96 protein-coding genes, 2 tRNA genes and 1 pseudogene (1 of these 99 only partly in view) are annotated in these 113,319 nt (G+C 72.2%); 47 read left to right on the top strand and 52 right to left on the bottom strand.

Going from position 1 to position 113,319, the window contains the following annotated elements:
* Positions 1-11, bottom strand: the 5' end (the start) of a protein-coding gene (locus ACZ7MX_RS29725) for a diacylglycerol kinase family protein (RefSeq protein WP_472136445.1). Its footprint begins 1,471 nt before the window's first position; 11 of the gene's 1,482 nt are visible here — the first part of the coding sequence; the start codon lies at positions 9-11; the stop codon falls past the left edge of the window.
* 48 nt (positions 12-59) lie between these two features.
* Between ACZ7MX_RS29725 and ACZ7MX_RS29720 the strand changes: the two genes are divergently transcribed.
* The 6 genes from ACZ7MX_RS29720 to ACZ7MX_RS29695 all read left to right on the top strand — a co-directional run bounded on the left by ACZ7MX_RS29720 (position 60) and on the right by ACZ7MX_RS29695 (position 6,223).
* Positions 60-506 carry a GNAT family N-acetyltransferase gene (locus tag ACZ7MX_RS29720; RefSeq protein ID WP_472136443.1) on the top strand — a complete coding sequence of 149 codons (447 nt, stop codon included), beginning with the start codon at positions 60-62 and terminating at the stop codon, positions 504-506.
* A 117-nt stretch (positions 507-623) separates the two neighbouring features.
* On the top strand, positions 624-1,838 hold the full coding sequence (locus ACZ7MX_RS29715; RefSeq protein ID WP_472136441.1) for an aminotransferase class I/II-fold pyridoxal phosphate-dependent enzyme: 1,215 nt from the start codon (positions 624-626) through the stop codon (positions 1,836-1,838).
* A 70-nt stretch (positions 1,839-1,908) separates the two neighbouring features.
* Complete coding sequence (locus ACZ7MX_RS29710; RefSeq protein ID WP_472136439.1) at positions 1,909-3,030, top strand: MBL fold metallo-hydrolase; 1,122 nt, start codon at positions 1,909-1,911, stop codon at positions 3,028-3,030.
* Positions 3,031-3,295: 265 nt separating this feature from the next.
* A complete protein-coding gene (locus tag ACZ7MX_RS29705) occupies positions 3,296-4,684 on the top strand; it encodes an amino acid permease (RefSeq protein ID WP_472136437.1) in 1,389 nt (462 codons plus the stop codon).
* A gap of 48 nt (positions 4,685-4,732) precedes the next feature.
* Positions 4,733-5,713 carry a dTDP-glucose 4,6-dehydratase gene (gene rfbB / locus ACZ7MX_RS29700; protein ID WP_472136435.1) on the top strand — a complete coding sequence of 327 codons (981 nt, stop codon included), beginning with the start codon at positions 4,733-4,735 and terminating at the stop codon, positions 5,711-5,713.
* Between the two features lie 135 nt (positions 5,714-5,848).
* Positions 5,849-6,223, top strand: a complete 375-nt coding sequence (locus tag ACZ7MX_RS29695; RefSeq protein ID WP_472136433.1) for a nuclear transport factor 2 family protein — start codon at positions 5,849-5,851, stop codon at positions 6,221-6,223.
* 11 nt (positions 6,224-6,234) lie between these two features.
* Here the strand turns inward: ACZ7MX_RS29695 and ACZ7MX_RS29690 are convergent, their stop codons facing one another.
* Positions 6,235-7,053: a helix-turn-helix domain-containing protein gene (locus tag ACZ7MX_RS29690; RefSeq protein WP_351539311.1), complete on the bottom strand. Its 819-nt coding sequence runs from the start codon at positions 7,051-7,053 to the stop codon at positions 6,235-6,237.
* Between the two features lie 127 nt (positions 7,054-7,180).
* Here ACZ7MX_RS29690 and ACZ7MX_RS29685 point away from each other — a divergent pair, with 127 nt between their 5' ends.
* Positions 7,181-7,492, top strand: coding sequence for a 4a-hydroxytetrahydrobiopterin dehydratase (locus ACZ7MX_RS29685; RefSeq protein WP_472136430.1), 312 nt, complete (start codon positions 7,181-7,183; stop codon positions 7,490-7,492).
* A 40-nt stretch (positions 7,493-7,532) separates the two neighbouring features.
* Here ACZ7MX_RS29685 and ACZ7MX_RS29680 read toward each other — a convergent pair whose 3' ends face one another.
* The 8 genes from ACZ7MX_RS29680 to ACZ7MX_RS29645 all read right to left on the bottom strand — a co-directional run bounded on the left by ACZ7MX_RS29680 (position 7,533) and on the right by ACZ7MX_RS29645 (position 17,142).
* Positions 7,533-8,477, bottom strand: coding sequence for a YihY/virulence factor BrkB family protein (locus ACZ7MX_RS29680; RefSeq protein ID WP_472136428.1), 945 nt, complete (start codon positions 8,475-8,477; stop codon positions 7,533-7,535).
* A 118-nt stretch (positions 8,478-8,595) separates the two neighbouring features.
* Positions 8,596-9,975, bottom strand: a complete 1,380-nt coding sequence (locus ACZ7MX_RS29675) for a cryptochrome/photolyase family protein (protein WP_472136427.1) — start codon at positions 9,973-9,975, stop codon at positions 8,596-8,598.
* 30 nt (positions 9,976-10,005) lie between these two features.
* A complete protein-coding gene (locus ACZ7MX_RS29670; RefSeq protein ID WP_472136662.1) occupies positions 10,006-11,097 on the bottom strand; it encodes a DUF1266 domain-containing protein in 1,092 nt (363 codons plus the stop codon).
* Positions 11,098-11,226: 129 nt separating this feature from the next.
* Positions 11,227-12,018, bottom strand: coding sequence for a VOC family protein (locus ACZ7MX_RS29665; RefSeq protein WP_472136660.1), 792 nt, complete (start codon positions 12,016-12,018; stop codon positions 11,227-11,229).
* A 195-nt stretch (positions 12,019-12,213) separates the two neighbouring features.
* Positions 12,214-13,047: an aldo/keto reductase gene (locus tag ACZ7MX_RS29660; protein WP_472136425.1), complete on the bottom strand. Its 834-nt coding sequence runs from the start codon at positions 13,045-13,047 to the stop codon at positions 12,214-12,216.
* Between the two features lie 14 nt (positions 13,048-13,061).
* Positions 13,062-14,069 (bottom strand): hypothetical protein, encoded by a 1,008-nt coding sequence (locus ACZ7MX_RS29655; RefSeq protein WP_472136423.1) that lies wholly within the window; start codon positions 14,067-14,069, stop codon positions 13,062-13,064.
* A 120-nt stretch (positions 14,070-14,189) separates the two neighbouring features.
* A complete protein-coding gene (locus ACZ7MX_RS29650; protein ID WP_472136421.1) occupies positions 14,190-16,016 on the bottom strand; it encodes an AMP-dependent synthetase/ligase in 1,827 nt (608 codons plus the stop codon).
* Between the two features lie 262 nt (positions 16,017-16,278).
* Entirely contained in the window at positions 16,279-17,142 is an 864-nt protein-coding gene (locus tag ACZ7MX_RS29645; protein WP_472136419.1) for a LysR family transcriptional regulator, read from the bottom strand.
* Between the two features lie 250 nt (positions 17,143-17,392).
* Here ACZ7MX_RS29645 and ACZ7MX_RS29640 point away from each other — a divergent pair, with 250 nt between their 5' ends.
* Positions 17,393-18,544, top strand: coding sequence for a bile acid:sodium symporter family protein (locus ACZ7MX_RS29640; RefSeq protein WP_472136417.1), 1,152 nt, complete (start codon positions 17,393-17,395; stop codon positions 18,542-18,544).
* Here ACZ7MX_RS29640 and ACZ7MX_RS29635 read toward each other — a convergent pair.
* Positions 18,427-20,403, bottom strand: a complete 1,977-nt coding sequence (locus tag ACZ7MX_RS29635) for an exo-alpha-sialidase (RefSeq protein WP_472136415.1) — start codon at positions 20,401-20,403, stop codon at positions 18,427-18,429. The genes ACZ7MX_RS29640 and ACZ7MX_RS29635 overlap by 118 nt on opposite strands.
* A 238-nt stretch (positions 20,404-20,641) precedes the next feature.
* Entirely contained in the window at positions 20,642-21,583 is a 942-nt protein-coding gene (locus tag ACZ7MX_RS29630; protein WP_472136413.1) for a quinone oxidoreductase family protein, read from the bottom strand.
* A gap of 136 nt (positions 21,584-21,719) precedes the next feature.
* Here ACZ7MX_RS29630 and ACZ7MX_RS29625 point away from each other — a divergent pair, with 136 nt between their 5' ends.
* On the top strand, positions 21,720-22,169 hold the full coding sequence (locus tag ACZ7MX_RS29625) for a MarR family winged helix-turn-helix transcriptional regulator (RefSeq protein ID WP_472136411.1): 450 nt from the start codon (positions 21,720-21,722) through the stop codon (positions 22,167-22,169).
* Positions 22,170-22,211: 42 nt separating this feature from the next.
* On the opposite strand, the gene fdhD is transcribed toward ACZ7MX_RS29625, so the two are convergent.
* Positions 22,212-23,060, bottom strand: coding sequence for a formate dehydrogenase accessory sulfurtransferase FdhD (gene fdhD / locus ACZ7MX_RS29620; protein WP_472136410.1), 849 nt, complete (start codon positions 23,058-23,060; stop codon positions 22,212-22,214).
* Between the two features lie 260 nt (positions 23,061-23,320).
* Here fdhD and ACZ7MX_RS29615 point away from each other — a divergent pair, with 260 nt between their 5' ends.
* A complete protein-coding gene (locus ACZ7MX_RS29615; protein ID WP_472136408.1) occupies positions 23,321-23,662 on the top strand; it encodes a chorismate mutase in 342 nt (113 codons plus the stop codon).
* A gap of 653 nt (positions 23,663-24,315) precedes the next feature.
* Positions 24,316-24,403, top strand: a tRNA-Leu gene (locus ACZ7MX_RS29610).
* A 375-nt stretch (positions 24,404-24,778) separates the two neighbouring features.
* Here ACZ7MX_RS29610 and ACZ7MX_RS29605 read toward each other — a convergent pair.
* From ACZ7MX_RS29605 to ACZ7MX_RS29595, 3 genes are read right to left on the bottom strand one after another with little or no spacing between them, the layout of a single operon-like run.
* Positions 24,779-26,341, bottom strand: coding sequence for a GMC family oxidoreductase (locus ACZ7MX_RS29605; RefSeq protein WP_472136407.1), 1,563 nt, complete (start codon positions 26,339-26,341; stop codon positions 24,779-24,781).
* A 14-nt stretch (positions 26,342-26,355) separates the two neighbouring features.
* Positions 26,356-27,984 (bottom strand): APC family permease, encoded by a 1,629-nt coding sequence (locus ACZ7MX_RS29600; protein ID WP_472136405.1) that lies wholly within the window; start codon positions 27,982-27,984, stop codon positions 26,356-26,358.
* A complete protein-coding gene (locus ACZ7MX_RS29595) occupies positions 27,981-29,450 on the bottom strand; it encodes an aldehyde dehydrogenase family protein (protein ID WP_472136403.1) in 1,470 nt (489 codons plus the stop codon). Before ACZ7MX_RS29595 ends, ACZ7MX_RS29600 begins: the two co-directional genes overlap by 4 nt.
* Positions 29,451-29,681: 231 nt before the next feature.
* Here ACZ7MX_RS29595 and ACZ7MX_RS29590 point away from each other — a divergent pair, with 231 nt between their 5' ends.
* Positions 29,682-30,239, top strand: a complete 558-nt coding sequence (locus ACZ7MX_RS29590) for a DUF6314 family protein (protein WP_472136401.1) — start codon at positions 29,682-29,684, stop codon at positions 30,237-30,239.
* Positions 30,240-30,339: 100 nt separating this feature from the next.
* On the opposite strand, the gene ACZ7MX_RS29585 is transcribed toward ACZ7MX_RS29590, so the two are convergent.
* The 3 genes from ACZ7MX_RS29585 to ACZ7MX_RS29575 form a co-directional block, all read right to left on the bottom strand.
* Entirely contained in the window at positions 30,340-32,061 is a 1,722-nt protein-coding gene (locus tag ACZ7MX_RS29585) for a beta strand repeat-containing protein (protein ID WP_472136399.1), read from the bottom strand.
* 380 nt (positions 32,062-32,441) lie between these two features.
* Positions 32,442-33,461, bottom strand: a complete 1,020-nt coding sequence (locus ACZ7MX_RS29580; RefSeq protein WP_472136398.1) for a hypothetical protein — start codon at positions 33,459-33,461, stop codon at positions 32,442-32,444.
* A gap of 185 nt (positions 33,462-33,646) precedes the next feature.
* Positions 33,647-34,465 (bottom strand): class I SAM-dependent methyltransferase, encoded by an 819-nt coding sequence (locus ACZ7MX_RS29575; RefSeq protein ID WP_472136396.1) that lies wholly within the window; start codon positions 34,463-34,465, stop codon positions 33,647-33,649.
* Between the two features lie 713 nt (positions 34,466-35,178).
* Between ACZ7MX_RS29575 and ACZ7MX_RS29570 the strand changes: the two genes are divergently transcribed.
* Positions 35,179-35,994, top strand: a complete 816-nt coding sequence (locus ACZ7MX_RS29570) for an SAM-dependent methyltransferase (RefSeq protein ID WP_472136394.1) — start codon at positions 35,179-35,181, stop codon at positions 35,992-35,994.
* 86 nt (positions 35,995-36,080) lie between these two features.
* Here ACZ7MX_RS29570 and ACZ7MX_RS29565 read toward each other — a convergent pair whose 3' ends face one another.
* Positions 36,081-36,986 carry a helix-turn-helix domain-containing protein gene (locus tag ACZ7MX_RS29565; protein ID WP_472136392.1) on the bottom strand — a complete coding sequence of 302 codons (906 nt, stop codon included), beginning with the start codon at positions 36,984-36,986 and terminating at the stop codon, positions 36,081-36,083.
* A gap of 137 nt (positions 36,987-37,123) precedes the next feature.
* Entirely contained in the window at positions 37,124-37,357 is a 234-nt protein-coding gene (locus tag ACZ7MX_RS29560; RefSeq protein WP_472136658.1) for a DUF397 domain-containing protein, read from the bottom strand.
* A gap of 196 nt (positions 37,358-37,553) precedes the next feature.
* Between ACZ7MX_RS29560 and ACZ7MX_RS29555 the strand changes: the two genes are divergently transcribed.
* The gene (locus ACZ7MX_RS29555; protein WP_472136390.1) at positions 37,554-38,078 is read left to right on the top strand and encodes an ATP-binding protein; all 525 of its coding nucleotides are present in this window, start codon (positions 37,554-37,556) and stop codon (positions 38,076-38,078) included.
* 83 nt (positions 38,079-38,161) lie between these two features.
* Positions 38,162-39,064, top strand: a complete 903-nt coding sequence (locus tag ACZ7MX_RS29550) for a LysR family transcriptional regulator (protein ID WP_472136388.1) — start codon at positions 38,162-38,164, stop codon at positions 39,062-39,064.
* On the opposite strand, the gene ACZ7MX_RS29545 is transcribed toward ACZ7MX_RS29550, so the two are convergent.
* From ACZ7MX_RS29545 to mutA, 4 genes are all read right to left on the bottom strand, one after another.
* Positions 39,061-39,399 (bottom strand): coenzyme f390 synthetase, encoded by a 339-nt coding sequence (locus ACZ7MX_RS29545; protein WP_472136386.1) that lies wholly within the window; start codon positions 39,397-39,399, stop codon positions 39,061-39,063. The genes ACZ7MX_RS29550 and ACZ7MX_RS29545 overlap by 4 nt on opposite strands.
* 100 nt (positions 39,400-39,499) lie before the next feature.
* Positions 39,500-40,507: a methylmalonyl Co-A mutase-associated GTPase MeaB gene (gene meaB / locus ACZ7MX_RS29540; protein ID WP_472136384.1), complete on the bottom strand. Its 1,008-nt coding sequence runs from the start codon at positions 40,505-40,507 to the stop codon at positions 39,500-39,502.
* An 11-nt stretch (positions 40,508-40,518) separates the two neighbouring features.
* The gene (scpA, locus tag ACZ7MX_RS29535) at positions 40,519-42,750 is read right to left on the bottom strand and encodes a methylmalonyl-CoA mutase (RefSeq protein ID WP_472136656.1); all 2,232 of its coding nucleotides are present in this window, start codon (positions 42,748-42,750) and stop codon (positions 40,519-40,521) included.
* Between the two features lie 5 nt (positions 42,751-42,755).
* Complete coding sequence (gene mutA / locus ACZ7MX_RS29530) at positions 42,756-44,642, bottom strand: methylmalonyl-CoA mutase small subunit (protein ID WP_472136382.1); 1,887 nt, start codon at positions 44,640-44,642, stop codon at positions 42,756-42,758.
* A gap of 160 nt (positions 44,643-44,802) precedes the next feature.
* Here mutA and ACZ7MX_RS29525 point away from each other — a divergent pair, with 160 nt between their 5' ends.
* On the top strand, positions 44,803-46,092 hold the full coding sequence (locus tag ACZ7MX_RS29525; protein ID WP_472136380.1) for a DUF4185 domain-containing protein: 1,290 nt from the start codon (positions 44,803-44,805) through the stop codon (positions 46,090-46,092).
* An 18-nt stretch (positions 46,093-46,110) separates the two neighbouring features.
* Here the strand turns inward: ACZ7MX_RS29525 and ACZ7MX_RS29520 are convergent, their stop codons facing one another.
* From ACZ7MX_RS29520 to ACZ7MX_RS29505, 4 genes are read right to left on the bottom strand one after another with little or no spacing between them, the layout of a single operon-like run.
* A complete protein-coding gene (locus ACZ7MX_RS29520) occupies positions 46,111-46,512 on the bottom strand; it encodes a DnaJ family domain-containing protein (RefSeq protein WP_472136378.1) in 402 nt (133 codons plus the stop codon).
* Positions 46,513-46,554: 42 nt separating this feature from the next.
* Positions 46,555-47,175 carry a hypothetical protein gene (locus tag ACZ7MX_RS29515; RefSeq protein WP_472136377.1) on the bottom strand — a complete coding sequence of 207 codons (621 nt, stop codon included), beginning with the start codon at positions 47,173-47,175 and terminating at the stop codon, positions 46,555-46,557.
* A complete protein-coding gene (locus ACZ7MX_RS29510) occupies positions 47,172-48,731 on the bottom strand; it encodes an ATP-binding protein (protein ID WP_472136375.1) in 1,560 nt (519 codons plus the stop codon). Before ACZ7MX_RS29510 ends, ACZ7MX_RS29515 begins: the two co-directional genes overlap by 4 nt.
* Positions 48,728-49,432 carry a response regulator transcription factor gene (locus ACZ7MX_RS29505; RefSeq protein WP_030415362.1) on the bottom strand — a complete coding sequence of 235 codons (705 nt, stop codon included), beginning with the start codon at positions 49,430-49,432 and terminating at the stop codon, positions 48,728-48,730. Before ACZ7MX_RS29505 ends, ACZ7MX_RS29510 begins: the two co-directional genes overlap by 4 nt.
* Positions 49,433-49,579: 147 nt before the next feature.
* On the opposite strand from ACZ7MX_RS29505, the gene ACZ7MX_RS29500 reads away from it, so the two are divergent.
* Positions 49,580-50,350 (top strand): polysaccharide deacetylase family protein, encoded by a 771-nt coding sequence (locus tag ACZ7MX_RS29500; RefSeq protein ID WP_472136654.1) that lies wholly within the window; start codon positions 49,580-49,582, stop codon positions 50,348-50,350.
* A 158-nt stretch (positions 50,351-50,508) separates the two neighbouring features.
* Here ACZ7MX_RS29500 and ssgD (ACZ7MX_RS29495) read toward each other — a convergent pair whose 3' ends face one another.
* From ssgD (ACZ7MX_RS29495) to ACZ7MX_RS29485, 3 genes are all read right to left on the bottom strand, one after another.
* Complete coding sequence (ssgD, locus tag ACZ7MX_RS29495; protein ID WP_472136373.1) at positions 50,509-50,922, bottom strand: spore wall synthesis regulator SsgD; 414 nt, start codon at positions 50,920-50,922, stop codon at positions 50,509-50,511.
* Positions 50,923-51,017: 95 nt separating this feature from the next.
* Positions 51,018-52,829, bottom strand: coding sequence for a PH domain-containing protein (locus ACZ7MX_RS29490; protein WP_472136372.1), 1,812 nt, complete (start codon positions 52,827-52,829; stop codon positions 51,018-51,020).
* Positions 52,826-53,359, bottom strand: a complete 534-nt coding sequence (locus ACZ7MX_RS29485) for a PH domain-containing protein (protein WP_472136370.1) — start codon at positions 53,357-53,359, stop codon at positions 52,826-52,828. The genes ACZ7MX_RS29490 and ACZ7MX_RS29485 overlap by 4 nt, the downstream gene beginning before the upstream one ends.
* A gap of 318 nt (positions 53,360-53,677) precedes the next feature.
* On the opposite strand from ACZ7MX_RS29485, the gene ACZ7MX_RS29480 reads away from it, so the two are divergent.
* Positions 53,678-54,280, top strand: coding sequence for a TetR/AcrR family transcriptional regulator (locus tag ACZ7MX_RS29480; protein WP_472136368.1), 603 nt, complete (start codon positions 53,678-53,680; stop codon positions 54,278-54,280).
* A gap of 96 nt (positions 54,281-54,376) precedes the next feature.
* Here the strand turns inward: ACZ7MX_RS29480 and ssgD (ACZ7MX_RS29475) are convergent, their stop codons facing one another.
* Entirely contained in the window at positions 54,377-54,790 is a 414-nt protein-coding gene (gene ssgD, locus ACZ7MX_RS29475) for a spore wall synthesis regulator SsgD (RefSeq protein WP_472136366.1), read from the bottom strand.
* 552 nt (positions 54,791-55,342) lie between these two features.
* Between ssgD (ACZ7MX_RS29475) and ACZ7MX_RS29470 the strand changes: the two genes are divergently transcribed.
* Positions 55,343-56,485 (top strand): WD40/YVTN/BNR-like repeat-containing protein, encoded by a 1,143-nt coding sequence (locus tag ACZ7MX_RS29470; RefSeq protein WP_472136653.1) that lies wholly within the window; start codon positions 55,343-55,345, stop codon positions 56,483-56,485.
* Positions 56,486-56,616: 131 nt separating this feature from the next.
* On the opposite strand, the gene ACZ7MX_RS29465 is transcribed toward ACZ7MX_RS29470, so the two are convergent.
* The gene (locus ACZ7MX_RS29465; RefSeq protein ID WP_030415370.1) at positions 56,617-57,123 is read right to left on the bottom strand and encodes a MarR family winged helix-turn-helix transcriptional regulator; all 507 of its coding nucleotides are present in this window, start codon (positions 57,121-57,123) and stop codon (positions 56,617-56,619) included.
* Between the two features lie 400 nt (positions 57,124-57,523).
* The gene (locus tag ACZ7MX_RS29460; RefSeq protein ID WP_472136651.1) at positions 57,524-59,665 is read right to left on the bottom strand and encodes an FUSC family protein; all 2,142 of its coding nucleotides are present in this window, start codon (positions 59,663-59,665) and stop codon (positions 57,524-57,526) included.
* A gap of 222 nt (positions 59,666-59,887) precedes the next feature.
* Here ACZ7MX_RS29460 and ACZ7MX_RS29455 point away from each other — a divergent pair, with 222 nt between their 5' ends.
* Positions 59,888-60,481 (top strand): TetR/AcrR family transcriptional regulator, encoded by a 594-nt coding sequence (locus tag ACZ7MX_RS29455; RefSeq protein WP_472136649.1) that lies wholly within the window; start codon positions 59,888-59,890, stop codon positions 60,479-60,481.
* A 272-nt stretch (positions 60,482-60,753) separates the two neighbouring features.
* Here ACZ7MX_RS29455 and ACZ7MX_RS29450 read toward each other — a convergent pair whose 3' ends face one another.
* The 4 genes from ACZ7MX_RS29450 to ACZ7MX_RS29435 form a co-directional block, all read right to left on the bottom strand.
* Positions 60,754-61,065 (bottom strand): hypothetical protein, encoded by a 312-nt coding sequence (locus tag ACZ7MX_RS29450; RefSeq protein WP_472136365.1) that lies wholly within the window; start codon positions 61,063-61,065, stop codon positions 60,754-60,756.
* Between the two features lie 953 nt (positions 61,066-62,018).
* Positions 62,019-62,834, bottom strand: a complete 816-nt coding sequence (locus tag ACZ7MX_RS29445; RefSeq protein ID WP_030813058.1) for a DeoR/GlpR family DNA-binding transcription regulator — start codon at positions 62,832-62,834, stop codon at positions 62,019-62,021.
* Positions 62,835-63,171: 337 nt separating this feature from the next.
* Positions 63,172-64,053 carry a class II fructose-bisphosphate aldolase gene (locus ACZ7MX_RS29440; RefSeq protein WP_472136364.1) on the bottom strand — a complete coding sequence of 294 codons (882 nt, stop codon included), beginning with the start codon at positions 64,051-64,053 and terminating at the stop codon, positions 63,172-63,174.
* Positions 64,054-64,123: 70 nt separating this feature from the next.
* Positions 64,124-65,029 (bottom strand): SIS domain-containing protein, encoded by a 906-nt coding sequence (locus tag ACZ7MX_RS29435; RefSeq protein ID WP_472136362.1) that lies wholly within the window; start codon positions 65,027-65,029, stop codon positions 64,124-64,126.
* 448 nt (positions 65,030-65,477) lie between these two features.
* Between ACZ7MX_RS29435 and ACZ7MX_RS29430 the strand changes: the two genes are divergently transcribed.
* Positions 65,478-66,944 (top strand): sugar porter family MFS transporter, encoded by a 1,467-nt coding sequence (locus ACZ7MX_RS29430; protein WP_472136360.1) that lies wholly within the window; start codon positions 65,478-65,480, stop codon positions 66,942-66,944.
* A 69-nt stretch (positions 66,945-67,013) separates the two neighbouring features.
* On the opposite strand, the gene ACZ7MX_RS29425 is transcribed toward ACZ7MX_RS29430, so the two are convergent.
* Together ACZ7MX_RS29425 and ACZ7MX_RS29420 are read right to left on the bottom strand one after the other, a co-directional pair.
* Positions 67,014-67,313 (bottom strand): YciI family protein, encoded by a 300-nt coding sequence (locus ACZ7MX_RS29425; protein ID WP_472136358.1) that lies wholly within the window; start codon positions 67,311-67,313, stop codon positions 67,014-67,016.
* Between the two features lie 34 nt (positions 67,314-67,347).
* Entirely contained in the window at positions 67,348-68,769 is a 1,422-nt protein-coding gene (locus ACZ7MX_RS29420) for an amidase (protein WP_472136356.1), read from the bottom strand.
* Positions 68,770-68,937: 168 nt separating this feature from the next.
* Between ACZ7MX_RS29420 and ACZ7MX_RS29415 the strand changes: the two genes are divergently transcribed.
* Positions 68,938-69,642, top strand: coding sequence for an endonuclease V (locus ACZ7MX_RS29415; protein ID WP_472136355.1), 705 nt, complete (start codon positions 68,938-68,940; stop codon positions 69,640-69,642).
* Between the two features lie 50 nt (positions 69,643-69,692).
* Here ACZ7MX_RS29415 and ACZ7MX_RS29410 read toward each other — a convergent pair whose 3' ends face one another.
* The gene (locus tag ACZ7MX_RS29410) at positions 69,693-70,883 is read right to left on the bottom strand and encodes a saccharopine dehydrogenase family protein (RefSeq protein ID WP_472136353.1); all 1,191 of its coding nucleotides are present in this window, start codon (positions 70,881-70,883) and stop codon (positions 69,693-69,695) included.
* A 270-nt stretch (positions 70,884-71,153) separates the two neighbouring features.
* Here ACZ7MX_RS29410 and ACZ7MX_RS29405 point away from each other — a divergent pair, with 270 nt between their 5' ends.
* The gene (locus ACZ7MX_RS29405) at positions 71,154-72,683 is read left to right on the top strand and encodes a sialate:H+ symport family MFS transporter (RefSeq protein WP_472136647.1); all 1,530 of its coding nucleotides are present in this window, start codon (positions 71,154-71,156) and stop codon (positions 72,681-72,683) included.
* 67 nt (positions 72,684-72,750) lie between these two features.
* Here the strand turns inward: ACZ7MX_RS29405 and ACZ7MX_RS29400 are convergent, their stop codons facing one another.
* Complete coding sequence (locus ACZ7MX_RS29400) at positions 72,751-73,491, bottom strand: MgtC/SapB family protein (RefSeq protein ID WP_472136351.1); 741 nt, start codon at positions 73,489-73,491, stop codon at positions 72,751-72,753.
* A 150-nt stretch (positions 73,492-73,641) separates the two neighbouring features.
* On the opposite strand from ACZ7MX_RS29400, the gene ACZ7MX_RS29395 reads away from it, so the two are divergent.
* From ACZ7MX_RS29395 to ACZ7MX_RS29370, 6 genes are all read left to right on the top strand, one after another.
* Complete coding sequence (locus tag ACZ7MX_RS29395; RefSeq protein WP_472136349.1) at positions 73,642-74,022, top strand: MmcQ/YjbR family DNA-binding protein; 381 nt, start codon at positions 73,642-73,644, stop codon at positions 74,020-74,022.
* Between the two features lie 180 nt (positions 74,023-74,202).
* Positions 74,203-75,384: a CaiB/BaiF CoA transferase family protein gene (locus ACZ7MX_RS29390; protein WP_472136347.1), complete on the top strand. Its 1,182-nt coding sequence runs from the start codon at positions 74,203-74,205 to the stop codon at positions 75,382-75,384.
* Entirely contained in the window at positions 75,384-75,518 is a 135-nt protein-coding gene (locus tag ACZ7MX_RS29385) for a hypothetical protein (protein WP_472136346.1), read from the top strand. The genes ACZ7MX_RS29390 and ACZ7MX_RS29385 overlap by 1 nt, the downstream gene beginning before the upstream one ends.
* Before the next feature lie 27 nt (positions 75,519-75,545).
* Positions 75,546-76,688: an acyl-CoA dehydrogenase family protein gene (locus tag ACZ7MX_RS29380; RefSeq protein ID WP_472136645.1), complete on the top strand. Its 1,143-nt coding sequence runs from the start codon at positions 75,546-75,548 to the stop codon at positions 76,686-76,688.
* Between the two features lie 22 nt (positions 76,689-76,710).
* The gene (locus ACZ7MX_RS29375; RefSeq protein WP_467576631.1) at positions 76,711-77,925 is read left to right on the top strand and encodes an acetyl-CoA C-acetyltransferase; all 1,215 of its coding nucleotides are present in this window, start codon (positions 76,711-76,713) and stop codon (positions 77,923-77,925) included.
* A 33-nt stretch (positions 77,926-77,958) separates the two neighbouring features.
* A complete protein-coding gene (locus tag ACZ7MX_RS29370; protein ID WP_472136344.1) occupies positions 77,959-80,163 on the top strand; it encodes a 3-hydroxyacyl-CoA dehydrogenase NAD-binding domain-containing protein in 2,205 nt (734 codons plus the stop codon).
* Between the two features lie 427 nt (positions 80,164-80,590).
* Here ACZ7MX_RS29370 and ACZ7MX_RS29365 read toward each other — a convergent pair whose 3' ends face one another.
* A complete protein-coding gene (locus ACZ7MX_RS29365; protein WP_472136342.1) occupies positions 80,591-81,346 on the bottom strand; it encodes a MerR family transcriptional regulator in 756 nt (251 codons plus the stop codon).
* Positions 81,347-82,286: 940 nt separating this feature from the next.
* Between ACZ7MX_RS29365 and ACZ7MX_RS29360 the strand changes: the two genes are divergently transcribed.
* Complete coding sequence (locus ACZ7MX_RS29360; protein WP_472136340.1) at positions 82,287-83,753, top strand: amino acid permease; 1,467 nt, start codon at positions 82,287-82,289, stop codon at positions 83,751-83,753.
* Between the two features lie 156 nt (positions 83,754-83,909).
* Positions 83,910-84,392 carry a macro domain-containing protein gene (locus ACZ7MX_RS29355; protein ID WP_472136338.1) on the top strand — a complete coding sequence of 161 codons (483 nt, stop codon included), beginning with the start codon at positions 83,910-83,912 and terminating at the stop codon, positions 84,390-84,392.
* A 68-nt stretch (positions 84,393-84,460) separates the two neighbouring features.
* On the opposite strand, the gene sph is transcribed toward ACZ7MX_RS29355, so the two are convergent.
* Positions 84,461-85,450 (bottom strand): sphingomyelin phosphodiesterase, encoded by a 990-nt coding sequence (sph, locus tag ACZ7MX_RS29350; protein WP_472136336.1) that lies wholly within the window; start codon positions 85,448-85,450, stop codon positions 84,461-84,463.
* Positions 85,451-85,627: 177 nt separating this feature from the next.
* Between sph and ACZ7MX_RS29345 the strand changes: the two genes are divergently transcribed.
* Positions 85,628-86,491 carry an oxygenase MpaB family protein gene (locus ACZ7MX_RS29345; RefSeq protein WP_472136334.1) on the top strand — a complete coding sequence of 288 codons (864 nt, stop codon included), beginning with the start codon at positions 85,628-85,630 and terminating at the stop codon, positions 86,489-86,491.
* A gap of 92 nt (positions 86,492-86,583) precedes the next feature.
* Here ACZ7MX_RS29345 and ACZ7MX_RS29340 read toward each other — a convergent pair whose 3' ends face one another.
* Positions 86,584-88,071 carry a M1 family metallopeptidase gene (locus tag ACZ7MX_RS29340; RefSeq protein ID WP_472136332.1) on the bottom strand — a complete coding sequence of 496 codons (1,488 nt, stop codon included), beginning with the start codon at positions 88,069-88,071 and terminating at the stop codon, positions 86,584-86,586.
* 397 nt (positions 88,072-88,468) lie between these two features.
* On the opposite strand from ACZ7MX_RS29340, the gene ACZ7MX_RS29335 reads away from it, so the two are divergent.
* Positions 88,469-90,445, top strand: a complete 1,977-nt coding sequence (locus ACZ7MX_RS29335; protein WP_472136330.1) for a Xaa-Pro dipeptidyl-peptidase — start codon at positions 88,469-88,471, stop codon at positions 90,443-90,445.
* Between the two features lie 380 nt (positions 90,446-90,825).
* Positions 90,826-92,187: a M14 family metallopeptidase gene (locus ACZ7MX_RS29330; RefSeq protein WP_472136329.1), complete on the top strand. Its 1,362-nt coding sequence runs from the start codon at positions 90,826-90,828 to the stop codon at positions 92,185-92,187.
* Positions 92,188-92,303: 116 nt separating this feature from the next.
* On the opposite strand, the gene ACZ7MX_RS29325 is transcribed toward ACZ7MX_RS29330, so the two are convergent.
* On the bottom strand, positions 92,304-93,305 hold the full coding sequence (locus ACZ7MX_RS29325) for an FAD-dependent oxidoreductase (RefSeq protein ID WP_472136327.1): 1,002 nt from the start codon (positions 93,303-93,305) through the stop codon (positions 92,304-92,306).
* Between the two features lie 213 nt (positions 93,306-93,518).
* Here ACZ7MX_RS29325 and ACZ7MX_RS29320 point away from each other — a divergent pair, with 213 nt between their 5' ends.
* Positions 93,519-95,459 carry an FUSC family protein gene (locus ACZ7MX_RS29320; protein ID WP_472136325.1) on the top strand — a complete coding sequence of 647 codons (1,941 nt, stop codon included), beginning with the start codon at positions 93,519-93,521 and terminating at the stop codon, positions 95,457-95,459.
* On the opposite strand, the gene ACZ7MX_RS29315 is transcribed toward ACZ7MX_RS29320, so the two are convergent.
* The 3 genes from ACZ7MX_RS29315 to ACZ7MX_RS29305 form a co-directional block, all read right to left on the bottom strand.
* Positions 95,404-96,612, bottom strand: coding sequence for a Cmx/CmrA family chloramphenicol efflux MFS transporter (locus ACZ7MX_RS29315; protein WP_472136323.1), 1,209 nt, complete (start codon positions 96,610-96,612; stop codon positions 95,404-95,406). The genes ACZ7MX_RS29320 and ACZ7MX_RS29315 overlap by 56 nt on opposite strands.
* 388 nt (positions 96,613-97,000) lie before the next feature.
* Positions 97,001-99,460, bottom strand: coding sequence for a Tex family protein (locus ACZ7MX_RS29310; RefSeq protein ID WP_472136322.1), 2,460 nt, complete (start codon positions 99,458-99,460; stop codon positions 97,001-97,003).
* 135 nt (positions 99,461-99,595) lie between these two features.
* A complete protein-coding gene (locus tag ACZ7MX_RS29305; RefSeq protein ID WP_472136321.1) occupies positions 99,596-100,465 on the bottom strand; it encodes an SCO6745 family protein in 870 nt (289 codons plus the stop codon).
* Between the two features lie 151 nt (positions 100,466-100,616).
* Here ACZ7MX_RS29305 and ACZ7MX_RS29300 point away from each other — a divergent pair, with 151 nt between their 5' ends.
* Together ACZ7MX_RS29300 and ACZ7MX_RS29295 are read left to right on the top strand one after the other, a co-directional pair.
* Positions 100,617-101,579, top strand: a complete 963-nt coding sequence (locus ACZ7MX_RS29300; RefSeq protein WP_472136319.1) for a GlxA family transcriptional regulator — start codon at positions 100,617-100,619, stop codon at positions 101,577-101,579.
* Positions 101,580-101,650: 71 nt separating this feature from the next.
* Positions 101,651-102,307: a DJ-1/PfpI family protein gene (locus tag ACZ7MX_RS29295; RefSeq protein WP_472136317.1), complete on the top strand. Its 657-nt coding sequence runs from the start codon at positions 101,651-101,653 to the stop codon at positions 102,305-102,307.
* A 6-nt stretch (positions 102,308-102,313) separates the two neighbouring features.
* On the opposite strand, the gene ACZ7MX_RS29290 is transcribed toward ACZ7MX_RS29295, so the two are convergent.
* A complete protein-coding gene (locus ACZ7MX_RS29290; RefSeq protein WP_472136315.1) occupies positions 102,314-103,084 on the bottom strand; it encodes an enoyl-CoA hydratase/isomerase family protein in 771 nt (256 codons plus the stop codon).
* A 54-nt stretch (positions 103,085-103,138) separates the two neighbouring features.
* Between ACZ7MX_RS29290 and ACZ7MX_RS29285 the strand changes: the two genes are divergently transcribed.
* The 3 genes from ACZ7MX_RS29285 (at position 103,139) to ACZ7MX_RS29275 (ending at position 105,725) form a co-directional block, all read left to right on the top strand.
* Entirely contained in the window at positions 103,139-104,797 is a 1,659-nt protein-coding gene (locus tag ACZ7MX_RS29285) for an ABC-F family ATP-binding cassette domain-containing protein (protein WP_472136313.1), read from the top strand.
* Between the two features lie 103 nt (positions 104,798-104,900).
* Positions 104,901-104,974, top strand: a tRNA-Met gene (locus tag ACZ7MX_RS29280).
* Positions 104,975-105,233: 259 nt separating this feature from the next.
* Positions 105,234-105,725, top strand: a complete 492-nt coding sequence (locus ACZ7MX_RS29275) for an ATP-binding protein (protein ID WP_472136312.1) — start codon at positions 105,234-105,236, stop codon at positions 105,723-105,725.
* Here the strand turns inward: ACZ7MX_RS29275 and idi are convergent.
* Entirely contained in the window at positions 105,700-106,311 is a 612-nt protein-coding gene (idi, locus tag ACZ7MX_RS29270) for an isopentenyl-diphosphate Delta-isomerase (protein WP_472136311.1), read from the bottom strand. The two genes, ACZ7MX_RS29275 and idi, sit on opposite strands and share 26 nt — an antisense overlap.
* 560 nt (positions 106,312-106,871) lie before the next feature.
* On the opposite strand from idi, the gene ACZ7MX_RS29265 reads away from it, so the two are divergent.
* From ACZ7MX_RS29265 to ACZ7MX_RS29235, 7 genes and pseudogenes are all read left to right on the top strand, one after another.
* Positions 106,872-108,692 carry a DUF5941 domain-containing protein gene (locus ACZ7MX_RS29265; protein ID WP_472136643.1) on the top strand — a complete coding sequence of 607 codons (1,821 nt, stop codon included), beginning with the start codon at positions 106,872-106,874 and terminating at the stop codon, positions 108,690-108,692.
* Entirely contained in the window at positions 108,689-109,426 is a 738-nt protein-coding gene (locus tag ACZ7MX_RS29260) for a phosphocholine cytidylyltransferase family protein (RefSeq protein WP_030814975.1), read from the top strand. The genes ACZ7MX_RS29265 and ACZ7MX_RS29260 overlap by 4 nt, the downstream gene beginning before the upstream one ends.
* Complete coding sequence (locus ACZ7MX_RS29255; RefSeq protein ID WP_030814973.1) at positions 109,414-110,475, top strand: iron-containing alcohol dehydrogenase family protein; 1,062 nt, start codon at positions 109,414-109,416, stop codon at positions 110,473-110,475. The genes ACZ7MX_RS29260 and ACZ7MX_RS29255 overlap by 13 nt, the downstream gene beginning before the upstream one ends.
* Positions 110,453-111,232 (top strand): CDP-alcohol phosphatidyltransferase family protein, encoded by a 780-nt coding sequence (locus ACZ7MX_RS29250; RefSeq protein WP_472136309.1) that lies wholly within the window; start codon positions 110,453-110,455, stop codon positions 111,230-111,232. The genes ACZ7MX_RS29255 and ACZ7MX_RS29250 overlap by 23 nt, the downstream gene beginning before the upstream one ends.
* A 14-nt stretch (positions 111,233-111,246) precedes the next feature.
* Positions 111,247-112,119: a glycosyltransferase family 2 protein gene (locus tag ACZ7MX_RS29245; RefSeq protein ID WP_362143334.1), complete on the top strand. Its 873-nt coding sequence runs from the start codon at positions 111,247-111,249 to the stop codon at positions 112,117-112,119.
* 78 nt (positions 112,120-112,197) lie between these two features.
* A complete protein-coding gene (locus ACZ7MX_RS29240) occupies positions 112,198-113,127 on the top strand; it encodes an ABC transporter permease (RefSeq protein ID WP_472136307.1) in 930 nt (309 codons plus the stop codon).
* Positions 113,120-113,319, top strand: a pseudogene (locus ACZ7MX_RS29235) (ABC transporter ATP-binding protein); the annotation flags it as partial. The gene ACZ7MX_RS29240 and the pseudogene ACZ7MX_RS29235, both read left to right, overlap by 8 nt.

The raw sequence follows: 113,319 nt of genomic DNA, 5'->3' as shown, positions 1-113,319 counted from the left end.
AGCGTTCGCATGCGGCACCTCCTACCCCCTCCCGGCCGGAACTGTGCTTCCATCATCCGGTGCTGAGGAGACGACGGGCCACCGACCTCGACGCCTGCACGGCCGTACTGGCCGAGGTGCACGCGCACAGCGGATACCCGCACCACTGGCCGGACGACCCGGCACGCTGGCTGACCCCCGACGGACTGACCGCCGCCTGGGTCGCCCTGTCGGCCGGCCGGATCGTCGGCCACGGCGCGCTGTGCGGACGCGAGGTCAGCCGCCTCTACGTCGCCCCCGGCGCCCGCGGTGCGGGCCACGGCGGACGCCTGCTCGCGGCCGTCGAGGACGCCGCGGCGGCCCGCGGCCTGCGCCCCGTACTGGAGGTGAAGGCCACCGACACCGCGGCCATCGCCCTCTACGAGCGGCACGGCTGGGTCCGCCGCGCCACCGAGCAGCAGGACTGGGGAGCGGGGGAGCGGGTGACGGTGCACCGCTACGAGCGGGTGGGCGGCCCGGGCCATTAGGCCCCGTCGCGCACGTGTCGCCCCCGGGCCGCACCCGCGCGATCTGCGAAGGTGGACGGGGCCGCCCATCATGTGATGGGCCCACGATCGACCCGCCGTCGTGGAGTGGAGGTACGGATGCAGCGGACCGCTCCCGATCCGCGGCCTGAGCCGGACCCGGACCCTCCGGTGGGCCTGCCGGTCCTGCCGGACCTCGCCGCGCACCTCGCCGCGGCCGCCGGCCGTACCGACGCCGAACCCCCGGGCGGAGGCGACCCGCTGCGCACCGCCGCCGCCGGCCACTGGGAACGCCGCGGCCTGGCCACCGGCCCCGGCCAGGTCCTCGCCGCACCCGGGGCGACTCCGCTGCTGCTCGCGCTGTACGCCGCCGCCGACGGCGCCGTGGTCCTGCCCCGGCCGTGCTCCGAGTCGTACGCACCGCCCGCCCGGCTGCTCGGCATGGTGGTGCACCGGGCGCCGGTGCCCGCGGAGTCCGGCGGGCTGCCCGACCCGTTCGCGCTGCTGGAGACCGTCCGCCGGGCCCGCGAGCACGGCGACACCCCGCGGGTGCTGGTGCTCTCCGTCCCCGACGACCCGACCGGCACCTGCCCCGCGCCCGAGCAGCTGCACGAGGTGTGCGAGGCGGCGGCCGAGGAGGGGCTGTGGGTGCTCAGCGACGAGACCCGCCGCGACCTGCTGCACGAACCGCACGACACCGTGCTGCTCAGCCCCGCCGAGATGCTGCCCGGCGAGGTCGTGGTGGTCACGGACCTGCGCGCCACCCTGCTGCCCGCCTCCTGGCCCGCCGCCCTGGCCCGCTTCCCGGACACCCGCCGGGGCGCCGAGCTGCGCACCGCGACCCTGGCGGTGCTCGGCGCGCTTGGCACCCCGCTGCCGGGACCGCTCGCCTGCGCCGTGACCCATGCGCTCGGCGAGCCCGACACCGTGCGGGCCCGGACGGCCACCGTCGCCCGGATCCACGGCGTGCTCACCGCCGCCCTCCACCACGTCCTCACCGAGGCGGGCGCCCTCTGCCGGCCGCCGCGCGCCGGCAGCCACCTCTACGCCGACCTGGAACCGCTGCGGCGCCCCCTCACCACCCACGGCATCGTCGAATCCACCGCGCTGGAACGGGAGTTGGCGCCCTGGGCGGCGCGCGGCGGACACCGCTTCGGTGACGACCCGGGCGCGCTGCGGGTCCGGCTGGGCGCCGAGGCCCTGCTGGGCGCCGACCAGGAGCTGCGGCAACGCGTCCTGGACGCCCCCGACCCGCTGCAACTCCCGCACATCACCGAGGCGTTGACCGCCCTCTCGCGCGCCCTGGCCGCGCTCACGGCCGCCCGGGACGGCTGATCCACCGGCCCTGCGCGCCCGACCCCGTTTCCGAACCGCCCCGGTTCTGTCCACCGAATGGAGCCCCTCGATGACCGAACAGACCGAGCGCTCCCTCGCCGAGCAGCCCGCCGGCCACCGGGGCGGCACCGGCGCCGGACCGGACGGGGAAGCGGACCCCGGGACCGTCCCGCTCACCGGCCCGACACCGGTCACCGACACCCCGCCGCCCCTGGCCGAGCCCCGCCCGCTGAACGAAACCCGCAGCTGGCCCCGGGACTTCACCGACCGGCTGACCGCCCCGCTGCCCGGCGTCCGCGCGCTGGCCCGGATCGCCCGCGAGGGCAAGCTGCGCCCGGCCCCCGAAACCCTGCGGGAGATCCAGCAGCTGCCGTTCGAGCCGGGCCCGCTGCCGGCCGCCGGCCCCACCACCCTCGCCCTGACCTGGGCCGGCCACGCCAGCTGGGTCATCCGGATCGCCGGACTGACCCTCCTGACCGACCCGGTCTGGTCCCGCAAGATCCTCGGCACCCCGCCCCGGGTCACCCCCGTCGGCGTCCGCTGGGAGGACCTGCCGCCGATCGACGCCGTCCTCATCAGCCACAACCACTACGACCACCTCGACATCCCCACCCTCAAGCGGCTGCCCCGGCACACCCCGCTGCTGCTGCCCGCCGGCCTGGCCTGCTGGGCCCGCCGGCGCGGCTTCCGCCACGTCACCGACCTCGACTGGTGGGAGGCGGTCGAACTCCCCGCACCCGGCGGCCCGGTACGCCTCGACTTCGTCCCCGCCCACCACTGGAGCAAGCGCACCCTCACCGACACCTGCCGCTCCCTGTGGGGCGGCTGGCTGCTCACCGCCCCCGACGGACGGCGGGTCCACTTCGCCGGGGACACCGGCTACGGCCACTGGTTCGAGGAGATCGGCCGCCGCTACCCCGGCATCGACCTGTCACTGCTGCCGATCGGTGCCTACGACCCGCGCTGGATGCTGCGCCCGGTGCACACCGACCCCGAGGAGGCGGTCCGGGCCTGCCAGGACCTGGGCGCCCGCGCGCTGGTGCCGATGCACTGGTCGACGTTCCTGCTCTCCGGCGAGCCGCCGCTGGAACCGCTGCGCAGGGTCCGCGCCGCCTGGGAGACGACCGGCCGCCCCCGCGAGGACCTGTGGGACCTGCCCGTGGGGGCGTCCCGGGTACTGGCGGAGCGCTGACGGGACGGTACGGCCGGGACCGCGGCGGGGCGGCGCGCACCGCCGGCCCGGTGCGGTGCACGCCTTCGAGGAGCAGATCGGCCCGTACGGCACCACCGCGGACGAAATACGGCCCGATGCCCCGCCCTCCGAAGGTTTTGCCGCGCCGGACCACCCTCCGCCGCACAAATCCCGCTGATTTGGGGCCCGGCCGTTCGATCACCGACCATTACCGGTGCTCGGTAACCCCGGGTGCACCGCGCACGACGAGAGGCCCACGAACGCCATGCACGACCGGCACACCCGCCGCTTCGGTCTCGGGACCGCCACCTGCCTGGTGATGGGCAACATCATCGGCGGCGGAATCTTCCTCCTCCCGGCTTCCGTGGCTCCCTTCGGCACCGTCAGCCTGGTCGCCTTCGGCGTCCTCACCATCGGCGCGGTCGCCCTCGCCCTGGTCTTCGGCCGGCTCGCCGAGCGCCACCCGGACACCGGCGGGCCCTACGTCTACGCGCGAGAGGCGTTCGGCGACTTCGCCGGCTTCCTCTCGGCCTGGTCGTACTGGACCATGACCTGGGTCAGCAACGCCGCCCTCGCGGTCGCCGCCGTCGGCTATGTGCACGTCCTCGTCCCCGGCCACGCCTCCGCCGGCACCGACCTGCTGGTCGCGCTCGCCGCCCTCTGGCTCCCGGCCCTCGCCAACTTCGCCGGCACCCGCTACGTGGGCGCCGTCCAGATGGTCTCCACGGTCCTCAAGTTCGTCCCGCTGCTCTTCATCGCGGTCGTCGGACTGTTCTTCTTCGACCCGCACAACCTGGGCCCGTTCCACGCCGGCCACGGCAGCGCACTCGGCGGGATGTCCGCCGCCGCCGCGATCCTGCTCTACTCCTACGTCGGCGTGGAGTCCGCGGCGATGAGCGCCGGCGAGGTCCGCGACCCGGAGCGCAACGTCGGCCGGGCCACCGTCCTCGGCACCGTCGGTGCCGCCGTCGTCTACCTGCTGGGCACCCTCGCGGTCTTCGGCACCGTCGCCCACGCCAAGCTGGTGAACTCCACGGCGCCGTTCTCGGACGCGGTGAACGCGATGTTCGGCGGCCACTGGGGCGGCACCCTCGTCGCCGGCGCCGCCGTCGTCTCGATCATCGGCGCGCTCAACGGCTGGACGCTGATGAGCGCCCAGTCGCCGTACGCCGCCGCCAAGGACGGCCTCTTCCCCGCGCCGTTCCTGATCAAGCGCCGCGGTGTCCCCACCGTCGGCGTGCTCGCCGCCGGCATCCTCGCCAGCGCGCTGACCATCGTCAACTACGTCCTCGGCACCGGCGGCGTCTTCCAGATCCTGGTGCTGATCACCACCTTCTCCGCCACCGTCCCCTACCTCCTCGCCGCCGGCGCCCAGGTCTACTTCCTCCTCACCGGCCGCCGCGACCGGGTCCGCCCGGCCCGCTTCGCCCGCGACCTGACCCTCGCGCTGGCCGCCTTCGGCTTCACCTTCTGGCTCGTCGCCGGCGCCGGCTACGCCGCGATCTACCAGGGCGTGCTGTTCCTCTTCGCCGGCATCCTCGTCTACGCCTGGATGGCCGCCCGCCGCACCACCCGCCAGGCCCCCACGGCCGGCCCGGTGGCCCCCGGGGCCGACCGCACGGACGACCAGGAGCCCGCGCGCCTTGCCGGGTGACCGACCCGGGGACAATGCCCCGGGCGCCCCGACGGAGAGGACAGCGTGATGCGGCTGCTGGTCACCGGTGCCGCCGGTTTCATCGGCTCGCACTACGTGCGCGGCCTGCTGGGCGGGGCGTACCCCGGCGCCGGGGACGTCCGGGTCACCGTGCTCGACAAGCTCACCTACGCCGGCAACCCGGCCAACCTCGCGCCGGTGCGCGACCACCCCGGCCTCACCTTCGTCCAGGGCGACATCTGCGACGGCCCGCTGCTCGCCGACCTGCTGCCCGGGCACGACGCGGTGCTCAACTTCGCCGCGGAATCCCATGTCGACCGCTCCATAGAAGGTGCGGACACCTTCGTCCGCACCAACGTGCTCGGCACCCACACCCTCCTGGAAGCGGTGCGCCGGACCGGCGTGCCGCGCTTCGTCCAGATCTCCACCGACGAGGTGTACGGCTCCATCGAGGACGGGGCGTGGACCGAGGAGAGCCCGCTGCTGCCCAACTCGCCCTACGCGGCGACCAAGGCCAGCGCCGACCTCCTCGTCCGGTCCTACGCCCGCACCTACGGGCTGGACGTCAGCATCACCCGCTGCAGCAACAACTACGGGCCGTACCAGTACCCGGAGAAGGTCATCCCGCTGTTCGTGACCTCCCTGCTGTCCGGCGGGACCGTGCCGCTCTACGGCGACGGCCGGCACGTCCGCGACTGGCTGCACGTCGACGACCACTGCCGCGGCATCCACCTCGTACTGGAACGGGGCCGCCCCGGCGAGGTCTACCACATAGGCGGCGGCGAGGAACTGACCAATCTGCACCTGACCAAGCTGCTGCTGGACGCCTGCGGCGCCGGCCCGGACCGGATCCGCCACGTCGCCGACCGGCCCGGCCACGACCGCCGCTACGCCCTCGACGACCGCAAGCTGCGCGCGCTGGGCTACGCCCCCGAGGTGCCGTTCCGCACCGGACTGCTGCGCACCGTCGCCTGGTACCGCGACAACCCCGGCTGGTGGCAGCCGCTGCGCGTCCCGCACCCCCGCTGACGAGGGCCATTACCTCCGACGTCATCGACCCCGGCCGCGCCGCCCGGCAAGCTGAGGGCATCGGTTCACGGGCCGGCGCACTCCGGCCCGTGAACCGGAATTCCCAGTGGTTTCGGACGTGACGAGGAGCAGATCATGACGGAGCAGCAGCGGTACGCGGACGCGGTGGCACGGTACTTCGAGGCGTGGAACGCGACCGAGGAGGAGGCGCTCGGGAAGGCCGTCGCCGCGGCCTTCGACGGGCAGGCCACCTACACCGACCCGCTGGCCGACGTGGCCGGCCACGACGGGCTGGCGGCGGTGATCACCGGGGCCCACGCGCAGTTCCCGGGGTTCGTTTTCCGGCAGCTGGGGGACGTGGACGGGCACCACGACGTGGTGCGGTTCGGCTGGGAGCTGGTGGCGCCGGACGGCACGGCGCCGGTCGCCGGCTTCGACGTGGCGCGACTGGCCGACGACGGTCGGATCCGCACCGTGGTGGGGTTCCTGGACCGGGTGCCCGCCATGTGACGGGCGGGCCGCTATCCGGCCTGCTCGCGCAGATAGGTGACCGTTTCCGGGTCGGCGGGGAGGAAGGTCTCCACCGCGAGTTCGGAAACGGTCACATCCATCGGGGTGTTGAACGTGGCGATGGTCGAGATGAAGGACAGCACCCGGCCGTCGTGCTCGATCATCATCGGCAGGGCGAACGGTGCATGACCGCCGAAGGACGCCCGCTCACGGCCGCCCGGGGGCAGCGGATAGCCGCTCACCTCCTCGTAGAGCGCACGCAGCGGCGCGGACCGCATCAGGGCCAGCTGGCGCTCCATCTGGCCGAGCAGATGCTCGCGCCATTCCAGGAAGTTGCGGATGCGGGGTGCCAGGCCCCCCGGGTGCAGGGTGATCCGCATGGCGTTCAGCGGCGGTGTGAGGAGGGCCGGGTCGACGTCCGACAGCAGCATGGTGATGCCGCGGTTCGCCGCCTGGACGGTGTAGAGCCCGTCGACCACCAGCGCCGGGAACGGCTCGTAGCCGGTCAGCAGCCGTTCCAGACCGGAGCGCAGGGCATCCATGGCGGGGTCGTCCAGCGGGGTCTCGGGGAAGGTGGGGGCGTAGCCGGCGGCGATCAGCAGCGCGTTGCGCTCCCGTACGGGTACGTCGAGGTGTTCGGCCAGGCGGAGCACCATCTCCTGGCTCGGGCGGGAGCGGCCGGTCTCGATGAAGCTGATGTGCCGGGCGGAGGAGTCGGCGCGCAGCGCCAGCTCCAGCTGGCTGATCCGGCGCCGGTCACGCCACTCGCGCAGCAGCGCGCCCACCCCTGTGCTCGTCTCCGGCGGGGCCGGCGCCGCAACAGTCGTCATGGCGATGACGGTAATCGATCGGCGGCCCGACGTACGATCGAATTGTCAGGAACCGTCGAGGGACACCTCTGACGGACCGTCACCGCGCGAGGCGGCGGCAGGACGACACCGGTGAGAGGGGAACGCGATGGGCGCCCAGGTGGAACCGCTCGGTGAGAAGGAGATCGAGGAGCGGCTCGCGGAGCTGCCGGGCTGGTCCGTCGAGGACGACCGGCTGCGCCGCAGCTACCACTTCGAAGGACACCTCCCGGCGGCCGTGATGGTCGTGCACATCGCCCGCATCCAGGAGGAGTTGGACCACCACGCCGATCTGACGCTGGGCTACAACCGGCTGACCGTCGCGGTGAACACCCACAGCATCGGCGGCAAGGTCACCGGCCTCGACTTCGGACTGGCCCGCCGCATCGAGGAGATCGCCGGGGCGCACGGCGCGCACTGACCGGTGCGGGCACCCGCCCGCCCCGCCGGGCGGGCCGCGCTCAGTCGCCCGAGCGCGGCTTCACCACCCGGCCCGCCCGGGCCAGCTCCACGTTGAACTGCGCGCCCGACAGCAGCGACAGGTGCGAGAACCACAGCCAGATCAGGAACACCACCGGCCCCGCCAGCGAGCCGTAGAGCCGGTTGAAGGTGCCCACGCAGTCGACGTAGACGGCGAAGCCCGCGGACGACACCAGCCACAGCAGCACCGCGACCACCCCGCCGGGCGCCGCCCGCCGCACCCCGCGCGAACTCGGCGGCCCGGACCGGAACAGCACCATGGCCAGCACGGCCGCCAGGATCAGCAGCAGCGGCCACTTCAGCACGTTCCAGGTGGCCTCACCGGCATCGCCCAGCCCGAGCGCCCGGCCCGCCCAGGCCGCGATCGGCCCGCTCACCAGCAGCGCCACCGCACTGCTGATCAGCAGCGCCATCAGCAGCAGCGCGGTGGCCAGGATCCGCGGCGCCTTGCGCCACGGCGGCCGGTCGTCCTTCGTCCGGTGCATGGCATGCAGCGCCCGGCGGAACACCGCCAGGTAGCTGCACGACGACCACAGCGCACTGACCATCGCACCGCCCACCACCACCCACGCCGCGGTGCGCTGCTGCGCCATGGTGGCCAGTGCGCGGTGCACCGTCCCGCCCGACCCGGCCGGCGCCAGCGAACTGATCTGCTCGACGAGCTGCTCGGTGGCCGCCGGATCGGCCAGGCCGATCAGGGACACCGTGACGATCAGCGACGGCAGCAGCGCCAGCACCGAGTAGTACGTCAGGCTCGCCGCCCAGTCCGTGACGTCGTCGTGCCAGACCGACAGCGGTGTCCGGCGCAGTGCGGTGCGGCACTGGGCCCAGGTGGGACGGGTGGCCGGCTGCCGCGGCCCGGCCGCCCCCAGGGCCCGGTCCAGCAATGTCCGGTCCATCCCGCGACGCGTCCCGGTGTCGCCCATGTCGTCATCCGTCCTCTCCGTCGGTACGTCCTGCATCATCCCCCGGCGGCGGGACCGCCCACGACACGGTGAGCACCGCCCGCGGTGCGGTGGCCCGGCGACGTTCCCGCCCGTACCGCTACTCCTGCCCGCGTGCGCGCCGGAACCGCAGTGCCGCGTCCGCCAGGTCCACCAGCGGCTCCGGGTAGTCCAAGGCGGCGCGCTCGGGCCCGCTCAGCCGCCACGGCCGGTGCACCGAGGGCCCGGCGAGGCCCGCCAGCTCCGGGACCCAACGCCGCACATATTCACCCTCCGGGTCGAACCGTCCGGCCTGTACGAGCGGATTGAGCACCCGGTTGGGCCGGGTGTCGGTCCCGGTCCCCGCCATCCACTGCCAGTTCAGCTGGTTGTTGGCCACGTCGCCGTCCACCAGCAGGTCCAGGAAGTGCCGGGCGCCCACCCGCCAGTCCACGTACAGCGTCTTGGTGAGGAAGCCGGCCACCAGCATGCGGGCCCGGTTGTGCATCCATCCCTCGTGCCGCAACTGCCGCATCGCCGCGTCGATCACCGGGAACCCGGTCAGGCCGGCCTTCCAGGCCGCCACCTCCGCGTCCGCCCGCCGCCACCGGTCGCCCCGGGAACGGTAGTCGGCGGCCGCCGCGTCCGGACGGGCGGCCAGTACCTGGTGGTGGAAGTCCCGCCAGGCCAGCTGCCGTACGAAGGACTCAGGCCCGGCCCCGGCACGCCCGGACGCCTGGTGCACCAGCTCCACCGGCGAGAGACAGCCGAAGTGCAGATACGGCGACAGCCGCGAGGTGGCATCGCCCGCGAGGTCGTCCCGCCGCTCCTCGTAAGCGGCGAGACCGGACCGCTGCCAGGACGCGAACCGGCGGCGGCCGGCCCGCTCGCCGCCCTCCGGGAGCCCCGGCGACGGCCGGCCGCCCGGGCACAGCTCCGCCGCCGACGGCACCGCCCCGGACCGCACCCCGTCCGGCACCGGCACCGACCGCGGTGCCGGCAGCACCGCCCGCAGCTTCTCGGCCCGCCAGCGCCGGAAGTACGGGGTGAAGACCGCGACGTGGTCCCGGCCCGGCCCGGCGGGCAGCACCGCACCCGGCGGTACGGCGGTGATCACCGCGTCGTGGACGACCAGCGCCCGCCCGTCCCCGGCCAGCGCCGCGGCCAGCCGCCGCTCCCTGCGCTGCGCGTAGCCGCTCACCCCGGCCGCGAGATGCACCTCGCCCGCCCCGGCCTCCGCCGCGACCCGGCAGGTCTCGGCCACCACATCGCCCGTACGGAGGACCAGCCGGCCGCCCCGTTCGCGCAGCTGCGCATCGAGGTCCGCCAGCGCCCCGGCCAGGAAAGCGGCCCGGTTGGGCACCGTGAACCCGGCCCGTGCGATGCCGGTATCGACCACGAACAGCGGCACCACCCGCGCCGCGGCACGCAACGCGGCCCGCAGCACCGGCTGGTCGTGCACCCGCAGATCGGAACTGAACAGACAGATCGCCACATCCATGGCCCCTCTCTACACGGGACCGCGGTGGGATCAGGCGAACGGCAGGCCCCGCCACGGCGAGGACGGATCCTGGGTGAGCACCCGGTGCAGATGCACCGTCTCCGCGTACGCGGCACCGAACCAGCCGTTGTCGAAGGCCAGCACCCGGCCCAGGGCGTACCCCGCGGCGAACTCCTCCCACGAGCCGTACACCTCCGCGGCCCGTGCCCCGGCGCGCTGGACCGCCTGTGCGGCCTGCGGCGGCGCGCACAGCCGGGCGCCCAGGCCCCACCGGACCAGGGCCACGGCATGGGCGAGGTCCAGCGCCACCACGGACAGCACCGCACCGCCGGCCGGCAGCAGCCCGTCCGCGCGGAACCGCTCCTCGTACCGGGTCACCAGCTCGGGCAGGTGGGGCGGGTGGGGCGCCACGTCAGCGGTGGCCGGCGCCGCGTCCGCCGCCTCCGGTGACCCGTTCCCGCCTGTGTCCCCGGTGCGCCGGTCCGCCCGGGCGCGCAGCGCCGACTCGGCGTCCGCCGGCGCGAACCGGCCCGCCAGCAACTGCTCCAGGCGCTGCTGCCAGCCCACCGGATCGGTCACCGACCACTGCTCGCGCAGCGTGTCGGCGTCCGTCGCGGGGTCGAGGAACGCCGTCCCCAGCTCGTTCCAGGGCACGCTGTGATGCACCGCCAGCGGCGCGCCGCACGCCAGCCCCTGCGCCACCGGCCCGTGCAGCGGACCGCCGAAGTGCGTGACGAGCAGCCCGCCCGGCCGCACCCCGACCTGGGCGCGGACCCGCAGCCAGCCGGCCCGGTGGGCGGGCGTGGCGGCCAGGTACGCGGCGCACGGCGTGCCGGGGTTGACCGCCAGCCGCCACTTGTCGTTCGGCCAGTCCTGCGCCAGCTCCTCCAGCGACACCCGGTCGAAGTACTGCTGCGGCTGCCACGGCGGCAGCATGCCGCGGGTCAGGACGGGGATGCACGTCCCGCCCACCGCCGGGTCGTCGTAGACGGGCAGCGGGTCCTGGCCCTGCTGCGGGGCCGCCAGATACAGGTCCTCACCGGCGATCGCGGCGACCTGTCCGTCCCCGTCACCACGCGCCGTCGCTTCGTACAGCCGCCGCTCGGTGTCCGTCGGCGGCATCCATCCCGGAGTTGCCACGCCCCGACCCTACGAGCACCGCCGTGCGCTGCGGACTTCGGGGTTGCCGGCCCGGCAAGGCCGCGCGGTCGCCGCCCGACGGCCCGGCCGCGGTCCTCCGGTTTCGGACCGTCAGCCCTGGTTCAGCGGGTTCGGCGTGATCACGGCGAAGGTGGCGCCCTGCGGGTCCGTCACCACGGCCATCCGGCCGGCCATCATGTCGAACGGCTGCTGGAGCGCCGCGCCGCCGGCCGCGGTCACCTTCTCCACCGTCCGGTCGGTGTCCGCCACCGAGAAGTACGGCAGCCAGTGCGAGGGCGTGTCGGGCGCCATCTGCTCGGACATCGGCTGCATACCGCCCACGGCACGGTCCTTCACCTTGAGCGCGTAGTAGTTGTCGGCGCCTTGCAGGGGGACGTTCTCGATGCCCAGTGCGGCCTGGTAGAAGGCGGCCGCGGCGGAACGGTCGGTGGTGTTGAGCTCGTTCCAGATCAGCGCGCCGTGCTCGTTGACGATGCCCGCGCCGGGGAAGTCGACGGCCTGCCAGACGCCGAACACCGCCCCCGTCGGGTCGGCCGCGATGCACATCCGGCCGAGCGACATCACGTCCGTGACGGGCATCAGGATCGTGCCGCCGGCCTTGCTGACCGCCTCCGAGGCGGTGTCCGCGTCGTCGGCGGCGAGATAGGTGGTCCACACCGTGGGCGGCGGGGGCTGGTTGGCCATCGAGAGCGCGGCCATGATGCCGGCCACCGGCCTGCCCTTCAGTCGGCACACCGCGTAACCGCCGGTCTCCGGGGGCCCGATCTCACCGGTCCAGCCGAAGACGCTCGCATAGAAATCGATGGCGGCCTGCTGGTCGGGGGCCGCGAGGTCGACCCAGCAGGGGGTCCCGGGCTGATAGGGAGAGGTGACGTCGGGCATCGTGGCCTCCTCGGGGAAGGGGCGGGCCGGGGACAGGGGCGGGCCGGGCCGCGCGAACCGCTCGCCGGGCACGCCCGGGGACGCCGCACGCTCCACCCTCCACACTTCCTGCCGTCCGCCGACCCCGCCACTCGGGCCGGACCGCCCATGGCACGGCGCCGCCCGGCGGTCCGGGCGGCGCCGGGCGCGCGGGACTCAGGCCATGTCGAACGTGGCCGGGTCCGGGCCGAGGCGGCTGCCGGTGTCCAGGCCGGCCAGCACCGCGAGGTCGTCACCGTCCAGCTCGAAGCCGAACACGTCGATGTTCTCGACGATCCGCGAGGGGGTGACGGACTTCGGGATGGCGATATTGCCGATCTGGAGGTGCCAGCGCAGCACCACCTGGGCGGGCGTCCTGCCGTGCTTGGCGGCGATCCGGCCGATCGTCGGGTCGTCGAGGAGGCCCCGGCCCTGGCCGAGCGGCGACCAGGCCTCGGTCGCGATGCCGTGCCGGGCGTGGAAGGCGCGGGACTCCTCCTGCTGGAGGTGCGGGTGCAGCTCGATCTGGTTGACGGCCGGGACGACGGAGGTCTCGCCCAGCAGCCGCTGCAGGTGCTCGGGGAGGAAGTTCGAGACGCCGATGGCCTTGGCGCGGCCGTCGGCGAGGATCTTCTCGAGCGCCTTGTAGGTCTCGGTGGAGAGGCCCTTGGAGGGGACCGGCCAGTGGATGAGGTAGAGGTCCACGTACTCCAGGCCGAGCTTGGTCAGCGAGGCGTCGAAGGCGCGGAGCGCCGCGTCGTAGCCATGGGCGGAGTTCCACAGCTTGGTCGTGACGAACAGCTCTTCCCGGGGGATGCCCGAGGCGGCGAGCGCCTTGCCCGTGCCCTCTTCGTTGCCGTACGCCGCCGCGGTGTCGATGCTGCGGTAGCCGGCGGCCAGGGCCTGTCCGACGGCGGTGAACGCCTGGTCGTCCTCGACCTGCCAGACGCCGTAGCCGAGCTGCGGCATGGCGATGCCGTTGTTGAGCGTGATGGACGGAACCTTGCTCACGGGGGGATCGGTCCTTACGTCGACGTTCGTGTTCCGGATCGTTCAACGATCATCCGCCCCGGCACATTCCCGCGCACGCCGGCGGTGAGTTCGCCGAGGGTGAAGCCGCCCGCGCACAGCACCACCACCCCGGCGAACAGTTCCAGCGCGCCCACCAGGCCGGGCAGCCCGCCGGAGACCGCCGGCGCGCCGGGGGAGAGGCCGTCGGCCACCGCCCGGCCGAGCCACAGACAGCCGCCGCAGGCGAACGCCGTGGCACCCCCCGTCCATGCCAGGGCGAGCGGCACCCGCACCCGCAGCCGGGGCCGGAGCCGCGGAAGGACCAGGAGCAGCAGCCCGGCCGCGCCGGCGAGCGAGAGCAGACCCTGCGACCAGTCCGACGCGGCGCTCAGCACCGTACGCCCGGCCGCGTCACCCGCCGGCACCCCGAGCGTCGAGCCCGCGCCCCACAGCACCTGCACACCGCCCAGTACGGCGAGCAGCACCGCCGCCGGCACCAGGAAGCTCCGCTGCAGCGCCCGGCTGCCGGTGTCCGGCAGCGCGTCCACCGGGCGCCGCAGCAGGCCGCCCCACCGCTGGTGCGCGTACACCGCGAAGGCGCCGAGCAGGGTCACGCCCTCCACGAGGAAGCCGCCGTAGACCACCGCGCAGACCCAGGGCTCGAGGAAGTCCCCGGCCGCCATCGGGTTGGGCCGGCCCGTCAGGAGACCCGCGACGCTGCCGCCCACCACGCCCGTGACCAGCGGCACCAGCAGCCCGGAGGCCATCCACAGCGGGAAGGCCAGCAGCCAGGCGGGGGCGCGCCGGCCGCCCGGGCGGGTCAGGGCGTGCGCCACCGCCGCCGCGACCGCGTCGAGCAGGAAGGTGAAGAGGTTGGCCGCCAACCAGGCGGCGCGGCCGATGCGGTGGGTGTCGACCACACCGACGTCGAAGCCCAGCACCCACAGCAGTTTGAGCGCCAGATAGGGCAGGCAGGCGACGACCGCGATCCGGCCGAGGACGGTGAGACGGCGAGAGTGCATGCAGCGGAGTCTGCTGCGCCGCCGGCCCGGGATCCTCGTGCCCGGGACCGATCCGGCTCCGCCGCACGGGGGATCCCGGCCACCGCCCTGCCGGGCCCGGATCCCCGGCCCGGGGACGCCTCACCCCTTGTACAGCGCGTCCACCTCGACCGAGTACGCCGTCTCGATCGCCTTGCGCTTGAGCTTCAGTGACGGCGTCAGCAGCCCGTGCTCCTCGGTGAACTGGTGGGCCAGTATCCGGAACGTACGGATCGACTCGGCCTGCGAGACCAGCGTGTTGGCGGCCACCACGGCGCGCCGGATCTCGGTCTCCAGGTCCGGGTCGCGCACCAGGTCCGACGGCGGCATCTCCGGCTTGCCGCGCATGGCCAGCCAGTGCGCGACGGCCTCCGGGTCGAGGGTGACCAGCGCGGCGATGAACGGCCGGTCGTTGCCGACGACGATGCACTGGGCGACCAGCGGATGCGCCCGCACCCGCTCCTCCAGGGACACCGGCGAGACCGTCTTGCCACCGGAGGTGACCAGCACCTCCTTCTTCCGCCCGGTGATCGTCAGATAGCCGTCCTCGTCGAGGGCGCCCAGGTCACCGGTGGCGAACCAGCCGTCGTGCAGCACCGCGTCGGTCGCCTTGGGGTCGTTGTGGTAGCCCTGGAAGACCTGACCGCCGTACAGCCAGATCTCGCCGTCCTCCGCGATGTGCACGGTCGTGCCGGGGACGGGCGTGCCGACGGTGCCGAAGCGGGTCCGCTCGGGCGGGTTGGCGGTGGCCGCGGCGGTGCTCTCGGTCAGGCCGTAGCCCTCGAAGATCCGCACCCCGGCACCGGCGAAGAACAGCCCCAGCCGGCGCCCCATCGCCGAGCCGCCGGACATCGCGTGCCGCACCCGGCCGCCCATCGCCGTACGGACCTTGCTGTAGACCAGCTTGTCGAAGAGCTGGTGCTGCATCCGGAGGGAGGCGCTGGGGCCCGAGCCGGTGCCGAACGCCTTGTTCTCCTGCGCCTCGGCGTAACGGACCGCGATCTCCACGGCCTTGTCGAACGGGCCGACCTTGCCCTCCGCCTCGGCCTTCCGCCGGGCCGCGGCGAAGACCTTCTCGAAGATGTACGGCACCGCCAGGATGAACGTCGGCCGGAAGGTCTGCAGGTCGGGCAGGAGCGCCCGGGCCGCCAGCTCCGGCTGGTGGCCCAGCTTGACCCGGCCGCGGACCGCGGCGACCTGCACCATCCGCCCGAAGACGTGCGCCAGCGGCAGGAACAGCAGGGTCGCCGCCTCGTCGTTGGGTTTCGAGGTGAAGACCGTCTCGTAGCGCATGACGATGTTGTCGGACTCGGCCATGAAATTGGCGTGGGTGATCACACAGCCCTTGGGCCGGCCGGTGGTGCCCGAGGTGTAGATGAGCGTCGCGGTGGCGTCCGGGGTGACCGCCATCCGGTGGCGGTGCACCACGTCGTCGTCGATGTGCGCACCGGCCGCGGTCAGCTCGGCCACCGGGTCGGCGTCCAGCTGCCACAGCTTGCGCAGGTGCGGAAGCCGGTCGACGACCGAGCCGACGGTCATCGCGTGGTCCTCGTGCTCCACCAGGCACGCCGAGACGCCCGCGTTGTGCAGCATCCAGAAGACCTGCTCGGCGGAGGACGTCGGATACAGCGGGACGGACTGGACGCCGATCGACCACAGCGCGAAGTCGAACAGGGTCCACTCATAGCGCGTACGGGACATGATGCCGACCCGGTCGCCGAACCGGACGCCCTGCGCGAGCAGGCCCTTGGCCAGCGCGATCACCTCGTCCCGGAACTGGGCGGCGGTGACGTCCTGCCAGTTCCCCGCGTCGTCCTTGCGGGCCAGCGCGACGCGCCCGGGATCGGCCTCGGCGTTGTCGTACACGGCATCCGCCAGCCCGCCGACCCGGGGCGCGGTCGCCAGAGGGGGGACGGTGAACTCGCGCAATGACCTAGCTCCTCGTGGTGTTGCTCACAAGGCCGCGACCGTACCCCACGGGGGCGTCGTCCGGCAGGTGCCCAGCACGGCGCGAAGACGTCCCCGCGGGAACGCGCCAAGAGGAGAAAACGGATGACTTCGGAGAAGCAGGGACACGATCCGGGCTGTTCAACGCCGGACGATCACGACGCCGGGACCATATCTGCACCAAATCTCTGCACCTGACACCGGATCACACGCTCTGTTCGCGGAACATCCGTGGTCACGCCCGCTACGGAAGCTGCAGCCGGTCGCCGCCGGCCAGGATCGCCTCGGCCAGCGCCTCCGCCGGGCCCCGGGCCGCGCGATCGCGCCGCCCATGGAGAAGAGCGAAATCCACGCCGCCCAGTTCCGGCAGACCCGAGCGTGGCGGAATCTGAACCAGACCTGGCGGGATCATGCCCTTGGTATGCGCCATAACGCCCAGACCTGCCCGGGTTGCGGCGATCAGTCCGTTGAGGCTTCCGCTGGTGCAGGCGATCCGCCACTCCCGACCCTGCCGCTCCAGCGCCTCCAGCGCCCGGGCCCGGGTGACCGCGGGCGGCGGGAAGACCACCAGCGGAACCGGCCGCTGCGGATCCAGCCGCAGCCGCTCGGCGCCCACCCACACCAGCCGGTCGCGCCACACCAGCCGGCCGCGGGTCTCCTCCGGACGCCGCTTGGCGAGCACGAGATCCAGCCGCCCGGCCGCCAGCAGCTCGTGCAGCGTGCCCGACAGCTCCACGGTCAGCTCCAGATCGACCTCGGGGTGGTCCCGCCGGAACCCTTCGAGGATCTCCGGCAGCCTGGTCAGCACGAAGTCCTCCGACGCCCCGAACCGCAGCCGGCCGCGCAGCCGGGTCCCCGCGAAGAAGCTCGCGGCCCGCTCGTTCGCCTCCAGGATCGTGCGCGCGAAGCCGAGCATCGCCTCGCCGTCCTCGGTCAGCTCCACACCATGGGTGTCCCGGACGAACAACCGCCGCCCGGCCGCCTCCTCCAGCTTCCGCACGTGCTGGCTCGCGGTGGACTGCCGCAGCCCGAGCCGCTGCGCGGCCTGCGTGAAGCTGAGCGTCTGCGCCACGGCCAGGAAGGTGCGCAGCTGCACGGGCTCGAACATGACACCTCCAGGGGTGCGGGGTGGCCGACGCCGACGATCACGGGCCCGGCCCTCGCGAGAGTCACCGCGATCCCTCCCGAACCATCGCGATCCATCCCGCTGCATCACCGGGCCATCGCGATCCATGATGACAGTGACCACGGTAAGAGGGCTTCCCGATCGCCGCCCGGCCCGGCACCCTGGACAGCGCACCGCCCCCCGCCCTGCCCCCGTACCGCCCGCCGGGCCGCCGGACCACCGAAGAGAGACGATGCGCCACTCCTTGCCCAAGCCGCCCTCCTGGCTCCCCGTGGACGGCTACATCCTGGCGCTGGTCGGCACCGTCGCGCTGGCCGCACTGCTGCCCGCCCGCGGACCGGCCGCCACGGTCGCCGACGGCGCCTCCACGACCGCCGTCGCGCTGCTCTTCTTCCTCTACGGCGCCCGGCTCTCCACCCGCGAGGCGATGGCCGGCCTGCGCCACTGGCGGCTCCACCTGACCGTCCTGGCCTGCACCTTCGCCGTCTTCCCGGTGCTCGGCCTGGCCACCCGCGGGCTCGTCCCGTACGTCCTGCAGCCCGCCCTCCACACCGGGCTGCTGTTCCTGTGCCTGGTGCCCTCGACGGTCCAGTCGTCGATCGCCTTCACCTCCCTCGCCCGCGGCAACGTCGCGGCCGCGATCTGCGCCGGCTCCTTCTCCAGCCTCGTCGGCATCGTCGTCACCCCGCTGCTCGCCGGGCTGGTGCTGCCCGGCAGCGGCGGCGGGTTCTCGGCCGGCTTGCTGGTCCCGATCGTCTGCCAGCTGCTGCTCCCGTTCCTGGCCGGGCAATTCCTGCGCCGCTGGATCGGGCCGTTCCTCACCCGCCACAAGAAGGCCCTCGGCAAGGTGGACCGCGGCTCGATACTGCTCGTCGTCTACAGCGCCTTCAGCGCCGGGATGGTCCAGGGCATCTGGCACCAGGTCTCGCCGCTGCGGCTGCTGTGCCTGCTGGGCGTGGAGGCCGTACTGCTCGCGGTGATGCTGACCGGGACGTCGTACGGGGCGCGCCGGCTCGGCTTCGACCGCGCGGACCGCATCGCGATCACCTTCGCCGGGTCCAAGAAGAGCCTGGCGGCCGGGCTGCCGATGGCCAGCGTGCTGTTCGGTGCCCAGGCCGGCCTGGCGGTGCTGCCGCTGATGCTCTTCCACCAGATGCAGCTGATGGTGTGTGCCGTGCTGGCCCGGCGGTGGGGCGCGGACGCGGCGGCGGCACCGGAGCCGCGGCGGGAGGGCGACGATCCCGCCGCGGCGGCCGGCGGCGGGAGTTACCTGCCCGGGCCGCCCACCCGGTCCAACGACAGTCCCAGCACCAGCGGCGCGCTCACGGGGGCGTCGTCCGCGCGGACGCCGGACAGCTCCGCGTCGGTCAGCGCCCGGCGGTAGACCCGCACCTCGTCCAGCGCGCCGGTGAACTGCGCGCGGGCGTCCGGCTTCTGCCCGAGGTGGACGCCGAAGACCGAACCGCGGCTGACCGACCCCGGAACGTCGGGGACGACGGTGGTCTCGGTGCCGTCGACGGTGAGCAGCAGCCGGCCCCCGGTGCGGCGCAGCGCCAGATGGTGCCAGTCGCCGTCGTTGTAGGCGCCGTTGGTGACGGCCTGGGCGGTGGCGGCCGGCTCGGCGCCGTCGACCGCGGTGAGCCGGGCGACGATCCTGCCGTGCACCGGATCGCCCTCCAGCGCGACCTGCGGTGCCCTGGTGCCCACCCCGCCCATCCACAGCAGCGGCTGCTCCCCGGTCCTGGCCTCGTAACGGAACCACAGGCTGCAGGTGAAGTCCTGTGTGCCCAGCGGGAGGGAGGTGCGGAACGGGAGGCGTACGGCGTCGTCCTTGCCGTCGAAGTCGAGCGCCCCGCCGAACCGGCCGTCGGTGCGGCGCGGACCGCCGAGGACGAGCGCGGGCCGGGCGCCGGGGGCGGTGTCGCGGGTCGTGGGGTCGGGGCCGCGGCGCGGGCCGAGCCACTCCTCGGTGAAGCGGACGAAGCGGATCTCGTCCCGGGCGTCGGCCCGGCCGCCCTCGTACATCAGGCCGGTGACGTCGGGGGAGATGGCGACCAGGTCCGAGTAGCCGGACCAGTCGGTGGTGACCCGGGCGCCCCGGTCGGCGCCCTCCCAGGTGCGGCCCTCGTCCCAGGAGGAGCGGATGGTCATGGTCCGGCGGCGGTCGGGGTCGGCGGGCGCGGCGAAGAGGGTGCGGCTGCGGCCGCCGGCGGCGGACGAGTGCGGCAGGCGCAGCGCGGCGGCCTGCACCATCGGCGTGTAGAGGTCGGGGAGGGCGCGGAACGGGGCGGTGAAGGAGCCGCCGCCGTCGCGGCTGACCGCCCACGTCCGATGTCCCAGGTCGGTGCCGTCCTGTTCGCGGCCGTTGACGTAGATCGCACCGTCGGCGCGTTCCAGCAGCGTCATCTCCGAGGGCTTCTGGCGGAAGAGCCCGTTCGCGGCGATCGGCCAGGTGTCGAGCGCGCCGACCTTCCAGGTGTCCCCGTCGTCGTCGCTGTGGACCAGGGCGGCGTGGTTGGCGGTGACCCGATCGCCCGCGTAGCTCTCGGCGTTGATGCCGAAGACCAGCCGGCCCGCGTGCCGCCCGCGGGTGAGCTGGATGCCGTGCACCGGGCCGGTGGCGTACCAGGAATTCCACCGCGCGGGCCGGATGTCGGACGTCAGATCACGGGGCGCGGACCAGGTGTCCCCGTCGTCGTCGCTGTACTGGAGGTGCGGGGTGCGGTCACAGGGCACGTCGCAGCTGAGGCCGTCCGTCCGGCCCTTGTTGTACGTCTCGGCCAGCACGATGCGGCCGGTACGGCGGTCCACGACGGGCGCCGGGTTGCCGTGGGTGTCGCCGTCGCCGCGATTGACGACCTGGAGCGGACCCCAGGTGCGGCCGCCGTCGGTGGAGCGTTTGAGGACCAGGTCGATGTCGCCGGAGTCGCCGCAGTCGTGCCGCCGGCCCTCGGCGAAGGCGAGCAGGGTGCCGTGGGTGGACCTGACCACGGCCGGTATCCGGAAGCAGAAGTAGCCCTGTTCCCGGGCGGCCTTGAAGAGGACCTGCTGCTCGAAGCCGCCGGCCGGCGGTGCCGCCGCGGCGGCGCCGGACGCGCCCGGCGCCGCGTCGGGTGCCGCCTGGGCGGGGGAGTTCGGCAGGAGGGTGAGGGCTGCGGCGGTCACCGCGGAGAGCAGGAGGGCGGCGCGGCGGCGCCTGGATCTGCGACGGGGGCTGGGGTGTGCGCGGAGAACTGACGTCATGGTCCGGCCTGCCCTTCGAGGGATCGGCGGTCGGGTCATCAGGACATCCCACGTCCTATGTGCATCCCTGACGGAAGCTACTGCCGCGTGCGGACCGCGACAAGGAGGTGCGACGGTTCTCCGTGCCCCAACCGGAATTCACCCGCCCGGCCGCACCTGCCCCGCCCTCCCAAGCCGTATTTCTCCCGCCTTCCCAGCCCTGCGATGTCGCCGGCGGCCGGTGGCCGGTCGCCGGCGCTCACGGCCGCAGTACGACCTTGCCGAGGTTGGTCCGCCCCTCGATGATCTCGTGCGCCTTCGCGGCGTCCGCCAGCGGGAGTTCGGCATGGACCGCCACCCGCAGCCGCCCGGAACCGGCCAGTTCCCACAGCTGTTCGCGGTGGCGTTCGTACCGCTCCGGGTGGACGGCGGCGAACCGGCGCATGGTCAGCCCGATGACGGTCTTCGAACCGGCCAGCAGCTCGTACGCCGGGATGGTCCCGCCACCGGAGTTGAAGAAGACCAGCCGGCCGCCCTCGGCCACCGCGGCCAGTGCCCGCGGCAGCACCTCTCCGCCCACCCCGTCCAGCACCACGTCGACCGGCTCGCCCCAGGACTCCTGGTCGTACGTCACCACCTCGTCGGCGCCCAGGCCGTACAGGAACTCCGCCTTGGCGGCCGAGCTCACGGCGGCCACCACCCGCGGCACGCCCTGCAACTTGGCCAGTTGGACGGCGAGGTGCCCGGTGCCGCTGGCCGCGCCGGTGATCAGCACCGACTCGGCGCCCCGCGGGTCCCCGGTGCTGAGCGCGGCGAGCGCGACGTGCCCGCTGCGCACCAGCGCCACGGCGTCCACCGCGCTCGCCCCGTCCGGTATCCGGCTCGCCAGGAAGGCGGGCGCCAGGGCGAGTTCGGTGTACGAGCCGGTGAGGGTGAGCGAGGTGACGCGGTCGCCGACGGCGAAGCCGGTGACGTCCGGGCCGAGCGCGACGACCTCGCCGGCGATCTCCCCGCCGGGCATCGAAGGAAGCGGATCGCCGCCGCCCTTGCCGTCGCCGCGGACCCGCCGCACGGACGGCAGGGTGACGCCGATCGCCTCGGTGCGGACCAGGAGTTCACCGGGACCGGGCACCGGCGCCTCGGCCTCCTCGACGCGCAGGACCTCGGGACCGCCGTAGGAATGGAATCGGACTCGGCGCATGGGCCGGCACCTCCGGGAAGAGTCGGCCGACGAGTGCCGGCCGGTTTCATTGGGTGCCCCAACGATAACCACAAACCATTGGGTCTGCCAATGGTTTTTCGTTGGTGCTCCCCATGAAATTGGCTACGGTGGTCCCATGTCCAACGACGACACCCCCTACGCCCCCAGCCGTATCCGTGCCCTCCCCAGCTGGCTGCTGGGCCGCGCCGCGGCCCGCGGCCACCGACTGGTCGCCGAAGCCCTCGCCACCGAGGGCATGCGGATGATGCACCACGCCGTCCTGTCGGCGGTCGACGAGCTCGGCCCGGTCTCCCAGGCGGAGCTCGGCCGGACCGTCGGCATCGACCCCAAGGACATGGTCGCCCTCGTCAACGACCTGCAGAAGGACCAACTGGTCACCCGCACCCCCGACCCCAAGGACCGGCGCAAGAACGCCATCGAGATCTCCCCGGCCGGCAAACAGCGGCTCCGCCGCACCCAGCAGCTCGGCGACCAGGCCAACGCGGAACTCACCGCGGCCCTGACCCCCGACGAACGCGCCCAGCTGATCGCCCTGCTCACCCGGATCGCCGTGCCGGAACAGTGACCGGCCCGGACGGCCGCCCGGGAAGCGGTCCGCCGCCCGGCCTCAGCTCGTCGCGGCCGTCGCGGGCAGGGCGAGGCGGTGCTCACCCGCGTACACGTTCATCGACGCACCGCGCAGAAAGCCCACCAGGGTCAGACCCGTCTCCGCCGCCAGGTCCACGGCCAGCGACGACGGGGCCGAGACCGCGGCCAGGACCGGGATCCCCGCCATCACGGCCTTCTGCGCCAGCTCGAACGACGCCCGCCCCGAAACCAGCAGCACCGTCCGGGAGAGCGGCAGTTGCCCGTTCTGCAGGGCGCGGCCGATCAGCTTGTCGACGGCGTTGTGCCGCCCCACGTCCTCCCGTATGTCGAGCAGTTCGCCGTCCTCGGTGAACAGGGCCGCCGCATGGAGCCCCCCGGTCCGGTCGAAGACCCGCTGGGCCGCCCGCAACCGGTCCGGGAGGCCGGCCAGCAGTTCCGTCTCCAGCCGCAGCGGCGGGGTGTCATCGATCGGCCAGCGGGCCGTCGTACGCACCGCGTCGAGGCTCGCCTTGCCGCACAGCCCGCAGGACGAGGTCGTGTAGACGTTCCGCTCCAGGGTGATGTCGGGGACCGTCACGCCCGGCGCGGTCTTCACGTCCACCACGTTGTACGTATTCGCCCCGTCCGCCGTCGCACCGGCGCAGTACACGATGTTCTGCAGATCACCGGCGCCGCCCAGCACCCCCTCGCTGACCAGGAACCCCGCCGCCAGCGCGAAGTCGTCACCCGGGGTGCGCATGGTGATCGCCAGCGGCTTCCCGTTCAGCCGGATCTCCAGTGGTTCCTCGGCGACGAGCGTGTCCGGACGGGTGGAGACCGCCCCGTCCCGGATGCGGATGACCTTGCGTCGCTCCGTGACTCGTCCCATGTCGTCCTCAGTCCCGGTTCGGTATGTGCTGGTGGCCGAAGCGCTTCACGATCTCATTGTCCTGCACGTACGGACCGGCCTCGCATCCGAGGCCGCCGGGACGCCGCGGCGGACGCCGGCGGCGACTGCGACCGGCCACGGCCTATGTGGTCCGATCCGCGAGACCGCACCCGGCAGCCACCCCTCAGCCGGGTAATGTGCAGGTGATCACAGCGAAGTAGCGAGCGACGCACCGGAACGACACGGATGGCGAGAGGCACATGAGCGAAGGGACACCGGCGGCCGGCGAAGCGGCCACCGTCGCCGACCAGGCGGCCCGTGAGCAACTGCGCTATCTGCGCGGCAGCATCGACAACCTCGACGCCGCGCTGGTGCATCTGCTCGCCGAGCGCTTCAAGTGCACCCAGCAGGTCGGTGAACTCAAGGCCCGGCACAGCCTGCCGCCCGCCGACCCGGCCCGCGAGGCGGCACAGATCGAGCGCCTGCGCCGCCTGGCCGAGGACGCCCGGCTGGACCCGGCGTTCGCGGAGAAGTTCCTCAACTTCATCATCGACGAAGTGGTCCGCCACCATAAGGCCATCGCCAAACAGAACCACCGCTGAGCCTTGGCTTTCTTCCCACGTACCCGTCTGCGGCGCCGCGGGTCGTCTCGCCGTTGCGCTTGGCGGCGCCCCCGCACGTAGTTGTCTGTCCCGCCGCGGGGCTTGGCCGCCGTTGCGCCTGCGGCGGGCTGGGTTTGTGGTGGGTGCGGTGACGGGCCTCCGGGGCCTTGTTCGTGGACTGCTGGCGCTTTACGTCCACGAACAAGGCCCCTCCGGCCCGTCCCCTCCCGTTGGGGGGAAGGAAAAGGCCGGTGGGGGTGTACGCAATGCCCACGCGCGTGCAGGCAACGGACCAGGCCCGCCCCCACTCAGCTGAAACCCCCTCCAACGGGAGGGGCTGGACCGGAGGACGAAGTCTGGAGGGCCGGCACCGCACCCGAAAACACCACGCCCGCCGCCAGGCGCAACGGCGAGACGACCCGCGGCGGGACGGCCAGGTACGTGGGAGGCGCCGCCAAGCGCGCAACGGCGAGCGAGCCCCGCGGCGGGACAGACGGGTACGTGCGGGGCGCCGCAAAGCGCAACGGCGAGCAACCCCGACGGAGGGACAGACGGGTACGTGGGGGGAGAGCCAGGCGCAGCGCAAGGCACTCCGAAACCTTGATATGGTTGTCCACGTCGCCGCGGGAAACGCCCCGCGAAGATCACACCTAGTCCGGGTGGCGGAATGGCAGACGCGCTAGCTTGAGGTGCTAGTGCCCTTTATCGGGCGTGGGGGTTCAAGTCCCCCCTCGGACACCATATGAGGACCCCTGGAAACCCCTGGTTGACCAGGGGTTTTCTGCATGTCTGGGAGGTGTGGGAGGCATGCCGGGGGTGATCGCGGGAGATGTCGGAAATTATCCGAAAAACATGCTCCGGGGGTATTCCATCCCCTTTGGCCGGGAGTATCCTGAAGACCGGCCTACGGGGCGAGCGAGGGAGTCCGATTGGAGCGGACCTCGCAACGAGGATTTCGGTTCTCGCCGAGGACGTGAGTGAAGGTCGGGCTGAGAGGCTGAAAGGTCATGCGGACCGGACGGCGACCCCCAAGCACCTGATCCGGACAATGCCGGCGAAGGGAGCCCACCTCGTAGGTCTTTGATGTGCGCGCGGGGGGCCTGGCGCGGGGGTCGGTCATGTGGCGCGGATCAGGTCGGCGCATTTCTCGCCGATCATCATCGTGGTGATGCACGGGTTCACGGCCGGCAGGAACGGCATCACCGAGCCGTCGGCCACCCGCACACCGCTGACGCCCTTGACCCGCAGTTCCGGGTCGAGCGGGGCGGCCGGGTCGTCGGGGGCGCCCATGTGGACCGTGCAGGCGGGGTGGTAGACGGTGTTGTGGGTGGCACGGACGTAGTCCAGCAGTTCCTCGTCGGACCGGGCGGAGGGGCCCGGTGCGAGTTCCGGGCCGGCCCAGTCGGCCATCGGGGCCTGGGCGACGATCTCGCGGGCCAGCCGCAGGCCGTGGAGCATCACCCGGACGTCGTGCTCGTGGGTGAAGTAGCGCGGATCGACCCTCGGCTTGTCGCGGAAGTCCCGGGTGCGCAGGCGCACGGTGCCCAGGGAGCGGGCGCGGGTGACGTTCGGGGTGAGGCAGAAGGCGTTCTCCGAGGTGGGGTAGCCGCGGCGGTAGGTGTTCAGGTCGAACGGCACGGAGCCGTAGTGGAACATCAGGTCCGGGCGGTCCAGGCCCGGCTCGGTGTCGACGAAGATGCCGATCTCCCACCACTGCGTCGACGAGGTGACCATCGGCTGCTTGGCCTCCCACATGATCACGCCCTCCGGGTGGTCCTGGAGGTTCGCGCCGACACCGGGGGAGTCGAGCAGGACGTCCACGCCGACGTCGCGGAGGTGGTCGCCCGGGCCGATGCCGGAGAGCATCAGCAGCTTCGGGGTGTCGATGGCGCCGCAGGAGACGATGACCTCGCGGCGGGCGCGTACGCCGTGGGTGCGGATCAGGTCGGGAGCCAGGTAGTCCACGCCGGTGCAGCGCCGGTCCGGGTCGAAGGTCAGGCGCTTGGCCTGGAGCCCGGTGCGGACGTCCAGGTTGCGGCGGGTGCCCAGGACGGGGTGGAGGTAGGACACCGAGGACGAGGAACGGGTGCCGTCGGGGCGGCAGTTGATCTGGAACCAGTTGGCGCCGCGGACGACGGTCCGGCCGGTGTTGAAGGGGGTGGTGGGGATGCCGGACGCCGCGCACGCCTCCAGCAGGGCCACCCCGCAGGGGTCGTGCGGCGGGACGGTGCGCAGGGTGACCGGGCCGGTGCGGCCGTGGTGGTCGCCGGGTGCGTCATTGCTCTCCAGGCGGGTGAAGAGCGGGAAGGTGTCCCGGGAGTGCCAGCCCGTGCAGCCCAGCACGGCCCATTCGTCGAGGTCCTCGGCGGGCGCCCAGAAGGCGATGCAGGAATTGTGCGAGGAGCAGCCGCCGAGCACCTTGGCGCGGGCGTGCCGCATGAAGCTGTTGCCGTTCTCCTGCGGCTCGACCGGATAGTCCCAGTCGTAACCGGACTCCAGCAGGCCCATCCAGCGGTCCAGCCGCAGGATGTTGTCGTCGTCGACGTCGCTCGGGCCGGCCTCCAGCAGGCAGACGGTGACCGCGGGGTCCTCGCTGAGCCGGGCCGCCACGACCGCGCCGGCCGTGCCGCCACCGACCACGACGTAGTCGAACTCGTCCGCAGGGATCTCTTGGGACATCGGGCCGTCTCCAGTCAGGGGGTGGGGGAGGAGGGGGTGCCCGGGCCGCCCGGGCCGCCCGGCAGGGTGTCGTCGGGGAGCTCGGCGGCATGCATGGCCAGCACACCGGTCTTCTTGCGCTGGACGAACCAGTAGTAGGCGAAGCCGCCGAGCGCGACGACGCCGATGAACAGGAACGCGCCCCAGCGCAGGTACCAGTGCTGCGGGCCGGTCGCGTTGTAGACCGCGGCGCGCGGCCAGGCGAGGTTGAGGGACATGCCCGCGCCCCACAGCACCGCGAGGACGTTGACCGGCAGCCCGAACTTCCCCAGCGAGAACTTGCCCTTGAGCGGTGTCCAGTTGCCGCGCAGCCGCTGCACCAGCATCGGCAGCGTCACCGCCAGGTACGCCAGGTAGATCATGATGATCGCGATGCTGGTGATCACCGAGAAGATCTGCGGCTGGTTGACGTTGAGGAACAGGATGCCGACCGCCACCAGCCCGATGATGATCGCCGGCAGCACCGGAGTCTGGAACCGCGGGCTGACCTTGGCCAGCAGCGAGGAGGCCGGCAGGTTGTTGTCCCGGGCCATGGCGAACGCCAGCCGGATGCCCGCGGTGTGCACCGCCAGCTCGCACACCGTGATCGCGATGACCACGCACCACAGCACGATCTGCCCGATCGTCGAACCGAGGGTGGCCAGCACGACGTACTGGAGGCCGTCCACCGACAGCTCCTTGGCGTGCAGGTCCGGTACGGACAGCAGGGCGAAGAGCAGGATCAGCCCGCCGATCAGGAACGACGCGATCAGGGCCCGCAGGATCGCGCGCGGGGCGTTCCGGCCGGGGTCCTTGGACTCCTCACCGAGCGAGGAGGCGGTGTCGAAGCCGTACATGACGTACGCCGAGGCCAGGGACGCGGTGAGGAACGCGCCGAAGTAGCCGAGGGTCTCCCCGCTGCCCAGGCCGAAGGTGTCGGTGACCGCGCTCGGCCCGCGGGTGACGTGCGCGGCGAGCAGCAGCACCAGGACGACCGCGGCGATCAGCTCGATCGCCACGCCCGCGGAGTTGATCCGGGCCATCAGCTTCACGCCGAAGGCGTTGACCAGGGTGGTGAAGGCGACCAGGACGGTGCCGAGCAGGACGGCGTTGGCGGCCGCGGACTTCCCGGTGCCGTCGCCGATGAACTGGAACCAGGAGGAGATCTGCGGCAGCGTCACCTGATACGCCAGCGCCACCGCGGACAGCGACACCATCGAGGCGGTCAGCATCAGCCAGCCGCCGAGCCAGCCGATGTGCGGACCGCCCAGCTTCTTGGACCAGTTGTAGATCGAACCGGCCACCGGGTACCGGGCGGCCAGCTCGCAGAAGCACAGCGCCACCATCAGCTGGCCGGCGAACACCATCGGCCAGGACCACCAGTAGGCCGGGCCGCCGTGCGCGATACCGAAGTAGAACAGCTGGAAGGTGCCGGTCAGGATGGAGATGTAGCTGATCCCGGCGGCGAAGGTGTGGAAGTTGCCCAGCGTGCGCTTGAGTTCCGGCTTGTAGCCGAGTTCGGCGAGCGAGGCGTCGTCGTGCGCGTGCTCGTCCCCGTGCGCTTGATCGTTCCCGTGTGCTGGGCCGTTCCCGGGTTCCGGGCGGGGCGGGCCCGGCGCGGTCATTCGAACCACCTCTGCGGACGTGGCGCGGTATTGCGCCAGACGTGCTTGGCCTCCTGGTACTCCGCCAGCCCCGCCGGCCCCAGCTCCCGGCCCACACCGGACTGCTTCATCCCGCCCCACTCCGCCTGCGGCACGTACGGGTGGAAGTCGTTGATCCAGATCGTGCCGGCCCGCAGCCGTGCGGCGACCCGGTGCGCACGCTCGCCGTCCTGCGTCCACACCGCCCCGGCCAGGCCGTAGACCGTGTCGTTGGCGAGCGAGACCGCCTCGTCCTCGTCACGGAACCGCTCGACGGTCAGCACCGGCCCGAACGACTCGTCGCGGATCACCGACATGTCCGGCGTGCACTCGTCCAGCACCGTCGGCAGGTAGTAGTAGCCGTTCGCCAGCGACGGGTCGTCCGGCGCCGAGCCGCCGCAGAGCAGCACCGCGCCCTCGTCGAGCCCGGCCGCCACGTACGCCTCGACCTTGGCCCGGTGCTCGGCGGAGATCAGCGGGCCGGTGCGGGCGTGCTCGTCGAACGGCCCGCCCAGCCGGATCCGCTGGGCGCGCGAGACCAGCTCGTCCACGAACGCGTCGTGCAGCTCCTCCTGGACCAGCAGCCGGGCGCCCGCCGAGCAGACCTGTCCCGAGTGCAGGAAGACCGCCGTCAGGGCGTAGTCGACCGCGGTGTCGAAGTCCGCGTCCGCGAAGACGATGTTCGGGTTCTTCCCGCCCAGCTCCAGGGCGATCTTCTTCACCGTCGGCGCCGCCGCGGCCATGATCCGCCGCCCGGTGAGCAGTCCGCCGGTGAACGACACCATGTCCACCCGCGGGTCCTCGGTCAGCGGCGCGCCCACCACCGGGCCGGTGCCCAGCACCAGGTTGCCGGCACCCGCCGGCAACCCGGCCTCGTCCAGCAGCCGCATCAGGTGGACGGCGGTGTGCGGGGTGAGCTCGCTGGGCTTCAGCACGAAGGTGTTGCCGGCGGCCAGTGCGGGCGCGACCTTCCACGCGGTCTGCAGCAGCGGATAGTTCCACGGGGTGATCAGGGCGCACACCCCGACCGGCTCGTGCCGCACCGTGCTGTCGGTCTCCGCGATGCCGGTGTCCACCACCCGGTCGGTGCCGCCGGCCGCGGCGAGGTTGCCGAAGTAGCGGAAGCAGTTGGCGATGTCGTCCATGTCGTACTCGCTCTCCACCAGCCGCTTGCCGGTGTCCAGCGATTCCGCCCTGGCCAGCGCGTCCTTGTCGCGTCCCAGCAGCTCGGCGACGCGGAGCACCAGCCGGCCGCGTTCGGCCGCCGGTGTGCGCGGCCAGGGGCCGTCGTCGAAGGCGGTGCGGGCCGCGGTGACCGCGGCCGCGACGTCCTTCGGCCCGCCCTCGTCGACGGTCGCGACCAGCGTGCCGTCCGCCGGGCAGCGGATCTCCCGCACCTGCCCGTCGGCCGCTGCGGTCCACTGACCGCCGATGAACAGCTCCGGCATGGTGGTGCCTTTCGTTCTCCGGGCGCTCACGGGGCGGCAGCGCGGGGCACGGCGGACGGTCCGGGGGCGCCCGGCCACCGTCCGGCCCGCCGTGCGCCCCTCCGTGACGATCACTGCACCGAGCGTAAGACGGCCGCCGCGGGTCCGCACGGTACGAAGGTCCGGCGGGGACGGCGGGGGCCCGGGCGGGGCCGATGGGGTGACGGCGCGGGCGGACGGGAGAATGGGGCCATGTCCAGCGCGCAGCCAGCACCCGAGGAACGGCAGGCTCCGGACCCGTACGAGGAGGATCCACACGAGGCGGATCCGTACGCGAATGGGCCGTACGAGGCGGACCCGCACGAGGGGCCGCTGCTACCGGTTCCCGATGTCGCCGGGTATCTGTCGGGACGCTGGAGCATCGAGCGCACCGTGCACGACCTGCGGACCGGCACCGCAGGCCGCTTCCACGGCACCGCCGGCTTCCGGCCCGACCCGGCCGGCGGCGCGCTGCTGCACGTGGAGGAGGGGGAGCTGACCTGGGACGGCACGGCCTACCCGGCGAGCCGGACGCTCCGCCTCCGGCCCCGCCCCGACGGCAGCGCCGAGATCGACTTCGCCGACGGCCGGCCCTTCCACGACCTCGACCTCAGCACCGGCCACTGGACCGCCGTCCATCCCTGCGCCGAGGACCGCTACAAGGGGACCTTCACGGTCCGCTCGGCGGACGAGTGGCACCTGGAGTGGCGGGTCACCGGCCCGGCCAAGCGGCAGCTGCTGCGCACGCGGTACCGGCGGACGGTGGGCTGAGCGCGGCGGTCCCGGCGTATCCACCGCCCTTATCCTTCAGAGCAAGCAGCCGCCCCCCGTAGTTGCGTTACGGGGGACGGCTGTGGTTTCCGGCTGTCCGTCAGAGGCAGGCCTTCAGGTTGCCGGTGACGGTCACCCCGCCGCTGGTCGCGGTGTAGGAGGAGGCCAGCGTCTGCGTGACGCTGAGGGTGCCGGTGCAGGTGGCGTTACCGCTCGCGTCGGCCACGGCCGTGCACACCGTGCCGCCCAGTACGGAGAACGTCACCGTCGATCCGGGGGTGGCACCGCTCACGCTGAACGTGGCGTGGGCGAACGCCCAGGGCACCGGCGGGAAGTTCAGCAGGTAGCAGGCCGGCTTCGCCGTCAGGACGGGGAGTCCCACGCCGACGTTCACCGTCACGGTGCCGGAGACGCCGGTGCAGGTGCAGGGGCCCGAAGAGGAGATCACCGTGGCGGTGACCACGTTGGCGCCGGCCGGCAGCGCACTGGTGGTCACGCTGGCCTGTCCGGAGGCATTGGTGGTCCCGACCCCCAGGGCGCCGCTGGTGGTGGAGAAGAGCACCACCGCGCCGGGGACCGGGACCCCGTTGCAGGTGACGGTGGCGGTGACGGTGACGGGCCGGCCGGCGGTCGGGTTGGCGGGTGTCGAGGAGAGGGTGACCACGCAGTTGGTCGCCGGCTGGACGTTGACGGTTGCCGTGCCGGTGACGCCGACACAGGTGCAGGTGGTTTCGGCGGAGACCACGGTGGCGACGACGACATTGGCCCCGGCCGGCAGCGCGCTGCTGGTGACACTGGCCTGTCCGGAGGCATTGGTGGTGCCGGCGCCCAGCTGGATACTGCCGCCGCCGGAGGTGAAGGTGACGACCGCGCCGGGGACCGCGACTCCGTTGCAGGTGACGGTGGCGGTGACGGTGACGGGCTGGCCGGCGGTCGGGTTGGCGGGGGTGGAGGAGAGGGTGACCACGCAGTTGGTCGCCGCCTGGACGTTCACTGTCGCGGTGCCGGTGACGCCGACACAGGTGCAGGTGGTGTTGGCGGAGACCACGGTGGCGACGACGACGTTGGCCCCGGTCGGCAGCGCGCTGCTGGTCACGCTGGCTTGTCCGGAGGCATTGGTGGTGCCGGCGCCCAGCTGGATACTGCCGCCGCCGGAGGTGAAGGTGACGACCGCGCCGGGGACCGCGACTCCGTTGCAGGTGACGGTGGCGGTGACGGTGACGGGCTGGCCGGCGGTCGGGTTGGCGGGGGTGGAGGAGAGGGTGACCACGCAGTTGGTCGCCGCCTGGACGTTCACCGTCGCGGTGCCGGTGACGCCGACACAGGTGCAGGTGGTGTTGGCGGAGACCACGGTGGCGGTCACCACGTTGGCGCCGGCCGGCAGCGCGCTGCTGGTCACGCTGGCCTGACCCGAGGCATCGGTGGTGGCAACCCCCAGTGCGACGCCGCCGTTCGAGGTGAAGACCACCGAAGCGCCGGGGACCGGGACTCCGTTGCAGGTGACGGTGGCGGTGACGGTGACGGGCTGGCCGGCGGTCGGGTTGGCGGGCGTGGACGACACCGTGACCACACAGTTGGATGTGGTCACGGTGAGCGTCGCCACGCTCGTTCCACTTGTCGTGCCGGTGGCGACCACCAGTCCCGACGTCGTCGCGGTGAACGACACGGTCGCGTTGCCGTTGGCGTCGGCGACCACCGTCTGCGCCGGTTGCGCGTCGTACGTGATGGTGAGCGTGTCGCCCGGGTTGGCACCGCTGATGGTGGCCGTGAAGGTCTGGCCCGCCGCGACGGTCGACGGGGTCAAGGTGATGATGAGCGCCATGTTTGGACAGCCCCTTTCGAAGGCTCCGCTGGGGAGGTGGGGCCGTCGCGCGGCACAGTCAGAACCCTGTGCCGATCGCGTTCTCCTGCCGGGGGTGCCCTGAAGAAGCACAGCGGACTGCATCGTGCAGGCAGCCGTCCGTGGTCCCCGCCAGGGGATGGGCACCCACCGTCGGTATCACTCATTGAAGCGACCGGCCGCACGCAGGACCACGGACGGGGCACGAAGCAACCCGATTGGCGGAGCGTGCGTCGGCGTGTCCGTGACGACGGCAGGTGCTGGATGGGGTAAAGGGGCCAGGTATCTCGCTCGACCGGCCGGGGGCCTCGCTCGTCACGGACCCGTGTCACGAGCCCGGTCGGTGACCACTGGGAGGAAGCTCAGTGGGCCCTGTAGCGGGTGGCGAGTGCGTGGAACGCTTGCTTCGGTTCCCAGGGCATGTCGGGGTAGGCGCGCTGGTCGGCGGGATAACCGCTGTCCTCCCCCAGGACTTTGACGATGCCGTAGGAGGCGAGGTCCTCGTCCGGTCCGGAGGTCCGGTGGGGTGTGCTGAAACCGGCGAAGCTGAACCAGAAGACGGAATCGACACCCTCCTCCTCGAAGACGGTCATGAGATCGTCGAGGTAGCGGACCTGCTCGCCCTCGTCGCGCACCAGGCCGGGTTTGAGGGTGACGCCGTCGGCCTCCCGCGCCATGTACCAGCCGGCGCCGCCGTGCTCTCCGGCTCCCCGGTAGGTGCAGCAGCCGGCCTCCATGATGGCGACGGGCTTGCCGTGGCCGCACTCCTTGCGCAGGTCGGTGCGGTAGGTGGCCGCGTTGCGCAGGCTACGGAAGGCGTCCAGGCCGACGACGTCGAACGGGGCCCAGTCCACGCCGTCCAGCGGGCAGGAGGCGTAGCTCACGCGGCCGCCGAAGAGGGGCCGCACGGCGTCGACGACCTCCCCCAGGAAGGCGTTGACCTTGTCGGGGATGCCCTGGAGCGCGGCTTCGCGGCCGGGGCCCGCCAGGACCGGAATGCGCTCCTTCAGTGTGTCCCCGGGCAGATAGCCGCGGGCGAACACGCTGAGTTCGCAGCCGGTGACGAAGACGACCTCGGCGCCGTCGCGCCGCAGTCGCTCCGCCCGCTCGGCGCAGTCGGTGAACAGCGGCAGCATCTCGGCGTTCGACAGCTCGCAGGGAAACGGCGAGAACCAGACCTCCAGGCCCGCCTCCGCCGCGTACCGCGCCGTCGTCTCGATGCGGTCCGGATCGCCCCCGGTGATACGGACAGCGGTGCAGTGCAGGTCCTCCGCGACGACACGCATGTCCCGTTCGACGTCCCGAACGTCGAAGACGGGGCGTGACGTGTCGCCGTTGGGAAAGGTGCCGGTGTCGTAATGGATGCCCTTGCCGCGCAACATGACGCATGCCTCCGGTGGGGTGACTGTGTTTGCCGTACGGAGTCATCGTCCAAGCTGCCGCTGCGTCAGCTTCAAGGCCGCACCGCGGCCGGCCCGTTGCCGCGCTGAGGAGCCGGCCGAGGCGGTCGGGGCAGCTAAGCGCCTGCTGGTTCCCGCCCAGTTACCGGCAGAAGTTCTGAACGCGTTCAGTCGTGCGGCTTGACCGCCCGCAGTGCGTACAGCAGCGGAATGAATGGTTCCGACGGCGGCAGCCGCCACCAGCCGTTCTCGGCCGGCACCATGGCGTCGAACCGCTTCCAGGGCAGCAGCTCGGTCTCCCGCACCAGTTCGACGGCCAGACCGGCACCGGTCACGGCCGTGATCACCTCGCCGATACCGTGCCGCCATTCGTAACTCGTGGTGGCGCCGCGCACCGGCGGCCCGTCGGTGTAGGTGTGCGGCGTATCGCTCCGGAGGGCGCCGCGGCCGCCCAGGTAGTCGTGGCGCAGCCGGAGGTCCTGCCGTTCCGGGTCCGGCGTCGGACCGAGGGCGTCCAGCAGCGGGTGGAACTCCACCAGGTAGAACGCGCCGCCGGGCCGGAGCAGGGCGCTGATGATCCCCGCCCACGTGGCGAGGTCCGGCAGATAGCACAGCGCGCCCTTGCCGGTGTAGACCACGTCGAAACGGCGGCCGCCCAGCGCGGACACCGCGTCGTGCACGTCCGCCCGCACGAACTCCATGTCCCGGCCCGCCTCATCGGCCAGCCGCCGGGCCTCCCGCACCGCCGCGGCCGAGAAGTCCAGGCCCACGGTGCGCGCCGCGCCCCGGTCGGCGAACGCGGCCGTCTCGGTGCCCAGATGACACTGCAGATGCAGCACCTCCCGCCCGGCGAGCTCCCCCAGATCCGCCCACTCGAACGGCGCGAACCAGTGCTCGGCGGTCCGCGAACCGTCCAGCCCGTAGAACTCGCTGGCCACATGGACCGGCGTCCGGGCGTCCCAGTTGGCCTGGTTCGCGCGGATCATCTCCTCGACGCCGGGAGCCGGGCGCTGCCTCGCCGGCCGGGGCGGTATCGGCCCCCCGTCCCCCTGCTCACTGCTGTCCCCGGATGCATTCGTCGCGACGGTCATCCCTCCCTTCTACCGGCCACGCGGAAGGGCCACCAGAAGGGACGGCCGGAACCGTACGGTGGCCGGCGAGGAGGGCCACCCGCCCCGCGGTGAGCGCCGCCGGCCGCGGCGCCCGGCGGGCGAGCGCGTCGTCCGCGGTGGTCACGACGCAGCAGACCCGCCGCTCGCCCCACAGCCGTACGAACAGCTCCACCAGCTCGGCGTGCTCCCGGGCGTCCAGACCGGCGGTCGGCCCGTCCGCCCGCCAGCAGCACCGACGGCCGCTTCACCAGCGCCCGCGCCAGCACCACCCGCCGCCCGCACCGCGTCGGTCAACTCGGCCGGAAACGCACGGAGTTGACCGCCGAGACCGTCCGGTGTGACCGGGCGATGAGCGGCGGGTGGGAGCGTGAGGAGAATCGGCGCCGCGGCGGGGGTCCGCTCCCGGAACCGGGCACCCCTGACGAGACGTAAGAACCCTTGCCACTCACCTGCAACAGCCGCCACTCATAGGTATGTTGGACCGCGCGGCGTGGTCGTTCCGACACGGAACGGCGCCATTGCCCCGCCATTGTCGCGCCATGGCCACGCCATGGCCGAGGGCTGTCGAAGCGACGGGAATGTGTCGAATGAGCCAAGAACCAGCACCGCAGTCCAGCACCGTCGACGTCACCGTCCCGAGCGTCGCGCGGATGTACGACTACTACCTCGGCGGCAAGGACAACTACGCGGTCGACCGCGAGGCCTGCGAACAGCTCAGCAAGGTCGTGCCGAGCACCCAGGTGCTGGCCCTCAACAACCGCCGCTTCCTGCAGCGCGTGGTGCGCTGGCTGGCCACCGAACACGGCATCCGGCAGTTCGTCGACCACGGCTCCGGCCTGCCGACCCAGGACAACGTCCACCAGGTCGCCCAGCGCGTCGACCCGGAGGCCCGGGTGGTGTACGTCGACAACGACCCCATCGTGCTGGCGCACGGCCGGGCCCTGCTGGAGGAGAACGCCAACACCGCGGTGATCCAGGCCGACATGCGGGACACCGACGGCATCTTCGACAGCCCGGAGGTGACGCGGCTGATCGACTTCAGCCGGCCGGTCGCCGCGCTGTTCGTCTCCGTGCTCCACTGCATCCCGGACTCCGACGACCCGGGCGGGCTGATCAAGCGGGTCGCCGACCGGCTGGCCCCGGGCAGCTTCCTGGTGGTGTGCCAGTTGGTCAGCGAGGACGCGGCGACCCGTGACTTCGTCACGAACTTCATGGCCGAGCAGACCCACGGCCAGTGGGGACGGGTGCGGCAGGCGCACGAACTTGCCGGATTCCTGGACGGGTTGGAGATCCTGGAGCCCGGACTGGTGGAGGTCTCGACCTGGAAGCCGGACACGGACCTCGGCCCCAAGCAGCTGACCCTGGAGTGGATCGAGTACGGCGGGGTCGCCCGCAAGATCTGATGTACCGGCCCGGACGGCGACGAGCGGCAAGGCGCCCACCGGGGCACCCCGCCGCTCGTCGCCGGATCAGACCTGTGTGAGAGGTGTCAGATCTCCTTGAGCATCCGCTCCAGCATCGCCAGCGACTCGCGCGGCGATTCCGACTGGGCGCTGAGCCGGTCCATCACCGCCAGGTAGTGGTCGACGTCATCGCGTTTGTCCAGATACAGCGCACTGGTCAGCTGCTCCAGATAGACGATGTCCGGCAGATCCGGCTCCAGGAAGCGCAGGATCGTGATCGGACCACCGGCCGCCGCCAGACCGCCGAGGCTGAACGGCGCGATCTGCAAAGTGACGTTCAGCAGCTCGGACATCTTCAGCAGATGTCTCAGCTGGCCCGCCATCACCTCCCGGCCGCCCAGCGGACGGCGCAGCGCGGCCTCGTCGAGCACCGCCCACACCCGCGGCGCATCCGGCAGGGTCAGCAACTCCTGCCGCTGCACGCGCAGCAGCACCCGCCGCTCGATCTCCTCGGGCGTCGACCGCGGATGGCCGAGCTGCGCCACCGCGCGGGCGTAGTCCGCGGTCTGCAACAGGCCCGGCACGAACTGCACTTCGTAGGTGCGGATCACCGACGCGGCCTCTTCCAGGCCGAGATGGGTCTCGAACCAGCCGGGCAGCACATCGCCGTACTGGTGCCACCAGCCCGGACTGCTGGTCCGGCGGGCCAGTTTGAGGAAGTCGTCACGGACCGCGTCGTCCGTGACGCCGTAGAGCGTCAGCAGATCGGCGACGTCCCGCTCCTTGCAGCTGACCCGGCCGAGCTCCAGGCGGCTGATCTTCGCATGGGAGCCGCGGATGGCGTCCCCGGCGGCCTCCCGGGTGACGCCGGCCGCCTCGCGCAGCCGGCGCAACTGCGTGCCCAGCACGATCCGCAGGACCGTCGGGCCGCCCCGCGGGTGGTCGAGATACCGGCGCAGGGACGGACCGCTGCTCGGCTGCGCCTCACTCATGCTGACTCCCTGACTCCCTGACTCCCCTGAGTGGTCGGGCGAACGCCCAGTGTCCCATCGCGCCAAGTGTTCGTACAGTCAGGGCGACTATCCGAACCGCATATGCGCCAATCTCCGCGGCATATGCCGCCGGTGCGTCAGACGAGGTCGTCGAAGTCGCCGTCCTTGGCGCCCTGGACGAAGGCCGCCATCTCGTCGCGGGTGTAGATCAGCGCCGGCCCGGAGGCGAACCGGGAGTTGCGCACGGCCACCCCGCCGTCCGAAAGAACGGCCAGCTCAACGCAGTTGCCGCTGGGGTTGCTGCGGCGGCTCTTGCGCCACACGGCGCCCTCGATGCGGGTCGCCTGCATGCCGTTGGTCACCGACTCCATCAGATCTGCTCCCTTGCTGGAGGACATCCCTCCGACCGATCCCGAGCCCGCGATCACGTTGGCGTGAACGAGCCCCTGAGCGGCCGTCCTTACCGATGTAATTGCAGATGCACTTGCACCGAGCGACGGCTGCCGAGGATATTAGCTCTCCAAGGCAGTCCGGCCCAGCCCCGAAATCGCCCTCGCGGAGATCTTGATGACCGCTCATCCGGTAGAGACCGTGCACGACGCCCTTCCAGAGGAAGCGTTCGAGGAGAGCTGGTGGATGCCCGCCCCCGACGGTTTCGCCGCCTGCGCCCTCAGCAGCTGCCCGCAGACCGTGGCGGAGGCCCGCCGCTTCACCCGTACGACCCTCAGCGGCTGGCAACTGGCCGCGGACGTGACCGAGAACGCGGCGCTGGTCGTCACCGAACTCGTCAGCAACGCACTGCGCCACGGCATCCGGGAGGCGGAGCCGGCCGCGGTGCCGGTCGCCCCCGGGCTCTCCGTGGTCCCCGCGCCGGTCTGCCCGGCCTGGCTCGCCCTGACCCGGCAGGAGACCGCCGTGCTGTGCGCCGTCTCGGACGCCGGCACCGACGCACCCGTCGTACGGACCGCCGACCCGCTGGCGGAATCCGGCCGCGGGCTGCACCTCGTCGACCGGCTGAGCGACGCCTGGGGCTGGACCCCGCCGGACCCCTCGGGCAAGACGGTGTGGGCCACGGTGTCGCTGCGCGGCTGAGCCGCCGTTCCCCGGCCGCCGGGTGCCGCCCTGTGTGATCCTTTCCGGGTCGCCGTCGTCCGACCCGAAGGTCCGAGGAACCGATGGATCTGCTGTCCCTGCGGTACTTCCGGGTCGTCGCGCGCCGGGAACACATCAGCCGGGCCGCCGAGGAACTCCGGGTGGCCCAGCCCTCGGTGAGCCGGACCATCGCCCGCCTCGAAGCCGAACTGGGCCTGCCGCTCTTCGACCGGCAGGGCCGGGCGATCCGGCTCAACCGCCACGGCGCCGCCTTCCTCGCCCGGGTGGAACGGGCCCTGGACGAACTCGACGACGCCCGCCGGGAGATGGCCGACGCCGCGGGGCTCGACAGCGGCAGCGTCACCATCGCCGCGGAGACCCTGCTGCCGCTGACCGAACTGCTGGCCGGCTTCCGCGCCGCCCACCCCGACGTGACCGTCCGCTGCTTCCAGTCCACCCCCGACCTGATGCGCGAACACCTGCGCACCCGTGAGGTGGACTTCTGCGTCGCCTCGCAACCGCTGACCGGGGCCGGGCTCGGCGCGATCCGGCTGCTGCACGAGGAGGTGCTGCTCGCGGTCCCGGCGGCCCATCCGCTGGCCGCCCGGGAACGGGTGGCGGTGGCCGACCTCGCCGACGAGCCCTTCATCACCACCCGCCCCGGACACTGGCAACGCGCCCTGCTGGAGCGGCTGTTCACCACCATCGGCCGCCATCCGGTCATCGGCTGCGAGGGCGACGAACCCGGCGCCACCCACTTCCTCGTCATCGCCGGCCTCGGCATCGGCCTGATGCCCTCCATCGCCCGCGCCGACCTGACCGCCGCCCCGCTGGCCTGGCTGCGCATCGACGCCCCCGACTGCGTACGGATCCTGAGCCTGGTGCGCCGCGAGGACAGCTATCTCTCCGCGGCGGCCACCCGCTTCCGCGACCTCGCCGTCTCACACTTCGCCGAACGGGCCCGGCGGGCCCGCGGGATGGTCTAGGACTTCCGGGCGAACGGGCCGGTGCCGTACCCGTGCACGGAGATCGCCACCTCGTGGGCCGAAGGGCAGTCCGCCGGCGAGGGGAGGAAGTCGTGGCAGCCGGCGGCCAGTTGGCGCAGCACGCCCTGCTGACAGGCCCGCGCCAGCCGGTCCGCCTCGACGGCCGACAGCCGCACCCCCGGCCGCAGCTCGACATGGACGACCGGCCGGGACTCCAGCTCACCGCCGGCCGGCGCCACACAGAAGCCCGCGATCAGCCCGGCCAGCGGATTGTCCTCGTACAGCCCGTGTGCGACGTCCTGCGGATTGATGAGGGCCCCCAGGGAAGATGCCAAAACGTCCGTCCATGCGTCATCGACATACTCGGGGCCCGGCGCGGGGGCGTCATGAGCTGAGCTACTCAGGTGTCCGGGTGAGTATTCCGGCCGGACGCCGCTACGCCTCCCCGGCCGCCGGGTCCGCCAGGCCGAACGCGGACAGCAGCCGTTCGGCCGCCAGCGTCGCGGTGATCTCACCGTCCCGCACCGCCCGCTCGACCTCCGGGCCCAGCCGGCGCACCTCGGGATGCTCCTGGAGGCGGTCGATGAGGCGTTCGCGGACCATCGACCACGTCCAGTCGACCTGCTGGGTGCGGCGCCGCTCGGCCAGCGCACCGGTCGATTCGAGCAGGGTGCGGTGCTGCTCGACGCGTTCCCAGACCGCCTTCAGACCGGTGCCCTCGCGGGCGCTGCAGGTCAGCACGGGCGGCGTCCAGACCGCGTCCGGCGACTGCAGCAGTCGCAGCGCACCGGCGAGTTCGCGGGCCGCGGACCGGGCGTCCCGCTCGTGCGGGCCGTCGGCCTTGTTCACCGATACCAGGTCCGCCAGCTCCAGCACGCCCTTCTTGATGCCCTGGAGCTGGTCGCCGGTGCGGGCCAGGGTCAGCAGCAGGAACGTGTCGACCATGTTGGCCACGGTCGTCTCCGACTGGCCGACCCCCACCGTCTCCACCAGCACCACGTCATAACCCGCGGCCTCCATCACGACGATGGACTCGCGGGTGGCGCGCGCCACCCCGCCCAGCGTCCCGGAGGTGGGGGAGGGGCGGACGAACGCCGCCGGGTCGGTCGCCAGCCGCTCCATCCGGGTTTTGTCACCCAGGATGGAGCCGCCGGTCCGGCTGGACGACGGGTCGACGGCGAGCACCGCCACCCGGTGCCCCATCCCGGTCAGCAGCGTCCCCAGCGCGTCGATGAAGGTCGACTTGCCGACACCGGGCACCCCGCTGATGCCCACCCGGCGGGCCGCACCGGAGTACGGCAGCAGCTCGACCAGCAGCCGCTGGGCCGCCGCCCGGTGGTCGGCACGGGTGGACTCGACCAGGGTGACGGCCCGGGCGATCCAGGCCCGGGAACCCGCCCGGACCCCTTGGGCGTACCGTTCGACGTCGATCGTCGCAGGCATGTCCCCCCGCTCTACAGCTCGTGGCCGAGGACCGACGCCAGGTCCTTCACCAGGTCGTGCGCGGCATCCGGGATCACCGTGCCGGGCAGGAACACCGCGGCCGCGCCCATGTCGCGCAGCGGCTGCACGTCCTGCGGCGGGATCACCCCGCCCACCACGATCGTGATGTCCTCCCGTTCCTCCGCCGCCAGTGCTTCCTTCAGCGCCGGCACCAGGGTGAGGTGACCGGCGGCGAGGGAGGACACCCCGACGATGTGCACATCCGCCTCGACCGCCTGGCGGGCCACCTCGGCCGGGGTCTGGAACAGCGGGCCGACGTCCACGTCGAAGCCCAGGTCGGCGAAGGCCGTGGCGATCACCTTCTGGCCGCGGTCATGGCCGTCCTGGCCCATCTTGGCCACCAGGATGCGCGGCCGGCGCCCCTCGGCCCGCTCGAACTCGGCCACCAGCGCCCGGGTGCGCTCCACACCGGAGGAGGGGCCCGCTTCGTCTCGGTACACACCCGAGATCGTACGGATCTGGCCGGAGTGCCGCCCGTAGACCTCCTCCAGGGCGTCCGAGATCTCCCCGACGGTCGCCTTGGCCCGGGCCGCGTCCACCGCCAGCGCCAGCAGGTTGCCCTCAAGTCCCGTGCCGGGACCGGACTTCGCCGCGGCGGTCAGCGCCCGCAGCGCGTCCTGGCAGGCTGCCTCGTCGCGCTCGGCCCGCAGCCGCCTGAGCTTCTCGATCTGCTGGGCGCGGACCGCGGAGTTGTCGACCTTGAGGACCTCGATCTCCTCGTCGCTGGCCACCCGGTACTTGTTGACGCCGATCAGCGCCTGCCGCCCGGAGTCGATCCGCGCCTGGGTACGGGCCGCGGCCTCCTCCACCCGCAGCTTCGGGATGCCCGCGTCGATCGCCTTGGCCATCCCGCCGGCCGCCTCGACCTCCTCGATGTGCTGCCAGGCCCGGCGCGCCAGGTCGTACGTGAGCTTCTCGACGTAGGCGCTGCCGCCCCACGGGTCGATCACCCGGCAGGTGCCCGACTCCTGCTGGAGGAACAGCTGGGTGTTCCGGGCGATCCGCGCCGAGAAGTCGGTGGGCAGGGCGAGCGCCTCGTCGAGGGCGTTGGTGTGCAGCGACTGGGTGTGTCCCTGGGTCGCCGCCATCGCCTCCACACAGGTACGGGTGACGTTGTTGAACACGTCCTGCGCGGTCAGCGACCAGCCCGAGGTCTGCGAATGGGTGCGCAGCGAAAGGGACTTGGGGTTCTTCGGCTCGAAGCGCTGGACCAGCCGGGCCCACAGCAGTCGGGCCGCGCGCAGCTTGGCGATCTCCATGAAGAAGTTCATGCCGATCGCCCAGAAGAAGGACAGCCGCGGCGCGAACGCGTCCACGTCCATCCCGGCCGCCAGCCCCGCCCGCAGGTACTCCACACCGTCCGCGAGGGTGTACGCCAGCTCCAGGTCGGCCGTCGCACCGGCCTCCTGGATGTGGTAGCCGGAGATCGAGATGGAGTTGTAGCGCGGCATCTTCTGCGAGGTGTACGCGAAGATGTCGGAGATGATCCGCATCGACGGCTGCGGCGGATAGATGTAGGTGTTGCGGACCATGAACTCCTTGAGGATGTCGTTCTGGATGGTCCCGGCCAGCTTCTCGGGCGGTACGCCCTGCTCCTCGGCGGCCACGATGTACAGCGCCAGCACGGGCAGCACCGCGCCGTTCATCGTCATCGACACCGTCATCTTGTCCAGCGGGATGCCCTCGAAGAGCTGCCGCATGTCGTAGATGGAGTCGATGGCGACACCCGCCATGCCGACGTCACCGGTCACCCGCGGGTGGTCGCTGTCGTAGCCGCGGTGGGTGGGCAGGTCGAAGGCGACCGACAGGCCCTTCTGACCGGCCGCCAGATTGCGGCGGTAGAAGGCGTTGGACTCCTCCGCCGTGGAGAAGCCGGCGTACTGCCGGATCGTCCAGGGCTGGTTGACGTACATCGTCGGGTACGGGCCGCGCAGGTACGGCGCGATACCCGGGTACGTGCCCAGGAAGTCGACGCCCGCCAGATCGTCCTCGGTGTACAGCGGCTTGACGTCGATGCCCTCCGGCGTCTCCCACGTCAGGTCGGCAAGTCCCTTGCCGGTGGCCGCCTCCACGGCCCGTGCCCACTGCTCCGCCCCGGCCGCGCCGTCCGCCGCGGCCGGTCCGCCCAGCTCGACGGTGCTGAAGTCTGGGATGGCGCCGGCCTGTTGCGTTGCTTCCTGCATCTCGGTCATCCCGCCACCTCCATGACGTCCAGGGCCGAGGACAGCACCTCGACCGCGTCGCAGCCCGCGAAGACGAACGCGTCCACCCCGGCCGCCACGAATTCCTCCCGGCGCTCACCCGGCCGGCCGGCCAGGAACACCCGCACCGCACCCGCCGCCTTCAGCGCCGCCGCCACCGCGGCCGCCTGCTCGCCGTAGACCGCATCGCTCGAACACAGCGCGGCGATCCGCGCACCGCTGCGGGCGAACGCCTCGGTCACCGACTCGGCGTCGACGGCCACCGGTTCCTGCACGGTCTCGATGCCGCCCGCCTGGAACAGGTTGGCGGCGAACGCCACCCGCGCGGTGTGCGCCGCGACCGGGCCCAGCGCGGCCAGGAACACCTTCGGCCGGGCCCCGGTCGCCGCCAGATGGGCGTCCGAGCGGGCCCGCAGCGCCTCGTACGCATCGTCCCTGCGCACCCTCGGCAGCCCACCGGACACCGGCGCGGGCGCCGGCTCGCGCTCCACCGGCGCCTCGGCGAGGAACGGGAACTCGCTGACGCCGGTGATCGGTTCGCGGCGGTGCGCCAGGTCCTCGCTGCGGCGCGCCCAGGTCCGCGCCAGCCGCTCGCGGAGCATCCCGGAGCGCAGCGCCGCGGCCTGACCGCCCGCGGCCTCGATCTCCTGGAAGAACGCCCAGCCCGCCCGGGCGAGTTCGTCGGTCAGCTGCTCCACGTACCAGGAGCCGCCCGCCGGGTCGATCACCTTCGACAGGTGCGACTCCTCCAGCAGCACCGACTGGGTGTTGCGGGCGATCCGCCGGGCGAAGGCGTCGGACAGGCCGAGCGCCGCGTCGAACGGCAGCACCGTCACCGCGTCCGCACCGCCGACCCCCGCCGACAGCCCGGCGACCGTGGTGCGCAGCATGTTCACCCACGGGTCCCGACGGGTCATCATCACCGGCGAGGTCACCGCGTGCTGGACCTGCGCGGAGGCCCCGGGCGCGGCTCCGCACACCTCCGCGACCCGCGCCCACAGCCGGCGGGCCGCGCGCAGCTTGGCGATGGTCAGGAACTGGTCCGCGGTCGCGGCGTAACGGAACTCCAGCTGCCGGCAGGCGTCGTCGATGCCCACCCCGGCCGCGGTCAGGTGCCGCAGATAGGCCACACCGGTGGCGAGGGAGGCGCCGAGCTCCTCGGCCGCCGAGCCGCCCGCCTCGTGGTACGGCAGCGCGTCGACGGCCAGCGCCCGTACCCCGGGCGCCTCCGCGAGGCAGCGCCCGGCAAGCCGGGCCGCCGCCTCCAGCTGCACCCGCAGCTTGCTGTCATCACCGGTACGCGCCAGCAGCCCCAGCGGATCGGCGCCCAGCGCGCCCGTGGCCTCGGCCGCCGGCACTCCGGCCGCGGTGTACAGGCGCAGCAACTCCTCGGCGGCCGGGGCGAAATCGGCGCCCGCGTCCAGCACCACCGCGGCCAGGTCCAGATAGACGCCCTTCAGCGCCTCCGCAAGACCGGCCACCGGCACCCCGCCGTGCCCGACGGTCAGCCAGACCGAGGTGACGCCGTTCTCCAGATCGGCGAGCACCGCTTCGTTGGCGCGCCGCGGATCGGTGTGCACCTGGCGCTGGCGTACGTCCCAGCCGGCGACGGTCGTGCCCTCGGGCCGGCCACCCCGTACGAAGGGCGGGAACCCGGGGCGGCCCGGGGCGGCTGCACCGTCCTCGGCGGTGTAGAGCGGGCGGACGCGGATCCCGTCCTGGAGATCCGTGGCGAGCGCGTCCTCGGCGGCGGCACCCGTCGCCTCCGTGACGCCCGATTTGCGCAGCACGCCTTCGACAAGGCGCTGCCACTGCTCGCGATCGGCATCCGGGAAGGCCGCGGCCAGGGGGAGTTCGGTGGACTCGGCGGTCATGGCAGCAGGCTAGGCGAACGACCGTTAGCTGGAGCAGGGGCTCCGGCTGTGACGTTGCACTCGTTGACCACCCCCGCATGTTCGTATCTATGCGTCGCTGACCGGTTCTGTACGGTGATCCCGGACACCCGACGACCCCGGAGACCGACCGAGGAGCACGATGTCCAGGGCGCCGCACCGCCGCACCACGGCCCTCGCCGCCCTGCTCCTGGCCGTCGCCGCGCTGCTGTGGGCACTGCCCGGGTCCGACGGCTCCCGCCGGGCGGCCGGCTGCACCGGACGCCGGATCGCCTCCTGGTCGGTCGATTCCCGGCAAACCGCCGCATTCGCCCGCTACGGCAACGACAACACCCGCACCGACGACTGGACCGGCGGCGACGGCACCCACTCGGTGCGCCTCCCCGACGGCCGCACGCTCTGGCTCTTCTCCGACACCTTCCTCGACCGCATCCAGCCGCCCCCCAACCCGCAGGGGCAACACAGCCGTTGGCGCACCACCGACCACGGCGGCACCCCGTACCTCCGGCACAACTCCCTGGTGGTGACCGACCGTTCGGGCCGGCCGGAACGCACCCTGACCGGCGGCACCCCGACCGCACCCGGCCCGTACTTCCCCGACCCGCCCGGCGGCGGCTGGCGCTGGCCGGTCCAGGCGCGGGTCGAGCCCCGGACGCCCGGCGCCGCCGAGCGCGTGGTCCGGGTGCTGCTGTGGCGCCGGGCACCCGGCACCGGACCGTGGATCTTCGGGATGCCGTACGGCACCGAGGTCGCCACCCTCTCGCTGCCCGGCCTGCACCTGGAACGCATCGACGAAACCGTCGGCCCGGACGCCACCGCCGACCCCGGGCGGCGCGTGCTCTACGGCGCCGCGGCCGTCCGGGCCGGCCGCTGGACCTACGTCTACGGCGCCGACGACCCGCCCTCCACACTCGCCTCCCGCGCCTACCTCGCCCGGGTCCCGGTGGGCCGGCTCGCGGACCGCGGCAGCTGGCGCTTCTGGGACGGCGCCCACTGGCAGCCACGGGCCGGCCGGGCCGCACCGGTGCTGCGGGACGGCGGCCGCCGCGGCGTCGGCAGCGCCTTCACCGTCGTCCGCGACGGCGGCGGCACCTCCCGGACCTGGGTGCTGTTCACCATGGACACCGGGGGCGGCGGCACCGCCGGGATGCGCACCCTCACCAGCTACTGGGCCTGCGCACCCGAGGGCCCCTGGCACGGCCCGCACGGCCGGATCACCCCACCCCGGCCACCCGCCCCCGACCCGCAGTACGTCGTCGCCTACAACCCGCAGGCCCACCCCGGATCCACCGCGGACGGCAGCCTGCGGCTCAGCTACGACATCAACTGGCTCGGACCGCCCGGCGTCCCGGCCGACCCGCACGTCAACGGCGACGTCGACCTCTACCGGCCGCGCTTCCTCCGCGTCACGATGGCGGACACCGCACCCTGAGGGCCGGCGCGGCGGGCCTCAACTCCCGTGCCGCTGGCGCCACTTGCGGGCCTGCTCGTCGACGTCGAACGGCACCAGATGCAGCGGCGGGCCCTCCAGGGGAGTGCGCAGCGCGGCGCGGATCCGCTCGTTGACCGCCGTCAGGATGCGCCGCAGCGCCGCCTCGGTCGGCGCGTTCGCGGCCGCCTCGCGCGCCTCCTCGGCCTCCTTGCGCAACACCAGGCTCGGCGGCAGGTAGGAGAGGTGCTCCCGCTGCATCTTCTCCTTGATCCACCACATCTCGTCATACGGCTGATCGAGGTGCGGAAGGGGCTTGCCGGCCCCGGGGAGGTCGGCGAAATCGCCGCGCTCCGTCGCCTCGCGGATCTGCTTGTCGACCCAGCTCTCGAAGCGGACTCCGGGTGGTTCGCGCTCGGACATCGCGGAGACTCCCCACGTCGCGGCTCTTGCCCCGGCCTGTGATCAGCCTACGCCGCCGCCCCCCGTACCGCCGCTGCCGCCCGGCGCGGTCGGGCTGGGCTGGACGATCGGGAAGGCGTTGTTCCCGCCGCACACCATGGGGCCGACCCGGACCGTGTCGCCCACCAGGGTCACCATCACCTGGTCCGGCGGCTTGTTCCCCGGCACCCGGGCGTTGGCCGCGGTGCACACCAGCTGGTTGAGCGAGGCGGAGTCCAGCAGCTTGACGTTCATCGGCAGGTGGATCACGACCGTGCCCTCGCCGGTGGCGGCGGTCAGCGGGCCCGGGAACTTCGGCAGCACGCTGGACAGGCCGCGCATCCGCTCGGCGTGGTTGGGCCCCTCCATCAGCAGCGACAGCGCCTGGTCCGGGTCGACCGGGGCCTTCGCCGGCCGGGTCGCCGACCGCAGACCGGACGGCCCGTAGAAGAACAGCTGGACATCGGCCGCGGGCTCGCCCGGCGACTTCACCCCGGAGGCGGGCTCACCGGCGTCGATCACATCGGTGGGCGCGATACCGCAGCCGGCCAGTGCCCCGGCCAGCGCACCGCTGACCACACCGCCCAGCACCCGCCGCCGGGCCCCGGGCGTGCGCGGGGCGTTCCGGCCGTTCATGACGCTCATCCGTCGTTCTCCTCGCCGGCCGCCCGGGCCCCTTCGGTCCCGTCCGCCCCGTCCGTCCTGCCCGGACCGTCCGCCCCGGCCGTGCTGCCGGGCCCGCCCGGCTCGTCCTGGCGCAGCGGGAGGTCCACGGTGAACACCGCGCCGCCCTCGGGAGAGTTGGCCGCCCGCATCACGCCGCCGTGCAGCCGTACGTTCTCCATCGCGATGGCCAGTCCCAGACCGCTGCCCTCCGAACGGGCCCGGGCCGAGTCCGCCTTGTAGAAGCGCTCGAAGACGTGCGGCAGGACCTCGGGGTCTATCCCCGGACCGCTGTCGCGGACCTCGATCAGCAGCCGGTCCGCGCCCGGCTCCGGGGCGTGCAGCACCACCCGCACCGGCTCGCCACCGTGGTGCAGCGCATTGCCGACCAGGTTGGCGACCACCACGTCGAGCCGCCGCGGATCGAGCTGGGCCCGGACGTCCTCGGGCAGCTCCGCGGCCACCCGCTTCTGCCAGGCCCGGGCCTGCAGCGTCTTGCGGATGGTCTCGGCGACATCGACCTCGTCCAGATGGAGCGCCGCGGCGCCCGCGTCGAACCGGGAGACCTCCATCAGGTCCTCCACCATCCGCGCCAGCTTGCCGGTCTCCTGGCTGATCAGCCGGACCGCGGAGGCGGTGTCCGGGTCCAGGGAGTCGGCGTCCTCGTCGAGCACGTCGGTCACCGCGGTCATCGCCGCCAGCGGCGTGCGCAGCTCGTGCGAGACATCGGCCGCGAACCGCCGGGAGTTGGCTTCCAGGCGGCGCAGCTCGGCCATGCTCTCCTCCAGCCGGGCCGCCATGTCGTTGAACGTGCGGGAGAGGTCGGCGAGTTCGTCGGCGCCCTTGACCTCCAGCCGGGTGTCCAGTTTGCCCTCGGCGATCCGCCCGGCGGCCTGCCGCAGCCCGCGCACCGGCCGCAGCACCCCGCGCGCGGCGAGCAGCGCCGGGATCACCGCGAGGATCAGCACCGGCAGGGCACCCCGCTGGGCCGCGGTGACCAGCGCCTCGACGTTGGACTCCTCGGCGCTGAGCGGCAGTTGGGCGTAGACGGACAGCGCGGACGCCTGGCCGTCGGACTGCCGGACCGGCATGCCGATCAGCAGCCAGGGGGACCCCGCGCGGTTGATCCGCTGGAAGGCCGGGACGTGCCGCTTCTCCACCGACGCCTTCAGGTCGGCCGGGATCACCACACTGCGCTGCAGCCCGCCCTCGTCGCTGTCCGGAACACCGCGATAATGTACGGAAATGTCCCATTCGCGGGATTTGCCGGAGCGTTCCAGCTGCACCCGGAAGTTGTCCAGGTCCGCCTGCGTCGGCGGCACCGTCAGCTCCGGCGCGAGCGAGTTCACCTGCGCCCGCAGATCGTTCACCGCGATGTCCTGGGACCGCTGCAGAATGGCGTTACGGGCCTCGCGGTACGTCAGCAACGCCGTGGTCAGCGCACTGACGGCCGCCACCACCAGGAACCCCACGACGAGCCGCGCCCGCAGACCACGCAGCAGGGTGCGCGACGGCACCCGGCCGGCGAGGCGGTTCACAGCGGACCGAAGCGGTAACCGAAACCGCGCACGGTCTGGACGTAACGGGGGCTGCGCGGGGTGTCCTCTATCTTCGTCCGCAGCCGCATCACACAGGCGTCCACCAGCCGCGCATCGCCGTGGTAGCTGTGCTCCCACACATGCTCCAGCAACTGCTGGCGGCTGAAGACCTGCCCCGGCGTCGCGGACAGGAACAGCAGCAGCTTCATCTCCGAGGGCGCCAGCGCCAGATCCTTGCCGCCCTTGGCGACGACCAGACCGGCCCGGTCGATGGCCAGTTCGCCGTAGGTCTCGACCGGCGCGGGCCCCGGCTCCACGGCCGGGGCCCCGTCGGCGGGCAGCGCCGTACGGCGCAGCACCGCCCGGATGCGCGCCTCCAGCACCTCACCACGGGCCGGTTTGACGATGTAGTCGTCCGCCCCCGCCTCCAGCCCGAGCACCACGTCCAGATCGTCGCCGCGGGCGGTGAGCATGATGATCGGCAGCTGCCGCTCGGCGCGGATCAGCCGGCACACCTCGAAACCGTCCTTGCCGGGGAGCATCAGATCCAGCAGCACGATGTCCGGGCGGAACCCGGGCAGCGCCGCCAGACCCTCCTCGCCGCTGGCCGCGGCCGCCACTTCGTGGCCGCGCCGCCGTAGCGCGAGGGACACTCCGTCCCGTACGGCGGCGTCGTCCTCGATCAGAAGTACTCGTGGCATGGCTCCAGTATCAATAAGTTTCATGATGGATCCGTAACAGGAGCAGCCTTCCCGGCCCGGGACGCATCTGTCGTGGTGAAGACGGCGGATGCCTCCGGGCACCCGCCGTCCGACGGACACCGGCACGGCATAGGGGACGGGATCGGGATGGCTCGGCGCTTCGGTATCGAGGGCGGCATCATCACAGTGGTGGCGGCGGCGGTGGTGTCGCTGGGGATCGTCGGGGCGGTCGCCTCCGGCCAACTCGGCGGTCCGTCCAAGGCCGAGGCGGACACCCTCGGCCGGCAGACCGCGCGGGCACCGAAGATCGCCCCCGTCGACCCGTCCATCGTGCACGCCTCCGACCGCCCCGGCCGCAGCCTGAACATCACCATCGACGACGGCCCGGACCCGGTCTGGACCCCCAAGGTCCTCGAAGTGCTGAAGAAGCACGACGTCAAGGCCGTCTTCTGCATGATCGGCCCGCAGGCCAGGGCCCACCCCGACCTGGTCAAGCAGGTGGTGGCCGCCGGGCACAAGCTCTGCGACCACACCGTCAGCCACAACACCGGCATGGACCACCAGCCGGAGAGCTACCAGTCGCAGCAGATCCTCGACGCCCAGAAGATGATCGAGGATGCGGCGGGCGGCGCGAAGGTCGAGTACTACCGCGCGCCCGGCGGCGCCTTCACCCCCTACAGCCGGAAGCTGGCCGCCACCCACGGCATGCGCCCGCTCGGCTGGAACGTCGACAGCAAGGACTTCGAGAGCGGCAGCGTCGCGGCGATCGAGGCCACCGTCCACGGGGAGGTCGGCAACGGGCCCACCGTCCTCTTCCACGACGGCGGCGGCAATCGCGCCCTCACCGTCGCGTCGCTGGACCGCCTGCTGCCGTGGATGAAGCAGCAGGGGTACGGGTTCGGCTTCCCGAAGCGCTGACGCACCCCCTCCTCAAGCCGTGAAGCGGCCGTCGCCCCGGGGAATGCCCCGGGGCGACGGCCGTTCTGCGAGCCGGCGGCGCCGGTGACGTCACGGCGCGGTCGGCCCAGTCTGTGGTGGGCGGTGGGCGTTCGGCGGTTCTGGCGGCCAGTGGCCGGCTACGCCGCGCCGAACAGCTCGGCGAGCCCGCGGTCCATGCCCAGGTAGGCGAGTTCACTGCCGGCCGGCACGGCCTCGTACGACCGGTCCAGGAACCGCCGCACGTCCGCCGTGTCCAACTGCACCATCGCGACGCCCTCGTCCGCGTGGAACTCCATCACCGTGCGGTCCGCACCGCACGGCCGCACCCGCACGTCGCCCCGCCCGGCCGGCGCCCGCAGCCCCTCCGCCAGCAGCTCACGCGCGAACGCCCAGTCCACCGCCGAGCCGTCCAGGGAAATCTCCGGCGGGAAGGACATCCGTACGGCCAGCGGGTCGGCGGGCTGGTAGTGCAACACCGCGGGCACCGCGTACGGGCCGAGGGTGGTGGCGATGAGACGGACCTGGACGGCGTGGTCGATGACGGTGTTCATCGCGCTGCTCCCTCACGGCTGTTGTTGGGCAATGCCTCGTCCAGTAGGACGGTGTGCCCGCTCTCGCCGTGCACGCGACAGAGGTGTGATGTATCTCATGTTGCTGGGCTCTTGTCGGAACGATGTCGTCCCTGCTGCGTTCCCCCCGAATGGCCCGGGAACTGCCGGGAATCCACCGGGGCCACCGGGGATTTCCCGGCCGGAACCAGGAACTCCGCCAGAATCCCCGGCCCCGCGGCCGCCGCGAATCCGGCCGCCTCGCCGGCCGCCAGATCCCGGATGCGGTAGCCGTTCTCACCCGCCGCGACCGCCGCGGTCAACGTGACCAGACCGGACCGGCGGGTGAACGGCGAATCCGTGAACGTCCACGCCGCGATCGCGGACCGCTGGAGGACGAGGGTGTCGCGGCTGAAGGTGCCCGACCGGGCGACCAGAAAGCGGCCCTGAAGACCGTGCCCCAGAGTGCGGTACGCGTCCCGCGCCAGCCACAGCACCAGCGGCGTGGCCACCACCGCGAAGACCCAGGCGCAGTGCAGCAGTACGGGGGTGAGGGCCACGCCCAGCCCGGCGAGCAGCGCGCTACCGGGCAGCACGACGAACACCATCCCGCGCACCCTGCGGCGCCGGAGGGCGGCGCGGGGGTGGGGGGTGAGGGGGGTGGGGGCGGTTGGGGTCCCGGTGGTGGTTCCGGTTGTGGTTCTGGTTGTGGTCCCGGTTTCGGGGAAGGGAGCGCCGAGTGTGCCGGCCGCCACCCGCAGTGCCTCCGCGCGCGGTGCCGGCGGCAGCAGCCCGCTCCGCTTACGGTTCTCCTCGCGGTTGCCCAGACCGCCGGCCACCGCTCTGACCAGCGCACCGCCGCCGGCCCGCAACAGCAGCGGCTCGCGCAGCACCACCCCGCGCAGCCGGGCGCGTTCGATGGCGACCGACCGGGTCGTGAACAGCCCGCGTCGCACCTGCAGAGTGTGGTCGTCGGTCCACTCCAGGCGATAGTTCCACCAGTTCTCGACGTAGAGCCCGAGGGCACCGGCCGAGCCCAGCGCGAGGACGGCCAGCAGCGCCACCGGGACCGTCACCCACAGGGCGCTCGCGCCGAACTCGGCGAACGCCTGCCGGACGATGCCGAGTTTCCACGGCTCGATGCCGATACCGTCCAGCACCCGGTAGGCCGAACCCGCCGCCGCGAACACCCCGCCGACGATCCAGAACGTGAGCGGCGCGTACCGCAGCCAGCGCCAGTCGATACGGGCCAGCACCGGGTCGCCGTCGGCCGTTGCACTGCCGGCCCGGGCCAGCAGTTCCGCACGCAGCCGCGCCGCCTCGGGCACCGCCAGCGCATCCAGCGACAGCGCCCCGCCGCTCTCGCCCGAGCCGGCCGTACCGGCCCGCAACACGGTGACGCCCAGCAGCCGGTGCAGCGGTGGCGCGGTCAGGTCGACGGTGCGGATGCGGTGCAGCGGGATGCTCCGCAGCCGCCGGTTGAACAGCCCACTGCGGATGTCGAGGGTGGGGGCGCTCTGGGCGGAGGCGTTATGGGTGTGGGTGTTATGGGCGTTATGGGCGGTGGCGTTATGGGTGGGCGCGGCGCCGCCCGCGGGGTTGGGTCGCGTGGTCGCGTGGTCCGCCGCGTCGGCACCCCCGTTGAGGCTCACCCGGAACTCGGTGCGGGCCCACCGGATCAGACCGAGCGTGGTGACGACGGCGAACGAGGCGGCGATGACGGCCAGGGTGATCCAGCCGCGGGCGCTGATGTGGCCCCCGGTGGCCAGCGCCGTCAACGCCAGCGAACCGAGCGGTGCCGCCATCCAGCCGCAGTGCACCAGCAACGTCCGTGGATCCAACCGCCGCCACTGGGGCGGGCGCGAGGGATGTTCCCACTGCGCGGGCTGCTCGGGGTATGAGGCGCTCATACGGCATCACCCGGCACCTGCTGCGCGGCCTCGCCGATCCGCCGCGAGAGTTCCTCGGCGTCCGCGTCCGACAGTCCCGCGATTTTTATGTCTCCGGCGGTCGAGGCGGTGGTGACGGTCACCGTCGCCAGCCCGTACCGCCGCTGCAGCGGACCGCGCACGGTGTCCACCGTCTGCACCCGGGACAGCGGGGCGATCCGCCGCTTCTGCCAGAACCAGCCGCCCGCCGCGTACACCGCCCGCTCGCCGAGTTCCCAGGCGTGCACCGCGTACCGCCACCGCGGCATCACCACGAGATAGCCGAGGCCCGGCACGACGAGCACGATCAGCAGCAGGGGCCCCAGCCAGGGCAGGGCGCCCGGGAAGAACAGCACGGACAGGACCGCCATGACGAGTGCGGTCAGCAGCATCGGACCGCTGAGCGTCAGCAGCGCCTGCACCGCCCACCAGCGGCGGGCCCGGGGATCGACGCGATGGCGGGGCGGACGCAGGACGAGGGCGGCGCGGGGCTCGGCCTCGGGCTCGGACATGCGGAGTCACCGTTTCCAGGTCAACTGTATTGGATAGCGATACGTTATAACGGTACAAGCGACTTGCAAAAACGCCCCCCGGGAAGGCGGCCCCACCTGGGACGGGCGGCGGCCCCACGTCCGGACGGGGAACGGCCCGCGTGGGCGGGGTCGTAGCGGGACGAAAAGCGAGAAACGGGAAGCCGGTAACAGGGCAAGTAGCAGCACAAGTCGCAGAGCAAGAACAAGTCCCAGGACAAGTCGCAGAGCAAGAACAAGTCCCAGGACAGGTCGCAGGACAAGAAGAAGGACAAGAAGCGGGAAAGGAAGTTCTCCGCCGTGCCCAAGAAGGTGGACCACGAAGCCAGACGGCAGGAGATCTCCGCCGCGCTCTGGCGGATCGCCGTCACTCGTGGCCTCGACGGCGCCAGCCTGCGCGATGTCGCCGCCGAGGCCGGCATCTCGCTCGGCCGGCTGCAGCACTACTTCCGCACCAAGGACGAGATGCTGCTCTTCGCCCTCCGACGGATCAACCAACTGGCCGCCGATCGCGTCCGCGAGCGCATCGAGGCACTCGCGGACGAGCCGACGCCCCGGGAGGTCCTGCGCGCCTGCCTCTCCGGGATGCTGCCGCTGGACGAGAAGAGCCGCACCGGCCTGCTGGTCGGCGCCGCCTACTACGTACGCGCCGTCCACGACCCCGTGCTGCGCGCCGAGGCCCAGCAGGGCATCCCGCAACTCCGCGACTTCTTCACCGGCCAGCTCCAACGTGCCGCAGAACGCGGCGAGTTGGCCCCCGAGCGCGCCACCGAGGAGGAGGCCATGCTGCTGATCAGCATGGTCGACGGACTTGCCACCTACGCCCTGCTGGAGGTCCACCAGCCGGAAACCGCCCTCCGCCTCCTGGATCGCCATCTGGAAAACCTCTTCGGGGAGGAGTGAGGGCTGGGGACCTACCGGCGGTGGGGGCTAATGGGGGACAGGGTCTCCGGGTGGCGGGGGCCTGCGGGTGGTGCGGGCCTCCGGATGGTGGGGCGCCTACGCCTGCCGCAACAGGGCGGCGAGATCCGCCTCGACGTCCAGATGCCGCGCCTCGTCGCCCTGCGCGACGACCCCGTACGACAGTTCCAGGAACTCCCGCAGTTCCTGCGCCACGAACTCCACGACCGCCATCCCGCCGTCGGTGCGCAACTCGACCATGATCTCCTCGGGCGTACACGGCCAGATCTGCACGTCACCGGCCCCGGCCGGCCCGTACAGCCCCTCCTCCAACAGCTCCCGGCCGAACGTCCACACCACCTCGGCCCCGTCCAGCGAGGCCGCCGGCGGAAAGACCAGGCGCACCGCGAACGGGTCGGTGCGGTCGTACCGCAGGCTCGCCGGAATCTCCCGCGACCGGGGAGCGGTCGCGATGAGACGGGCCTGAACGGCATGGTCGATGACGCTGGACATCGCGCGGCTCCCTAACGGTGGTAACGGCGGTGCGGGTGTGCGAACCGCGCATCGCTGACACTGTGAAGTGCGGTTGCGGAGGAGTGCGGATGCGGCCCCCGCCCATTAGGACGATCGGGCGGCGGGCCCGGGTGCGCCGGTCACCACGGGATTACGCGTGAGCTGCGTCACGAGGGAGGTGGGGGCAGGGGGTGGAGGAGCAGGAGGCGGAGGAGCAGGGGCAGGGCAGACCGTACGCCGTACCAGCCGGCCCTGGTATGTGACGTCCCATCAGCCCGTGTTGGATTGGCAGGCGTTGATATGTGTGTCAGCGCATTGGCCCACGCCGTCCGCCAGGCGGTCTGGACGTGACCAACGAGCTCGGCTAGCTTCCACGCACTGACGTGATCGGGGTGGGGTGTGGGTGGGGTGGGGCCGATGCGGCGCACGATGCACAGGGTGAACGGGGACAGGGGTACGGCTGAGGGCGTTGGTGTGGGAATCGGCGTCGGCGTCGGCGTGGGCACTGGTAACGGCACCGGCACCGGCACCGGCATTGGCACGGGCATTGGTATTGGTAGGGGCAGCGCAAGTCGAACTCCCCTGCGCGCCCTGGCAGTTGGCGTCACGGCATGCGCCGCCGCACTCCTCTTCCTCACCGCCGGCCCGGCCGCCGCAACGTCCACCCCGCCCGGCCCGCCGGCCGCCCGCGAGCCGGTCTCCGCGGCGGCGCTCACCGGCCCGCACGCCGGCTGGCACCTCAAGGACAGCGGAAGCACCGCCCGGTTCCGCGGCCTGGCTGCGGTCAGCCGGAGCACCGCCTGGGTGGCGGGTACGTCCGGCACCGTGCTGCGCACCCGCGACGGCGGCCGGCACTGGGCCGATGTGTCGCCCCCGGGTGCCGCGAAGTGGGAGTTCCGCGACGTCGAGGCCTTCGACGCGCGCCGTGCGGTCGTCCTGGCGATCGGCGAGGGCGAAGCGTCCCGCGTCTTCCGTACCGACGACGCGGGCGCCACCTGGACGGAAAGCTTCCGCAACACCGATCCCCGCGCGTTCTACGACTGCCTCACCTTCTTCGACCGGCGCCACGGCATCGCCCTCAGCGACCCCGTGGAAGGCAGATACCGCGTGCTGTCCACCGGGGACGGCGGCCGCAGTTGGCACGTACTGCCGTCGGACAGGATGCCTCCGGCGCAACAGGGCGAGGCCGCGTTCGCCGCCAGCGGCCAGTGTCTGGTCTCCGCCGGCAGCCACGACGCCTGGATCGCGACCGGCGGCGCGGCCACCGCCCGGGTACTGCACTCCGCCGACCGCGGCCGGACCTGGTCGGTCACCGAGGCCCCGATCCCCGCGGGCGACCCGGCCCGCGGGGTCTTCGCGCTGGCCTTCCGCGACCGCACGCACGGGCTGGCGGTCGGCGGCGACTTCCGCGCCGACCAGCCGTCGCCCCGCGCGGCCGCGGTCAGCGACGATGCCGGCACCACCTGGACGGCGGCCGCCCGCCCTCCGCAGGCGTACCGCTCGGGCGTCGCCTGGCTCCCGCACTCCCGCCGGATCGCCCTGGCGGTCGGCCCGTCCGGCAGCGATCTGACCCTCGACGGCGGCCGCACCTGGCACCCGTTCGACACCGGCTCGTACGACACCGTCGACTGCACCCCGGACCTCGGCTGCTGGGCCGCGGGCGAACGCGGACGGATCGCACGCCTGGAGCCGTGACACGCGCAGGGCTCTGAGCCCATGCCTGGAGCGCGGAGCCACGAGAAGCCCCTCGGGCGTCTTCGGGTGCCTTCGGGCGTCTATGAGGGTTCGGGTGACTATGAAGGTCTTCAGGTGTCTTTCGCCCCTCGTCAGTCCATCAGGCTGCCGAGCCGCCCCTCAAGTACGACCAGCAACTCACTGAGCGCCGCGGAGAGTTCCTGCTGTCGCTGATCACCGATGCCGTCGAGCAGCGAGGCCTCGTACCGCAACTGCTCCGGCAGCAGCCGGTCGATGATCTCGCGGCCCTCGTCGGTCAGGGACAGATGGGCGACCCGGCGGTCCCGGTCGTCGGGCCGACGGGCGATCAGCCCCCGCTCCTCCAGTTGCCGCACCCGCTTGGTCACCGCAGCACCGGAGGCGAACGTCTCGCGGGCCACCCGCCCGGGCGTCAGCTCGCGGTCCATCCGGCGCAGTGTGCCGAGGATGTCGAACTCGGGACGGGTCAGCCCGGCCCGCCGCAACGGCGCATCGGCCGCCTGCTGCAGCAGCGCGGAACAGCGGTTGAGCCGTCCGATCACCGCCATCGGGCCGGTGTCCAGCCCGGGGTGCACCTGCTGCCACTGGCGCAGCACCCCTGCGACGATGTCCTCGGTCACCCGCACTCTCCTCTCGGCCATTGCGTACGCCTCCAATTGTGCCTGCTCATACGGCACCGCCCGCGCGCCGTGGGCGTGGGACGCGGGCAGGGGAGGGACCGCAGGCTGGGGGAGGGGCCACAGGCTGCGGGAGGAGGGGCGCAGGTGAAGCGGCAGTGGGCGGGGCACTGGGCGGAGCCGGACGGTGCCGCGAGGGGCTCCCACGGTCAGCACGCGAAGACCGAAGCTAAGCCGGAGCCGGAGCCGAACCCGGAACAGGCCCAGACGCCGAAGCCAACGCGACAGCCGAAGTCGAAGCCGAAGCGGATGGGAAAGCCGAAGCGGAAGCAGATGGGGAAGCCGTATCCGGAGCGGGCGCGCGAGTCGGAGCCCAGTCCGGAGTGGACGCCCGAGCCGCGGCCTAAGCCGGAGCAGACGCGGCACCCGAATCGTGAGCGGGTACGGACGCCGCCGCGCACGTCGCCGCAGACGCCGCCGCGCCCGCCGCCGTAGACGCCGGCGCAGACACGGAAGCCGGTTCCGACAGCGCTCGTACGAGGCCGGCCAGCGTCCGGTGGCCCTGCTGCTCGGCGCGGGCGATCCGTTCCTCCGGAAGCGCGCGCTGCCACCACTCGCCGGACGCCACCTCCACCGCCTCGCGCAGTTCGACCAGACCCCCGGCCAGCCGGTCACGCGCCCAGCCGAGCTTCCGTACGTCCTCCCCCTCCACCGCCCGTGACGAAGGCTCGTCCCCCTCCACCGCCCGTGACGAAGGCTCGGCCGTGCCGGCGAGCAGCTCCCGCGCGGCACCCTCCCCCGTCATCACCCTTTCCAGCGCGCCTTCGATCCGGTCCGCGGCCCGCCGATTGGGGACCACCATGCAGCAGGCCACCCCCACGGCCGCGCCCACCACCGTGTCGATCCAGCGGTCCGCGATCAGCGTGTGCGCCGGCAGCGGATTGCCGAATTCGGTCAGCAGCAGCGCCATCGGTGTCACGCAGACCGACCCCAGCCAGTAGTTGCGGGTGATGCACGCCTCCGCCCCGAGCTGGAAGACCAGCGCCAGCACGATCATCGCGAGCCGGCCTGTGTGGATCAGCGGCAGCAGCGCCGTGAACAGCAGCAGCCCGAGCAGATTGCCGAGCGTGCGTTGCAGGGCACGCTGCCAGGAGAGTGTGGTGTTCGCCTGGTAGATGGAGGCGGCCGTGACCACGGCCCAATACGGATGCCCGACACCGACGCCCATGGACGCCCACCCCGCCAGTACACACCCGACGGCGACCCGCGCACCTATGGGGAGCAAGGGCGAACCCGGGGCGAGCCGCGCCAACACCGCACGTACGGCATCGACGCCCCGCGGAGGCCTCTGTGCGGGCCGTCGCAGCCCGACTGCCCCCTCATCACCGACGACGCACGTTCCCTCCGCGGCGACTCCCGCCCATTCCTCGGCCTCCGCCGCCGAGAGCGTGACCTGCGGCATCGACCGCCCACTCCGCAACGCACGAGCCCACTCACCGAGCCGCTGGCCTTCAGCCACCCGCCCCAGCCATTCCGCCGCCGGCCTGCCCCCTGCCGTCGCCCCTACCGGCGTCGCAGTGCCACCCCCTGCCATCGTCCCTGCTGACGCCCCTCCCTGAGCCGTTGTCCCTCCCCCTACCGTCGCCCCGCTCAGCGCCGACCCCCCAGCCAGTGCCGACTCCGCCCGCACCAGCAGTCGTTCGAGTGCGGCACGGCTCGCAGCCTTCTCGGGGGTACGAGCCGGCACCAGGAACAACGTGTGCCAGGCCGCATTGACCGCGGCCGCAGCCCCATGCCGAGCCTGCGCCACACCCGCATGCACCCCTCCCGCTCCCGCGTGCACCACTCCCTCGTGCCCCACGCCCGCCAGCGCCGGCCGAGCGTGCACCGGCTCCGTGTGTATCGATGCAGCGAGTACCGGCTGAGCACTCATTCCGCCCCGTGCACCCCTCTCACCGCTCCCGCCCCTTGCGCTCATTCCGTCCCTGACGTTCATCTCTTCCGCGTGCAGCAGTCCCGCCGCCGCCTCCAACGCCCGGGCGACGGCGATCCGCTCCGGACCGTGCGGCCGTACGAGCGCGGGCGCCATACACACCAGCCACGCCAGTACGCCGGTCCCGAGTGCCAGCGCGAGATGAAGCGGCACCTGCCCGAGGCGCTGCGGCACGAAGAAGGCCGACGCCGCGATGAACGTGAGGATGATGTTCCCCGGCGGCCCGATGCGCGTGGCGTCGCAGAACATCTTGTGAGCTGCCGCGACCAACGAGGCGAGGACCACCAGCAGAGCGGTCGAGGTGATGAGCGAAGCCGTGACCAGGGCGACTCCCAGGCTCGCGATCATGCCGAGCACGACCCACGGCAGCGTGCGGGCGCGAGCGGCGTACGGCAGCCCGTGCGCGTACAGGGCACACATCGCCCCGGCCGAGGTGTAGAGGATCAGATCCAGCCGGCCCAGCGCGAACAGCGCGAGGTCGGGGATCCCGAGAGCCACGACCGCGCTCAGTGCGGGCTTGTGCCAGATGTCGACGGGACGGCGCAGCCGCATGGCGCTCTTGATCGGCAACGGCCGGACGCGCACCACGACGCTCCCGGGCCCGGCGTCCAGGCGCCCTCTCGTCCGCATCCCGGCAGGTCTGGCGTGCTTTCCCATACCTTCAGGCTAGCAGGAAATTCTCAAGTGTTTTACTTGCGAAATACATGCCTACGGCTCTGGCCCAGCTGCAACGCGAGTGACAATGGCCGGGTGCCAGCCGCCAAGAAGAAGACCATGACCGCCCCGGCGTCACCGGAGCGCCGCCGCGAACTGCTCAACACCGCGGCCGAGGTGTTCGCCGCCCAGGGTTACAACGCCACCACCGTCCGCCGCATCGCGGACGAGGCCGGAATGCTCGCGGGCAGCCTCTACTACCACTTCGACTCCAAGGAATCGATGCTGGACGAGATCCTGTCCACGTTCCTGTCCGAGCTCTGGGACGGCTACGACGCCGTACTCGCCGCCGGACTCGGCCCCCGGGAAACCATCGAAGCCCTGGTCACCGAGTCCTTCCGGGAGATCGACCGACACCGCGCCGCCGTCGCCATCTATCAGAAGGAAGCCCGGCACCTCGCCGACCAGCCCCGCTTCGGCTATCTCGCCGACTCCCAGCAGAAGTTCGAAAAGGCGTGGCTGGGAACCCTGGAACGAGGCGTGGCCGACGGCGTCTTCCGCGCGGACCTCGACATCCGGCTCACCTACCGCTTCGTGCGCGACACCGTCTGGGTCGCCGCCAGCTGGTACCGCCCGGGCGGCCTGCACAGCCCCGAGGAGATCGCCCGCCAGTACCTCTCCATGGTCCTGGACGGCATCGCCGAACGCAGCTGACCGCCACGCCGTAAGGAGCCCACCGCAGTCAAGCAGGGCCTGACACGCAAGCCCTGCTCACCGGGCTCACCGGGCTGGCTCGCCGGGCTCCCTGGGCTCGCCGGCTCCCTGGGCTCAACGTGCCGATGGACGCGGCGACGGACGAAGGGCCGCCGATTCCCCGACGGCCCACCGCTCACCGCTCAATACCCACAGCTCGCTGCTCAATCTCAATGCTCACTGCCCACAGTTCACTGCCCACGGCTCACTGCCCACGGCTCACTGCTTAAGCCTCAGCAGGAAACGTTCTTCACATACAGCGCACGCGGAATCCCCGTCGTGCCGTACCAAACGTCCTTCGTCGCCCCCTTGGGAAGGCGACCGCTCGGGTCCTTGTGGTGAGGAATGACGATCTTGTAGCACGACACGCGCTGGGTGCACAGATTCGCCAGGCGGACGTATCGCTGCTGGCCCTTGTTGAAGTACTTCCGCACCTTGACGCACTGCGGTGAGTGGTCGGCGGCCGCCGCCGGCGACGAGGCGACCAGTGTGAGCGAGGCGCTGCACGCCGCCGCTGCCAGCGCTATGGACATGATCTTCCGCACGTGATCTCCCCCGGTGGAAACTCAGATTCAATCCCCCGCGAAGCACGAACCGGCTTCGCACGTTCATTCCCCATTGTCCACACGAGCCCCAGGAAAACCCCCTCGGGGGTCTCACAGGGACAGAAGCGCGACACAAGAGCGACCTTTCCGGAACCAGACCCCGCCCATCCCGCCCCCACCCCCTGGCCTCCCGCCACGCCAGCTAAGACCGAGGAGACGACGCCAGCTCAGACCGAGGAAGCGACGCTGGCTCGGGCCGAGGGCAATACGCCACCTCGGGTCGAAGGCGCAGGCCAGGCGGAGGTGCCCGGTCGTTTCACGTCGAAGGTGCCACGCCAACTCAGGCAGAAGGCGTGACGCCGGCCGGGTTCGGCCCGGGCGGCATCCGGCAGCCACTCCAGCATCCGTGACCGTCGGCCAGCCATAGCTCGTCGATCGGCAGGCACAGACACTCCATGGCACGCTGAGGCCGCCCGGCGCGCCGAGTCGATCGGTCACGTCACTTGCTCGGCCTGCCACGCTCGGTAATTACCGCCGCCCGAGCTCCCCGCGCAGTTGCCCGCAGACCTCGTCCCCACCTGGGGCCCACCACGCCTAGCGCCCCGTGCCTGTCTTACCCGTGGGATCCGCTTGCCCCCGGGCCCCGCCCCGCCCCCCACCCGCGCCCCAGCCCTCGCCCCACCCGCCCTCGCGCCTCAGCGCCCCCCACCCCGCCATTCGCCAATCACCCGCTACCCCTCAAGGGCGGTAACTCACCCCACGACAGGCGCCCCCTAGCCGCCCAGGCGCCCGACCACCACCACCCGACGACCCACCACGCGACCACTCACCCCGCCGCCCGCAACCAACAAGAGCCACCCACTCCCGTCGCCCCGCTCGCCCACTCCCGTCGCCCCGCTCGCCCACCCCCGTCGCCCCGCTCGCGTTGCGAGCTCGCTGACTCGCCCACTCGCTTACTCACTGACACGCTCACTCGCGGGTGGGCGTGCCGTCACCACCCGCAGTCCTCGGTCTGCGAACTCCCGGCGGGTGGCTTCCTTGGCGCTCGCGTCCGTGATGAAGGTGTCAAAGACGTCCGTGTCACCGACTCGGGCGAAGCACCGTTCGCCGATCTTCGACGAGTCCGCGACGACCACCGCACGCCGCGCGCGCTCCGCCATGAGGCGGTTGACCCGGGCCTCGGCCTCGTCGTGAACGGTGGCCCCCATCACCGGGTCCATGCCGTTCGCCCCGATGAAAGCGATATCGATCGAGATCTGCTGGAGCACCAACTCACTGAAGGGGCCGACCAGTTCGAACGATCGCGAGTGCGCCACCCCGCCAGTGAGCACAATCTTGATCTGCGGCCGCACAGCCAGCTCATTGGCGATGTTCAGCGAATTGGTGACGATCGTCAGATGCGGCTGCGGGCCCGCCTCCGCGAAGTCCGGACGTGTGGCGAGCGCCCGGGCGATCGCCGTGGTCGTGGTGCCGCCGCTCAGCCCGACGACGTCGCCGCGATCGACCAGCTTCGCCGCAGCCTGTGCCACCGCCTCCTTCTCCGCCGACCGGTGCGCATGCTTGTAGCGGATCGGCAGGTCGTACGCCACCGAGCTGAGCACCGCTCCGCCCCGGGTGCGGGTCAGCAACTGCTGCTCGGCGAGGGCATCCATGTCGCGCCGCATCGTGGCGGCCGAGACCTCCAGTGCGGTCGCTGCCTCCTCGACATCCACCCGACCCCGCTCCCCGAGCAGCTCGAGCAGTGCGTTCATCCGTTCATGGCGCTTCATAGCGCGAGCCTAATTCGTCTCAATCGACCACCATGACGCCCGGTCGGCACCCTCGCTCATCACCTCTCTTGCCTCCTTCTCCTCTGTCTCCTCCCTGCCTGGCCCCGCCTCCTTGCATGTCTCGCCCGTGCTCCGCCATAGATCTGGGCTCAGGCCGGTGCTCTGCCGTAGGCGGTACTCAGCCCTGGTCCCGTGCTCGGCCCTGGTCCCGTGCTCATCCTTGGCCCTGTGCTCAGCCTTGGGCCACAGCCTTGGGCCTGCGCTCAGTCATCGGCCTGTACTCAGTCAGGGACCCGAGGCCAGCGTCAGGGACCCGAGGTCAGCCACGGACCCGTGCTCAGCCGCGCGCCGGTGCCTGGGCCGCGTACTGCCCCGGCACCGTCGCCGGAGTGGCCAGTACGCCCAGCAGTCGTGCGGCCTCTTCGGCCACAGCCTCCCGGGCCGGCTTGACGTACTTCCGGGAGTCGACCAGCGACGGGTTCGCATCCAGCGTCCCGCGTATCGACTGGGTGAAGACGGAGACCAGATGAGTGGAGATGTTGATCTTCGTCATTCCGGCTGCGATGGCTCGGCGCAACTCGTCGTCCGGCACGCCGGACGATCCGTGCAGGACCAGCGGCACCGGCAGCGCGGCACGCAGCGCCGCGATGAGCTCCTTGTCCAGGACGGCCGTGCGCTCGTGCATCGCATGGGACGAGCCCACGGCCACGGCGAGGGCGTCCACACCCGTCGCGCTGACGAATGCCAAGGCCTCTTCAGGGTCCGTGCGCACGCCCGGTGCGTGTACGCCGTCCTTGCCGCCCACCTCGCCGAGCTCCGCCTCGACATAGGCACCACGGCCGTGGCACCAGGAGGTGAGTTCGGCGGTGGTGGCGACGTTCTCCTCGTAGGGGAGTGCGGAAGCGTCCACCATGACCGAACCGACCCCTGCGGTGATGCCCTCGCGGACCAGCTCGGCGTCGGTGATGTGGTCGAGATGGACCGCGATCCGGGCGCTGGAGCCTTCGGCGAGGGCCAGCGTGGCGCGGGTGATGGGGAGCAGGCTGCCGTGGTAGCGGATGCAGTTCTCGCTGATCTGCAGAATCAGCGGAATGCCGGTGCGTTCGGCCGCGGTGACGAGTGCCTCGGCGGTTTCCAAATGGATGACGTTGAAGGCCGCTGCGCCGACGTGCGCCTCACGTGCGGCGTCGATGAGGGATGAGGTGGGGACCAGGGGCATGGGATGTGAACTCCCTTGCAGAGCAGGCGTGATGGAGAAGGAGGGGTGGGCGGGGCGGAGGAGCGGCGGGCTATGAGGCGGCCGGGGCCCCGAGCATCACCGAACGGGTCAGGCTGCGCGGGTTGTCCGGGTCCAGGCCGCGGGCCCGGGCACGCTCCAGTGCCACTCGCTGGACCAGGACCAGCTCGGCCAGCGGATCGCGTGCATGGCGCACGAAACGCGCACCCGTCCGCATCACGTCGGCCTGCAGCCCCTCCGGGGCCTCACCGAACAGCCAGGTCACCCGACCGGGCGCGGCTATCGAGATGGGGCCGTGGCGGTACTCCATCGCGGGGTAGGACTCCGTCCAGCTCTGCGAGGCCTCCCGCATCTTGAGGGCCGCTTCGTTGGCCAGCCCGAACGTCCAGCCCGTGCCGAGGAAGGAGAACTGCTCGGCGTCCACCCATTCCTTCTCGATCGTTGCGGCCAGGGCCTCTTCCGCGTCGGTCACGGCCCGGGAGACGTCCTCGCCCAGATGCGCGCGCAGCAGAGTCAGCGCCGTGGTCGCGAAGCGGGTCTGCACCACCGACTTCTCGTCGGCGAACGGAAGCTCGACCGTTTCGTCGGACAGGGTGACTGCCGGGGTCTCGGGGTCGCCGAGGATCGTCACCGTCGGAATGCGTCCCTTGGCCGCGTCGAGTACCCGCAGGACCTCGGTCGTGGTGCCCGAGCGGGTAATCGCCACCACCGCGTCATAGCCGCGATCGCCGCCGAGGAAGGCTTCGGAAGCGGCGAACGGGTCCGTCACGCCCAAGCCGGCGCTCTCGCGCAACGCTGCGTACGACTGCGCCATGAACCATGAGGTGCCACAGCCGATGACGGCCACTCGTTGGCCCGCCTTCGGCAAGGGGCCGGCGGCCGCTCCGATCCGTGCGGCCTGCCTCCAGGTCTCCGGCTGGCTCTGCAACTCCTGCTCCATGTACGAGGTCTCGCTCATGGCCCACCCTCCCGTGATGCGTGAAGCGGTCTTGCTCCGTTGCGGCCGGTTCCCTCCGGCCTCGGCTGAATACTCTGCCGTCGTGCTGCTCGAAACTGCAACTTCTTCGTCTGCTGCAATCGACTTTACGCAGCCAGTCGGTCGCGATCCATCCCTCGAAAGAGTGGATGCGGCAGGCGGGAGGCGGCGGCGGTGGTACTCGCAGGGCCGCAAGGGCGCGAAGGAAGGTGTTGACAGTTGCGTGAAGTGGGCCGAATACTCGCATGATCAGTCACTCCGTGATCAGTGACTCCTGCGGCCGCGACCACTGACGCAGTCGCTGACTTCATCACTGACCAATCGCTCGCCACGACTCCTCAGCCACGACTCCCCAGCCACGACTCATTGGCCGCCACTCACCGGCCACCACTCACGCAGCAAGGCCGCCCCGCCGCACGAAGGACTTCCCATGTCCACTGCCACGATCTCCGCGACGCCTCCGCCGCCGTCCGCCAGGACTTCCGGCCGTACCGGCAGGCTTTTCGCGCTCACCGGCGCCATCGTTGGCGTCATCTACGGCTACGACACCGGCAGCATCTCCGGTGCCCTGGTGTTCCTGAGCAAGGACTTCCACCTCACCGAGACCGAAAAAGGGCTGGTCAACAGCGTCTTGGTGTTCGGCTCGATCGTGGGGGCACTGATCGGCGGCAAGCTCGCCGACGCGTTGGGGCGGAAGGCGGCGATGCTGATCGTCGCCGGCTCGTACGCGGTGTTCGTCGCGCTCTCCGCCGCCGCGCCCAATGTCGTCGTGCTGGACGTCGTCCGGTTCCTGCTCGGCGTCGCCATCGGTATTTCGATCGTCGCCGCGCCGCTCTACGTCGCCGAATCCACCCCGGCCCGTATCCGAGGCGCCTCCGTCGCCGCCTATCAAGTGGCCACGGTCGCCGGGATCGTCCTCACATACTTCGTCAACTGGGGCCTGTCCGATGGCGGGCACTGGCGCTGGATGCTCGGTCTCTCCGCGATCCCCGCCGCGCTGGTCCTGATTCCGCTGCTCCGGTTGCCGGACACCCCGCGGTGGTACGTCCTCAAGGGGCGCACGGAACGGGCCGTCGAAGTGATGGCCGTGACCGACCCGGATGTCGATCCTCGCGCGGAGGTCGCGGCCGTCAGTGCCGCGCTCGCCGAGGAGAGCGGCGGATCGGCGCGTTCCCTCCTGCGCAAGCCCTACGCCCGCGCGACGCTCTTCGTCATCGGGCTGGGGTTCTTCTGCCAGATCACCGGCATCAACGCCGTGACCTACTACAGCCCGCAGATCTTCGAGGAGATGGGCTTCACCGGCAACGGGCAGAACTTCCTGCTGCCGTCCTTCGTCCAGCTCGCCTCATTGGCCGCCACCGTGTTCGCCATCCTCATCATCGACCGGCTCGGCCGCCGTGTGGTGCTGCTCTGCGGCATCGGCACCATGGTGGTGATGCTGGGCGTGCTGACCGCGGTTTTCGGGTCGGGAGAGCTGCACGGCACCATGACATGGGTCGGTTTCGGGGCGATCCTGCTGTTCACTGCGGCCTTCAACTTCGGTTTCGGGTCGCTGATCTGGGTCTACGCGAGTGAGGCGTTCCCGGCGCAGCTGCGGTCCACCGGGGCTTCGGTGATGCTCACCGCGGATCTGGTCGCCAACCTGCTGATCGCCCAGTTCTTCCCCTCACTGATGGCCTGGGCAGGAGCGGCGCGGACCTTCGCGGCGCTCGGCGTGCTCGCCCTCGCCGCGCTGGTCTTCGCCACCGTCACCGCGCCGGAGACCAAGGGGCGCCAGCTGGAGGACATCCAGGAGTACTGGCGCAACGGCGGCCGGTGGCCCCTGGCCGGCCCACCTGAAACGGTGAGCGCCGCCCCGCTCGGCACGTCCAAGGTGCCGCCTACCACGTCTTCCTAGTCTTCCGGCCCGGTCGGCGGGCGCCCGGCCCTGCGTGCCACCGGACGCCCGCCACGCCATTACACCGCCTCAGGTCGGCAGCTGCTCCCGGTACGCCTCCAGGGCCGGGGCGGTCGTCGTCGACACGAATTCCGTGATCCGGTACGTGCACACACCGGCGAGGACGAACGGGTCCTGCGCCACGATCTTCTCCACGGTCGCCCGGTCCACGCCGGCGGCGAGGATCACGCCGCCGTCCCGCGGTACCTTGCGCCCGGCGGCGAGGAAGTGCCCGGCCGCGTACTCCTGCTGCAGCCAGGCCACATGCTCCTCAAGGAGGGCGTCGACGCGTTCGAGGGGTGCGGTATAAGTCAGTTCCAGTACGAACATGCTTGCAATATATGCACTGGCGGCTCCCTCGCTCTCAGGTGGTGGGCAGATCCGGACGGCGTCGCCCATGGCGGGTCGCGGCCTCGTAGGCATGGCCGGCCTGCAATACGGCGAGATCGGCCCTCGGCGCACCGATGAACTGGAGGCCCACGGGCAGGCCATCGGGCGTGAAGCCCGCCGGAACCGACAGGGCGGGCACCCCCAAAAGGGAGATCAGGTACGCCGACCGCATCCAGTCCAGATATGTCTCCGTGGGGCGGCCGGCGACCTCCGTCGGGTACTCCAGTTCCGCGTCGAACGGCGCGACCTGACTGACCGGGGCGAGCAGCAGGTCGTAACGGGAGAAGAAGTCCACCGCGGCAAGGTGGAGCCGGCTGCGGACCTTGGTGGCGGTGATGAGATCGGCCGGGGTGAGCCGGCGGCCCTGCTCGATGTTCCAGACCAGGCTGGGCTTGAGCGACTCCCGATCGGCGTCGAGCAGCGCGCCCAGTGCCAGGTCGAAGCTGTGCGCCCGCAGCGTCCGGAACGCCTCGTCGGCCCCGGCCAGGTCCGGGCACGCCGTCTCCACCTGGCAGCCGAGCGCCTCCAGGACGCTCAACTGCGGCTCCAGTACGGCGAGGACGTCCGGGTCGGCCGGTGCGTGTCCGCCGAGGTCCGGGGACCAGGCGACGCGCAGGCCGCGCAGCTCGCGGCCGAGCGGGACCCGGAACGCCGCGCCGGGGGTCTCCAGGCTGAAGGGGCAACGCGGATCCGGACCGGCCATCGCGGACAGCAGCAACGCGGTGTCGGCGACGGTCCGCCCCATGGGGCCCGGGACCGCAAGGGTGTCCCAGAGGTTGCCGCCCGGGTGCGGAGGCACTCGCCCCGGGGTGGGCCGCAGCCCGACCACATTGCAGAAGGACGCCGGATTGCGCAGCGAGCCACCCATGTCACTGCCGTCGGCGAGGGGTTGCAGCCCCGCCGCCAGGGCCGCCGCGGCACCCCCGCTGCTCCCGCCCGCCGACCGGCTGGTGTCGTACGGATTGCGGGTGATGCCGAAGACCGGGTTGAAGGTGTGCGAACCGGCGCCGAACTCGGGGACGTTGGTCTTTCCGAGGCGGATGGCGCCGGCCCGCTGGAGGCGGTCGACCACCAGGTCGTCCTCGGCGGGTACGTAGTCGGCGAAGAGCGGCGAGCCGAACGTGGTGCGCATACCGCGGGTGAGGTGGGTGTCCTTGAAGGCGATCGGCAGTCCGTGCAGGGGCGGCACCTCGGCGCCCCGGGCCAGGCGCTCGTCGGCCCGGGCGGCGGCGACCAGGGCGCCGTCGGGATCGAGCGTGACGAGGGCGTTGAGGGCCGGATTGACTTGTTCGATCCGGTCCAGATGGGCCTGCACGACCTCCCGGGCGGACAGTTCGCGGCTGCGTAACCGGGCGGCGAGGTCGGTGGCGTCGAGCTCGTGCAGTGCGTCGGACATGGCGGGCCTTTGCTGGGGTCAGGGACGTGTGTCGAGGGCGGAGGAGGGACGGCGGCGTGCGGGCCGGGACCACTCTCCTCACCGTACCGAGGGCCACTGACAGTCCGTCCGGTCGTCGTTCCGCCCGGCGAACGGGCCGGTCAGCCGTTCGGTAGCGTGGCGGTCATCATGGACACTCCCGGAACGATCTCCTGCGACGAGGAACTGCGGCGCTGGCCGGCCGACGAGGACCAGGCCCGCACGGTCCAGGACCGGCTGCGGCCCTACGTACGACTCGACGAACCCGGCCCGGAACCGGGCTTCGAGGGCACGGTCGTGGGCGTGGATGTCGCCTACGACGACGCGCGCGACGTCGTCGCCGCGGCCGCCGTGGCGCTGGATGCCCGTACCCGCGCCGTCGTCGACGAGGCCACCGCCGTCGGCCAGGTCTCCTTCCCGTACGTGCCGGGCCTGCTGGCCTTCCGGGAGATCCCCACCGTGCTCGCCGCGCTCGACCGTCTTGCCCGCACTCCCGACCTGGTGATCTGTGACGGCTACGGGGTGGCGCACCCGCGCCGCTTCGGACTCGCCAGCCACCTGGGGGTGCTCACCGGCCTGCCCACCATCGGTGTCGCCAAGAACCCCTTCACTTTCCGGTACGACCCTCCGGGCCCGGAGCGGGGCGCCACTTCTCCCCTCCTGGACGGCGACGAGGAGGTGGGACGAGCGTTGCGGACCCGGACGGGCGTCAAACCGGTCTTCGTCTCCGTGGGGCACTGGGTCAGCCTCGACCGGGCCTGCGCCCACACGCTGCACCTGGCGCCGGACTACCGGATTCCGGAGACCACCCGGGCCGCCGACGCGCTGTGCCGCCGCGCCCTGGCCGGAATCTGACACCGGAGCTCCGGTGGTGGGGCGGCAGTTGTGGTGGGGCGGCGGTCCGACTACCCCTCCCGGACGACCCGGAAGGTGATGCCCGCCTTCTGGAGCCGCGTCGTCAGCGCGTCCCCCATGGCCACCGCGGGCGTCACCTGGCCGGCGGTCCGCGGCAGATCGTCGAAGGCCAGGCTGAGCGCCGACTCGGCGAGCATCTTCGCCGTCTCGTCGTAGCCGGGGTCGCCGCCCGCGACCTCGGTGATCAGGCGTTTGCCGCCGCCGGAGGCGACGAACCGCACCGTGAACCAGCTCCGGGCACGCCGCTCGGCGCTCGGCCCCTGGCCCGGCTCCAGACGGCCCGACAACCACCGACGGGCGGGCGGTACCTGCGCGGCCGCGCACAGCGCCCCGGCGCCCAGGGCCCCGCCCACGGCGATCGGAAGCCGCCGGACGCCGGCGTAGTGGCGGTAGCGGAAGTCCGGGCCGTAGCGGTCCAGGGCGGCGGCCGAGCGGGCGATGATCTGCGGGTCGAGGGTCGGCAGCGGCACGCCCCACGTGCCGGTCTCCGCGCTTCTAAGGGGCAGGCCGAACGGGGCCCGGATCCGGCGCCCGGCCGGCCGGGGCTCGGCCCGCTGCCGCTCGCGGGCCGCCCGTGCCATGGCGACCGGCCGCGAGGCGACGGTCAGCGCGGAGGCCAGCGTGCCGCCGGAGAACGTCGCGTTGGTGCGGACGAAGCCGTCGATGCGCAGGGGGACACCCTGGGGGAGCAGGCCCACGGTGTAGTGGACGCCGAGGTCGTGGGGGACGGAGTCGAAGCCGGCGGCGTGGATCAGGCGCGCGCCCGAGGTACGGGCCGTCGCGTCGTGCCGCAAGAACATGCGGTCGATGAATTCCGGCTCGCCGGTGAGGTCGACGTAGTCGGTACCGGCCGCGGCGCACGCGGCGACCAACGGCTCACCGTGCAGCAGATAGGGGCCCACCGTGGTAGCCAGCACCCGGGTGTCGGCGGCGAGGGCGTGCAGGGCGTCCCGGTCGTCGCTCTCGGCCCGCAGCAGCGGCAGATCGCCGCAGGCCGGGTTGATCTCTGCCAGGCGGTCCCGCACACGCTCCAGCTTGGAGAGGTTGCGGCCGGCCAGCGCCCAGCGGCACTCGCGGGGCGCGTGCTCGGCCAGATAGGCGGCGGTGAGGGCACCGGCGAAGCCGGTCGCCCCGTAGAGGACGAGGTCGTGGGCCCGTCCCTCGGTGGTCTGCCGTCGCATGCTGCCTGTCCTCTCGACCGCCCTGGTGAGCTGGTGTTCGGACCCTAGGCAGTCGCCGTCGTCCCGTCAACGCGGGCCTGACGCATTCCGGTTGGGCCCGGGGCGACGGGAAGCGCCATGAGGGCGGCGGGGTGGCGCGTGCACTCTTGACAGGGCGGGGTGGCCGGACCACATTCACCGTGAGCGCGCTGACGTGGGACGTCCCATGTCTCTGGCCTCCCGTCGTTGCCGACTCCCGAAGGAGGCCGGTGTGCCGTGACGACGCGCCCCTTGGACAGCCCCCAGGACGACCGCCGAACCGGACCCGGCCCTCAGGGAACGCGGCGCTGGTACCACGAGGTCACGCCACGGCAGTGGAAGGCGATGTTCGCCGCCTGGATCGGCTATCTCCTCGATGGCTTCGACTTCGTGCTCATCACCCTGGTGCTGACCGAGATCGCCGACGAGTTCCACCTGAGCACCGCCACCGCTGCCTCGCTGATCTCCGGTGCGTTCATCACCCGGTGGCTGGGCGGCGCGCTTCTTGGCGCGCTGGGCGACCGCTACGGCCGCAAGACCGCCATGGTCGCCAGCATCCTGCTCTACTCGCTCGGTACCTTCGCCTGCGGCTTCGCCTGGGGATACAGCAGCCTGTTCGCCGCCCGTCTGGTGATCGGGCTGGGCATGGCGGGGGAGTACAGCGCCAGTGCGACCTACGTACTGGAAACCTGGCCCGCCCGGTGGCGCAACCGGGCGTCCGGGTTCCTGATCTCCGGGTACGCGGGCGGCACCGTCGTCGCGGCCGAGCTCTACAAGTGGGTGGTGCCCCACTGGGGCTGGCGCTGGATGTTCTGGATCGGAGTACTGCCCGTCCTCGTCGCCCTCTGGGTGCGCAGATCGCTACCGGAGGCCGGGGACTGGCACCGGGAAATCGGCGCGTCCGGTACGGGGCCCGAAGGGGAACGTCCGCATCCGTTCCGGCCGTTGTTCACCGGGCGCCGCCGCTGGCTCAACGCCGTCCTGGCCGCGACCGCCTCGGCCGCCCTGTACTGCGTCTTCACACCCGTAGGAGCGGGGTCCGGCCCCTGGCTGTCCGGGGCCGCGGCCCTGTGTCTGGTCGCCTTCGCCGTGCAACTCGGTGGCCGCCGCGGATGGCTGCTGTACGTGTCCCTGATGGCCACCGTGTTCTGCGCCTTCCTCTACAGCTGGCCCGTCCAGGCCCTGCTGCCGACCTACCTCAAGACCGACCTCGGCTACGCGCCCGGACAGGTCGCCGACGTGATGTTCTACGCGGGCTTCGGCACCATGGCGGGGTGCTGGCTCGCGGGATACACCGGCGACCGGCTCGGGACCCGGCGCGCCTACGCCTGCACCCTGCTGGCCTCGCTCGCCTTCGTCTTCCCGGTCTTCGCGGTCCACGACAACCTGCCCCTCCTCGGCGTGCTGGTCTTCGGGCTGCTCGCGCTCAGCCAGGGCATCTCCGGCATCCTGCCGAAATACCTCGCCGGTCACTTCCCGACCGCGACCCGCGCCGCCTCCTTGGGCTTCGTCTACAACGCCGGCGCCCTGGGCGGCGCGGTGGCGCCCGTCCTCGGAGCCCGTCTGGCCGAAGGCATGCCCCTGGGGCGCGCGCTCGCCGTGCTCACCTTCGGGCTGACGCTGCTCGTCATCCTCCTGGTGGGCGGCAATGTGCCGCAGCGCCTGGGCAGACTGCTCGACCGTCAGGCACCCGACGACCACCTCGTACCGGAGCCCGATGCCGGTGCATGCCTCCCCCAGGGCGCATTACCGCGCCCGGCCACCGGGGACACGCCGGGCTGAACCGGGCTGAACCCGGCAGGCGCGGCGCCGGACCGCCGCGGCCTGTTCACCCCCTACGGCCGTCCTGTCACTCCGTACGGTCGTCCTGCCGTCCTAGCGTCACCCCGCGCACCCCCTCCAGCTCGGACAGCGCCTCCACCAGAGGATGGGCCGCGGCGGCGCCCTCCAGACGGAGCAGCACCTCGGCCGCGAACCGCTGCTCGTCCACGCCGGTCTCCACCTGGACGTCCGTCACCCGGAACCCCCGGCCGGTGCACATCTCCAACATCCGGCCCAGCAACCCGTGTTGCGTGCGGTAGACGATGCGCAGGTCGACCCGAGTGAGGGAGGGCTCCTTCGCGATCAGGTCGGAGATCTTCGTGAAGCCGCGGACGACGAGGAAGTGCACCGCGGTCGCGCCGATCGCCAGCCACGGCAGCCCACCGCCGCACGCCATGCCGATGGCGCAGGTCAGCCAGATGGTGGCGGCCGTCGTCAGCCCGCGGACGGCATCCTTCCGGACGAAGATCAGGCCCCCGCCGATGAACCCGATGCCCGAGACGACCTGGGCGGCGACGCGCGACGGGTCGAGCGCCACGCCGTCGGCGCCCAGCAGCGCCCCGAAACCGTGGATCGACACCTCCATGAACAGCGCGCTCCCCACGCCGACCAGCGTGTGGGTGCGCAGTCCGGCGCTCTTCTGCCGGGCCTCCCGTTCGAGTCCGATCAGCGAGGACAGCAGCAGCGCCAGGGCCAGTTCGGTGAACTGGCGCAGTCCCTGACCGGCGTGGAAGTCGAACAGTGCGGCGGCGAGTTGCGGAGCAGACATGGCGGCAATTGTCCCTCTGTCGGCCGGACGACCGGCGCTGCGCGGGCCGTTGTCAGTGCCCGCGGTTAGCGTGGGATGCGTCGGTCGGCCCGTGCGCGAGACGCACGGACCGGGGCGGTGCCGCACGGGGGAACGGACGTGGAGGAGCTCATGACGAAGGCGGCAGGCCCGGTGGCGGTCCGGGAGCGGGTACGGGCGTTCGCGCTCGGCCTGCCCGGGGCGGTGGAGGAGTTCCCGTGGGGCGAGAGCGTCATCAAGGTGAACAAGAAGGTCTTCGTCTTCCTCGGCGTCGATGACGGCAGCCATCCACCGGGCGTCACGGTCAAGCTGAAGGACCCCGAGGCGCATGCCCACGCCCTGAGCTCGCCCGGTGCCGAGCCGGCGGGCTACGGCCTGGGCAAGGCCGGCTGGGTGCGGATCCCGCTCGACGATCAGGGGACGCCGCCGGCCGAGCTGCTCTGCGACTGGGCGGAGGAGTCGTACCGCGTCATAGCCCCCAAGAAGCTCATCGCCGAGCTCGACGGGGGATAGCGGCGCAGCGGCAGCAGGCGCGCAAAGGCCCGTGGCGGCGAGGGCAGTTGAGCCTCGTCGGCACGGGCCTTTCCGCGTGGTCACCACTCGGTACAGGGGGGCTTGTGGAAAGTGGAACACGTTCTTAACATCACGAGTGTTACATCAGAAGTGTCACAGTGCGGAAGGGCATGGGGCGCCATGACGGAGTCAGACAACGGCCCGCTGCACGGCGTACGGGTCGTCGAGCTCGCGGGCATCGGCCCGGGGCCGTTCGCGGCCATGCTGCTGGCCGATCTCGGCGCCGACGTCGTCCGCGTCGACCGGCCCGGCGGAGCCGGACTGGCCATCGACCCGGCCTACGACATCACCAACCGCAACAAACGCTCCGTACTCGTGGACCTGAAGACCCCCCGGGGCGTCGCCCAGGTCCTCGACCTGGCCGAACGCGCCGACGTACTGCTGGAGGGCTACCGTCCGGGCGTGGCCGAGCGGCTCGGCGTCGGCCCCGAGGAGTGCCTGGCGCGCAACCCCCAACTGGTCTACGGCCGGATGACCGGCTGGGGTCAGCAGGGCCCGCTCGCCGACACCGCCGGACACGACATCGGTTACATCGCCCTCACCGGCGCCCTGGGAATGATCGGCCCGTCCGACGGTCCGCCCGCCCTCCCCGCCAACCTCCTGGGCGATTACGCCGGCGGCTCCCTCTACCTCGTCATCGGCGTCCTCGCCGCACTCCAGCACGCCCGCACCGAAGGCGGCCGGGGCCAGGTCGTGGACGCCGCGATCGTCGACGGCACCGCCCATCTGACGGCGATGATCCACGGCATGCTGGCGGCCGGCGGCTGGCAGGACCGGCGCGGCGCCAACCTGCTGGACGGCGGGGCACCGTTCTACGGCACCTACGAGACCGCCGACGGCGGGTACATGGCCGTCGGCGCCCTGGAGAAGCGCTTCTACGGCGAATTCATCCGGCTGCTGGGCATCGAGGACGAGGCCCCGGCGCGGGACGACCTCGCCGCCTGGGACGAACTGCGCACCGCGATCGCGGCCCGCTTCAAGACCCGTACCAGGGACGAATGGACCACCGTCTTCCAGGACTCCGACGCCTGCGTCGCACCGGTGCTCTCCCTGCGCGAGGCGCCGCACCACCCGCACCTCGCCGCCCGCGGCACCTTCGTCGACCACGGCGGCATCACCCAGCCGGCCCCCGCACCCCGCTTCTCGCACACCCCGGGCGCGGTCCGCACACCACCCGCCCGGCCCGGCGCGGACACCGCGGACATCGCCCGCGACTGGCAGGCCCCCAGCCTCCTCACTCCGCCCTCCGAAGGCCCCACCGGCACCCCGGAGCGCACCGGGCAGAAGGACGCGGCCCCCTGATGGAACTCACCACCCCACTCCGCCACCCGGCCGACCCGCCCCGGGCCGCCGAGGATCCCGTCGCCCTCGAACCGCCCGCCCCGGCCGCCACCCGGGCCGCCAAGCCCGTCAAGACCGTCAAGAACCGGCTCTGAGGAGGGCCCGCCGAGATGACCGCCCAGTTGCCGCGCCAGATCTTCACCGAGGACCACGAGGCCTTCCGAGAAACCGTCCGCACCTTCCTCGCCAAGGAGGTGACGCCCCACTACGAACAATGGGAGAACGACGGCATCGTCAGCCGCGACGCCTGGCGCGCGGCCGGCAGACAGGGCCTGCTGGGAATGGCGGTGCCCGAGGAGTACGGCGGCGGAGGCAACCCCGACTTCCGCTACAGCGCCGTCCTCGCCGAGGAGTTCACCCGCGCCGGCGCCCCCGGACTCGCCCTGGGCCTGCACAACGACATCATCGGCCCCTACCTGACCTCCCTCGCCACCGACGAACAGAAACAGCGCTGGCTCCCCGGCTTCTGCACCGGCGAGATCATCACCGCCATCGCCATGACCGAACCGGGCGCCGGCTCCGACCTCCAGGGCATCCGCACCACCGCCGAGGACAAGGGCGACCACTGGCTGCTGAACGGCTCCAAGACGTTCATCTCCAACGGCATCCTCGCCGACCTCGTCATCGTCGTCGCCAAGACCACACCCGAGGGCGGCGCACACGGCCTGTCGCTGCTCGTCGTCGAACGTGGGACACCAGGCTTCGAACGCGGCCGCAACCTCGACAAGATCGGCCAGAAATCCCAGGACACCGCCGAACTGTTCTTCCACGACGTACGCGTCCCCAAGGAGAACCTCCTCGGTGAGCTCAACGGCGCCTTCGTCCACCTCATGACCAACCTCGCCCAGGAACGCATGGGCATAGCCGTCGCCGGCATCGCCGCCGCCGAGCACCTCCTGGAGATCACCACCCAATACGTCAAGGAACGCGAGGCATTCGGACGGCCGCTGTCCAAGCTCCAGCACATCCGCTTCGAGATCGCCGAAATGGCCACCGAATGCGCCGTCACCCGCACCTTCCTCGACCGCTGCATCGCCGACCACTCCGAGGGCACCCTCGACGCCGTACACGCCTCCATGGCCAAGTGGTGGGCCACCGAACTCCAGAAGCGCGTCGCCGACCGCTGCCTCCAACTCCACGGCGGCTACGGCTACATGACCGAATACCGCGTCGCCAAGGCCTTCACCGACGGCCGCATCCAGACCATCTACGGCGGGACGACCGAGATCATGAAGGAGATCATCGGCCGCTCCCTGCTCGGCTAACCCTCCCCGGAAAGGCTTACCAGTGAGTTCCGAAGCGTACGTATACGACGCGATCCGCACCCCGCGCGGCCGCGGCAAGGCCAACGGCGCGCTGCACGGCACCAAGCCGATCGACCTGGTCGTCGGCCTGATCCACGAAGTACGCCGCCGCTTCCCCGGCCTCGACCCGGCCGCGATCGACGACATCGTCCTCGGCGTCGTCGGCCCCGTCGGCGACCAGGGCTCCGACATCGCCCGGATCGCCGCGATCGCCGCCGGCCTGCCCGACACCGTCGCCGGCGTCCAGGAGAACCGCTTCTGTGCCTCCGGCCTCGAAGCCGTCAACATGGCCGCCGCCAAGGTCCGTTCCGGCTGGGAAGACCTGGTCCTCGCCGGCGGCGTCGAATCCATGTCGCGGGTCCCGATGGCGTCCGACGGCGGCGCCTGGTTCGCCGACCCGATGACCAACTTCGACACCGGCTTCGTCCCCCAGGGCATCGGCGCCGACCTCATCGCCACCATCGAGGGCTACAGCCGGCGCGACGTCGACGAGTTCGCCGCACTGTCCCAGGAACGGGCCGCCGCGGCATGGAAGGACGGCCGCTTCGACCGGTCCGTCGTCCCCGTGCGCGACCGCAACGGCCTCACCGTCCTCGACCACGACGAGCACCTGCGCCCCGGCACCACCGCCGACTCCCTCGCCGCCCTCAAGCCGTCCTTCGCCACCATCGGGGACGCCGGCGGATTCGACGCGGTCGCCCTGCAGAAATACCACTGGGTCGAGAAGATCGACCACGTCCACCACGCCGGCAACTCCTCCGGCATCGTCGACGGCGCCGCCCTCGTCGCCATCGGCAACAAGGAGGTCGGCGAGCGCTACGGCCTCACCCCGCGGGCCCGGATCCTCTCCGCCGCGGTCTCCGGCTCCGAACCGACGATCATGCTCACCGGCCCCGCCCCCGCCAGCCGCAAGGCGCTCGCCAAGGCCGGCCTGACCATCGACGACATCGACCTGGTCGAGATCAACGAAGCCTTCGCCGCCGTCGTCCTCCGCTTCGTCAAGGACATGGGCCTGAGCCTCGACAAGGTCAACGTCAACGGCGGCGCCATCGCCCTGGGCCACCCCCTCGGCGCGACCGGCGCCATGATCCTCGGCACCCTCGTCGACGAACTCGAACGGCAGGACAAGCGCTACGGCCTGGCCACCCTCTGCGTCGGCGGCGGCATGGGCATCGCCACCGTCATCGAGCGCCTCTGACCCCCTCGTCCCACCCACCACGGAGTACGCACCATGAGTGAACCCGCAGCTTTGTCGACCATCCGCTGGGAAAAGGACGAGACCGGCGTCGTCACCCTGGTCCTGGACGACCCCGACCAGTCCGCCAACACCATGAACAACGCCTTCAAGACCTCCCTCACCGCGGTCGTCGACCGCCTGGAGGCCGAGAAGGACAGCATCCGCGGCATCATCATCACCTCCGCCAAGAAGACCTTCTTCGCCGGCGGCGACCTCCGCGACCTGATCGCCGTCACCCCCGCCCAGGCCCAGCAGGCCTTCGAGTCCGGCCTGGGCATCAAGCGCGACCTGCGCCGCCTGGAGACGCTCGGCAAGCCCGTCGTCGCCGCCATCAACGGCGCCGCGCTCGGCGGCGGTTACGAGATCGCGCTGGCCTGCCACCACCGCGTCGCCCTCGACACCCCCGCCACCAAGATCGGCCTGCCCGAGGTCACCCTCGGCCTGCTGCCCGCCGCCGGCGGCGTCACCCGCACCGTACGACTGCTCGGCATCGCCGACGCCCTGCTGAAGGTGCTGCTCCAGGGCACCCAGTACAACGCCACCCGCGCCAAGGACGCCGGACTGATCCACGACGTCGCGGCCACCCCCGACGAACTCCTCACCAAGGCCCGCGCCTTCATCGACGAACACCCCGAGTCCCAGCAGCCCTGGGACGCCAAGGGCTACCGCATCCCCGGCGGCACCCCCGCCCAGCCCAAGTTCGCGGCCAACCTCCCGGCGTTCCCCGCCAACCTCAAGAAGCAGCTCAACGGCGCGCCGTACCCGGCCCCGCGCAACATCCTCGCCGCGGCCGTCGAGGGCTCCCAGGTCGACTTCGAGACCGCGCAGACCATCGAGGCGCGGTACTTCGTGGAGCTGGTCACCGGCCAGGTCTCCAAGAACATGATCCAGGCCTTCTTCTTCGACCTCCAGGCCGTCAACTCCGGCGCCAACCGCCCCAAGGGCATCGAACCCCGCACGGTCGAGAAGGTCGCCGTGCTCGGCGCCGGCATGATGGGCGCCGGAATCGCCTACGCCTGCGCCAAGGCGGGCATCCAGGTCGTCCTCAAGGACGTCACCCTGGAGGCGGCGCAGAAGGGCAAGGCGTACTCGGAGGGGCTGCTCGACAAGGCGCTCTCCCGAGGCCGAACCACCGAGCAGAATCGCGACGAGCTGCTCGCCCGGATCACGCCCACCGCCGAGCCCACCGACCTCGCGGGCTGCGACGCCGTCATCGAGGCGGTCTTCGAGGACATCGCCCTCAAGCACAAGGTGTTCAAGGAGATCCAGCACATCGTCGCGCCCGACGCCCTGCTGTGCTCCAACACCTCCACCCTCCCCATCACGCTGCTGGCCGAAGGCGTTGAGCGGGACCAGGACTTCATCGGACTGCACTTCTTCTCACCGGTCGACAAGATGCCGCTGGTCGAGATCATCAAGGGCGGGCGGACCGGCGATGAGGCGCTGGCCCGCGCCTTCGACCTGGTCCGCCAGATCAAGAAGACGCCGATCGTGGTCAACGACTCGCGGGGCTTCTTCACCTCCCGCGTCATCGGCCAGTTCATCAACGAGGGCGTGGCGATGATCGGCGAGGGCCTGGACCCGGTCTCCGTCGAACAGGCCGCCGCCCAGGCCGGCTACCCCGCCAAGGTGCTGTCCCTGATGGACGAGCTGACCCTGACGCTGCCGCGCAAGATCCGCGAGGAGACCCGGCGGGCCACCGAGGAGGCCGGCGGCACCTGGCAGCCGCACCCGGCGGACGAGGTCATCGACCGGATGGTCGACGAGTTCGGCCGCCCGGGCCGGAGCGGGGGTGCCGGTTTCTACGAGTACGGCGAGGACGGCCGGCGCGCCGGTCTGTGGCCGGGCCTGCGCGAGCACTTCGCCCGCGAAGGCGCCGAGATCCCCTTCATCGACATGCAGGAACGCATGCTCTTCTCCGAGGCGCTGGACACCGTCCGCTGCTTCGAGGAGGGCGTCCTCACCTCGGTCGCCGACGCCAACATCGGCTCCATCTTCGGCATCGGCTTCCCCGGATGGACCGGCGGCGTGATCCAGTACATCAACGGCTACCAGGGCGGCCCGGGCCGCGAGGACCTCGTCGGCCTCCCCGGCTTCGTGACCCGCGCCCGGGAACTCCAGACGGCCTACGGCGACCGCTTCGCACCCCCCGCACTGCTGGTGGAAAAGGCGGAAAGAGGCGAGAAGTTCAGCGACTGACGGGCTGGGGCGGGGCGGGGTGAGGCGGGCCGGGCCGGGCGGCGGGGCAGGCGCGCCTGCTGACCGCCCCGCCTGCCTTCGTCGCCTCGTTGCCTCCTCGCCTGTCCCCCGCTCCACCCCTTGACCTTGCTTTGACTACAGAAAGTAGCGAACCTAGGAACTAATTACTCTCCGTAATCGTTGCCGTAATACGAAGGGTCGGCACACAAGGCACCGGAGGGGCGATGTCCAAAACGTAGGTCGGGCGAGGGCGTCCAGTGCGTAGGGCGGGCGAGCCAGCGCGCACCCAGCCGCTGGCGCGCACCCAACCGCTGGCTCGCCCGCGGGGGCCACCGCACCCGCTCGCTCCTGCGGGGTTGGTCGGTCCCGCCGGGCCTCTCGCTCCTGTGAGCCCTGGCTCCCGAGGGCTCTGACCCTCCTCAGGGGCTCACTCCTCCGGGGCACGGTCCATCCGGTCCGGAGCGCCTTCCGCGTCGAACCACTCCCGCAGTTCCTGCTTCATCGAGCGCTGGAAGGCGGTGACCAGCGCCTGCACCACCATCGGCTGCATATGGGCCGAGAGCGACTTCATCCGCGCCATCTCCTCCGCGTCCGGCCCACCCTCCCGGTGCGGCCCCCATACCTCGTCCTTGAACAGCCGGCTCAGCTCGCGGGCCGCCGAGCGGGTGTGCTCGATGACGACGGTGCGCGCCGCGAGGATGGTCTCCAGCGCGATCGGTACGTCCAGCAGGCGCGTACCCAGGTGCAGCAGCCCGGGGTCGACGCGGAAGACCTGCGGGTCCTCGGTTCGTACGAGCACGCTCATGGCCGCCAGCCGGTCCAGGTCCTCCTCGGTCAGGTCCCGGCCGACCCGCCGCTCCAGCTGGTCCCGGGTGGCGTCCTCGGCCTTGTCCGGGACCCAACTCGCCACCAGCGCACGGTGGATGGCCAGGTCCTGGGCGCTCAGGTCGGGCGGAAGCTGCTCGAGGTAGCGCTCGATGGCCGACAGAGTGAGGCCTTGGTGCTGGAGTTCCTCGATGAGGGCGAGCCGCGAAAGGTGGTCCGGGCCGTAGCGGCCGACCCGGCGGGGGCCGATCTCCGGCGGTGGCAGCAGCCCGCGGGTGCTGTAGAAGCGGATCGTGCGAACGGTGACGCCGGCGCGGGCGGCCAGTTCGTCGACCGTCAGATCGGTGGCGGACTCCATGTTCAACAGTATTGCTGTCTCACCACTGTTGTGAAACCTTGAGGCACCTTCTGGAGCCCGGGGGAAGCGAAGCCCGGGGGGAAGCGAAGCCCGGGGGGAAGCGAAGCCTGGGGGAGGCTTCTTCGCTTCTGCTGGGAGCTGCGGGATCATGCGGCGCGCCTTTGTTGCCCCCTTTGCTGCGTCTCGGTGGTCCGACGAGCTGGCGGCGGCCGGTTTCGACGGGCTGGGTGGGCGGCGGGTGCCTGCGTGCCGATGGCCCCAGACGTGGTGCGGTTCTCGGCCGGTCTTGGTGTTGGTCTTGGTCTCGCGATCATGAACGCTTGGGGGCTCACCGACCTGGAGCCCACCGGCCTGGGGGCTCAGCGAGACGACGGGTGTGGCCACGACGAACACGGTGACGTCGGGTAGCGCTGGTTCCCGGCGACGGCCGGTCGTATCTGGTCGCGCGGTATCTGGGCGCGCCGATGGTCAATGGGCCGCCGGAGCCGGCGCCCGCGTGGGCTGCGCTGGGGCGGGCGCCGGGGGCGGGTTCGCGGGCAGGGCGCCGCGGAATCAAGGTCGTGCTGGCGGAGCTGGTCGGGCATCCCGAGGGGCGGGGCGGGGGGGAGGGAGGTCGTGCGGGCCGTTGTGGTGGCGGAGGTGTGCCTGAACCGCTGAATCGAAGGGAAACCGACGGGAAACCGAAGGGAACAGGTCAAGAAGTTTGTGTTGCCGGGCGAGGATGGGGTGCCGGAAACGGGCGAACTCGCCCGGTCTTTGAAAATGTCTCGCCGGAAATTTCGCGCCAAATGGGGACAAATCTTGGATGGCCTATACACGCTGTGATCTTGCCCACAGACGGAGGGGCGCTCTTCAGGGAAGGTGTGCCGTCGGCCGTCCGCGCGATCCGCGGGATCCGGCCATCGCGCAAGCGCCTGCCCGAAAGCGAGATGCACCAGCAGTGAGCACAGAAACCGTCACCGAGACAGCCCACAGGTCACCTGACGGGGGGAGCGGCGCGCAGCAGGACGCGGGCGACGCGGGGTACAGCAAGGGCCTCAAGGGCCGGCACATCAACATGATCGCCATCGGCGGCGCGATCGGCACCGGCCTGTTCCTGGGCGCCGGCGGCCGGCTGCACTCCGCCGGTCCCGCGCTGGCCGTCGCGTACGCGGTCTGCGGCCTCTTCGCCTTCTTCGTCGTGCGCGCCCTCGGCGAGCTGGTGCTGCACCGCCCCTCGTCCGGGTCGTTCGTCTCCTACGCCCGTGAGTTCCTGGGGGAGAAGGGCGCCTACGTCGCCGGCTGGATGTACGTCGTGAACTGGTCGACGACCGGTATCGCCGACATCACCGCGATCGCGCTCTACACGCACTACTGGAGCATGTTCACCGACATCCCGCAGTGGGTGATGGCACTGATCGCGCTGGCGGTCGTGCTGACGGTGAACCTGATCTCCGTGAAGATCTTCGGTGAGCTGGAGTTCTGGTTCGCGATCATCAAGGTCGCCGCGCTGGTCGTCTTCATGTTCATCGGCATCTTCCTGCTGGCCACCCACCACCAGGTCGGCGGCCACGCGCCGGGCCTGAGCCTGATCACCGACCACGGCGGTATCTTCCCGACGGGTCTGCTGCCCGTGGTGATCGTGCTCCAGGGCGTGGTCTTCGCCTACTCGGCGGTCGAGCTGGTCGGCGTCACCGCCGGTGAGACCGGTGAGCCGCAGAAGGTCGTGCCGAAGGCCGTCAACTCCATCATGTGGCGGGTGGGCGTCTTCTACGTCGGCTCGGTGATCCTGCTGGCGATGCTGCTGCCGTGGAACAAGTACACCGCCGGCCAGAGCCCGTTCGTCACGGTGCTCTCCAACGTCGGTGTCCCGGCGGCCGGTGACGTGATGAACCTCGTCGTGCTGACCGCGGCCATGTCCAGCCTGAACTCCGGTCTGTACTCGACCGGCCGGATCCTGCGCTCCATGTCGATGGCGGGCTCCGCGCCCAAGTTCGCCGGCCTGATGAACCGCAACCAGGTCCCGTACGGCGGCATCATGCTCACCTCCGCGGTGTGCGTGCTCGGTGTCGGGCTGAACTACTGGCTCCCGGGCGAGGCGTTCGAGATCGTGCTGAACATCGCGGCACTGGGCATCATCAGCACCTGGTGCACGATCATGATCTGCCACATGGTCTTCGTGCGCCGCACGAAGGAGGGGGTGCTGGAGCGACCGAAGTTCCGGCTGCCGGGCACCCCGGTCACGGACATCGCCACCATCGTCTTCCTGCTCGGCGTCATCGTGCTGATGTGGTTCGACGACGGTGTCGGCCGCAAGACCGTGCTGCTGATCCCGGTCCTCGCCGCCGCGCTGGTCGCCGGCTGGTTCGGGGTCCGCGGCCGGGTGGCCCGGATCGCCAAGGAACGCGAGCTGCAAGCGGCGGAGTAGTCGCACACCAGCGGCGCCTGAGTACGACAGGGCGGTCGCGGCGGGCCGGAAGGCCGCCGCGACCGCCCTCGTGCATGCGCGGGCGGCCGGGCCCGTTCCCGCCGGGCCGTCTCGCGGTCCCGGTCGATTGTCAGTGGTCGGCTCTACTGTGAACACATGACCGAGAACACGGGGATTTCCTACGTCAAGGGGGACGCCACCGCACCACAGGGCAAGGGCGTCAAGATCATCACTCATGTCTGCAACGACCTGGGCGGCTGGGGCAAGGGCTTCGTCCTCGCGCTCTCCCGCCGCTGGCCGGAGCCCGAGGCGGCCTACCGCAGATGGCACCGCGAGCGCGCGGGCAACGACTTCGGGCTGGGCGCCGTCCAGTTCGTCCAGGTCGGCGACCGGCTGTGGGTGGCCAACGTCGTCGGCCAGCGGGGCATCAGGACGGGCAGCAAGGGCGTCCCGGTCCGGTACGAGGCCATCGACGCCGGGCTCGGCCGGGTCGCGGACCGGGCCGCGGAGCTCGGGGCGTCGGTCCACATGCCGCGGATCGGCTGCGGGCTGGCGGGCGGGAAGTGGTCCCGGGTGGAGCCGCTGATAGCCGAGCGGCTCACCCGGCGCGGCATACCGGTGACGGTCTACGACCACTGACGGTCCATGACCACTGACGGCTCACGACCACTGACTCCTCGCCCGCCGGCCGCGGGAGGGGCTCGGGCTCAGCCGCCGATCAGCGGATAGTGATCGCTGAGGTTGGTGTAGGTGTAGTCCTTGCCCCAGCTGGAGACGGTCCAGGGCGCCGACTCCTCCTTGACCACCTCGTTCTGCCAGTCGGCGGGCCGGGCATGGCCGTTGCGGTGCAGCACGTAGTCCAGGTCCTCGCGGGGATCGTCGGGGTAGCGGTACTTCGCGATGGAGTTCTCCTGGGTGTCGAAGGAGTACGGGTGCCCGGTGCGGCTGTCGGCCGGGGCCAGATCGCCGTTGCTGAGCAGGGCGTTGTACTCCGCGCTGTGGAAGTCGACGTTCAGGTCGCCGGCGACCATGACCTCCTCGTCCGCCGGGATGTTCTTGGCGTCCAGGAAGGCGTCGATCTCCTTGAGCTGCTTGGCGCGGTCCGCGGCCGCCTCGCCGGCCTTGCAGCCCGAGTCGGTGGACTGGGTGTGGGTGCCGACGACGTGCACCTTGGCGCCGCCCACGTCCAGCACCGCATAGACGAAGCCCTTGTTGGAGAAGGAGTCCGAACCGCAGGCGTCCTTGTAGATGTACTGCTCCTTGCGCAGGATCGGCCACTTGCTCAGCAGGGTCACCCCGCCGTCCTCCGGGGTGACGGCCGAGTAGGCGCCGCCGGTGGCGTCCCAGCCGCTCCTGCTCCGGCCCACCACCGGAGTCTGGTGCGGATACTGCCCGGCGGCCCGGGACTTCAGCGCATCGGAGGAGGAGTTGTCGAACGCTTCCTGGAGCACGACGACGTCATTGCCCTGGAAGAAGTCCGCGGCCGCGATCGCCTGCGCACGGTGGTCCTGGCCCCAGTTGGGATAGAGGTTCTTGCTCATCAGGAAGGTGTTGTAGCTCAGCACCTTCAGATGGGGAGCGGTGGCGGCCGAGGCGGTGGGGGACGCGGCGGTCACGGTCGCGGCGGCGAGGACCGCGGCGAGAGCGGCGGTGCGAAGGCCCGCTGCGGACGGCGTGCGCGGCGCTGGGTTCGACACTGAATCTCCCTATGGGGGTGGGGATTTGGTCCGGCGGCGCCATCCAACCAGTTGACATTACTTCTAGGTAACCGTCTGGGAGGTATGAGATGTACACACGGGGCCGGGCCCGCACGGCACGGGCGGGGGTTCCGCCGCCCGCACGTCACCGATGGGCGCCGTATCATGAGAAATGCTATGAATACGGAGAAAAACCATCCAAAGCCCCCACCGGTCGGCGGCGTCCTCTGGTCGTTGGCCGGGGACATCCGCATGCTGCTCACCCTGCCGCCGGCGCTGACCATGCAGGTCGCGCACCCCGCGGTGGGGGCCGGGGTGGACGACCACTCCCTCTTCCGGACCGACCCGTGGGGCCGTGGCGAGCGGTCGCTGGTCTCGCTGCAGCTGTGGGTCTACGGTGGCGACGGCGCGGCCGAGGAGGGGCGCCGGCTGCGCCGGCTGCACCGGACCATCGAAGGGACCGACGCGCACGGCCGCCCGTACCACGCGCTCACCCCCGCGAACTACGCCTGGGTGCACGCCACCGGGTACCCCGTCTTCCGGCACGCCCAGCGTTACCTCGGCCGCCCCTTCACCGAGGCGCAGGAGCGGCAGCTGTACGCCGAATGGCTGCAGGTCGGGCGGGTGTTGGGCATCCAGGACCGCGATATGCCGCCGACGATCGAGGAGTTCTGGCCGTACTACCGCCGGATTCTCGGCACCGAGCTCGAAGCGACCGCGGTGGTACGGGAGTTGATCGACCCCGACCCGCCGATCCCGGTGCCCGACCGCGGTCCGCGCTGGCTGCGGCTGCTGTTCCGGCTGGTCTGGCCCTGGCTGCGCCCGCGGTTCGCCCGCTTCCGACGGTTCGTCACGATCGGTCTGATGCCGCCGGACGCCCGGCGCGCCATCGGACTGGAATGGACCGAGGCGCAGGAGCGCCGGCTGCACCGCTTCGGACGCGTGGTGCGCGTGGTGGTCCCGGCTCTTCCGGAGCGGCTGCGCTTCATGCCGATCGCCCGCCGCGCCCGGCAGGCGGCGCGGCAGGCAGCGAGCCGGTAGCGGCGCCCGGCGGACGAGCGAGGGCGGAGCCGGGGGACGACGGCCCCGGCTCCACCCCGTTCAGTGCTCGACGGACGCTGTGCGGCCGGGCGTCAGTGCCCGTGCACGTCGTGCGTGGCCGCGATCTGCTTCCACGACTTCGGCTGCGCCACCGGGCCGCGGGACGCACCCAGGGCCCGCTTCGCCGCGCCGCTCGCGGGCTTGGACGGCTGGAACAGCCAGGTGTCGAAGAACCCGGCCAGCTGCTTGCCGGACTTCTTCTCGGCGAACGCCACGAAGTCGGCCACCGAGGCGTTGCCGTACTTGTGCTCGGCCGGCCAGGACTTGAGGAGGTCGAAGAAGACCTTGTCGCCGACCTTGTTGCGGAGCGCCTGCAGGGCGAGCGCGCCACGGTCGTAGACGGCACCGTCGAACTGGTTCTCCGCGCCCGGGTTGCCCGGCTTGACCTTCCAGAACGGGTCGTCGGCCGGGTGCTGGGCGTAGACGTAGTCCGCGAGTTCCTGCGCCGTGCCCTCGCCCTCCTTCTCCGACCACAGCCACTGGCTGTAGGCGGCGAAGCCCTCGTTGATCCAGATGTCCTTCCAGTCCTTGAGGGAAACGCTGTCGCCGTACCACTGGTGCGCCAGCTCGTGCACCACGACCGAGACGTTGGTGCCCCGGTCGAAGGCCTTCTTGCCGTAGAACGGACGGGTCTGGGTCTCCAGGGCGTACCGGGCCGGCACGTTGGGGACGTAGCCGCCGACCGCGTTGAACGGGTACGGACCGAAGACGCTTTCCAGCCACTCGGTGATCTCGGTGGTGCGCTCGATGCTCGCCCGCGCCGACCCCTCGTTCGCGCCGAGGTCCTTGCTGACGGCGTTGATCACCGGCAGGCCGTTCGCGGTGGTGTCGGTGGTGATGTCGAACTTCCCGACCGCCAGCGTCGTCAGATACGTCGCCTGCGGCTTGTCCGAGCGCCAGTTGTAGCGGGTCCAGCCGAGCTTGGAGGTCTGCGAGGCCAGCACGCCGTTGCTGAGTGCCTGGGTGCCGTCCGGGACCGCGACCGAGATGTCGTAGGTCGCCTTGTCGGTGGGGTGGTCGTTGCTCGGGAACCACCACACGGCGGAGTCCGGCTCCTGGGCGATCACCGCACCGTCGGGCGTACGGGCCCAGGCGGTGAAGTCGTCGATCTTCAGCTCGGAGGGCTTGCCCGCATAGCGCACGACGACGCTGATCTGCCTGCCCTTCTCCAGCGGCGCGGCCGGGGTGACCTCCAGCTCGTGCTTGCCGGACGTGGCGAAGGTGGCCTTCTTGCCGTTGACCCGTATCTCGCTGACCTTGAGGCCGAAGTCCAGGTTGAAGCGGGAGAGGTCCTGGGTGGTCGTGGCGAGCAGCGTCGCCGTGCCCTCCAGCAGGTCCGTCTTCGGCTGGTACTTGAGTCGCAGGTCATAGTGGGAAACGTCGTATCCGCCGTTTCCGCTCTCGGGGTAGTAGGTGTCGCCCACGCCCGGAGCGCCCGGGGAGAAGTCGGCCGCGGAAGCCGGGATCGCCAGCAGCAGACTGAGCGCGGCCGCGCCCGGGACGAGGAGTCTGTGACGCACGAGTCCTCCAACTCGTAGGGGGATGGCTCTGGTTCAGACCCTAGACAGCTCACCGGGGCAGCGTCATGGACATGGCCGGATCTGACACATGACCGACATGAACCACCAACTGGCCCGGCCGGTGTCGTACGTCCTGCCGGACCCGACGTTCCCGCCCGCTGCGTGGGACCCGACGTCCCCTCCGCTTCGCCGGACCGGACGTCCCCGCCGGAGAGCCGGAGGACCTGACGTACCCGCCGGGCGACCTGACGTTCCCGCCGGAGGACCGGACGCCCCCCGCCGGACCCGACTCCCCGGCAGGTCCCGTGCGGCCCGGGGGTGCCGGGCGTCACTGGCCGCACGGTCGTCGTCATCCGCACCCTTACGCGCGGGAGTTGAGCCGCGCTACGGTCCGCCCGTGACGAACCCTGCGCGGTTTCCCCGCATCCCCTTCACAGCGCTCGTGCTGGCGGCCGTCGCCGCCCTGCTGTCCGCACTGATCGGGCCGGCCGCCGCGCAGGCGGCGCCCGGCGAGAGCAGACCCGTGTACTCCTACGACCACGCGATACGCGAATCGGTCTGGGTCGACACCCGGCTCGACGGCGATGCGGACGGACGGACCGACCGCGTCGCCGTCGACATCGTGCGGCCGTCCGAACCGGCCCGGCAGGGCCGCCGGATACCGGTGATCATGGACGCCAGCCCGTACTACTCCTGCTGCGGACGCGGCAACGAGAGCCAGAAGAAGACCTACGACGCCCACGGCCGGCCGGTCCAGTTCCCGCTCTTCTACGACAACTACTTCGTGCCGCGCGGCTATGCGACCGTCCTTGTCGACCTGGCCGGCACCAACCGCTCGGACGGCTGCGTCGACGTCGGCGGCCGCTCCGACATCCAGTCGGCGAGAGCCGTCGTCGACTGGCTGGGCGGCCGCGGCCGCGCCTACACCGCCCGCACCGGAGGCAGTCCCGTCACCGCCGACTGGTCCAACGGCAGCACCGGCATGATCGGCAAGAGCTGGGACGCCACCATCGCCAACGGCGTCGCGGCCACCGGGGTCAAGGGGCTGAAAACCATCGTCCCGATCGCCGGCATCTCCTCCTGGTACGACTACTACTTCGCCAAGGGCGCCCCGCTCTACGACTCCGGCCCGGACGCGCTCGCCGACGCGGTCGACAGCCCGGACGCGCAGAAACGATGCGCCGCCGTACAGAAGAAGCTCGCCGACGGGGCCCCGCGCAGCGGTGACTGGACCGCGCTGTGGACCGAACGGGACTACGTCCGCAACGCCGGCAAGCTCCGGGCCAGCGTCTTCCTGGTACACGGCGTGCAGGACCTCAACGTCCGTACCCGGCACGCCGGTCAGTGGTGGGACGCGCTCGCCCGGCACGGCGTCGCGCGCAAGATCTGGCTCTCGCAGACCGGGCACGTCGACCCCTTCGACTACCGGCGCAGTGACTGGGTCAAGACCCTGCACCACTGGTTCGACCACTACTTGCTGGGCTACGACAACGGCATCGACCGCGCCCCGATGGCCGATATCGAGCGTTCCCCCGGCGTCTGGTCCACCGACCCGCAGTGGCCCGCGCCCGGCACCACGGCCACCACACTGCGCCCGCGCCCGGGCCAGGAACCCGGCGTCGGCGTCCTCGGCACCCGGAAGGCACCCCGGGGCGCCACCGAGACCTTCACCGACGACCCCCGGCTCGGCGAGGCCGACTGGGCGGCCCACATCGACCGGCCGACGCCCGCCAAGGCCGGGTTCAGCACCGGGCCGCTGCGCACGCCCCTGCGGCTGTCCGGCTCGGGCTCGGTGACCGTCACCGTCACCCCGAGCACCTCCACCGCCCACCTCTCCGCCGTCCTGGTGGACCTCGGCCCCGACACCATCCGCAACTACGGAGCCGATGGCGAGGGCATCACCACCCTTGACAGGCGCACCTGTTGGGGCGCCGGCAACAAGGGGGACACCGGCTGCTTCAAGGAGACCGCCGCCGACACGGAGAAGGTGGCGTACACCGTCCTCAGCCGCGGCTGGGCCGACCTCGGCACCTACGCCGACCCCCACAAGGGCCGCCCGCTCACCCCCGGCAAGCCCTACACCCTCACCCTCGACCTGGCCGCCACCGATCACATCGTGCCCGCCGGGCACCGCCTCGCACTGATCGTGGCCGGGACCGACGCCGGGCTGATCGACCCGCCCTCGTCCCGGCCCACCCTCACCCTCGACTTGTCCCGCACGTCCGCACGCCTGCCGCTGACCGGCGGCCCCGCGGCCCTCGCCCGGGCCACCGCGCACGCCTCCGCACCCGCCCCCACCCCCGCCCACCGGACGGCACCGCTGGACGGGATCGCCCCGCCGCGCTCGATCAGCCGGATGCCCGGCGCGCAATGACCGCGCGGGGGTGTCTCTCCCGTCAGCCCGGTCTTCCCGGTCAAGCCCGGTGCGTCTTCCGGCCGCACCGGCAGACCGGCCAGACCGACAGACCGGCAGACCGGCAGACCGGCAGACCAGTCACACCGGCCTCCCCGGTAAGGCCGCTCTCCCCGGTCCCGCCGGACCGGGGAGACACCCCTCAGGCCAGCGGTGTCTCCCCGCCCACCGCGGGCGCCCCGCCCCCCGGTCCGCAGCCTCCACCCGGCCGACCACCGCACCCCGCGCCTCGGCCGGCACAGCACCCCGCACCCCGACCAATCACCGCGCCGCGCACCCCGGCCAGCACCGCACCCCGCCCCCGACGACCCCCACCGCTCATCCAAGGGAGGCACCCGCCCGTGATACTCCGTACCCGTACCCGTACCCGTACGCGTCGCCTCGTCCTCGCGACGTTGGCCTTCGGTCTGACCGCCACCCTCGGCGCGACCCTGCCGGCCTCACCCGCCCGCGCGACCGGAAACGACCTGCCCCGTACGGGATTTGAGACCAGCCGCGGCGCCCGCTGGACCAGCGAGTTCGAGGAACAGCGCTTTCTGGCCACCGTCGACCGCGCCACCCCGCGCGTCCGCGTCGACCGGATCGGCACCACCGCGCAGGGCCGCCCGCTCCGGCTCGTCCGTATCGGCGCCCCAGCCCCCGCCTCCCCGGCCGCCGTACGGCGCGGCAACTCCGTACTGCTCATCTGCTCCCAGCACGGCGACGAGCCCTCCGGACGCGAGGCCTGCCTCACCACCATCCGCGACCTCGCCTACGCCGCGGACCGGGCCACCCGGCGCTTCCTCGCGCGGACCAGCGTGCTGGTCGTCCCCACCGCCAACCCCGACGGCCGGGCCGCCGACACCCGCGGCAACTCCGAGGGCACGGACATCAACCGCGACCACCTCGCCCTGAAGACCGCCGAGGCCCGCGCCATGGCCCGGGTGCTGCGCGACTACCGTCCCGACACCGTCTACGACCTGCACGAATACGGCCCCACCGTGCCGTACTACATGAAGGACCTGCTGTCCCTGTGGCCGCGCAATCTCAACACCGCGGCCCCGGTGCACCGGGAAGCCACCTCGCTCTCCCAGGAGTTCGTCGCCCCGGCCGTACGGAGGGCCGGATTCAGCACCGGCGTCTACGGCATCTGGACCGACCCGGAGACCGGTGACCCCGTCAAGCAGGTCGCGGGCGACGGCCAGGAACGCATCCTGCGCAACACCGCCGGGGTGAAGGGCTCCGTCGGGCTGCTCGTCGAGACCCGGGTCGATGCCCTCACCGACGCCGAGAAGGCCGACCCGGCGCTCAACAACAGACGCCGGGTCACTTCCCAACTCGCCGCCCTGAAGGGCGCGTTCAACTTCCTCGCGCAGCATCGGCGGCGCATCGAGGCGGCCACCACCGCCGCCCGGCTCATCGGTTACGCCGACCGCGGCCCGGTCCACCTCGGCGGCGCGGACAACGAGCCGCCCGCCCCCGGCCAGGTCCTGACCGACCCGCCGTGCGGTTACCGGCTCGCCCCGGAGCAGTTCGCGCAGATCCGCGACGCGCTCGCGCTGCACGGTGTGACCGGGATCCGGGACCGGGACGGTTCGGTCGTCGTGCCGCTGCGCCAGTCCCTGCGCGGCCTCGTTCCGCTCCTGCTGGACGGCCGGGCCGCCTACCACCTCACGTCCGCCACACCGCTGGCCGCCTGCCCCGGGTCGGGCCGTACGCCGTAAGCGGAGCTTCCCGGGCGGGCCGTGGACCCCGGGCCGCAGAGAGTAACCGCCGCTCCTGCCCCAGCCACTTACTCCCACCCCACCTCAGCCACTTACTCCCGCCCCACCTCAGTCGCCTACTCCCGCCCCACCCCACCCAGCACTCTCCGCACCCACCCCACCACTTCGTCGGCGCATCCCCACGCCACGGTCACCCCCGCGCCCCCGTGCCCGTAGTTGTGGACGCACCACGCGCCGCCCGGCAAGCGCTCCGCCTCCAGCCGCACCGCGGGGCGCGCGGGGCGCAGGCCCACTTTGTGCGCCAGGACCCGGGCCCGTGCCACCTCGGGGAAGGGCCCGGCGCAGCGCGCCACGATCGCCTCCGCCACCGCCGGGTCCGGCTCCCTCGACCAGGCGCCCTCGCGTGCGGTACCGCCGAGCACCAGCCCGTACGGCTGCGGCAGCAGGTAGGTGGTGTCCGACGCGCCGCCGTCCGCGGCCACGAACCACTCCCGCACACCCGGGTTCGCGACGACGACCAACTGCCCCTGGACCGGCTGGAGTTGAGGATCCGGGACGAGCTCGCGTGCGCCCAGGCCGGAGCAGTTCACCACCACCCCGGCGGTCCGCCCGGCCTCCTCCAGGGAGGACAGCGCACGGCGTTCCAGCGTGCCGCCGGCCGCGGTCAGCCGCCGCTCCAGATAGCGCAGATGGGCGGGCATGTCCACCAGCGGAGTGCGCGCCCGCCACCCCGCCGCGGTGCCCGCGGGGAGCTCGTCCGGGCGGGCCGGCCGCAGTCCGGGAACGGCCTCGTACCAGGCGGAGAGTCCGTCGTCGGCACCCGGCGCGGCCGCCGCCAGGGTGCCCGCCACCAGCCGGGCGCCGGTCTCCTGCGGCCGCCGCGCCAGCCCGGACAGCACCTCCAAGGACCGTACGGACCAGGCCACCGCCCGCTCGTAGGGCCGGATGCGGTACGGCCAGCACAGCCCGCCGGCCACGGCGGAGGTCGTCGCGTCCGCCGCGTCCCGGCTCACCACCCGCACCCGGTGGCCGTCCTCCGCCAGCGCCACCGCCGAGGTCAGCCCGATGACGCCACCGCCGACCACCCACACCTCGTCCGTGCCCGTGTCGATCGCCATGGCGGGATGCTAGGGGAAGGCGCACGAGGTGGCCCTTCCGGCCCGGCACCCGGTGGTCGTCGCGGAAGCCGGACTTCCGCCATTGGTGATCTTGCGGTAACCCGCCGGCAGCGGTGCGGACAAACCGGGACCTTAGGCTGGGAGCAGCACCCGTCGGCCGATGTCGCCCCTCGGATCCGCCCGCCGTCCGTAAGCCGTCGACCAAGGAGGCCCATGCTCCGCGCGCAGCGCGCCGTCCCCGCCTGGCTCGCCCACCCGTTCCGCTGGCAGCGGCTGCCCGTGCCCTGGGCCGCCGTCGCCCGCGGTGCGCTGTGCGCCGGGCCGCTGCTCGGCGCGGGCATCGCCACCGGCCACCCGGCGCCCGGGGTGCTCGCCGCGCTCGGTTCCATGCTGGCCGGTGTCAACGACCGCCCCGGCACCCGCCGCACCGGCGTCGTGCACATCGGCCTGCCCGCGCTGGCCTCGGCGCTCGGGATGCTGATCGGCGCCTCGCTGCGGGCCGTGGACGCGGGCTGGTGGGTCGTACCGGCGCTGTTCGCGGTCGGTTTCGTCTCCGGCGCGGGCAGCGTCGCCGGTCCGGTCCGCTCGAACGCCGGGATGCAGATGCTGGCCACCACGGTCCTGGGCGCCGGGATGCCGCTGCCCGGCGCACCGTGGGCCAAGGCCCTGACCCTGCTCGCCGGCTGCCTGTGGCTGCTCCTGCTGCGGCTGGTGCTGCGCCCGCCGCGCCCGGTCGGCGGTGCGCTCAGCGGTGAGCGGGCCGCGGTCGCCACGGTCTTCGACGCGCTGGCCGACGCCCTGGGCGCGGCCGGCGGGCCCGGTGCGGAGCCCGCCCGGCGCCGGCTCAGCGCCGCACTGGACCGCGCCGACGAGGCGCTGCGGCTGCGTCTGCTGACGGACCGGCTGCTGCGCCGTCCGGCCGACCTGGACGAACTCCTGCTGGCCGAACGGTTCGCCGCGGCCACCGCGTTGTGCGAGGCCAGCGTCGCACTGCTGTGGGAGGCCCACCCGCTGCCGGCCCGGGTCGCCGACAGTCCCCGCCGGTTCGCCGCCGCGCTGCGCAGCGGGCGGCCGCCGGGCCGGCTGTCCGCCCCCGAGGCCAGCACGCCCGGCCGCGGCGCCTTCGACCAGGCGCTGCTGGACGCGGCGGTGGCGTTCGCCCGCAGCGAGCCGCTGACCCGGTCCCGGCCACGGCCGGGGCGGCCGGAACCGGCGCGGCGCGGGCACGAACTCCTCGGACCGGCCGGGCGGGACTACGGCCTGCGGGTCGCGCTCTGCATCGCGGCGAGTGCGGCGGTGGCGCTGCTGCTGCGGGCGGACCACTGGTACTGGCTGCCGGCCACCGCCACCTTCCTGGTCAAGCCGGACCTGGGCCCGCTGTTCTCCCGTACCGTCAACCGCTTCGCCGGGACCGTCGCCGGGGTGCTGGTCTTCGCCGGGGCCGGTCTGCTGCTGACGGGGGAGTGGTGGCCCGCCCTGGTGGCGGGGGCGGGCGGGGCGCTGCTGCCGTTCGCCACCCGGCACTTCGCGCTGCAGACCGTGGCGATCACGCTCATGGTGCTGTCGTTCGTGTACGTCAGCGGCGCCCGGGAGGCCGCCGCCGAGCGGCTCGTCGACACCTCCGTCGCCTGCGGCATCGTCCTCGTGGTGGGACATCTGCCGCGGCTCGCGGACCCGCGCCGCCGGGTCGGGCAGCGGGTCACCGCGGCGCTGCGGGCCACCGAACGCTTCCTGCGGCACGTCCTGGAAGCCCCGCCCGGTAGGGACCCGGCCGAGCGGCTGGCGCTCCGCCGGGCCGCGTACCGGGCGCTGGGGGAGGCCCGGGCGGCCGCGGAGACGGCCGCCGCCGAACTCCTGGCCGCCCGCGACCGCAACCCCGACTGGCCGGCCGTGGTCACCGCCGCCGAACGCATCGTGGACGCCGCGACCGCCTGCGCGGTACGTCTCGACCACGGCGCCCGGCGCCCGGGCACCGAGGAGGCCGAGCGGCTGTGCCGGGCGCTGTCGGCGATGGCCGACGCACTGGAGGACCCCGGGCGCCGGCCCGGCACCGGCCTGCCGGACGTCGAGCTGCGGGCCGACCCGGACTGCGCCACGCTCACCGACGTCGCGGCGGAACTGGAACGCATCCGGGGGCACGCCGGGGCGGGGTGAGCCGGCGGGAAGCGGCCAGAGCCGCTCCGCCCACCGCCAGCGCGAGCACCATGAGCAGGACGCTGACCCCCACCGGCGCCCGGTAGCCGAAACCGGCGGCGAGGGCGGCGCCGCCGAGCCACGGGCCCACCGCGGCACCCACGTTGAGCGCCGCGGTGGCGAACCCGCCGGCCAGGGTCGGCGCACCGGTCGCCGCGTAGAGTGCCTGCGCGACCAGGGCGGAGCCGACCCCGAACGACAGCGCCCCCAGGGCGGGGACGAGCAGTACGACCGCCACCGGGCTGCCGGCCGTCAGCGCCAGCAGGGCCCACCCGGCGAGCAGTGCCGCCCCGCCGGTCAGGAGCAGCGGCACCGGACGGGTGTCGGCCAGCCGCCCGCCGGCGCGCACACCGGCGAACGAGCCCAGGCCGAAGAGCGCCAATACGGCCGGCACCCGGCCGGTGCCGATCCCGGCGACGTCGGTGACCAGCGGCGCGAGATAGGTGAAGGTGCAGAAGGTCGCGCCGTTCACCAGCGCGCCCAGGAGCAGGATCAGCAGCAGCCGCGGTGAGCGCAGCGTCCGCAGCTCGCCCCGCGCCCGCACCGCGTCGCCGTCCGCGGCCCGCCCGCCGTCGGCCGGGACCGACCGGACGATCGCCGCCACGGCCGGCACCGACACCGCGGCGACCGCCCAGAACGCCGAGCGCCAACCCCACGCCGCACCCAGCAGCGCACCGGCGGGCACGCCCGCGACACAGGCCAGGGTGGTGCCGCCGAGCAGCACGGAGGTGGCCCGGCCCTTGGCGTCCGGGGCGACCACGGAGGTCGCGGTGGCCAGGGCCACGGCGAGGAACCCGGCGTTGGCCAGGGCCGCGACGACCCGGGTGGCCAGCAGCACCGCGAAGCTGGTGGTGACCGCGCCGGCCACATGGACCAGCAGGAACGTGACCAGGAACGCCAGCAGCGCCCGGCGGCGCGGCCAGCGCCGGGCGAGCAGCGCCATCAGCGGCGCCCCGACGATCATTCCGACGGCGAACGCCGAGGTCAGCGATCCCGCCGCGGACAGCGGGACGTGCAGATCGGCGGCGATGCCCGGCAGCAGACCGGACAGCATGAACTCGGAGGTGCCTTGCGCGAAGACGGCGAGTCCGAGCAGATGGAGGAAGAAGGGCACAGCAACACTCCGCAACCACAGTGTGGATCGACGTGCGTCACCTCGCAGGGGCGCAGCGAAACGCCCGGACCGAGGCGACCGGCACGGATCCTGACGGGACGTCAGACGGGAGGCCGTGCGCGCGACGGCGCGCACGGCAGGCGACGACGATCCGGTGGCGGCGGAGCACAGGAGGGTGACGGCACGACGGCGCAATGCCGGGCCGGCGAGGCAACGCGAAAAGCCACCGGACGGCCGGTGGCTAGCGTCTTGACGCCTCGGGGCTGGACATGCGGCGCAGACTAACGGCGGCCCGCCGGGCCCGTCCAGGCAATTACGGCGGTGCACCCAGGGCGGGGCCCCGGGGTGGCGGAAGACTCCCCGGGGCCCGTGCGATCCGGCGGTCCGGTCAGCGGCCGCTGCCGTCCTTGCCCAGCAGCCCGGCCCGGCGCAGCGCGTCCGCCATGGCGTCGTTGGCCGGCCCGGCGTCCCGGCCACCGCCGCGGCGGTCACCGCCCCGCCCGCCGCCCTGCCGGCCGCCGGCGGCCTGGCGCTGCCGGGGCGCGCCGCCCCGGCCGCCGTCGCGCGGCCCGCGTCCGCCGCCCGCACCGGCGCCGCCCGCACCGCCGCGCCGCTCGCCGCCGCCCGCGGGGGCGCCCTTGCCGGGCTCGTCGTCCAGGCGCAGCGTCAGCGAGATCCGCTTGCGCGGGATGTCGACGTCGAGCACCTTGACCCGCACGATGTCGCCCGGCTTCACCACGTCCCGCGGGTCCTTGACGAAGGTCCGCGACATCGCCGACACATGGACCAGACCGTCCTGGTGGACGCCGACGTCCACGAACGCCCCGAAGGCGGCGACGTTGGTCACCACGCCTTCCAGGAGCATCCCCGGCTCCAGGTCGCCGATCTTCTCCACGCCCTCCTTGAAGGTCGCGGTCCTGAACACCGGACGCGGGTCCCGGCCCGGCTTCTCCAGCTCCTGGAGGATGTCGGTCACCGTCGGCAGTCCGAAGGAGTCGTCGACGAACTCGGCCGGCTTCAGGGTGCGCAGCACCGCCGTGTTGCCGATCAGCGAACCGACCTCCGTGCCCGCCGACTTGACCATCCGGCGCACCACCGGATACGCCTCCGGGTGCACGCTGGAGGCGTCCAGCGGGTCGTCGCCGCCCCGGATCCGCAGGAAGCCCGCGCACTGCTCGTACGCCTTGGGGCCGAGCCGCGCCACGTCCTTGAGGGCCTTGCGGGAGCGGAACGGGCCGTTGGCGTCGCGGTGCGCGACGATGTTCTCGGCCAGGCCGGAACCGATGCCCGACACCCGCGACAGCAGCGGCGCGGAGGCGGTGTTGACGTCCACGCCGACGCCGTTGACGCAGTCCTCGACCACCGCGTCCAGCGAGCGCGACAGCTTCACCTCGGACAGGTCGTGCTGGTACTGGCCGACCCCGATCGACTTCGGGTCGATCTTGACCAGCTCGGCCAGCGGGTCCTGCAGGCGGCGGGCGATGGACACCGCACCGCGCAACGACACGTCCAGGTCCGGCAGTTCCTGGGAGGCGAAGGCGGACGCGGAGTACACCGAGGCGCCGGCCTCGGACACCATCACCTTCGTCAGCTTCAGCTCCGGCTGTGCCGCGATCAGATCGGCCGCCAGCTTGTCGGTCTCGCGGGAGGCGGTGCCGTTGCCGATCGCGATCAGCTCGACCCGGTGCTCGCGGGCCAGCTTCGCCAGGGTGGCCAGCGAGGCGTCCCACTTCTGCTGCGGGACGTGCGGGTAGATCGTGTCGGTGGCGGCCACCTTGCCCGTGGCGTCCACGACCGCGACCTTCACGCCCGTTCGGAAGCCGGGGTCCAGGCCCATCGTGGCGCGGGTGCCGGCCGGCGCCGCGAGCAGCAGGTCGCGCAGGTTCGACGCGAAGACCCGCACCGCCTCGTCCTCGGCGGCCTGCCGCAGCCGGAGCCGCAGATCGATGCCCAGATGCACCTGGACGCGGGTGCGCCAGGCCCAGCGGACGGTGTCCAGCAGCCACCGGTCGGCCGGGCGCCCGCGGTCCGCGATCCCGAACTTCCCGGCGATGGACCGTTCGTAGGAGGTCGGCCCCTCGGTGGCGGCCGACGGGTCCTCCGGCTCCAGGGTGAGGTCGAGGACCTCCTCCTTCTCGCCGCGGAACATCGCCAGCACGCGGTGTGAGGGCAGCTCGGTGAACGGCTCGGCGAAGTCGAAGTAGTCGGCGAACTTCGCGCCGGCCTCCTCCTTGCCCTCGCGCACCTTCGCCGTCACCCGGCCGCGCGACCACATCCGCTCCCGCAGCTCACCGATCAGGTCCGCGTCCTCGCTGAACCGCTCGGTCAGGATGGCCCGCGCCCCGTCCAGGGCGGCCGCCGGATCGGCGACGCCCTTGTCCGGGTCCACGAAGGCCGCGGCGGCCGCGGCCGGCTCCACCGAAGGGTCGGCGAGCAGCCCGTCGGCGAGCGGCTCCAGGCCGGCCTCGCGCGCGATCTGCGCCTTGGTGCGGCGCTTGGGCTTGAACGGGAGGTAGATGTCCTCCAGCCGGGCCTTGGAGTCGGCGCCGCGGATCTGCGCCTCCAGGGCGGCGTCCAGCTTGCCCTGGGACCGTACGGACTCCAGCACCGCGGTGCGCCGCTCCTCCAGCTCCCGCAGATAGCGCAGCCGCTCCTCCAACGAGCGCAGCTGCGCGTCGTCGAGCATCTCGGTGGCTTCCTTGCGGTAGCGCGCGATGAACGGGACGGTCGAGCCACCGTCGAGCAGTTCGACCGCGGCCTTCACCTGCCGCTCCTTGACGCCGAGCTCCCCGGCGATCCGCGCTTCGATGGATCCGAGGGCCCCGATGGGCTCAGTGGCTGCCGTCACGTTGATCCTGCCCGCCTTCCAGCTCTTGCTTGAGCCTTGCATTGTGCCGGGTGACCGAGCGGACTGTCGCGCCGCCCAGCCGGTGGGCGGCACCGGGGTGCGCGGTGCCGGCCCACCCCGGTGGCCGCGCGCGGCCTACTTGCCGAACAGCGCGGCGGGGAACGCGCCGGCGTTCATGACGGCGGTGGTGAAGCCGGTGGCCAGCTCGGTGAGCCGGGCCACGCCCGCCGCGCCCAGGTGCTCGTACGGGGCCCGGTCCAGGCGGTCGGTGGTCTCCTCCAGGTCCTTGCGCAGCCGGACGCCGGCCTCGGTCAACTGCCCCTCGCCGTCCAGGAGACCACGGGACCGCAGCCGCTCCTGGGCGGCCTGCCAGTCCTCCTCGGTCCAGCCGCGGGTCGAAAGGACGCCCCGGGGGCTCATGCCGCGGCCGGTGGCGGTGTGGGTGACCAGCGCCTCCAGCCCGTCCAGTTCGGCGTCCAGCAGCGCCACCAGGTGGCCGTCGCCGCGGTGTTCGCGCAGCAGGGTCGCGGCGTGCCAGTAGGCCAGGTGCGGGGCGTCCGGCACCGGGAGGTCGGCGTGCGCGGCGTACAGCGGCCGGGCGCGGCGGGTACAGGCCTCGGTGGCGCGCAGTGCCAGCTCGGCGGCCTCCGCCATCTCCGGTGAGGTCACCGCGTCGTCGCCGAGCAGCCGGCGCAGGGTGGCGTCGGCGGCGCGCAGCCGGGCGTCGAGCACGTCCTGCGGGGTGGTCTTCCGCCACACCTCCGGCAGGTGCCGGGCGATCAGGTCGTACTTGAAGTTGTAGAAGGTGGCCGCGACGGTGCCGGGGCCGACCGCCCCCATCGCCGCGCTGCGGCAGACGAAGTAGCCGGCCCTGGGGTCGTCGACCCCGGCCCCGGCCATCTCGGCCGCCAGCTCCGGCGCGAAGTAGTGCGTGGAGTGGAAGGGGTTGATGACGTTGTGGCACGTGCGGCCGGCCCGCTCGGGCAGTGCGCTGTGAGAGGTCATGGGGGCAGGGTACCGACCCGTCGGTATGGCGTTGGGGGCAGGGCCCGGACGGCCCCGCGAAGGCTTCCGCAGCGGCCCTGACCAGGCCATGGCAGGAAAGGTGGGAAGCCCGTCATTGCCGCCATCGACGCCGCTGCCCAGGATGGACGGTATGGAACAGCGCGAGGTGCTGGTCGTCCTCTTCGACGGCGTGCAGGCCCTGGACGTCACCGGGCCGGTGGAGGTCTTCAGCGGTGCCGCGCAGGCCGTTCCCGGCGCCTACCGGATCCGCACGGCCACCTTGGACGGCACGCCGGTGCGCACCACCAGCGGACTGACCCTGGTCCCCGACACCACGCTCACCGCCGCCGGGCCGCCGCACACCCTGCTGGTCCCGGGCGGCCAGGGCACCCGCACCCCCGACCCGCGGCTGGTCGACTGGCTGCGGAACAACGCCCACCGGGCCCGGCGCAAGGTCTCGGTGTGCAGCGGGGCGCTGCTGCTGGCCGAGGCCGGGCTGCTGGACGGCCGGCGCGCGACCACCCACTGGATGCTGTGCGACACCCTCGCCGAACGGTTCCCCGCGGTGCGGGTGGAGGCCGACCCGATCTACGTGCGGGACGGCGACCTGGCCACCTCCGCGGGCGTGACGGCCGGCATCGACCTGGCGCTGGCCCTCGTGGAGGAGGACCTCGGCCGGGACCTCGCGCTCACCATCGCCCGGCACCTGGTGGTCTTCCTGCGCCGGCCGGGCAACCAGAAGCAGTTCAGCGCCCAGCTCGCCGCCCAGACCGCCAAGCGGCGGCCGCTGCGCGACGTCCAGCAGTGGATCACCGAGCATCCGGCCGCCGACCTGTCCGTCGACGCGCTCGCCGCCCGCGCCGGGCTCTCCCCGCGCCACTTCGCCCGGGCGTTCCGCGACGAGGTCGGTATGACGCCGGGCCGCTATGTCGACCGGGTACGGCTGGAGGCCGCCCGCCGCTGCCTGGAGGACACCGCCGACGGCATCGCCCAGGTGGCCCGCCACTGCGGCTACGGCACCCCCGAGGCGATGCGCCGCGCCTTCCTCCGTGCCCTGGCCGCCTCCCCGGCCGAATACCGCCGCCGCTTCCAGCCGGCCCCCTCGGGCCGCTGAGCGGCCGCCCCGCCCTCCGACCCTTCCGAGCCACTCCTTTCAGAGAGCCACTCCTCCAGACGGGAAACGCCATGCAGATCGCGATCCTCCTCTACGACCGCTTCACCACCCTGGACGCCATCGGCCCCTACGAGACCCTCAGCCGCATCCCGGGCGCCGAGACGGTGTTCGTCGCCGAGCGCGCCGGCACGTACCGCAACGACCTCGGCGCGGTGGGGCTGGTCGCGGACGCCGCGCTGGACGAGGTCACCGCCCCCGACATCCTCGTCGTGCCCGGTGGCCCGGGGCAGACCGCGCACATGGCGGACGGGCCGCTGCACGACTGGATCCGCGCCGTGGACACCGCCACCACCTGGACCACCTCGGTGTGCACCGGCTCGCTGCTGCTGGCCGCGGCCGGCCTCCTCAAGGGCCGCCGGGCCACCTCGCACTGGCTCGCCCTGGACCTGCTGCCGGGCCTGGGCGCCGAGCCGACCGGGGAGCGGGTGGTCTTCGACGGCAAGTACGTCACCGCGGCCGGGGTCTCGTCCGGCATCGACATGGGGCTGCGGCTGGCCGGCCGGATCGCCGGGGACACCGCGGCCCGGACCATCCAGCTCGGCATCGAGTACGACCCGCAGCCGCCCTACGACGCGGGCTCCCCGGACAAGGCACCGGCCGAGGTCACCGCGGCGCTGCGGGAACGCGCCCGCCGCGTACTCACCGGGGAGCGGGAACAGCGGGTGTAGCGCCCCTCACTCCCCGGCCCAGGTGAACCGCGGCGGCCTGCGCTCCAGGAAGGCGGCGGCACCCTCGGCGGTGTCGCCGCTCGCCCGGGCCTGCCCGGCCCAGTGGGCGCCGCGCTCCTCCGCCTCGTCCGGCGGCACGTCCCAGGTGCCGTTGGCCAGTTCCTTCGCCGCCGTCTGCGTCAGCAGCGACCGGCTCGCCAGTACGGCCGAGAACTCCGCGACCCGCTTGCCCAGCTCGCCCTCGGCCAGCACCTCGTCGACCAGCCCGGTCCGCAGCGCCCGCGCGCAGTCGATCAACTCCCCGGAGAACAACAGGTACTTGGCGGACGACAGCCCGACCAGGCGGACCAGTCGCCGGGTGGCGGACGCCGGGTAGACCACCGCCAGCTTGGCCGGCGTCACCCCGAACAGCGCCCCCTCCTCCGCGAACCGCAGATCGCAGGCGGCCGCCAACTGGGCGCCGCCGCCCACGCAGTAGCCGCGTATCGCCGCCAGCGTCGGCTTCGGGAAGGCGGCCAGCGCCTCCTCGGCCGCCACCGCCAGCCCCTGCGACTCCGGTGCCGTCCCGCGCAGCGAGGCGATGTCCGCACCCGCGCAGAAGGTCCCGCCGGCACCGGTCAGCACCAGCGACCGCACCGCCCGGTCCGCCGCCAGCCGCGCCAGCAGGGGCGGCAGATCCCGCCACATCTGGACGGTCATCGCATTGCGCTTGCCGGTGTTGCTGATGGTGACGGTCGCTGTGCCGTCGCTGACGTGCGTCGTGAGACCCGGTTCCATGCCCGGATATTAGAGCGACCGCGGCCCGGGCGGCCGGTTACGATCGACGGTCTGATGTCAGCAACCCTCGTCGCCAAAGACCTCGCCGCCGGCCACGGCGAGCGCATCCTCTTCTCCGGTCTCGATCTGGTCGTCGCCCCCGGGGACGTGATCGGCCTCGTCGGCGCCAACGGCGCGGGCAAGTCCACCCTGCTGCGCCTGCTGGCCGGACTGGACACCCCCGAGGAGGGCGCGCTCTCCCTCAGCCCGCCCACCGCCACCGTCGGCCACCTCCCGCAGGAGCCCGACCGCCGCCCCGGAGAGACCGTACGGGCCTTCCTCGCCCGCCGCACCGGTGTGACCGACGCCCAGCGCGCCCTGGACGCCGCCACCCAGGCCCTGGCCGAGGAGCGCCCCGGCGCCGACGACGCCTACGACACGGCCTTCACGCGCTGGCTCGACCTCGGCGCCGCCGACCTCGACGAACGCGCCGAGGAGACCGCGGCCCAGCTCGGCCTCACCGTCGGCCTCGACCAGCCGATGACCGCCCTCTCCGGCGGACAGGCCGCCCGGGCCTCGCTCGCCTCCCTGCTGCTCTCCCGTTACGACGTCTTCCTGCTGGACGAGCCGACCAACGACCTCGACCTGGACGGTCTGCACCGCCTGGAGGAGTTCGTCACCGGGCTGCGCGCCGGCACCGTCCTCGTCAGCCACGACCGCGAGTTCCTGACCCGCACCGTCAACCGCGTGGTCGAACTCGACCTCGCCCAGCAGCAGGTCAACGTCTACGGCGGCGGCTACGCCTCCTATCTGGAGGAGCGCGAGCGGGCCCGGCGGCACGCCCGCGAGCAGTACGAGGAGTACGCCGACACCAAGGCCGCCCTGGAGACCCGCGCCCACACCCAGCGCAACTGGATGGAGAAGGGCGTCAAGAACGCCCGCCGCAAGGCCCCCGACAACGACAAGATCGGCCGCAAGGGCCGGGTCGAGGCCACCGAGAAGCAGGCCTCCAAGGCCAAGCAGACCCAGCGGATGATCGAGCGCCTGGAGGTGGTGGCGGAGCCGCGCAAGGAGTGGGAGCTGCGGATGGAGATCGCCGCGGCGCCCCGGGCCGGCGCGGTCGTCGCGACCCTGCGCGGGGCCGCGGTCCGGCGCGGTGACTTCCGCTTCGGCCCGGTGGACCTCCAGATCGACTGGGCGGACCGGGTCGCCATCACCGGTCCCAACGGCTCCGGCAAGTCCACCCTGCTGGCCGCCCTGCTCGGCCGGCTCCCGCTGGACGCCGGGCAGGCCGCGCTCGGCCCGGGCGTGGTGGTCGGCGAGATCGAGCAGGCCCGCGGCCGGCTCTTCGGCGGGCACCACCTCGGAGACCAGCCGCTGATGGACGCCTTCCGGGCCGCCGTGCCGGACCTTGCGCCCGCCGACGTCCGCACCCTGCTCGCGAAGTTCGGGCTGAAGGCGGCCCATGTGCTGCGCCCGGCGCACACCCTCTCGCCGGGGGAGCGGACCCGGGCCGCGCTGGCCCTCCTCCAGGGGCGCGGGGTCAACCTCCTCGTCCTGGACGAGCCGACCAACCACCTGGACCTGCCGGCCATCGAGCAGCTGGAGTCGGCACTGGCCTCGTACCCGGGCACGCTGCTGCTGGTGACCCACGACCGGCGGATGCTGGACGCGGTGCACACCACGCGGCGGATCGAGGTCGAGGCCGGGCGGATCACCGACCGGGCGGTGTGACCCGGGCGGGCCGGGACCGAGGCGGGGCGGCTGCCCGCAAAAGGGCCGGTCGGTTTATCGATTTGGTTCTGTGGCGGGCGACCCGTAAGGTTGGGGAAACCGACGCGGGGTGGAGCAGCTCGGTAGCTCGCTGGGCTCATAACCCAGAGGTCGCAGGTTCAAATCCTGTCCCCGCTACTGCACACACGGCAGGCCCGGTGCCCCGGCACCGGGCCTGCCGTGCTGTCCGCCCCCGCCGCCCGGACAGGGCGAGCCCGATGGCGGGATCGCAGGGGTGCCGTTCCCGTGGAATCCACGAACCCGGCACAAAGAGAACAGGGCCGGTCCGCAGCCCACGGGAAACTCTCGGGAATCCGCCAAAAGCCGTCGATAGGCGCTGACTTGTGTTCAGCGGGCCGGTACGGACCAGCGCATTCCCAACACTCTTCCTGTGAGGATGCCTTCCGGACCCCCCGCAGAACCCCCCGACGAGCTGACCTCCCCGCTCGCGTACGAAGGTGTCTGGCGCTTCACCGCACCGGCACTGGAGTCCTCGGTGCCGCAGGCGCGCCATGCGGTCCGGGACCTGCTCGCCGAACAGCACGTGCCGGTCGCCGCCGACATCATGGACGGCCTGCTGCTCATCGTCTCCGAACTGGTCACCAACGCCGTCCGGCACGCCGCCCTGCTCTCCCCGCAGATCGCCGTCCAGGTCACCATCGGCGCCAACTGGCTGCGGGTCGCGGTCGAGGACGACCACCCCTACCGCCCCAAGGCGCTGGAGGCGGACGAGGGTGACGTCGGGGGGCGAGGACTGTGGCTGGTCAAGACCGTCACCGCCGAGGTGGGCGGCACATGCGACGTCGCGCACACGGCCGGCGGCGGCAAGGCCATCTGGGCCGAGCTGCCGCTCACCCCGCTGGCTACCAGCCCGCCGACCGCCCGGTGAGCTCCCGCACCGCCGGCCGCGCCGCGTCCAGCACGGTCATGAACCACGCGGAGAACGGCGCCTCGGCATGCCGCTCGGCCAGCTCCGCCGGCGTCACGAACGCGATCTCGCCGATCTCCTCCGGGTCCGGTGCCGGCTCGGCCCGCACCAGGCCCACGAACAGGTGGTTGTACTCCTGCTCCACCAGCCCGGAGGACGGATCGGGATGGTTGTAGCGCACCGTGCCCGCCTCGCCCAGCAGCGCGGGTGCCACGCCCAGCTCCTCCGCGGTCCGGCGGGCCGCCGCCGCGAACGGCGCCTCACCGGGATACGGGTGACCGCAGCAGGTGTTGGACCACACACCGGGGGAGTGGTACTTCCCCAGCGCCCGGCGCTGGAGCAGCAGCCGCCCCTTCTCGTCGAAGAGGAAGACCGAGAACGCCCGGTGCAGCTGCCCCGGAGGCTGGTGCGCCGCGAGCTTCTCCGCGGTGCCGATCGTCGTACCGTCCTCGTCGACCAGCTCCAGCATGATCGGTTCGGCGGCGCCGCCCGGCGTGCGCGCCGCCGCGTCCTCGGCGGTCTGTCCGTTGGCAGGTGTGATCGGCATGCCCATCCTTGTCGTCGGTCTTCGACGTCAAGTCTGCCCTAGCCGGGTCCGCATCACCGGCACAGCGGGTGCGCGGCGCCACACCTCCCGCGCGTCCGGCCGGGAGTGCGCCCACCTGGCATCCACCGTGAGAGGGGCCACATCAGGGGGCCGCCCCCGGGCGCCGCGCGAGGCGGCCCCCGGGCCCCCGCGGCGGGCACCGCACCGGCTGCGGGCGCGCCCCGCAGGCCGGCATGGCCCTCGCCACACCCCCCACGGCACAACCCGCCCGCCCCGTGACCAGCCCGCTCATAACCGGCACCGGAACGGCGGCCCCGATCGCCGGCCAGTTGTTCATGCGCCACCCCATCCACCATGATGATCGCGGCAGGCGCAGCCGTCGGTCACTCGATCGTGCGGTGAATGCGCGGTGAACGGCCGCATCCGGCGATCCGATAGCCTCTGCCGACGTGCCATCCGGCCCTCCGGGCGCCCGGTGTGCCACGCCCGCTGCCCGGGTAGTCCGTATCGAATGCGGATCGACCGGCGCTGCCTTGTCAGCCTCCAAGGAGTGAGTTCGTCTGTCGACCGCCATCCTCACCGGTCCGCCGGTCGCCGGGTCGCCGCTCGAAGCCGACCTGCGCACGCTGGGCTTCGACGTCCGTACGGCGGACGACGCCGCCTCCGCGGCCGCGCTGCTCGCCGAGGTGCCCGCACAGGAGCGGGTCGCCCTCGTCGACCCCCGCTTCGTCGGCCATCTGCACGCCCTGCGGCTCGCACTGACCGACCCCCGCTTCCCGGCCGCCGCCGTGCCGGGCGCGCTCACCGCACAGGCAGCGGCCCGCCCGGCGCTGGCCCGCGCGGCCGGCCGGATCCCGGTCGGCGCCGGCACCGCACACCTCACGGACGTCCTCACCGAGACGCTCACCGACTCCCTGGACCGCGACGACATCGGTCTGCACCGCGTCGAGCTGGGCAGTCTGGTCGCCACCGTCGCGCTCACCCCCGCCCAGCGCGAGGAGGCCCGCGAGGCGGTCGCGGCCGTCGACGACGAGGCGGTACGGCTGCGCACCGCGGTCAAGTCCCGCGACGGCTTCTTCACGACCTTCTGCATCAGCCCGTACTCCCGCTACCTCGCCCGCTGGTGTGCGCGCCGCGGCCTCACCCCCAACCAGGTCACCACCGCGTCCCTGCTCACCGCGCTGATAGCGGCCGGCAGCGCGGCCACCGGCACCCGCGCCGGCTTCGTCGCCGCGGGGGTCCTGCTGCTCCTCTCCTTCGTCCTGGACTGCACCGACGGGCAGCTCGCCCGCTACTCGCTGCAGTACTCGACGCTGGGCGCCTGGCTGGACGCCACCTTCGACCGGGCCAAGGAGTACGCGTACTACGCGGGCCTGGCGCTGGGTGCCGCCCGCGGCGGTGGCAGCGATGACGTATGGGCCCTGGCGCTCGGCGCGATGGTCCTGCAGACCTGCCGGCACGTCGTCGACTTCGCCTTCAACGAGGCGAATCACGATGCAAGCGGTGCCACCGGCAACACCAGCCCGACCGCGGCGCTCTCCGCCAAGCTCGATGGCGTCGGCTGGACGGTCTGGGTCCGCCGCATGATCGTGCTGCCGATCGGCGAACGCTGGGCCATGATCGCCGTACTCACCGCGGCCACCACCCCGCGCATCGTCTTCTACGCCCTGCTCATCGGCTGTGCGCTGGCCGCCTGCTACACCACGGCCGGCCGGGTGCTGCGCTCCCTGACCCGGCGGGCCCGGCGCACCGACCGCGCCGCCCGGGCGCTGGCCGACCTCGCCGACTCCGGGCCGCTCGCCGAGCTGATCGCCCGCGGCGCGCACGGCCGCGGCCGCACCGGTTCCTTCCTCGCCCCGGCTATGGCATTTCTCTCGACCGCGGTGCTGCTGGTCTGGGTGATCTTCCAGAACGACCCGGCGTCCTGGCTCACCGTGGGCGTCGCCGCCTGCTCCGCGCTGCTGGCCGGCGCGGCGGTGTCCCGGCCGCTCAAGGGCGCCCTCGACTGGCTCGTCCCGCCCTTCTTCCGGGCCGGCGAGTACGTCACGATCCTCGTTCTGGCGGCCCGCGCGGACGTGCCCGGAGCGCTCCCCGCGGCGTTCGGGCTGGTCGCGGCCGTCGCCTACCATCACTACGACACCGTCTACCGCATCCGCGGTGGCACCGGGGCCCCGCCGCGGTGGCTGGTCCGGGCAACCGGCGGCCACGAGGGACGCGTCCTCGTAGTGACCGTCCTGGCAGCCGCGCTGTCCCCCGAAGGTTTCACAATCGCGCTCACGGCCCTGGCCGTGGTCCTGGCGCTGCTGGTGCTCATCGAGAGCATCCGCTTCTGGGTCTCTTCCGGAGCACCCGCCGTACACGATGAAGGAGAACCCGCATGATCGGCCTCGTGCTGGCTGCCGGCGCCGGACGGCGTCTGCGCCCCTACACCGACACCCTGCCCAAGGCGCTGGTGCCGGTCGACGGTGACACCACCATCCTGGACCTGACGCTCGGCAACTTCGCCGAGATCGGCCTGACCGAGGTCGCGATCATCGTCGGCTACCGCAAGGAGGCCGTGTACGAGCGCAAGGAGGCCCTGGAGCAGAAGTACGGCCTCAAGCTCACCCTGATCGACAACGACAAGGCCGAGGAGTGGAACAACGCCTACTCCCTGTGGTGCGGCCGTGACGCCCTCCAGCACGACGTGATCCTCGCCAACGGCGACACCGTGCACCCGGTCTCCGTCGAGAAGACCCTGCTCGCCGCCCGCGGCAACGGCCAGAAGATCATCCTCGCGCTGGACACCGTCAAGCAGCTCGCCGACGAGGAGATGAAGGTCGTCGTGGACCCCGAGAAGGGCGTCCAGAAGATCACCAAGCTGATGGACCCGGCCGAGGCGACCGGTGAGTACATCGGTGTCACCCTCATCGAGGGCTCCGCCGCCGCCGAGCTGGCCGACGCCCTGAAGACCACCTTCGAGCGGGACCCCGACCTCTACTACGAGGACGGCTACCAGGAGCTGGTCAACCGCGGCTTCAAGGTGGACGTGGCACCGATCGGCGACGTCAAGTGGGTCGAGATCGACAACCACGACGACCTGGCGAAGGGCCGTGACATCGCATGCCAGTACTGACCCGCCTCATTCCGTCCCCGGTCGTCGTCGACATCAACGCCGGCGCCCTGGACGACCTGGCGGGCCTGCTGGCCGATCAGCGCATCTCCGCGTCCGGCAAGCTCGCCATCGCGATCAGCGGCGGCTCGGGGGCACGGCTGCGTGAGCGGCTGGCCCCCGCGCTGCCGGGCGCCGAGTGGTACGAGGTCGGCGGCGGCACCCTGGACGACGCGATCAAGCTCGCCGACGCCATGAAGAAGGGGCACTACGACGCGGTCGTGGGCCTCGGCGGCGGCAAGATCATCGACTGCGCCAAGTTCGCCGCCGCACGCATCGGCCTGCCGCTGGTGGCCGTCGCGACGAACCTGTCGCACGACGGCCTGTGCTCGCCGGTCGCCACCCTGGACAACGACGCCGGCCGCGGCTCCTACGGTGTGCCGAACCCGATCGCCGTGGTGATCGACCTCGACATCATCCGGGAGGCCCCGGTCCGGTTCGTCCGCTCCGGCATCGGCGACGCGATCTCCAACATCTCCGCGGTCGCGGACTGGGAGCTCTCGCACCGCGAGACCGGCGAGGCGATCGACGGACTGGCCGCCGCCATGGCCCGCCAGGCCGGCGAGGCGGTGCTCCGGCACCCCGGCGGCGTCGGCGAGGACTCCTTCCTCCAGGTGCTCGCCGAGGGCCTGGTCCTCACCGGCATCTCGATGTCGGTGGCCGGCGACAGCCGCCCGGCGTCCGGCGCCTGCCACGAGATCAACCACGCCCTGGACATCCTCTACCCCAAGCGCGCGGCGAGCCACGGCGAGCAGTGCGGCCTCGGTGCCGCCTTCGCCACGCACCTGCGCGGGGACAAGGAGACCCGGGACCTGATGGTCGAGGTGCTGCGCCGGCACGGACTGCCGGTCACGCCGGGTGAGATCGGCTTCACCGACGAGGAATTCGTCGAGGCCGTCGCGTACGCACCCAAGACCCGCCCCGGGCGCTACACGATCCTGGAGCACCTCGACCTGTCCACCGACCAGATCAGGGACGCTTACGCCGACTATGCACAAGCCATCGGTAGCTGAGCTCCGGCCGGTCGTTCACCCCCCGGGGGTGAAGGACCGGCGGAGCGGCGAGCACTGGGCCGGCCGGCTCTACATGCGCGAGATCTCGCTGCGCATCGACCGGCACCTGGTGAACACCCGGGTCACGCCCAACCAGCTGACCTACCTGATGACCGTCTTCGGCGTCCTCGCCGCCCCGGCGCTGCTGGTGCCGGGGATCGCGGGCGCCGTGCTCGGCGTGCTCATGGTCCAGCTGTATCTGCTGCTCGACTGCGTCGACGGCGAGATCGCCCGGTGGCGCAAGCAGTACTCGCTCACCGGTGTCTGGATGGACCGCGTCGGTGCGTACCTCACCGACGCCGCGGTCCTGGTCGGCTTCGGCCTGCGCGCCGCCGACCTGTGGGGCTCGGGCCGGATCGACTGGCTGTGGGCCTTCCTCGGCACGCTGGCCGCCCTCGGCGCCATCCTGATCAAGGCGGAGACGGACCTGGTCGGCGTGGCCCGCGCGCAGAGCGGCAAGGAGCAGGTCAAGGAGACCGCGTCCGAGATGCGCTCCTCCGGTATGGCGCTGGCCCGCAAGGCCGCCGCGGCACTGAACTTCCACCGGCTGATCCTCGGTGTCGAGGCGTCCCTGCTGGTCCTGGCCCTCGCGGTGGTGGACCAGATCCGGGGCGACCTGTTCTTCTCGCGGCTGGGCGTCGCCGTGCTCGCCGGCATCGCGCTCGTCCAGACCCTGCTCCACCTCGTGTCCATCCTCGCCTCCAGCAGGCTCAAGTGACGGGGGCGTCCCAGATGCGCGTCGGTGCGGTGATCATCACCATGGGCAACCGCCCCGAGGAGCTGCGTGCGTTGCTGGACTCGGTGGCCAAGCAGGACGGCGATCCGATCGAGGTCGCCGTCGTCGGCAACGGCTCGCCGCTGCCGGAGCTGCCCGAGGGCGTGCGGACCGTCGAGCTCCCGGAGAACGTCGGCATCCCGGCCGGCCGGAACGTCGGCATCGAGGCGTTCGGGCCGGCCGGCCGCGAGATGGACGTCCTGCTCTTCCTCGACGACGACGGGCTGCTGGCCCGGGCGGACACCGCCGAGCTGTGCCGCGAGGCGTTCGCCAAGGACCCGGAGCTCGGCATCATCAGCTTCCGGATCGCCGACCCGGACACCGGCGAGACCCAGCGCCGGCACGTTCCCCGGCTGCGCGCGTCCGACCCCATGCGGTCCTCGCGGGTGACCACCTTCCTCGGGGGCGCGAACGCCGTGCGCACCAAGGTCTTCGCGGAGGTCGGCGGGCTGCCCGACGACTTCTTCTACGCCCATGAGGAGACCGACCTGGCCTGGCGGGCGCTGAACGCCGGCTGGATGATCGACTACCGGTCGGACATGGTCCTGTACCACCCGACGACGGCACCCGCCCGGCACGCGGTCTACCACCGGATGGTGGCCCGCAACCGGGTCTGGCTGGCCCGCCGCAACCTCCCCGCCGCACTGGTTCCGGTCTATCTCGGTGTCTGGTTCCTGCTCACCCTCGCCCGGCGCCCCTCGCGGCCGGCGCTGCGGGCCTGGCTGGGCGGCTTCAAGGAGGGCTGGGCCACCCCGTGCGGTCCCAGGCGCCCCATGAAGTGGGCTACCGTTTGGCGACTGACCCGACTGGGCCGCCCTCCCGTCATCTGACAAGCTCGTATCTGAGAGCATCAGGCGCGAACCGGGGCGTGGCCCCGGCAGCGCACCTTGAGGACGAAAGTGTCAACTGTGAGCGAGACCACGCACGACAGTGCGGTCGCCATGAGTGCCCCGGCAGCTTCCGACGAAGGGCTGACCGCGGCGCAGCGGGCCCAGAAGTACGGGCTCGCGCAGAGCGGGGCGCGTCCGAGCCTCCCCGAGTACGTCCGGCAGCTGTGGCACCGGCGGCATTTCATCTCCGCCTTCGCCAGCGCCAAGCTGACCGCGCAGTACAGCCAGGCCAAGCTGGGGCAGGTCTGGCAGGTGGCGACGCCCCTGCTGAACGCGCTCGTCTACTACTTGATCTTCGGCCTGCTGATCGGCACGAGGAAGGGCGTCCCCGACTTCGTGCCGTTCCTGGTGACCGGCGTCTTCATCTTCACCTTCACGCAGAGCTCGGTGATGGCCGGTACCCGGGCGATCTCCGGCAACCTCGGCCTGGTGCGGGCGCTGCACTTCCCGCGGGCCTGCCTGCCGATCTCGTTCTGCCTGATGCAGCTGCAGCAGCTGCTGTTCTCCATGGGTGTGCTGGTCCTGATCCTGCTGGGCTTCGGGCAGATGCCGACCTGGTCGTGGTTCCTGGTGCTCCCGGCGCTGCTGCTCCAGTTCGTCTTCAACACGGGCCTGGCGATGGTCATGGCGCGGCTGGGTTCCAAGACCCCGGACCTGGCGCAGCTGATGCCGTTCATCATGCGGACGTGGATGTACGCGTCCGGCGTGATGTTCAGCATCGACCTGATCCTGAAGGGCAAGCACGTCCCGCAGTTCGTGGAGGTCCTGCTCAACGCCAACCCGGCGGCGGTCTACATCGATCTGATGCGCTTCGCGCTGATCGACAGCTTCACCGCGGCCAAGCTGCCCCCGCACGTGTGGGCGTCCGCCGGCGGCTGGGCGCTGCTGATGGGCGTCGCGGGCTTTGTGTACTTCTGGAAGGCTGAGGAGCGGTACGGACGTGGCTGAGCAGAACAACGGCGTGCGGCCCACGGCGGCCGCCCAGGAGCGGATCCCGACGGTGATCGCGGACGATCTGCACATCGTCTACCGCGTCTACGGCACCGGTGCCGGCAAGGGCAGCGCCACCGCGGCCCTGAACCGCATCGTCCGCCGCAAGCCCTCCACCGGTGTGCGCGAGGTCCACGCGGTCAAGGGCGT

The sequence above is a fragment of the Streptomyces sp. NPDC107765 genome, from assembly GCF_055657085.1.
Note: the sequence above shows the minus strand (reverse complement) of the source record. Positions and strands in the feature narration are given on the sequence as shown.

Coding starts and splice junctions, on each gene's coding strand:
- fdhD (WP_472136410.1), bottom strand. CDS start 23,060: ATGGGACGAGTCACGGAGCGACGCAAGGTCATCCGCATCCGGGACGGG.
- ACZ7MX_RS29365 (WP_472136342.1), bottom strand. CDS start 81,346: ATGGAGTCCGCCACCGATCTGACGGTCGACGAACTGGCCGCCCGCGCC.
- ACZ7MX_RS29580 (WP_472136398.1), bottom strand. CDS start 33,461: ATGTTGCGCGGCAAGGGCATCCATTACGACACCGGCACCTTTCCCAAC.
- ACZ7MX_RS29485 (WP_472136370.1), bottom strand. CDS start 53,359: ATGTCCGAGCCCGAGGCCGAGCCCCGCGCCGCCCTCGTCCTGCGTCCG.
- mutA (WP_472136382.1), bottom strand. CDS start 44,642: ATGACCGCCGAGTCCACCGAACTCCCCCTGGCCGCGGCCTTCCCGGAT.
- ACZ7MX_RS29455 (WP_472136649.1), top strand. CDS start 59,888: ATGACCGCCCCGGCGTCACCGGAGCGCCGCCGCGAACTGCTCAACACC.
- ACZ7MX_RS29605 (WP_472136407.1), bottom strand. CDS start 26,341: ATGTCCCAAGAGATCCCTGCGGACGAGTTCGACTACGTCGTGGTCGGT.
- ACZ7MX_RS29295 (WP_472136317.1), top strand. CDS start 101,651: ATGCAGATCGCGATCCTCCTCTACGACCGCTTCACCACCCTGGACGCC.
- ACZ7MX_RS29445 (WP_030813058.1), bottom strand. CDS start 62,834: ATGAAGCGCCATGAACGGATGAACGCACTGCTCGAGCTGCTCGGGGAG.
- ACZ7MX_RS29275 (WP_472136312.1), top strand. CDS start 105,234: ATGCCTTCCGGACCCCCCGCAGAACCCCCCGACGAGCTGACCTCCCCG.
- ACZ7MX_RS29385 (WP_472136346.1), top strand. CDS start 75,384: ATGGAACTCACCACCCCACTCCGCCACCCGGCCGACCCGCCCCGGGCC.
- ACZ7MX_RS29565 (WP_472136392.1), bottom strand. CDS start 36,986: ATGAGTGAGGCGCAGCCGAGCAGCGGTCCGTCCCTGCGCCGGTATCTC.
- ACZ7MX_RS29355 (WP_472136338.1), top strand. CDS start 83,910: ATGACCGAGAACACGGGGATTTCCTACGTCAAGGGGGACGCCACCGCA.
- ACZ7MX_RS29390 (WP_472136347.1), top strand. CDS start 74,203: ATGACGGAGTCAGACAACGGCCCGCTGCACGGCGTACGGGTCGTCGAG.
- ACZ7MX_RS29345 (WP_472136334.1), top strand. CDS start 85,628: ATGAATACGGAGAAAAACCATCCAAAGCCCCCACCGGTCGGCGGCGTC.
- ACZ7MX_RS29600 (WP_472136405.1), bottom strand. CDS start 27,984: ATGACCGCGCCGGGCCCGCCCCGCCCGGAACCCGGGAACGGCCCAGCA.
- ACZ7MX_RS29670 (WP_472136662.1), bottom strand. CDS start 11,097: ATGCCGCCGACGGACACCGAGCGGCGGCTGTACGAAGCGACGGCGCGT.
- ssgD (WP_472136366.1), bottom strand. CDS start 54,790: ATGTCCAGCGTCATCGACCATGCCGTTCAGGCCCGTCTCATCGCGACC.
- ACZ7MX_RS29260 (WP_030814975.1), top strand. CDS start 108,689: ATGATCGGCCTCGTGCTGGCTGCCGGCGCCGGACGGCGTCTGCGCCCC.
- ACZ7MX_RS29615 (WP_472136408.1), top strand. CDS start 23,321: ATGAGCGAAGGGACACCGGCGGCCGGCGAAGCGGCCACCGTCGCCGAC.
- ACZ7MX_RS29695 (WP_472136433.1), top strand. CDS start 5,849: ATGACGGAGCAGCAGCGGTACGCGGACGCGGTGGCACGGTACTTCGAG.
- ACZ7MX_RS29395 (WP_472136349.1), top strand. CDS start 73,642: ATGACGAAGGCGGCAGGCCCGGTGGCGGTCCGGGAGCGGGTACGGGCG.
- idi (WP_472136311.1), bottom strand. CDS start 106,311: ATGCCGATCACACCTGCCAACGGACAGACCGCCGAGGACGCGGCGGCG.
- ACZ7MX_RS29710 (WP_472136439.1), top strand. CDS start 1,909: ATGACCGAACAGACCGAGCGCTCCCTCGCCGAGCAGCCCGCCGGCCAC.
- ACZ7MX_RS29410 (WP_472136353.1), bottom strand. CDS start 70,883: ATGCGACGGCAGACCACCGAGGGACGGGCCCACGACCTCGTCCTCTAC.
- ACZ7MX_RS29305 (WP_472136321.1), bottom strand. CDS start 100,465: ATGACCTCTCACAGCGCACTGCCCGAGCGGGCCGGCCGCACGTGCCAC.
- ACZ7MX_RS29525 (WP_472136380.1), top strand. CDS start 44,803: ATGTCCAGGGCGCCGCACCGCCGCACCACGGCCCTCGCCGCCCTGCTC.
- ACZ7MX_RS29515 (WP_472136377.1), bottom strand. CDS start 47,175: ATGAGCGTCATGAACGGCCGGAACGCCCCGCGCACGCCCGGGGCCCGG.
- ACZ7MX_RS29675 (WP_472136427.1), bottom strand. CDS start 9,975: ATGGATGTGGCGATCTGTCTGTTCAGTTCCGATCTGCGGGTGCACGAC.
- ACZ7MX_RS29325 (WP_472136327.1), bottom strand. CDS start 93,305: ATGGCGATCGACACGGGCACGGACGAGGTGTGGGTGGTCGGCGGTGGC.
- ACZ7MX_RS29440 (WP_472136364.1), bottom strand. CDS start 64,053: ATGCCCCTGGTCCCCACCTCATCCCTCATCGACGCCGCACGTGAGGCG.
- ACZ7MX_RS29585 (WP_472136399.1), bottom strand. CDS start 32,061: ATGGCGCTCATCATCACCTTGACCCCGTCGACCGTCGCGGCGGGCCAG.
- ACZ7MX_RS29570 (WP_472136394.1), top strand. CDS start 35,179: ATGAGCCAAGAACCAGCACCGCAGTCCAGCACCGTCGACGTCACCGTC.
- ACZ7MX_RS29575 (WP_472136396.1), bottom strand. CDS start 34,465: ATGATCCGCGCGAACCAGGCCAACTGGGACGCCCGGACGCCGGTCCAT.
- ACZ7MX_RS29460 (WP_472136651.1), bottom strand. CDS start 59,665: ATGCGGCTGCGCCGTCCCGTCGACATCTGGCACAAGCCCGCACTGAGC.
- ACZ7MX_RS29245 (WP_362143334.1), top strand. CDS start 111,247: ATGCGCGTCGGTGCGGTGATCATCACCATGGGCAACCGCCCCGAGGAG.
- ACZ7MX_RS29665 (WP_472136660.1), bottom strand. CDS start 12,018: ATGCCCGACGTCACCTCTCCCTATCAGCCCGGGACCCCCTGCTGGGTC.
- ACZ7MX_RS29400 (WP_472136351.1), bottom strand. CDS start 73,491: ATGTCTGCTCCGCAACTCGCCGCCGCACTGTTCGACTTCCACGCCGGT.
- ACZ7MX_RS29500 (WP_472136654.1), top strand. CDS start 49,580: ATGGCTCGGCGCTTCGGTATCGAGGGCGGCATCATCACAGTGGTGGCG.
- ACZ7MX_RS29255 (WP_030814973.1), top strand. CDS start 109,414: ATGCCAGTACTGACCCGCCTCATTCCGTCCCCGGTCGTCGTCGACATC.
- ACZ7MX_RS29520 (WP_472136378.1), bottom strand. CDS start 46,512: ATGTCCGAGCGCGAACCACCCGGAGTCCGCTTCGAGAGCTGGGTCGAC.
- ACZ7MX_RS29425 (WP_472136358.1), bottom strand. CDS start 67,313: ATGTTCGTACTGGAACTGACTTATACCGCACCCCTCGAACGCGTCGAC.
- scpA (WP_472136656.1), bottom strand. CDS start 42,750: ATGCAGGAAGCAACGCAACAGGCCGGCGCCATCCCAGACTTCAGCACC.
- ACZ7MX_RS29505 (WP_030415362.1), bottom strand. CDS start 49,432: ATGCCACGAGTACTTCTGATCGAGGACGACGCCGCCGTACGGGACGGA.
- ACZ7MX_RS29285 (WP_472136313.1), top strand. CDS start 103,139: ATGTCAGCAACCCTCGTCGCCAAAGACCTCGCCGCCGGCCACGGCGAG.
- meaB (WP_472136384.1), bottom strand. CDS start 40,507: ATGCCTGCGACGATCGACGTCGAACGGTACGCCCAAGGGGTCCGGGCG.
- ACZ7MX_RS29655 (WP_472136423.1), bottom strand. CDS start 14,069: ATGCACTCTCGCCGTCTCACCGTCCTCGGCCGGATCGCGGTCGTCGCC.
- ACZ7MX_RS29300 (WP_472136319.1), top strand. CDS start 100,617: ATGGAACAGCGCGAGGTGCTGGTCGTCCTCTTCGACGGCGTGCAGGCC.
- ACZ7MX_RS29250 (WP_472136309.1), top strand. CDS start 110,453: ATGCACAAGCCATCGGTAGCTGAGCTCCGGCCGGTCGTTCACCCCCCG.
- ACZ7MX_RS29555 (WP_472136390.1), top strand. CDS start 37,554: ATGACCGCTCATCCGGTAGAGACCGTGCACGACGCCCTTCCAGAGGAA.
- ACZ7MX_RS29430 (WP_472136360.1), top strand. CDS start 65,478: ATGTCCACTGCCACGATCTCCGCGACGCCTCCGCCGCCGTCCGCCAGG.
- ACZ7MX_RS29690 (WP_351539311.1), bottom strand. CDS start 7,053: ATGACGACTGTTGCGGCGCCGGCCCCGCCGGAGACGAGCACAGGGGTG.
- ACZ7MX_RS29290 (WP_472136315.1), bottom strand. CDS start 103,084: ATGGAACCGGGTCTCACGACGCACGTCAGCGACGGCACAGCGACCGTC.
- ACZ7MX_RS29685 (WP_472136430.1), top strand. CDS start 7,181: ATGGGCGCCCAGGTGGAACCGCTCGGTGAGAAGGAGATCGAGGAGCGG.
- ACZ7MX_RS29560 (WP_472136658.1), bottom strand. CDS start 37,357: ATGGAGTCGGTGACCAACGGCATGCAGGCGACCCGCATCGAGGGCGCC.
- ssgD (WP_472136373.1), bottom strand. CDS start 50,922: ATGAACACCGTCATCGACCACGCCGTCCAGGTCCGTCTCATCGCCACC.
- ACZ7MX_RS29370 (WP_472136344.1), top strand. CDS start 77,959: ATGAGTGAACCCGCAGCTTTGTCGACCATCCGCTGGGAAAAGGACGAG.
- ACZ7MX_RS29415 (WP_472136355.1), top strand. CDS start 68,938: ATGGACACTCCCGGAACGATCTCCTGCGACGAGGAACTGCGGCGCTGG.
- rfbB (WP_472136435.1), top strand. CDS start 4,733: ATGCGGCTGCTGGTCACCGGTGCCGCCGGTTTCATCGGCTCGCACTAC.
- ACZ7MX_RS29320 (WP_472136325.1), top strand. CDS start 93,519: ATGCTCCGCGCGCAGCGCGCCGTCCCCGCCTGGCTCGCCCACCCGTTC.
- ACZ7MX_RS29420 (WP_472136356.1), bottom strand. CDS start 68,769: ATGTCCGACGCACTGCACGAGCTCGACGCCACCGACCTCGCCGCCCGG.
- ACZ7MX_RS29595 (WP_472136403.1), bottom strand. CDS start 29,450: ATGCCGGAGCTGTTCATCGGCGGTCAGTGGACCGCAGCGGCCGACGGG.
- ACZ7MX_RS29490 (WP_472136372.1), bottom strand. CDS start 52,829: ATGAGCGCCTCATACCCCGAGCAGCCCGCGCAGTGGGAACATCCCTCG.
- ACZ7MX_RS29705 (WP_472136437.1), top strand. CDS start 3,296: ATGCACGACCGGCACACCCGCCGCTTCGGTCTCGGGACCGCCACCTGC.
- ACZ7MX_RS29550 (WP_472136388.1), top strand. CDS start 38,162: ATGGATCTGCTGTCCCTGCGGTACTTCCGGGTCGTCGCGCGCCGGGAA.
- ACZ7MX_RS29715 (WP_472136441.1), top strand. CDS start 624: ATGCAGCGGACCGCTCCCGATCCGCGGCCTGAGCCGGACCCGGACCCT.
- ACZ7MX_RS29435 (WP_472136362.1), bottom strand. CDS start 65,029: ATGAGCGAGACCTCGTACATGGAGCAGGAGTTGCAGAGCCAGCCGGAG.
- ACZ7MX_RS29625 (WP_472136411.1), top strand. CDS start 21,720: ATGTCCAACGACGACACCCCCTACGCCCCCAGCCGTATCCGTGCCCTC.
- ACZ7MX_RS29590 (WP_472136401.1), top strand. CDS start 29,682: ATGTCCAGCGCGCAGCCAGCACCCGAGGAACGGCAGGCTCCGGACCCG.
- ACZ7MX_RS29635 (WP_472136415.1), bottom strand. CDS start 20,403: ATGACGTCAGTTCTCCGCGCACACCCCAGCCCCCGTCGCAGATCCAGG.
- ACZ7MX_RS29645 (WP_472136419.1), bottom strand. CDS start 17,142: ATGTTCGAGCCCGTGCAGCTGCGCACCTTCCTGGCCGTGGCGCAGACG.
- ACZ7MX_RS29680 (WP_472136428.1), bottom strand. CDS start 8,477: ATGGGCGACACCGGGACGCGTCGCGGGATGGACCGGACATTGCTGGAC.
- ACZ7MX_RS29640 (WP_472136417.1), top strand. CDS start 17,393: ATGCGCCACTCCTTGCCCAAGCCGCCCTCCTGGCTCCCCGTGGACGGC.
- ACZ7MX_RS29630 (WP_472136413.1), bottom strand. CDS start 21,583: ATGCGCCGAGTCCGATTCCATTCCTACGGCGGTCCCGAGGTCCTGCGC.